This is a genomic window from Thalassospira povalilytica, assembly GCF_002844235.1.
GTDB classification, from domain to species: Bacteria; Pseudomonadota; Alphaproteobacteria; order Rhodospirillales; family Thalassospiraceae; genus Thalassospira; species Thalassospira povalilytica.
Genome location: NZ_PGTS01000001.1, coordinates 460,839 through 576,181 on the forward strand (window position 1 = coordinate 460,839; position 115,343 = coordinate 576,181).

104 protein-coding genes and 1 tRNA gene (2 of these 105 cut by a window edge) are annotated in these 115,343 nt (G+C 54.9%); 56 read left to right on the forward strand and 49 right to left on the reverse strand.

What is annotated here, in order from left to right:
- The 3 genes in view from CU041_RS01965 to fcl are tightly spaced (at most 3 nt apart) and all read left to right on the forward strand, a layout consistent with a single transcriptional unit that may run on beyond the window.
- A protein-coding gene (locus tag CU041_RS01965; RefSeq protein WP_101245570.1) for a mannose-1-phosphate guanylyltransferase/mannose-6-phosphate isomerase crosses the window boundary here: on the forward strand, positions 1-1,296 show its 3' portion. Its footprint begins 147 nt before the window's first position; the window shows 1,296 of its 1,443 coding nt (coding positions 148-1,443); its start codon lies off the left edge, out of view; it ends in the stop codon at positions 1,294-1,296.
- Entirely contained in the window at positions 1,297-2,418 is a 1,122-nt protein-coding gene (gene gmd / locus CU041_RS01970; protein WP_101245571.1) for a GDP-mannose 4,6-dehydratase, read from the forward strand.
- A 3-nt stretch (positions 2,419-2,421) separates the two neighbouring features.
- On the forward strand, positions 2,422-3,381 hold the full coding sequence (gene fcl, locus CU041_RS01975; protein WP_101245572.1) for a GDP-L-fucose synthase: 960 nt from the start codon (positions 2,422-2,424) through the stop codon (positions 3,379-3,381).
- On the opposite strand, the gene CU041_RS01980 is transcribed toward fcl, so the two are convergent.
- From CU041_RS01980 to CU041_RS01995, 4 genes are all read right to left on the reverse strand, one after another.
- Positions 3,378-4,001 carry a nucleoside triphosphate hydrolase gene (locus CU041_RS01980; protein ID WP_101245573.1) on the reverse strand — a complete coding sequence of 208 codons (624 nt, stop codon included), beginning with the start codon at positions 3,999-4,001 and terminating at the stop codon, positions 3,378-3,380. The genes fcl and CU041_RS01980 overlap by 4 nt on opposite strands.
- A gap of 132 nt (positions 4,002-4,133) precedes the next feature.
- Entirely contained in the window at positions 4,134-4,922 is a 789-nt protein-coding gene (locus CU041_RS01985) for an ATP-binding cassette domain-containing protein (protein WP_101245574.1), read from the reverse strand.
- Positions 4,919-6,001, reverse strand: a complete 1,083-nt coding sequence (locus tag CU041_RS01990; RefSeq protein WP_068518331.1) for an ABC transporter permease — start codon at positions 5,999-6,001, stop codon at positions 4,919-4,921. The genes CU041_RS01985 and CU041_RS01990 overlap by 4 nt, the downstream gene beginning before the upstream one ends.
- Positions 6,002-6,174: 173 nt before the next feature.
- A complete protein-coding gene (locus CU041_RS01995; protein WP_068518330.1) occupies positions 6,175-7,203 on the reverse strand; it encodes a sugar ABC transporter substrate-binding protein in 1,029 nt (342 codons plus the stop codon).
- Between the two features lie 226 nt (positions 7,204-7,429).
- On the opposite strand from CU041_RS01995, the gene CU041_RS02000 reads away from it, so the two are divergent.
- Positions 7,430-8,677: an ROK family transcriptional regulator gene (locus CU041_RS02000; protein WP_101245575.1), complete on the forward strand. Its 1,248-nt coding sequence runs from the start codon at positions 7,430-7,432 to the stop codon at positions 8,675-8,677.
- Between the two features lie 21 nt (positions 8,678-8,698).
- Here the strand turns inward: CU041_RS02000 and gloB are convergent, their stop codons facing one another.
- Complete coding sequence (gene gloB / locus CU041_RS02005; protein ID WP_101245576.1) at positions 8,699-9,469, reverse strand: hydroxyacylglutathione hydrolase; 771 nt, start codon at positions 9,467-9,469, stop codon at positions 8,699-8,701.
- 166 nt (positions 9,470-9,635) lie between these two features.
- Here gloB and CU041_RS02010 point away from each other — a divergent pair, with 166 nt between their 5' ends.
- Both CU041_RS02010 and CU041_RS02015 read left to right on the forward strand, forming a co-directional pair.
- Positions 9,636-10,478 (forward strand): methyltransferase domain-containing protein, encoded by an 843-nt coding sequence (locus tag CU041_RS02010; protein ID WP_233432976.1) that lies wholly within the window; start codon positions 9,636-9,638, stop codon positions 10,476-10,478.
- Positions 10,479-10,616: 138 nt separating this feature from the next.
- The gene (locus CU041_RS02015; protein WP_170310083.1) at positions 10,617-11,438 is read left to right on the forward strand and encodes a substrate-binding periplasmic protein; all 822 of its coding nucleotides are present in this window, start codon (positions 10,617-10,619) and stop codon (positions 11,436-11,438) included.
- A gap of 74 nt (positions 11,439-11,512) precedes the next feature.
- On the opposite strand, the gene CU041_RS02020 is transcribed toward CU041_RS02015, so the two are convergent.
- The 4 genes from CU041_RS02020 to petA all read right to left on the reverse strand — a co-directional run bounded on the left by CU041_RS02020 (position 11,513) and on the right by petA (position 14,903).
- Positions 11,513-12,142 (reverse strand): LysE family translocator, encoded by a 630-nt coding sequence (locus CU041_RS02020; protein WP_101245578.1) that lies wholly within the window; start codon positions 12,140-12,142, stop codon positions 11,513-11,515.
- Between the two features lie 160 nt (positions 12,143-12,302).
- On the reverse strand, positions 12,303-13,079 hold the full coding sequence (locus CU041_RS02025; protein WP_068518326.1) for a cytochrome c1: 777 nt from the start codon (positions 13,077-13,079) through the stop codon (positions 12,303-12,305).
- The gene (locus CU041_RS02030; RefSeq protein ID WP_082817765.1) at positions 13,072-14,343 is read right to left on the reverse strand and encodes a cytochrome b; all 1,272 of its coding nucleotides are present in this window, start codon (positions 14,341-14,343) and stop codon (positions 13,072-13,074) included. The genes CU041_RS02025 and CU041_RS02030 overlap by 8 nt, the downstream gene beginning before the upstream one ends.
- Before the next feature lie 8 nt (positions 14,344-14,351).
- Positions 14,352-14,903 (reverse strand): ubiquinol-cytochrome c reductase iron-sulfur subunit, encoded by a 552-nt coding sequence (petA, locus tag CU041_RS02035; protein ID WP_068518324.1) that lies wholly within the window; start codon positions 14,901-14,903, stop codon positions 14,352-14,354.
- Positions 14,904-15,297: 394 nt separating this feature from the next.
- Between petA and CU041_RS02040 the strand changes: the two genes are divergently transcribed.
- Together CU041_RS02040 and hemF are read left to right on the forward strand one after the other, a co-directional pair.
- On the forward strand, positions 15,298-15,768 hold the full coding sequence (locus CU041_RS02040) for a tRNA (cytidine(34)-2'-O)-methyltransferase (protein WP_068518323.1): 471 nt from the start codon (positions 15,298-15,300) through the stop codon (positions 15,766-15,768).
- Positions 15,768-16,631, forward strand: a complete 864-nt coding sequence (gene hemF / locus CU041_RS02045; protein WP_101245579.1) for an oxygen-dependent coproporphyrinogen oxidase — start codon at positions 15,768-15,770, stop codon at positions 16,629-16,631. The genes CU041_RS02040 and hemF overlap by 1 nt, the downstream gene beginning before the upstream one ends.
- A 455-nt stretch (positions 16,632-17,086) precedes the next feature.
- Here the strand turns inward: hemF and CU041_RS02055 are convergent, their stop codons facing one another.
- Both CU041_RS02055 and CU041_RS02060 read right to left on the reverse strand, forming a co-directional pair.
- On the reverse strand, positions 17,087-17,953 hold the full coding sequence (locus CU041_RS02055) for a hypothetical protein (RefSeq protein WP_101245581.1): 867 nt from the start codon (positions 17,951-17,953) through the stop codon (positions 17,087-17,089).
- A gap of 261 nt (positions 17,954-18,214) precedes the next feature.
- Positions 18,215-19,153 (reverse strand): AraC family transcriptional regulator, encoded by a 939-nt coding sequence (locus tag CU041_RS02060; protein ID WP_212733749.1) that lies wholly within the window; start codon positions 19,151-19,153, stop codon positions 18,215-18,217.
- Between the two features lie 116 nt (positions 19,154-19,269).
- Between CU041_RS02060 and CU041_RS02065 the strand changes: the two genes are divergently transcribed.
- A complete protein-coding gene (locus CU041_RS02065) occupies positions 19,270-20,094 on the forward strand; it encodes an oxidoreductase (protein ID WP_233432977.1) in 825 nt (274 codons plus the stop codon).
- 275 nt (positions 20,095-20,369) lie between these two features.
- Here the strand turns inward: CU041_RS02065 and CU041_RS02070 are convergent, their stop codons facing one another.
- A complete protein-coding gene (locus CU041_RS02070) occupies positions 20,370-21,020 on the reverse strand; it encodes a glutathione S-transferase family protein (RefSeq protein ID WP_101245584.1) in 651 nt (216 codons plus the stop codon).
- Positions 21,021-21,164: 144 nt separating this feature from the next.
- The gene (locus tag CU041_RS02075) at positions 21,165-22,061 is read right to left on the reverse strand and encodes a branched-chain amino acid aminotransferase (protein WP_068518318.1); all 897 of its coding nucleotides are present in this window, start codon (positions 22,059-22,061) and stop codon (positions 21,165-21,167) included.
- A gap of 113 nt (positions 22,062-22,174) precedes the next feature.
- Between CU041_RS02075 and CU041_RS02080 the strand changes: the two genes are divergently transcribed.
- The 4 genes from CU041_RS02080 (at position 22,175) to CU041_RS02090 (ending at position 25,337) form a co-directional block, all read left to right on the forward strand.
- Positions 22,175-22,690 carry a MarR family winged helix-turn-helix transcriptional regulator gene (locus CU041_RS02080; RefSeq protein WP_068518317.1) on the forward strand — a complete coding sequence of 172 codons (516 nt, stop codon included), beginning with the start codon at positions 22,175-22,177 and terminating at the stop codon, positions 22,688-22,690.
- Positions 22,691-22,746: 56 nt separating this feature from the next.
- Positions 22,747-22,887 carry a hypothetical protein gene (locus tag CU041_RS20535; RefSeq protein ID WP_170310084.1) on the forward strand — a complete coding sequence of 47 codons (141 nt, stop codon included), beginning with the start codon at positions 22,747-22,749 and terminating at the stop codon, positions 22,885-22,887.
- A 335-nt stretch (positions 22,888-23,222) separates the two neighbouring features.
- Entirely contained in the window at positions 23,223-23,951 is a 729-nt protein-coding gene (locus tag CU041_RS02085) for a response regulator (RefSeq protein WP_101245585.1), read from the forward strand.
- A 51-nt stretch (positions 23,952-24,002) separates the two neighbouring features.
- Entirely contained in the window at positions 24,003-25,337 is a 1,335-nt protein-coding gene (locus CU041_RS02090; RefSeq protein ID WP_231856699.1) for an ATP-binding protein, read from the forward strand.
- Positions 25,338-25,447: 110 nt separating this feature from the next.
- Here CU041_RS02090 and CU041_RS02095 read toward each other — a convergent pair whose 3' ends face one another.
- Together CU041_RS02095 and CU041_RS02105 are read right to left on the reverse strand one after the other, a co-directional pair.
- Complete coding sequence (locus tag CU041_RS02095; protein ID WP_101245586.1) at positions 25,448-26,143, reverse strand: nitroreductase family protein; 696 nt, start codon at positions 26,141-26,143, stop codon at positions 25,448-25,450.
- A 271-nt stretch (positions 26,144-26,414) separates the two neighbouring features.
- A complete protein-coding gene (locus CU041_RS02105) occupies positions 26,415-27,098 on the reverse strand; it encodes a GntR family transcriptional regulator (RefSeq protein WP_101245588.1) in 684 nt (227 codons plus the stop codon).
- Between the two features lie 306 nt (positions 27,099-27,404).
- On the opposite strand from CU041_RS02105, the gene CU041_RS02110 reads away from it, so the two are divergent.
- The 3 genes from CU041_RS02110 to CU041_RS02120 all read left to right on the forward strand — a co-directional run bounded on the left by CU041_RS02110 (position 27,405) and on the right by CU041_RS02120 (position 31,455).
- The gene (locus CU041_RS02110; RefSeq protein WP_068518313.1) at positions 27,405-28,181 is read left to right on the forward strand and encodes a ferredoxin--NADP reductase; all 777 of its coding nucleotides are present in this window, start codon (positions 27,405-27,407) and stop codon (positions 28,179-28,181) included.
- 205 nt (positions 28,182-28,386) lie between these two features.
- Positions 28,387-29,877 carry a methyl-accepting chemotaxis protein gene (locus CU041_RS02115; protein ID WP_101245589.1) on the forward strand — a complete coding sequence of 497 codons (1,491 nt, stop codon included), beginning with the start codon at positions 28,387-28,389 and terminating at the stop codon, positions 29,875-29,877.
- A gap of 225 nt (positions 29,878-30,102) precedes the next feature.
- Positions 30,103-31,455: a PAS domain-containing protein gene (locus tag CU041_RS02120; RefSeq protein ID WP_068518311.1), complete on the forward strand. Its 1,353-nt coding sequence runs from the start codon at positions 30,103-30,105 to the stop codon at positions 31,453-31,455.
- Between the two features lie 75 nt (positions 31,456-31,530).
- On the opposite strand, the gene CU041_RS02125 is transcribed toward CU041_RS02120, so the two are convergent.
- The 6 genes from CU041_RS02125 to CU041_RS02155 all read right to left on the reverse strand — a co-directional run bounded on the left by CU041_RS02125 (position 31,531) and on the right by CU041_RS02155 (position 36,365).
- Complete coding sequence (locus CU041_RS02125) at positions 31,531-31,875, reverse strand: tRNA-binding protein (protein WP_068518310.1); 345 nt, start codon at positions 31,873-31,875, stop codon at positions 31,531-31,533.
- A 151-nt stretch (positions 31,876-32,026) separates the two neighbouring features.
- Positions 32,027-32,479, reverse strand: coding sequence for a phasin family protein (locus CU041_RS02130; protein ID WP_068518337.1), 453 nt, complete (start codon positions 32,477-32,479; stop codon positions 32,027-32,029).
- Between the two features lie 228 nt (positions 32,480-32,707).
- Positions 32,708-33,394, reverse strand: coding sequence for a TetR family transcriptional regulator (locus CU041_RS02135; RefSeq protein ID WP_170310085.1), 687 nt, complete (start codon positions 33,392-33,394; stop codon positions 32,708-32,710).
- A gap of 34 nt (positions 33,395-33,428) precedes the next feature.
- The gene (proC, locus tag CU041_RS02140; RefSeq protein WP_101245590.1) at positions 33,429-34,244 is read right to left on the reverse strand and encodes a pyrroline-5-carboxylate reductase; all 816 of its coding nucleotides are present in this window, start codon (positions 34,242-34,244) and stop codon (positions 33,429-33,431) included.
- Between the two features lie 1,087 nt (positions 34,245-35,331).
- The gene (locus tag CU041_RS02150; protein ID WP_170310086.1) at positions 35,332-35,838 is read right to left on the reverse strand and encodes a type III secretion system chaperone family protein; all 507 of its coding nucleotides are present in this window, start codon (positions 35,836-35,838) and stop codon (positions 35,332-35,334) included.
- 200 nt (positions 35,839-36,038) lie between these two features.
- Complete coding sequence (locus tag CU041_RS02155; RefSeq protein WP_068518872.1) at positions 36,039-36,365, reverse strand: accessory factor UbiK family protein; 327 nt, start codon at positions 36,363-36,365, stop codon at positions 36,039-36,041.
- 214 nt (positions 36,366-36,579) lie between these two features.
- Between CU041_RS02155 and rfaD the strand changes: the two genes are divergently transcribed.
- The 10 genes from rfaD to CU041_RS02205 all read left to right on the forward strand — a co-directional run bounded on the left by rfaD (position 36,580) and on the right by CU041_RS02205 (position 46,512).
- Positions 36,580-37,566: an ADP-glyceromanno-heptose 6-epimerase gene (gene rfaD / locus CU041_RS02160; RefSeq protein WP_101245592.1), complete on the forward strand. Its 987-nt coding sequence runs from the start codon at positions 36,580-36,582 to the stop codon at positions 37,564-37,566.
- A gap of 130 nt (positions 37,567-37,696) precedes the next feature.
- The gene (gene lgt / locus CU041_RS02165) at positions 37,697-38,530 is read left to right on the forward strand and encodes a prolipoprotein diacylglyceryl transferase (RefSeq protein ID WP_068518870.1); all 834 of its coding nucleotides are present in this window, start codon (positions 37,697-37,699) and stop codon (positions 38,528-38,530) included.
- Entirely contained in the window at positions 38,527-39,660 is a 1,134-nt protein-coding gene (locus tag CU041_RS02170) for a class I SAM-dependent methyltransferase (RefSeq protein ID WP_233432978.1), read from the forward strand. The genes lgt and CU041_RS02170 overlap by 4 nt, the downstream gene beginning before the upstream one ends.
- Before the next feature lie 34 nt (positions 39,661-39,694).
- Positions 39,695-40,516, forward strand: a complete 822-nt coding sequence (gene pgeF, locus CU041_RS02175; protein ID WP_101245593.1) for a peptidoglycan editing factor PgeF — start codon at positions 39,695-39,697, stop codon at positions 40,514-40,516.
- A gap of 114 nt (positions 40,517-40,630) precedes the next feature.
- Positions 40,631-41,644, forward strand: coding sequence for a hypothetical protein (locus CU041_RS02180; protein WP_101245594.1), 1,014 nt, complete (start codon positions 40,631-40,633; stop codon positions 41,642-41,644).
- A gap of 338 nt (positions 41,645-41,982) precedes the next feature.
- Positions 41,983-42,915 carry a ribose-phosphate pyrophosphokinase gene (locus CU041_RS02185; RefSeq protein ID WP_068518868.1) on the forward strand — a complete coding sequence of 311 codons (933 nt, stop codon included), beginning with the start codon at positions 41,983-41,985 and terminating at the stop codon, positions 42,913-42,915.
- A gap of 123 nt (positions 42,916-43,038) precedes the next feature.
- Positions 43,039-43,662, forward strand: coding sequence for a 50S ribosomal protein L25/general stress protein Ctc (locus CU041_RS02190; RefSeq protein ID WP_068518867.1), 624 nt, complete (start codon positions 43,039-43,041; stop codon positions 43,660-43,662).
- Between the two features lie 15 nt (positions 43,663-43,677).
- On the forward strand, positions 43,678-44,463 hold the full coding sequence (pth, locus tag CU041_RS02195) for an aminoacyl-tRNA hydrolase (RefSeq protein WP_101245595.1): 786 nt from the start codon (positions 43,678-43,680) through the stop codon (positions 44,461-44,463).
- Between the two features lie 65 nt (positions 44,464-44,528).
- Positions 44,529-45,632, forward strand: a complete 1,104-nt coding sequence (gene ychF / locus CU041_RS02200) for a redox-regulated ATPase YchF (protein WP_068518865.1) — start codon at positions 44,529-44,531, stop codon at positions 45,630-45,632.
- A 151-nt stretch (positions 45,633-45,783) separates the two neighbouring features.
- On the forward strand, positions 45,784-46,512 hold the full coding sequence (locus tag CU041_RS02205) for a glutamine amidotransferase-related protein (RefSeq protein ID WP_101245596.1): 729 nt from the start codon (positions 45,784-45,786) through the stop codon (positions 46,510-46,512).
- 124 nt (positions 46,513-46,636) lie between these two features.
- Here CU041_RS02205 and CU041_RS02210 read toward each other — a convergent pair whose 3' ends face one another.
- Genes CU041_RS02210 through CU041_RS02225 form a run of 4 tightly spaced genes read right to left on the reverse strand, consistent with a single transcriptional unit; the run spans position 46,637 to position 50,188 of the window.
- On the reverse strand, positions 46,637-47,143 hold the full coding sequence (locus CU041_RS02210; RefSeq protein ID WP_101245597.1) for a DUF2478 domain-containing protein: 507 nt from the start codon (positions 47,141-47,143) through the stop codon (positions 46,637-46,639).
- A gap of 3 nt (positions 47,144-47,146) precedes the next feature.
- The gene (locus tag CU041_RS02215; protein ID WP_068518863.1) at positions 47,147-48,187 is read right to left on the reverse strand and encodes a zinc-dependent alcohol dehydrogenase family protein; all 1,041 of its coding nucleotides are present in this window, start codon (positions 48,185-48,187) and stop codon (positions 47,147-47,149) included.
- 42 nt (positions 48,188-48,229) lie between these two features.
- On the reverse strand, positions 48,230-49,207 hold the full coding sequence (locus tag CU041_RS02220) for a rhomboid family intramembrane serine protease (RefSeq protein ID WP_101245598.1): 978 nt from the start codon (positions 49,205-49,207) through the stop codon (positions 48,230-48,232).
- A gap of 57 nt (positions 49,208-49,264) precedes the next feature.
- Positions 49,265-50,188, reverse strand: coding sequence for a LysR substrate-binding domain-containing protein (locus CU041_RS02225; protein WP_068518861.1), 924 nt, complete (start codon positions 50,186-50,188; stop codon positions 49,265-49,267).
- 166 nt (positions 50,189-50,354) lie between these two features.
- Between CU041_RS02225 and CU041_RS02230 the strand changes: the two genes are divergently transcribed.
- Both CU041_RS02230 and CU041_RS02235 read left to right on the forward strand, forming a co-directional pair.
- Positions 50,355-50,882 carry a peroxiredoxin gene (locus tag CU041_RS02230; RefSeq protein ID WP_068518860.1) on the forward strand — a complete coding sequence of 176 codons (528 nt, stop codon included), beginning with the start codon at positions 50,355-50,357 and terminating at the stop codon, positions 50,880-50,882.
- A gap of 177 nt (positions 50,883-51,059) precedes the next feature.
- A complete protein-coding gene (locus CU041_RS02235) occupies positions 51,060-51,596 on the forward strand; it encodes a carboxymuconolactone decarboxylase family protein (protein WP_068518859.1) in 537 nt (178 codons plus the stop codon).
- 86 nt (positions 51,597-51,682) lie between these two features.
- Here the strand turns inward: CU041_RS02235 and CU041_RS02240 are convergent, their stop codons facing one another.
- On the reverse strand, positions 51,683-52,489 hold the full coding sequence (locus CU041_RS02240) for an alpha/beta fold hydrolase (RefSeq protein WP_101245599.1): 807 nt from the start codon (positions 52,487-52,489) through the stop codon (positions 51,683-51,685).
- Positions 52,490-52,616: 127 nt separating this feature from the next.
- On the reverse strand, positions 52,617-53,819 hold the full coding sequence (locus CU041_RS02245; RefSeq protein ID WP_101245600.1) for an aspartate transaminase: 1,203 nt from the start codon (positions 53,817-53,819) through the stop codon (positions 52,617-52,619).
- Between the two features lie 320 nt (positions 53,820-54,139).
- Between CU041_RS02245 and uvrB the strand changes: the two genes are divergently transcribed.
- Entirely contained in the window at positions 54,140-56,275 is a 2,136-nt protein-coding gene (gene uvrB, locus CU041_RS02250; RefSeq protein ID WP_101245601.1) for an excinuclease ABC subunit UvrB, read from the forward strand.
- A 177-nt stretch (positions 56,276-56,452) separates the two neighbouring features.
- A complete protein-coding gene (locus CU041_RS02255; RefSeq protein WP_170310087.1) occupies positions 56,453-57,229 on the forward strand; it encodes a substrate-binding periplasmic protein in 777 nt (258 codons plus the stop codon).
- Positions 57,230-57,414: 185 nt separating this feature from the next.
- Here the strand turns inward: CU041_RS02255 and msrP are convergent, their stop codons facing one another.
- Positions 57,415-58,383 carry a protein-methionine-sulfoxide reductase catalytic subunit MsrP gene (gene msrP, locus CU041_RS02260; RefSeq protein WP_101245603.1) on the reverse strand — a complete coding sequence of 323 codons (969 nt, stop codon included), beginning with the start codon at positions 58,381-58,383 and terminating at the stop codon, positions 57,415-57,417.
- Positions 58,384-58,606: 223 nt separating this feature from the next.
- Here msrP and CU041_RS02270 point away from each other — a divergent pair, with 223 nt between their 5' ends.
- The 7 genes from CU041_RS02270 to CU041_RS02300 all read left to right on the forward strand — a co-directional run bounded on the left by CU041_RS02270 (position 58,607) and on the right by CU041_RS02300 (position 65,547).
- Positions 58,607-59,500 carry a LysR family transcriptional regulator gene (locus CU041_RS02270; protein WP_101245893.1) on the forward strand — a complete coding sequence of 298 codons (894 nt, stop codon included), beginning with the start codon at positions 58,607-58,609 and terminating at the stop codon, positions 59,498-59,500.
- Positions 59,501-59,589: 89 nt separating this feature from the next.
- Positions 59,590-60,453: a putative hydro-lyase gene (locus CU041_RS02275; RefSeq protein ID WP_082817808.1), complete on the forward strand. Its 864-nt coding sequence runs from the start codon at positions 59,590-59,592 to the stop codon at positions 60,451-60,453.
- Between the two features lie 26 nt (positions 60,454-60,479).
- A complete protein-coding gene (locus CU041_RS02280; RefSeq protein WP_068518852.1) occupies positions 60,480-61,532 on the forward strand; it encodes a TRAP transporter substrate-binding protein in 1,053 nt (350 codons plus the stop codon).
- Between the two features lie 28 nt (positions 61,533-61,560).
- Positions 61,561-62,109, forward strand: a complete 549-nt coding sequence (locus CU041_RS02285) for a TRAP transporter small permease subunit (protein ID WP_082817813.1) — start codon at positions 61,561-61,563, stop codon at positions 62,107-62,109.
- A complete protein-coding gene (locus tag CU041_RS02290) occupies positions 62,106-63,386 on the forward strand; it encodes a TRAP transporter large permease (RefSeq protein WP_068518850.1) in 1,281 nt (426 codons plus the stop codon). The genes CU041_RS02285 and CU041_RS02290 overlap by 4 nt, the downstream gene beginning before the upstream one ends.
- A 159-nt stretch (positions 63,387-63,545) precedes the next feature.
- Entirely contained in the window at positions 63,546-64,229 is a 684-nt protein-coding gene (locus CU041_RS02295) for a DUF2848 domain-containing protein (protein ID WP_101245604.1), read from the forward strand.
- 49 nt (positions 64,230-64,278) lie between these two features.
- The gene (locus CU041_RS02300) at positions 64,279-65,547 is read left to right on the forward strand and encodes an amidase (RefSeq protein ID WP_101245605.1); all 1,269 of its coding nucleotides are present in this window, start codon (positions 64,279-64,281) and stop codon (positions 65,545-65,547) included.
- 79 nt (positions 65,548-65,626) lie between these two features.
- Here CU041_RS02300 and CU041_RS02305 read toward each other — a convergent pair whose 3' ends face one another.
- The 5 genes from CU041_RS02305 to trxB form a co-directional block, all read right to left on the reverse strand.
- Positions 65,627-66,097 (reverse strand): Dps family protein, encoded by a 471-nt coding sequence (locus CU041_RS02305; RefSeq protein ID WP_068518847.1) that lies wholly within the window; start codon positions 66,095-66,097, stop codon positions 65,627-65,629.
- 168 nt (positions 66,098-66,265) lie between these two features.
- Complete coding sequence (locus tag CU041_RS02310) at positions 66,266-68,326, reverse strand: elongation factor G (protein ID WP_170310088.1); 2,061 nt, start codon at positions 68,324-68,326, stop codon at positions 66,266-66,268.
- 833 nt (positions 68,327-69,159) lie between these two features.
- Positions 69,160-70,536 carry an adenylate/guanylate cyclase domain-containing protein gene (locus CU041_RS02315; RefSeq protein ID WP_101245895.1) on the reverse strand — a complete coding sequence of 459 codons (1,377 nt, stop codon included), beginning with the start codon at positions 70,534-70,536 and terminating at the stop codon, positions 69,160-69,162.
- 1,257 nt (positions 70,537-71,793) lie between these two features.
- Positions 71,794-72,723 carry a LysR family transcriptional regulator gene (locus tag CU041_RS02320; protein WP_068518844.1) on the reverse strand — a complete coding sequence of 310 codons (930 nt, stop codon included), beginning with the start codon at positions 72,721-72,723 and terminating at the stop codon, positions 71,794-71,796.
- A 386-nt stretch (positions 72,724-73,109) separates the two neighbouring features.
- Positions 73,110-74,060: a thioredoxin-disulfide reductase gene (trxB, locus tag CU041_RS02325; protein WP_068518883.1), complete on the reverse strand. Its 951-nt coding sequence runs from the start codon at positions 74,058-74,060 to the stop codon at positions 73,110-73,112.
- Between the two features lie 345 nt (positions 74,061-74,405).
- Between trxB and CU041_RS02330 the strand changes: the two genes are divergently transcribed.
- The 3 genes from CU041_RS02330 to CU041_RS02340 all read left to right on the forward strand — a co-directional run bounded on the left by CU041_RS02330 (position 74,406) and on the right by CU041_RS02340 (position 77,073).
- Positions 74,406-74,891, forward strand: coding sequence for an Lrp/AsnC family transcriptional regulator (locus CU041_RS02330; protein WP_068518843.1), 486 nt, complete (start codon positions 74,406-74,408; stop codon positions 74,889-74,891).
- 395 nt (positions 74,892-75,286) lie between these two features.
- Positions 75,287-75,592 (forward strand): hypothetical protein, encoded by a 306-nt coding sequence (locus CU041_RS02335; RefSeq protein WP_212733750.1) that lies wholly within the window; start codon positions 75,287-75,289, stop codon positions 75,590-75,592.
- 17 nt (positions 75,593-75,609) lie between these two features.
- Positions 75,610-77,073, forward strand: a complete 1,464-nt coding sequence (locus tag CU041_RS02340; protein WP_068518841.1) for a methyl-accepting chemotaxis protein — start codon at positions 75,610-75,612, stop codon at positions 77,071-77,073.
- A 169-nt stretch (positions 77,074-77,242) separates the two neighbouring features.
- Here CU041_RS02340 and greA read toward each other — a convergent pair whose 3' ends face one another.
- The 3 genes from greA to carA all read right to left on the reverse strand — a co-directional run bounded on the left by greA (position 77,243) and on the right by carA (position 82,327).
- Positions 77,243-77,716 carry a transcription elongation factor GreA gene (gene greA / locus CU041_RS02345; protein ID WP_068518840.1) on the reverse strand — a complete coding sequence of 158 codons (474 nt, stop codon included), beginning with the start codon at positions 77,714-77,716 and terminating at the stop codon, positions 77,243-77,245.
- Between the two features lie 105 nt (positions 77,717-77,821).
- Positions 77,822-81,064, reverse strand: coding sequence for a carbamoyl-phosphate synthase large subunit (gene carB, locus CU041_RS02350; protein WP_101245607.1), 3,243 nt, complete (start codon positions 81,062-81,064; stop codon positions 77,822-77,824).
- Between the two features lie 96 nt (positions 81,065-81,160).
- Entirely contained in the window at positions 81,161-82,327 is a 1,167-nt protein-coding gene (gene carA, locus CU041_RS02355; protein ID WP_101245608.1) for a glutamine-hydrolyzing carbamoyl-phosphate synthase small subunit, read from the reverse strand.
- A gap of 368 nt (positions 82,328-82,695) precedes the next feature.
- Between carA and CU041_RS02360 the strand changes: the two genes are divergently transcribed.
- From CU041_RS02360 to CU041_RS02375, 4 genes are all read left to right on the forward strand, one after another.
- Complete coding sequence (locus CU041_RS02360; protein ID WP_068518837.1) at positions 82,696-83,151, forward strand: GatB/YqeY domain-containing protein; 456 nt, start codon at positions 82,696-82,698, stop codon at positions 83,149-83,151.
- 169 nt (positions 83,152-83,320) lie between these two features.
- Entirely contained in the window at positions 83,321-85,210 is a 1,890-nt protein-coding gene (gene dnaG / locus CU041_RS02365) for a DNA primase (RefSeq protein WP_101245609.1), read from the forward strand.
- Between the two features lie 114 nt (positions 85,211-85,324).
- Positions 85,325-87,382 (forward strand): RNA polymerase sigma factor RpoD, encoded by a 2,058-nt coding sequence (gene rpoD, locus CU041_RS02370; protein ID WP_101245610.1) that lies wholly within the window; start codon positions 85,325-85,327, stop codon positions 87,380-87,382.
- 112 nt (positions 87,383-87,494) lie between these two features.
- A tRNA-Ile gene (locus CU041_RS02375) sits at positions 87,495-87,571 on the forward strand.
- Between the two features lie 188 nt (positions 87,572-87,759).
- On the opposite strand, the gene CU041_RS02380 is transcribed toward CU041_RS02375, so the two are convergent.
- The 3 genes from CU041_RS02380 to CU041_RS02390 form a co-directional block, all read right to left on the reverse strand.
- Positions 87,760-88,953, reverse strand: coding sequence for an NnrS family protein (locus CU041_RS02380; protein WP_101245611.1), 1,194 nt, complete (start codon positions 88,951-88,953; stop codon positions 87,760-87,762).
- A gap of 123 nt (positions 88,954-89,076) precedes the next feature.
- Complete coding sequence (locus tag CU041_RS02385; RefSeq protein WP_212733751.1) at positions 89,077-89,322, reverse strand: carboxymuconolactone decarboxylase family protein; 246 nt, start codon at positions 89,320-89,322, stop codon at positions 89,077-89,079.
- Between the two features lie 71 nt (positions 89,323-89,393).
- Entirely contained in the window at positions 89,394-90,092 is a 699-nt protein-coding gene (locus tag CU041_RS02390) for a helix-turn-helix domain-containing protein (protein WP_101245896.1), read from the reverse strand.
- A gap of 257 nt (positions 90,093-90,349) precedes the next feature.
- Between CU041_RS02390 and CU041_RS02395 the strand changes: the two genes are divergently transcribed.
- From CU041_RS02395 to CU041_RS02435, 9 genes are all read left to right on the forward strand, one after another.
- Positions 90,350-91,711 carry an MFS transporter gene (locus CU041_RS02395; RefSeq protein ID WP_101245613.1) on the forward strand — a complete coding sequence of 454 codons (1,362 nt, stop codon included), beginning with the start codon at positions 90,350-90,352 and terminating at the stop codon, positions 91,709-91,711.
- A gap of 61 nt (positions 91,712-91,772) precedes the next feature.
- Positions 91,773-93,167: a NarK family nitrate/nitrite MFS transporter gene (locus CU041_RS02400; protein WP_228196235.1), complete on the forward strand. Its 1,395-nt coding sequence runs from the start codon at positions 91,773-91,775 to the stop codon at positions 93,165-93,167.
- Between the two features lie 67 nt (positions 93,168-93,234).
- A complete protein-coding gene (locus CU041_RS02405) occupies positions 93,235-96,975 on the forward strand; it encodes a nitrate reductase subunit alpha (protein ID WP_101245614.1) in 3,741 nt (1,246 codons plus the stop codon).
- Positions 96,972-98,495, forward strand: a complete 1,524-nt coding sequence (gene narH, locus CU041_RS02410) for a nitrate reductase subunit beta (protein WP_044827784.1) — start codon at positions 96,972-96,974, stop codon at positions 98,493-98,495. The genes CU041_RS02405 and narH overlap by 4 nt, the downstream gene beginning before the upstream one ends.
- Positions 98,495-99,199 carry a nitrate reductase molybdenum cofactor assembly chaperone gene (narJ, locus tag CU041_RS02415; protein ID WP_044827783.1) on the forward strand — a complete coding sequence of 235 codons (705 nt, stop codon included), beginning with the start codon at positions 98,495-98,497 and terminating at the stop codon, positions 99,197-99,199. The genes narH and narJ overlap by 1 nt, the downstream gene beginning before the upstream one ends.
- Positions 99,200-99,210: 11 nt before the next feature.
- Positions 99,211-99,906, forward strand: coding sequence for a respiratory nitrate reductase subunit gamma (gene narI, locus CU041_RS02420; RefSeq protein WP_101245615.1), 696 nt, complete (start codon positions 99,211-99,213; stop codon positions 99,904-99,906).
- A gap of 57 nt (positions 99,907-99,963) precedes the next feature.
- Positions 99,964-100,782, forward strand: coding sequence for a peptidylprolyl isomerase (locus CU041_RS02425; RefSeq protein ID WP_101245616.1), 819 nt, complete (start codon positions 99,964-99,966; stop codon positions 100,780-100,782).
- 44 nt (positions 100,783-100,826) lie between these two features.
- Complete coding sequence (locus CU041_RS02430) at positions 100,827-101,450, forward strand: carbonic anhydrase (RefSeq protein WP_101245617.1); 624 nt, start codon at positions 100,827-100,829, stop codon at positions 101,448-101,450.
- Positions 101,451-101,496: 46 nt separating this feature from the next.
- Positions 101,497-102,015: a DUF2478 domain-containing protein gene (locus tag CU041_RS02435; protein ID WP_101245618.1), complete on the forward strand. Its 519-nt coding sequence runs from the start codon at positions 101,497-101,499 to the stop codon at positions 102,013-102,015.
- 68 nt (positions 102,016-102,083) lie between these two features.
- On the opposite strand, the gene ubiV is transcribed toward CU041_RS02435, so the two are convergent.
- The 3 genes from ubiV to ubiT are packed head-to-tail and all read right to left on the reverse strand — an operon-like array spanning position 102,084 to position 104,710.
- Positions 102,084-103,001: a ubiquinone anaerobic biosynthesis protein UbiV gene (ubiV, locus tag CU041_RS02440; RefSeq protein ID WP_101245619.1), complete on the reverse strand. Its 918-nt coding sequence runs from the start codon at positions 102,999-103,001 to the stop codon at positions 102,084-102,086.
- Positions 102,998-103,975, reverse strand: coding sequence for a ubiquinone anaerobic biosynthesis protein UbiU (ubiU, locus tag CU041_RS02445; protein ID WP_101245620.1), 978 nt, complete (start codon positions 103,973-103,975; stop codon positions 102,998-103,000). The genes ubiV and ubiU overlap by 4 nt, the downstream gene beginning before the upstream one ends.
- 24 nt (positions 103,976-103,999) lie before the next feature.
- Positions 104,000-104,710, reverse strand: a complete 711-nt coding sequence (gene ubiT / locus CU041_RS02450) for a ubiquinone anaerobic biosynthesis accessory factor UbiT (protein ID WP_212733752.1) — start codon at positions 104,708-104,710, stop codon at positions 104,000-104,002.
- Between the two features lie 260 nt (positions 104,711-104,970).
- Here ubiT and CU041_RS02455 point away from each other — a divergent pair, with 260 nt between their 5' ends.
- The 3 genes from CU041_RS02455 to CU041_RS02465 all read left to right on the forward strand — a co-directional run bounded on the left by CU041_RS02455 (position 104,971) and on the right by CU041_RS02465 (position 107,290).
- The gene (locus CU041_RS02455; protein ID WP_101245621.1) at positions 104,971-105,678 is read left to right on the forward strand and encodes a DUF542 domain-containing protein; all 708 of its coding nucleotides are present in this window, start codon (positions 104,971-104,973) and stop codon (positions 105,676-105,678) included.
- 201 nt (positions 105,679-105,879) lie between these two features.
- Positions 105,880-106,617 carry a Crp/Fnr family transcriptional regulator gene (locus CU041_RS02460; RefSeq protein WP_170310090.1) on the forward strand — a complete coding sequence of 246 codons (738 nt, stop codon included), beginning with the start codon at positions 105,880-105,882 and terminating at the stop codon, positions 106,615-106,617.
- A complete protein-coding gene (locus CU041_RS02465) occupies positions 106,595-107,290 on the forward strand; it encodes a Crp/Fnr family transcriptional regulator (protein ID WP_267893496.1) in 696 nt (231 codons plus the stop codon). The genes CU041_RS02460 and CU041_RS02465 overlap by 23 nt, the downstream gene beginning before the upstream one ends.
- A gap of 54 nt (positions 107,291-107,344) precedes the next feature.
- Here CU041_RS02465 and CU041_RS02470 read toward each other — a convergent pair whose 3' ends face one another.
- The 7 genes in view from CU041_RS02470 to CU041_RS02500 are tightly spaced (at most 8 nt apart) and all read right to left on the reverse strand, a layout consistent with a single transcriptional unit that may run on beyond the window.
- The gene (locus CU041_RS02470) at positions 107,345-108,271 is read right to left on the reverse strand and encodes an FAD:protein FMN transferase (RefSeq protein WP_101245898.1); all 927 of its coding nucleotides are present in this window, start codon (positions 108,269-108,271) and stop codon (positions 107,345-107,347) included.
- Positions 108,272-108,279: 8 nt separating this feature from the next.
- Positions 108,280-108,873, reverse strand: coding sequence for a nitrous oxide reductase accessory protein NosL (locus CU041_RS02475; RefSeq protein WP_101245624.1), 594 nt, complete (start codon positions 108,871-108,873; stop codon positions 108,280-108,282).
- The gene (locus CU041_RS02480; RefSeq protein WP_101245625.1) at positions 108,870-109,691 is read right to left on the reverse strand and encodes an ABC transporter permease; all 822 of its coding nucleotides are present in this window, start codon (positions 109,689-109,691) and stop codon (positions 108,870-108,872) included. Before CU041_RS02480 ends, CU041_RS02475 begins: the two co-directional genes overlap by 4 nt.
- Positions 109,688-110,578: an ABC transporter ATP-binding protein gene (locus CU041_RS02485; RefSeq protein WP_044827772.1), complete on the reverse strand. Its 891-nt coding sequence runs from the start codon at positions 110,576-110,578 to the stop codon at positions 109,688-109,690. Before CU041_RS02485 ends, CU041_RS02480 begins: the two co-directional genes overlap by 4 nt.
- Positions 110,550-111,890, reverse strand: a complete 1,341-nt coding sequence (locus tag CU041_RS02490) for a nitrous oxide reductase family maturation protein NosD (protein ID WP_206926909.1) — start codon at positions 111,888-111,890, stop codon at positions 110,550-110,552. The genes CU041_RS02485 and CU041_RS02490 overlap by 29 nt, the downstream gene beginning before the upstream one ends.
- A 3-nt stretch (positions 111,891-111,893) precedes the next feature.
- On the reverse strand, positions 111,894-113,840 hold the full coding sequence (gene nosZ, locus CU041_RS02495; RefSeq protein ID WP_101245900.1) for a TAT-dependent nitrous-oxide reductase: 1,947 nt from the start codon (positions 113,838-113,840) through the stop codon (positions 111,894-111,896).
- Positions 113,840-115,343, reverse strand: partial view of a NosR/NirI family protein gene (locus CU041_RS02500; protein ID WP_212733753.1) — the 3' portion only. It continues 764 nt past the right edge of the window; 1,504 of the gene's 2,268 nt are visible here — the last part of the coding sequence; its start codon lies beyond the right edge, outside the window; it ends in the stop codon at positions 113,840-113,842. Before CU041_RS02500 ends, nosZ begins: the two co-directional genes overlap by 1 nt.

Genomic DNA, 115,343 nt, shown 5'->3' on the forward strand with positions numbered 1-115,343 from the left:
TCAAATCTCGGAGACGTTCTGGCGGTCAGTGGCGATGAGTATAGATTCTTCGTACAGGAAGCAGCAGATAAGCTGGGCGTAGAACTCCCCCAATTGCTTGAGCCTGCCGGACGGGATACTGCGCCAGCTATGGCTCTGGCAGCATTTTTTGATGGTGAAGCTGATGATTTGATCCTGTTCTGCCCGGCGGATCATTTTATACCTGATGCTTTACGGTTTCAGACGATGGTTCAAGAGGCTCAAAAGCTGGCGGACGAAGGCTGGATTGTTACCTTCGGAGTGCAGCCTGGTCTGCCGAGTACAGCATACGGCTATATTGAATTAGGCGAAAAGATTTCTGGAGAGGCAAGGAAGTCGCTTCGCTTCCATGAAAAACCCGACAGCAAAACGGCACTTGAATTTCTGTCGTCGGGTAAGTTTCTCTGGAACTCTGGAATTTTCTTGATCAAAAGGTCGGTATTGCTCAATGCGTTGAATGAGTTTGAGCCCGACATTTTTAACGCCTGTCAATCTGCAATGGCCGATGTAGTTCAGGACGGTTCTTTTTGGCGTCCCGGAGACAGTTTTGCTAGTGCGCCAAAGAAAAGCATAGATTACGCGGTGATGGAGCATGCAAAAAATATTGCGGTATTCCCGTTTAATGGTGTTTGGAGTGACGTCGGCAGTTGGAACGCAATGTTTGCACTAAGTGAGATGGATGATAATGGTTGCGGAAAGATTGGTGTCGCTGAAAATATTCACTCCATCAATTCGGAAAACACGCTTGTCCATGCCTCGGAGCGTCGTTTTGTTGTAACGATTGGGACGAGGGACCTTGTCATAGTTGATACACCAGACGCCCTGATGGTCAGCGCGCTTGATCAGGTTGAGAATGTTAAGCAAGCAGTTGCCGAGTTGGAAGTTGCCAATCGTACGGAAGCATCAGAGCATAGAAGAGTGGCTCGTCCGTGGGGTGCTTATGACAGCATTGATCATAGTGACCGTTTTCAGGTCAAGCGGATTACCGTCAAGCCGGGTGCCCGGCTCTCGTTACAAAGGCACCGACATAGGGCAGAACACTGGGTCGTGGTAAAGGGTACAGCACTTGTGACCCGAGATAATGAGACGTTCTTGCTCAAAGAAAACGAGTCAACCTATATTCCCCTTGGTGCCGTGCATCGTATGGAAAATCCGGGAAAAACACCTCTGGAACTAATTGAAGTTCAGTCAGGTAGCTATCTGGGAGAGGATGATATCGAGCGTTTTGACGATGAATATGGACGCACCACAAAAAATCGCGAATTGGGACAGGGATAAATGACCAAACGGGCGTTAATAACCGGCATTACTGGCCAGGATGGTAGCTATCTGGCTGAGTTCCTGCTTGAGAAGGGATACGAAGTCCACGGTATCAAGAGGCGAAGCAGCTCCCTCAATACAGATCGTATTGATCATCTGTATCAAGATCCTCATGAGGATAATCGCAAGCTGGTGCTTCACTATGGTGATTTGGCAGACAGTAGCAATCTGACGCGAATTATCAATGATGTGAAGCCTGACGAAGTCTATAATCTGGGTGCGCAAAGCCATGTAGCTGTCAGCTTTGAGGCCGCAGAATACACCGCTGACATTGATGCTTTGGGAACTTTGAGACTTCTTGAAGCGATCCGTTTTCTTGGGCTGGAAAAGAAAACCCGTTTTTATCAGGCGTCAACGAGTGAACTGTATGGCTTGGTACAGGAAGTTCCTCAGAAGGAAACAACACCCTTTTACCCTCGCAGCCCTTATGCCGTCGCCAAGTTGTATGCTTACTGGATTTCTGTAAATTACAGAGAAGCTTATGGCATGTATGCCTGTAACGGAATTTTGTTTAACCACGAAAGTCCGCGCAGGGGAGAAACATTTGTCACACGCAAGATAACCCGCGCTTTGGCAAATATTTCTCAAGGCTTGGAAAGCTGCCTGTATCTTGGAAATTTGGATGCTCTCAGAGATTGGGGGCATGCCAAGGACTATGTTCGAATGCAATGGCTTATGTTGCAACAGGAAGAAGCTCGTGACTACGTTATTGCAACTGGACGTCAGGCGTCAGTCCGTGAGTTTGTGAATATTGCTGCAAAGGAGCTAGGTATAACCTTGCGCTTCGAAGGTGAGGGAGTTGCTGAGAGAGGGATTGTAGAAGCACTTGATACAAACATTTCTTCAGCGATCAAGGTGGGAGATGAAATCGTGCGGGTTGACCCGCGTTATTTCCGTCCAGCCGAAGTGGAGACACTGCTTGGTGATCCCTCAAGGGCAAAGAATGAGCTGGGATGGGAACCTGAGATAAGCATGGAAGATATGGTTCGCGAGATGGTTGCTCATGACCTCAAGAAAGCCCGGCAACTCCGCGTTTTGAAAGAGAATGGGTTTGATGTTGCAGTTAACGCATCGCAGTGATTTATGATTAAAAAGGTTTTTGTTGCAGGTCATAATGGGATGGTCGGTAGTGCAATTGCTCGCCGACTAAGACTTGATGCGCAAATCGAACTTGTTACAGCTACGCGTGGCGAATTGGATCTTGAAAATCAAGAATCAGTAAACCGTTTCTTTGTTAGACACTCCATAGATGAGATTTATCTTGCAGCTGCCAAGGTTGGTGGAATTCACGCGAATAACACCTATCCAGCAGACTTCATTTATAAAAATTTGTTAATTGAGGCCAATATCATCGGTGCTGCTCACCAATATGATGTTCAGAAGCTTCTGTTTTTGGGGTCTAGTTGCATATACCCGCGTGCTGTGACACAGCCAATGCGAGAGGACGCTCTCTTGACCGGTGTACTCGAGGCCACTAACGAGCCTTATGCGATTGCCAAGATTGCAGGTATCAAACTGTGTGAGTCCTTCAATCGGCAGTACGGCCGGGATTATCGCAGCGTGATGCCTACAAACCTGTATGGCCCTGGTGACAACTATCACCCTGAGAACAGCCACGTCATTCCTGCACTTTTGCGCCGTTTTCATGAGGCTAAAGTTTCTCGTGCTCAGGAAGTCATTGTGTGGGGGAGTGGGAAGCCATTTCGCGAATTTCTATTCGTCGATGACATGGCTGCTGCATGTATCCACGTCATGAATCTGGATGACGCGACCTACAAAGATAAAACAGAAGAAATGTGTAGCCACATCAATGTTGGCTATGGCTCGGATGTTACTATTCGGGAATTGGCGGCTGAAATCGCAAAAACCGTTGGTTTTGAAGGCAAAATCGTTTTCGATACCTCAAAACCGGACGGCACGATGCGAAAATTGATGGACAGCAGTCGCTTGTTCTCAACCGGCTGGAAGCCATCTGTTGATCTTCAAAGTGGTTTGGCAATCGCGTATGAAGATTTCCTGAGCGGGAAGGCGCGCGAAGTCTAAACAACCGTGACAGATGCCTTGCGGCTGGTTGTCATGATGATTCTGGCATTGGGCAGATCATTATGTTCGGCTTTGGTGATGGCAGATTGATGGTCAAAACCAAGGCCCTGCCACCGGTCAATCAGGCGTGCGCGCAGGGTTTCTTCAGGCACTTCAAGAAACACCGACAGATCAAAAAGCCCGTGAAGTCCGTTCCATGGTTCCTGATCAAGCAACAGGTAATTGCCTTCGACCAGAATGATGCGGTGGCGTGGCGAAATGGCGCGTGCCGATCCGCGTGATATTTCAAGTGCGCGGTCAAAAACCGGCACATAGATCTCTTCATCTGGGCTATCGCGCAGCGCAAGCAGGATGCGTCTCAATCCCCCGACATCAAAGGTGTGCGGCGCGCCCTTGCGCGATAACAGGCCGCGCTGTTTCAGGATCGCATCATCAAAATGAAAACCATCCATCGGCACAACAGCAGCACCGGCTTCATCACCCCCCAGATGGTGATAAAGCCGGTCGGACAAATGTGATTTGCCCGATGCTGGTGCCCCGATGATCGCAACCAGGATGCGCTGATCATCAGTTTGTTGTGCGCGGATCATCGCCGCCAGTTCGTCAATGTCGGGTGTCATCTGGGTTGGGTCTTCTGGAATTGATGTCTTGTGGCTTTTTGTTTTTGAACGGGCGGGGCAGGGCTGCCGTTTTGGGCCATCCTGCCCCGTCCGGTCTGGTGCCATATCGTTGTCGAGTCAGCCATCATCGGATCAGGTAGCGGCATCCACTGCGGGTGGTTCCATTGCCCCGGTCATGAAGGCAACCGCATCGGACATGCTGTAATCATCGGGCTTGATGGTACAAAGCCGTTTGCCCAGCCGATGGACATGAATGCGGTCCGCGACCTCGAACACATGGGGCATATTGTGCGAAATCAGCACAATCGGCATGCCGCGCGCCTTCACATCGGCAATCAGATCCAGCACACGCCGGCTTTCCTTCACACCAAGGGCGGCGGTCGGTTCATCCATGATCACAACGCGCGATCCGAATGCAGCCGCCCGTGCGACCGCAACCCCCTGGCGTTGCCCCCCAGAAAGGGTCTCGACCGCCTGGTTGATGTTCTGAATGGTCATCAGGCCAAGCTCGGACAGTTTTTCACGTGCAAGCCGTTGCATTTCCTTGTGATCAAGCGCACCGAAATATTTGCCCATGAAGCCTTTCTTGCGAAGCTCGCGGCCCATGAACATGTTATCGGCAATCGACAGGGCCGGCGACAGCGCAAGGTTCTGATAGACCGTCTCGATCCCGGCTTCGCGGGCCTCCATCGGCGATGTGAATCCGATCGGCTTGCCATCAAGTTCGATGCTGCCTTCATCAATCGTGATCGCCCCTGAAAGCGCCTTGATCAGCGATGATTTCCCCGCCCCGTTATCGCCGATAACGGCCAGAACCTCGCCGGGATAAAGATCGAAATCGGCATGATCAAGTGCGGTTACCCGGCCATAGCGTTTGACAATCCCGCGCGCCCGAAGAACCGGTTTTGCTGTGTTGCTCATGACGACACCTTTCTGATCCACTGGTCAATGGCCACGGCAATGATGGTCAGCCACCCAATGGCAAAGACCTGCCACAGAACATCCACCCCCGCCAAGCGAAGCCCGGAATTGAACACACCAACAATCAGCGCCCCGATCAGCGGACCGATGATTGATCCGCGCCCGCCAAACAGCGAGATGCCGCCAATTACAACTGCGGTAATCGATTGAAGATTGGCTTCCTGAAAGCTTTGCGGTGAAACCGATCCGACACGTCCGATCGATGCCCATGCCCCGATGCCGCATACAAGCCCGGCCAGACCATAAACCATGATCAGGGTGCGGTTGGTGCGAATGCCCGAAAGCTCGGCGGCTTCCTTGTCATCGCCAATCGCATAAACATGCCGCCCCCAGCTGGTATGGTTCAGGATGTACCAAAGCACCCCGAAAATCACCAGCATCAGGATCGACCCATAGGTTATGCGCGCCCCGCCAAGCGCGATGCTTTCGCCAAAGAATTTCAAAAGCGGGGCAATTTCATCAAGCGTCTGGCTGCGGATCGACTGCGCGCCCGAAAGCCACAGATTAAGCGCAAAGAAAATATTCCAGGTGCCCAGTGTGACGATGAAAGGCGGCAACTTGATCCGGGTGACCAGAAAACCGTTAAGGCCCCCGGCCGCAATCCCGCCGATACAGCCCGCAATGATCGCAATCGGGGCGGGCACGCCAAGGGTGATGGCAAGCTGGCCCATGATCACCGACATCAGAACCATGATCGCCCCGACCGAAAGATCAATGCCCGCGGTCAGGATGACAAGGCTTTGTGCCGCGGCCAGAATCCCGATGATCGAGACCTGCTGCATGATCAGCGACAGGTTAAAGGGTGAAAAGAATTTGCTGCCTGCAACGAAACCGAAAATCACGATGGACGCGATCAGAACGATCACCGGTACCATCGTCGGGTTGCCGTGCAGGAAATGCTGCACATTGTCAAACAGGCTGCGTGATTTGTGTTCGAATGTTGCAATGGAGCGGTCACTGGACTCAAGCGACTGCTCGAAATCCTGTTTTTTGCGTGACGACTGAGCTGTATCGCTCATCTGTTCCTCCCGACCTGGTTCGGGTCTGTGCGGGGCAGGGTGCGCGCACGGCCCGGAAGTCACCCGTCCGGTTCTGATGACCGGTTTGGTTTGCGGATGTCGACCAAGTGTAATCTAAAGTGGGACAAGGAGGGCGAACTTCTTGCCGCCCTCCTTCGAAGCGGAAGGGATCCTTAACCCCAGCAGCGATCCGTGCCTTCGGCAACGCTGATTGACGGCACGCCGTCAACAGGCTGGTCGGTCACAAGATTGACGCCGGTGTTATAGAAGTTCAGGCCCTGCGAATTCTGCGGTTTTTCACCGCTATCCGCCCATGCCTTGATTGCTTCGATTCCCTTGGACGCCATCAGAAGCGGATATTGCTGGGAGGTCGCGCCAATCACGCCATCCTTGACGTTGGCCACACCCGGGCAGCCGCCATCGACCGAAACAATCAGAACGCCTTCTTCCATGCCAAATGCCTTGAGCGCCTCATAGGCACCCGCCGCGGCCGGTTCGTTGATCGTATAGACAACATTGATATCCGGGTCGCGCTGCATAAGGTTTTCCATGGCTTTGCGGCCACCTTCCTCATTGCCGCTGGTCACGTCGTGACCAACGATCCGGGCGTCATCCTCGTCCCCGATCTTGTTGGGGTCCTTGATGTCGATCCCGAAACCTTTCATGAAGCCCTGATCGCGCAAGACATCGACCGACGGCGCACTTGGCGACAGATCAAGCAGCGCGATTTTCGCATCACTTGCCTTGTCGCCCAGTTTGGCCGCCGCCCACTGACCAATCAGCTCGCCTGCCTTGAAATTGTCGGTGGCAAAGGTCGCATCGGCCGCATCAATCGGTTCAAGCGGCGTATCAAGCGCAATCACAAGCAGCCCGGCATCGCGGGCCTTTTTGACCACCGGCACAATCGCCTTGGTGTCCGATGCGGTCAGAAGAATACCCTTGGCCCCCGATGCAATGCAGGACTCGATGGCCTGGACCTGTGTTTCATGGTCGCCATCGATTTTCCCGGCATAGGTCGAAAGATCGATGCCGAGTTCCTCGGCCTTGGCCGAAGCCCCTTCTTTCATTTTGACAAAGAACGGGTTGATGTCGGTTTTGGTGATCAGGCAGGCCCCGATATCGGCAGCCTGTGCCGCGTTGGGGGCAGCCGAAAGACCAAGAGCAAGCGCACCAAGGGTTGCGCCAAGAAGTGCTTTTTTCATGTGTTTCCTCCCAGGGATGAACCTGAATGGCTGATCGGTTTCGACCAGCACCATTTGTTTTCCAACAGATCGTGGCGCGCATTTTCTTCAGGGCCTTCAACCTGTCTGCCGCCTAGCACACACCAATCCGGCGAGGCTGTCAATTAATAAATCCGGTTGATTTATTAATTAATCCTGTCACTCTGAACCGCAATCGGGCATTAAAGGACCCGAGTGGGAGGACCAGATGACGCAAACCATATCGACCAGCCCCGACCAAACAGGGGCGGAAGATCAGGCAGCACGTCCGCTGCATCCGGGCGGTGGCGCCAATCAGCTGCGTGTGCGCGCCTATAATGAACGGCTTGTCCTGTCGCTGGTCCGCCGCAATGCCGGTCTGTCAAAGGCCGATATTGCAAGGCTTTCGGGGCTTTCGGCCCAGACGGTGTCCGTGATCATGCGCGCCCTTGAAAAGGACGGATTGCTCAAACGCGGCACCCCGGTCCGCGGCAAGGTCGGCAAACCCAAAGTCCCGATGGCGCTTAATCCTGACGGGGTATTTTCCTATGGTCTGAAGATCGGCCGGCGCAGTGCCGAACTGATCCTGCTGGATTTTGTCGGCACCGTGCGGGCGTCGCTCAAGGAAGCCTATAAATACCCGACCCCTGATGGCATCCGCCAATTTGTCCGGGACTCGATTGACCGCATCACCGCCGGTCTTGGCACGGATCAGCGCAACCGCATTGCCGGGATCGGCATTGCCGCCCCGTTTGAACTCTGGAACTGGGTGGATGAAGTCGGCGCCCCGGTCGAAGACATGAATGCCTGGCGCGAAGTCGATCTGATCGACACCATCGGTGCCATCGTGCCATTCCCGGTCTTTCAGCAAAATGACGCGACCGCCGCCTGCGGGGCCGAACTGGTCTTTGGCCTTGGGCCGAACTATGCCGACTTTGCCTATTTCTTTGTCGGATCGTTTATCGGCGGTGGCGTGGTGCTCAATCAGGCGCTCTATGCCGGGCGTACCGGCAATGCCGGGGCTTTCGGATCAATGCCGGTTTCCTCGCGCAGCGGCCATCCCAGCCAGCTGATCGATCAGGCATCGATCTTTGTGCTTGAAGATATGCTGACCCGCGACGGCCGCGATCCCGCCATGCTGTGGCGCGACCCGGACTATTGGAACACGCTGGGTGAAACCCTTGATATCTGGATCAGCCACACCGCACGCAGTCTGGCAATCGCCATTACCTCGGTCTGTTCGGTGATCGATTTCGAAGCGGTGATTGTCGATGGCGGCTTTCCGCCTGATGTCTGTGCCCGGCTGGTCGCGGCAACCCGGGCGGCCACCAGCGACCTTGACCTTCAGGGCATCGAACGCCCCCATATCGAACAGGGCCAGGTCGGCAGTGCCGCGCGTGCCATCGGGGCGGCAAGTCTGCCTTTATTCTCGCGCTATCTGCTTGATCAGAATGTCCTGTTCAAGCAGATGCAATAACCCCGGACCCAGCCCCAGCCCCTAGAAACTGTCCTTGCGCTTGCGGATCTCGGCAAAGATATCGACCGGGCTTTGGCCGCTCATGCCGATTGCTGCGGCAACCGACGGCTCATCAGCCCGCAGGAACGGGTTGGTCGCAAGCTCGACATCCAGACGCGACGGAATGGTCGGCAAATTGCGCGCCCGAAGCCCGTCAATATCCTGACAGCGCGCAATCAGGATCGGATTGTCCGGTTCGATGGTTTTGGCAAAGCGCGCATTGGACTGGGTATATTCATGCCCGCAATAGACCTGGGTGCTGCCCGGAAGGTCGCGGAACTTGCAAAGAGAATCCCACATCTGTGCCGGTGTGCCTTCAAACAACCGCCCGCAGCCCAGCGCAAACAGGCTGTCGCCCGAAAACAGCGCGGTAACCGCCGGGAAATAAAACGCGATATGGCCGCTGGTATGGCCCGGAACGTCAAAGACCCGCCCCTTGAGATCCCCGATCAGAACCTGATCCCCTTCGGCGCATGTTTCATCCATATTGGGAATGCGCGCACTTTCCGCCGCCGGACCCAAAAGCTTCGCCCCGTATTTTTCAATCAGTTCGCCATTGCCGCCAATATGGTCATGGTGGTGATGGGTATTGATCACCAGATCAAGGTTCCAGCCCCGTTCCTCAAGGGCGGCAATCACCGGGGCTGCTTCGCCCGGATCAATCACGGCGGTGACGTCGCTGTAATGACAGCGCACAAGATAGGTGTAATTGTCTGAAAGACACGGAATAACGATCACTTCGCCCGCGGCCATGGCGTACCTCTGCACTGAATTTGTGTAATTGCCCCAAGACTATCAGCAAGGACTGTCTTGAAACAATCACCCAAAATCCAAAGATTTTGACATTCTATGCTAGGGTCGGGACCGAACTGTCTGCAAAGATGTTTCCGTGCCGCAAAGGGGATGATAGGTTTACCGAATGCCGCAGGATGTCGTTGATCTTCACCGTTTTTATGCAAGCAGTATCGGTCAGGCCGCCCGTCGCCTGATCCGCAGGCGCCTGCGCGTCATGTGGTCGGATGTGCGGGGCATGCGGGTGCTGGGCTTTGGCTATGCCACACCCTATCTGCGCCCCTTTATCGGCGAGGCCGAACGCGTCATGGCCTTCATGCCCGCCCGTCAGGGCTGCGTGCACTGGCCCGTGGACGAAGAAAACCGTGTCGCCCTGACCGAAGAAACCATGCTGCCGCTGCCGGACAGTTCGGTTGATCGCATTCTGCTGGTTCATCTGGTCGAACATTCCGATTCCATGCGCCGTCTGATGCGCGAATGCTGGCGGGTCTTGACGCCCAATGGCCGGATCGTGGTCGTGACTCCGAACCGAAGCTCGCTTTGGTCCTGGTCGGAAAAGACGCCGTTTGGTTATGGCCATCCCTATAGCGTGTCCCAATTGCAAAATCTGATGCGCGAAAACATGTTCCTGCCGGTCCAGCACAGCCGCGCGCTGTTCCTGCCACCGACCCAGCGCCGCCTGTTCCTGCGCTGGTCGCAGCTGTTTGAAAATATCGGATCGCGCCTGTTCAAGGCCTTTGCCGGTGTCTCGATCGTCGAAGCCGGCAAACAGCTTTATGCCAGCACCGGCACCCCGTCGCGCAAGCGCCGTCTGGTCCACATTCCGGTAACCGTACCGCCCCTTCGCCCGGCCGAAGGCAATCACCAGCATCAAAAGGACCACGTCCTGTCATCGCGGTCCGCCAGGGTCGATGCCGCCGATGTCGCCGATGATGCGCGGCTTACGGATCGGACCGACAAGCCCGCATGATGTCCGGGCCGGTTTGGCGCCCGGATTGGCAATGATCGGCAATGACCTGCAATGATCTGCAATGATCTGTTACCTCATGACAATTGACAGACCCGTGCAGTCTTCCCCCATAATGGGGGCATGAATTTCAGAAATGCTGTGCGAAATGCTGTCCGCTTTACGGGGTGCATGCTGGTCGGGGCTGTGCTGACCACATCGCTTTGCGCCCGCGCCGAGACGATCCAAAGCAGCAATATCCCGCGCACGATTACCCTTTATGCCGAAGACAGCAACCGTCCCTATGCCTATTTTGACGGAACCGGCGCCGAAGGCATCTATGTGCGCATCCTCAAAAAGGCCTTCGCCAGAATGCCGCAATATCATCTCGATATTGTCAGCGTGCCGTTTCGCCGTGGCATGGAATTGCTCAAGGATGGCAAGATCATGGGGTTTTTCCCGCCCTATGCGCGCAAGGACCGCGACTGGATTGACCGCTATTCGATCCCGATCCTGCGTGAAACGGTCGTCGTCCTGTGCAGCAATGATTACGCCCATAGCCACGATCTCAAAGTCTTTCCGCGCGATTTCAAGGATGCCCGTTTTGCCAATAATGCCGGCTATCGACTGGCGGGCGAGGCATTCTTTGACATGGTCGATGCCGGTGACATCACCCTTGAAGAAGCCAACACAACCGCCAGCAACCTGCGTTTTCTGATGGCCGGGCGGGTTGATTGCTATGTCAATGAACGCATGGCCATTCTGGCGGGAATGCGCGAACTTGCCATCGACAAGAACATGGCGCGCCTGTTCAACGAAACCGCCATCATCGGGCAGGAATTCGGCTTTGTTGCCTATGGTCCGGACCCGGAGAACCAGTGGCCCTGGCGCGATCAGTTCGCCGATGATCTCGACAAGGCCCTGGCTGACATGCGCAACCAGGGTGAAATAGACCGGCTGGTTGTCGATTATTTCGCCTATTAGGTGCCGGTTCGTTCTGCTGTTGCCCGTGCCTGGGCTGGCTGTCTGCTTTGGCTGCCTGATTTGGCTGTTTGGGCCTAGCGCGCCGAAACCGCAAGCCCGATCCCGAAACTGACAAAGATGCTGCCTGAAATGCGCTGGAACCATTTCTTGCCATTCCCGGTCAGGAACTGGCGCGACCGGGCGGCAAACATCGAATAGGCCATGATCGATGAAAACGACATGATGACAAATGTCGTATCCATGATGGCAAATTGCGAAATCAGCGGCGCATTATGGTCAATGAATAACGGGAACAGCGCGGTAAAGAACGCAATGGCCTTGGGATTGCTTGCCGAAACGATGAAACCCTGAACATAAAGGCGCAAGATACCCGGCGCGCGTTTGGGTTCGGTGCTGTTGACCCCTTCGACGGCGGGCAGTCTGCTGTCGCGCCAGAACTTGATGCCCAGCCAGATCAGATAGGCCGCGCCGACATAATGGATGATCGAAAACAGCACGCCCGATGTCATGATCAGCGCGCCCAGACCCAGTGCGGATAACAACCCCATAAGCCCGGTCCCCGTCACACAGCCCAGCGCCCCGATCAGCGACGCACGCGGGCCGAACCGGATGCTGTTGGTAATGCCCAGCATGATGGCCGGGCCGGGGGTCAGGGTGGCGATAAAGACTGCCAGAAAATAAAGGGCGAATTGATCACTGGTCATGCTGGGGCGCTTTCATTGGGGCGGGCTCGATGCCGAACGCCATTCAATGGTATGGTCTAAGCGCGGTCAATTACCATGATTGCGCATCAGATGCGCAAAAACAAACAGGCCATCCGAACGACGGATGGCCTGTTCAAAGGTCTTGGGCAGATGACCGAACTTAATGTTCGATATCGCGCCAGATTTTGCGTTTCACCGCATACAGCATCGCCGTCAGCACGATCAGGAACAGGATGACCTTAAGGCCAAGCTCCTTGCGGGCTTCAAGTTCCGGCTGTGCCGTCCAGTTCAGGAAGGCAACAACGTCACGTGCATGCTGTTCCAGGGTTGCCGGGGTTCCATCGGTATATTCGACCGCTTCATCATAAAGCGGCGGTGCCATGGAAATCTGGTGGCCCGGGAAATAGTGGTTATAGGATTTGCCATCGGAAAGATCGAACCCTTCCGGGGCTTCTTCCTCGTAACCGGTCAGAAGCGCGAACACATAGTCCGGCCCCGCGACACGTGCTTTGGTCATCAGGGACAGATCAGGCGGAATTGCCCCGCCGTTCGAAGCAGCCGCAGCCTTTTCGTTCGGGAACGGAGACGGGAAGTAATCCGACGGCTTGCCCGGACGGGTGAACATGTCACCATCGTCATTCGGACCGTCTTCAATGTCATATTCCGCCGCAATCGCCTTGATCTGGTCTTCGTTAAATCCAATGCCTTCAAGGTTGCGGAAGGCAATGAACCGCAGGCTGTGACAGCCCGCACAAACGTTTTTATAGACCTGGAAACCACGTTGCAGCTGGGCACGGTCATACGTGCCAAACAGACCCTTCCAGCTCCAGTCCTGTGACGGCGGTACCGGGGCGTCCCCGGCAGCCTTGGCTGCGTTACCGGTGAATGCAGTTACCGCGAAGGCGGCAGCAATTGCGGTCAGTGCGAACTTACGCATTTGCACCCTCCTTCAAAACAGACTCACTGATGCTTGCCGGAAGCGGTTTGGTTCTTTCAAGCTTCCCGACCAATGGCATCACAACAAGGAAATGCGCGAAGTAATACAGCGTCGAAAGCTGACCCATCACGATAACCTTAAGACCCGGAATTCCCATGAAATAGTCATCCGGTGCCTTCGCCCCGCAATAGCCGAGGATGAAGGTATCGATCACAAACAGCCAGAAGAACCATTTGTAAACCGGACGGAATTTCGAGCTGCGAACCTTCGAGGTATCAAGCCACGGAATAACGAACAGGATGACGATCGATGCAAACATCGCCAGAACACCAAGCAGCTTTGCCGGGATGCCAAGGATGGTGAAATCGATCGAACGCAGGATCGCATAGAACGGCAGGAAGTACCATTCCGGCACGATGTGCGGCGGGGTTACCAGCGGGTTGGCCGGAATATAGTTGTCCGGGTGACCAAGGTAATCCGGTGCAAAGAACACAAACGCACAGAAGAAGATCAGGAACACGCCCAGCCCGAACAGATCCTTGATCGTGTAATAGGGGTGGAACGGAATGCTGTCTTGCGGGGTTTTGATTTCAACGCCGGTCGGGTTGTTCGACCGCACACTGTGCAGCGCCCAGACATGCAGGACAACAAGGCCCAGAATGACGAACGGCATCAGATAATGCAGCGAGAAGAACCGGTTCAGCGTCGGGTTATCAACCGAGAAACCGCCCCAAAGCCACGTCACCAGCGGATCGCCAATGATCGGGAAGGCCGAGAACAGGTTGGTAATAACCGTCGCACCCCAGAAGGACATCTGGCCCCAGGGCAGGACATAACCCATGAACGCAGTCGCCATCATCGCAAGCAGGATCAGGATGCCGATCCACCACAGAACTTCGCGCGGCGCCTTGTAGGACCCGTAATACAGGCCACGGAAAATATGGATAAAGACGCAGATGAAGAACATCGATGCGCCATTCATGTGGATATAGCGGATCAGCCAGCCATGGTTCACATCACGCATGATGCGCTCGACCGACTCAAAGGCCATATCGGTATGCGGGGTATAGTTCATTACCAGGAAAATCCCGGTAAGGATCATCGTCACCAGAACAAAGCCCGCCAGGGAACCAAAGTTCCACATATAGGACAGGTTTTTCGGGGTCGGATATTCGTAAGCGGAATGGTGCAGCATGGAGATTACCGGAAGACGGTCATCAACCCATTTCACCACTTTGTTATTCCATTGAGGTGCGCTCATCATACAGCTCCTTAGCCGATACGGACGGTTGTGTCGGTGAGGAAGGTGTAGGTCGGCACCTCAAGATTCTTCGGCGCAGGACCACGGCGGATACGGCCCGACGTATCATAGTGCGAGCCATGGCACGGACAGTACCAACCATCATAATCGCCACGGGCTTCCCCGGTGGCGGTGCCCATCGGGATGCAACCCAGATGGGTGCATACGCCGACAACAATCAGCCATTCCTTTTTCTCGACACGCGCGTCGTCGGCCTGCGGATCGACCAGCTCGTTCAATGCAACCTCGTTGGCTTCATTGATTTCGCGCTCTGTACGATGGCGGATAAAGACCGGTTTGCCTCGCCACATTACCTTGACGGCCTGACCAACCGGGATGTTGGCCAGATTAACCTCGACCGAGGCAAGTGCGAGAACATCTTTGGACGGGTTCATGCTGTCCACGAACGGCCACAACGCAACACCGGTGCCAACGACACCGACGGCAGTGGTCGCCAAGGTCAGGAAATCCCTGCGGTTCTCGTCCGGCTGGTGATCGCCGGATGAATGCACCGTTTGCGACATAATTTATCCCTCTTTCTGCCCCCAAAACAGGCATGTGGATTGCCAAAAGCAAGACTTAGGACATCCTCGTTTGAATTCCCTTGATGAAAATCAAACAATGACGTCACTAAAAGCCTTTAGGCCTGTTTCCGCTCCGTCATACTAACAAAAATTCGGTTTGTTAAGGAGAACTTGGAGTTGCAATTTGTTTGCATTCAATAAGATCATTTGGTTTTGCGGTGCACAATTCGGTAAAACCTAGCGTATTTGCGGGTATCGTGGGCCTTGCGAACCAATGGTTTGGCGCTTTGGTTTTTCTTATTCCAAAAAAGTCTAATAGGGCTATTAACGGGTAATTATATGTCTTCAATGATCTGATTCGACATCGGATCACCAACGATTCTAAAAGTGCGTCATGAGAATTTGTTTATTTGAACCCGACATCCCGCAAAATACCGGAACGATCCTGCGCATGGCGGCCTGTTTCGGATTGCCGGTCGATATTATCGAACCGTGCGGATTTTTGCTGACCTCGGCAGCACTCAAACGCGCCGGGATGGATTATCTTGGCAAGGCCGATTATATACGCCATGCCGATTGGCGCAGCTTCGTCGAAGCCCGCGATCAGGGCACGGTGCCGGGTCGTCTGGTTCTGCTGACCACCAAGGGGGCCGAACCCTATTGCGATTTCGAATTCCGGCCTGACGATATCCTGATGCTGGGCTCCGAAAGCAAAGGCGTCCCTGATCAGGTCCATAACTATGTCGATGCCCGGGTGGTGATCCCGATGCAGCCCGAAATGCGATCGCTCAATGTGGCGATGGCAACCGCGATGACGCTGGGCGAAGCGCTCCGCCAGACCAACAGCTTTCCAAAGAGGACGTAATGAGCAGCAAGGACGAAACCCTGATCGAAACCCGCAAGAACACCGCAAAGGCGTGGTTCCGTCAGCTGCGTGATGAAATCTGTGCCAGCTTCGAGGCGCTTGAAGACAGCTATGCCGGACCGCTGTCGGACCGTCCGGCCGGGCGGTTTGAACGCACGGTCTGGGAACGCGGCCCGGGCGAGGGCGGCGGTGAAATGTCGGTCATGAAGGGCCGGGTGTTTGAAAAGGTCGGGGTCAATATCTCGACCGTGCATGGCGAATTTTCCGAAAAATTCCGTGCCGAAATTCCCGGTGCGGCCGAAAACCCGAATTTCTGGGCGGCGGGCATTTCGCTGGTGGCCCATCCCTGTTCGCCCCATGTTCCGGCGGTGCATATGAATACCCGCCATATCGTCACCACCAAGGCATGGTTTGGCGGCGGGGCGGATCTGACCCCGGTCTTCCCGCAAGACGAAGACACCGCCGATTTCCACGGCGCGCTCAAGGCCGCCTGTGATGCCCATGGCGATGATTATTACGACCGCTTCAAAAAATGGTGCGATGAATATTTCTGGCTGCCGCACCGCAACGAACCGCGCGGGGTTGGCGGGATTTTCTATGATTATCTTGATGCCGACTGGGATGCGGACTTTGCCTTTACCCAGGATGTCGGCAAGGCGTTTCGCGATATCTATCCGAAACTGGTGGCGCGCCATTACAACAAATCCTGGACCGACGAAGACCGTCAGGCACAGCTGGTCAAACGCGGCCGCTATGTCGAATTCAATCTGCTGCACGACCGCGGCACGCGCTTTGGCCTGATGACCGGTGGCAATACCGAAGCCATCCTGATGTCGCTCCCGCCCGAAGCGAAATGGCCATAAGTAAAATGGCCCTAAGCAAAATGGCCCCAAGCAAACGAAGACGCCTGGACTAACCAAAGCCATCGGCCGACCCTCGAACGCAGCGATCAAGACGATCAAGGCATCACGCCCGCTGCGTTCGCTCCGGCGCCAGCGCCACACCGGCAGTGGCACCACAACGGCACCAGCCCCAGCTCTCGCATCATCCCATCCCCGGCCCAATCCCCAGCTCTGGCTCTGGCTCTGGCTCTAGCTCTAGCTCCGGCCTCGACCCCGTTCCATCACGGCAAAAGCCGGGCCGGGGATACAGCCAGAGGCAGAATGAGGACAAAGGCAATTGCAAAGGCCGTGGAAATGGCGAAAACCACGGCAACGGCAACGGCAACGGCAAGGGAAGGAGGCTAGGCAAGGCAAACAAGGCTTGCCTAGCCTAGCCATACGACGGCCTGTTCGCTTTTTCGCGGAGGGCTGCGGGGCTACTGGGTGGAAACGGCCGGGGCTGCGGGCTTGGTCGTTGCGTGCGGGCTGTTCAGATTGTGCCAGTTCTCGACCGCCGGGTTGATGACGCCGTTATTGACCAGACAGCGGTGGATAAAGCCGTTATCGCGCATGACCCGGATCCCGCGATCGAGTGCGGCAACGACTTTGTTGGCGTCTTCAAGCTGGTCAGACACCATGAAATGCTGGGTTGCCGGCAGCGACACCTTGATCCCGGTGATCGGGTAAAGCCAGATCCCGTCAATCTCGCGGCCCATATCTTCCTGTGACGAGAATTCAAGCAATGTGAAATCGGCCCGTCCGGCATCAATCAGGGAAAACATCTGTCTGGTTGTCGCCGCACTGATCAGGCTTGCAACCGGCAGGCTTTCAAGAACCTGCCAGTCCAGTCGCCAGGTGCGAATGCCGACCGCGCGCAATGTCCCGATATCTTCCAGTGTTTCCGGCAGATCATCCGCCATAAATCCCGGGCGGGCGTACAGGCCCTTTTCGATTTCGCCCGACTGAAACAGCGGGGCGGTTTTAAGTGCCCCTTCCGCCGGGGAAATATTGAACACCCAGTCGGTTTTGACATCGGCAATGCCGGCCTGGATCATTTTGCGGCTGCGTTCGGAATTGGGGGACTGCACCGGCACGACCTCGGCTGTGATCCCGCCGGCCGTCAGGGCCTCGCGCAGCAATGTGTAATTCATCAGTGACAGGTTCGACTGCCCCGGAATCCGGCATTTCCGACAGTCTTCCGACCCGCTGTTGATACAGGCTTCCACACCCGCGATATCGGCCTGATTGATCGGAAGGCGGATGGTCTGGATATGTTCTGGCGGTTTGGCGTCGGCACCGGACACGGACGCAAAAAACCATGCAGCTATGCCCAACACAGACTGCCTGAACCGCATGACGTTCCCTCATTCTCTTTTGTTCTTTATAAATTAGTTTTACCGTAACCAACGGTAAAATACTATCCAAAAGTATTATTTCAAATGGTTGGGTGTGAAGCACGCAACACGCACACATCTCCGGCCAACAGCCTCAGACCATTAGCACAGCACAACGCCCAAAACCCACCCCGACAAATCATCCCAAAATCCGCAATCCGTCCCGATCCCTCAATCGAAATCGGCAGGTATTTGCGAATGATCGTGCGGCAGTTCCCCGAGATGCTGCTTCATCCATCTGACTTCCTCGGATGCGGTTTTGCCAAAGTGTCGTTTGAATTCCCGACTGAATTGCGACGTGCTGACATAACCGACCGTGTTGGCAACCTCTGCAACCGTCTGGCCTTGGCGTGCCAGCAACAGGCGTGCCTCATGAAGCCGCATGGATTTGATGTATTGGCCGGGGCTGCTGCCAAGGAGCCGCCGAAAATGTGCGTGATAGGATGGCACGCTCATTCCTGCATGGGATGCCAGGTCGGAAATCGATATCGGCTTGGTGAAATTCTCGCGCAGATAGCCAAGGCTGCGCATAATCCTTCCTGTGTTGCCACGTTGGGTCAGGGTCGCAATCATGTTGCTTCCTTGCGGGCCGCCCAAAATGCGGAAATACAATTCCCGCAACAGGCCATCGCCGAGGACGGCCGTTTCGACCGGGCTTTGCAGGGCGGTCAGCAACCTGCGCAGAACATCCTGTATTGCCGGGTCTATTTTGGTCGAGATCAGCGTTTCGGCATCCGCCATCGCGGTGTTTTGCGCCCCGTGCTGTTCAAGCGTGTCAATCACTTCAGCCAGCAGCCGCATGTCAAAATCAAGATATATGGCAAGCAATGGGCGTTCAGGACTGGCAGCAGACTCCATGCGAAAAGGCACAGGGACCGCGACGGCCAGATAATGCTCCTCGTCATATACAAAGACATCACCATCAAAAATGCCGCGTTTGCTGCCCTGACAGACAAAGACGACGCCAGGCTGATACAGCACCGGAACATTGTGTAGCACGCTTTCACTGCGCAACACGCGCAGGCCTTCGATCGGCTGCTGGTTATAGCCCTCTTTGGGGGCAAGTGCCGCGGCGAGTTCGGCAAGGTTGGCGGTCGGGCGTTCGGTCATTGCGCTCATTCATAGGATTAGGCATCAGACTTAGCGTATCTGGCGTGTATTTCAGCCTGATTTGATAATATTTGACAATTTGCCATCTTATCAAGTCAATGAAAGGATCACGTCTTATGATCAAGCGCTTTTTCATAACCGGTGCCAATTCCGGTTTCGGGTTTGCCATCGCCAAAGCAGCCGTTGATGCAGGCCATATTGTGATTGGCACCGTGCGTTCAGACGCCGCCCGTGCTTACCTGACGTCTGAACTGCCCGGTCTTTGTCCGGTGCAGATGGATGTCACCGATTTCGATGCTATTCCGGACATTGTCGCGACGGCCGAACATGATTTCGGTCCTGTTGATGTTTTGATCAACAACGCTGGCTACGGCCATGAAGGCGTTCTGGAAGAATCCCCGCTTGATGAAATGCGTCGGCAGTTTGACGTCAATGTCTTTGGTGCGACTGCGGTGGCCAAGGCATTCTTGCCGCGTTTCCGTCAACGCCGTTCCGGTTCCATCGTCAATATCACGTCCATGGGTGGGCTGATAACCATGCCGGGTATTGCCTATTACTGTGGCAGCAAATTCGCCCTTCAGGGGATTTCAGAAGTGATGCGCGCTGAAATGGCACCTTTTGGTGTGCATGTCACAGCGGTTTGTCCCGGTTCATTCAGAACCGACTGGGCCGGGCGGTCGATGGTACGAACAGATCGGTCAATCCCGGATTATGACACCCTGTTCGAGCCGATCCGAAAGGCGCGTCTGGAAAAAAGCGGCAAACAATTGGGCAACCCCGACAAGCTGGCGCTTGCCGTGCTTGAACTGGTCGAAATGGATAACCCGCCCGCGCAGTTGCTGTTGGGCAGTGATGCCTATCAGTTGGTGTCCGATAAACTCAACCGCATGCAGGACGAAATCGCCCGATACAAGAATTTGACCCTCTCGACAGATGGCTAGATATCAAGTCCGGCGGATCGCACATTGACAGAAAGGCACCATTCTGCCGGGCTGGGGGATCGTGCCTTTCCTTCTTTCCCCTTTCCCCTTTCCCCTTTCCCCTTTTCCCTCTTTCTGATGCCTCGATGCCTCCTGCCTGCCAGGGCCAGGACGGAATGCCTCGTTTACGCGTGCTGAATGCAGGGGGCTTGCGCGACGGCGGTCGCGCTGGGGAGAAGTTATATTGTATGAGGAATTGGTGTCCTGATTTTACAATTTATTACAGGTGCTTACGCCTAATCGTGGGTTTGGCCGCTAAAGGTGGTTCGGGTCATGGATGGGCGGGTGCGGAAATCCTCATACCATTTGCTCAGGGTCGGGCGGCCGGTTTTGAAGTCGACCAGATCGCGAAAGGCGATCCAGTCAAGGCCGGTGGCAAGGGCGATATGGCCGATGGTGATCGGGTGTCGGGGATCAAGATGTGCTTCGAGATAGTCGAAGGTTTCGATCAGTTTGGCTTTCTGTCCGTCGGCCAGAGGCGGATAGCGTAAAGGTTCCGGGCGGCGCGCGGTTTCCCAGCGATACAGCACCCCGGCATCGCACATGCCCTGTGCCAGGGCATGCAAACGCAAGGCATGCAGCCGTTTTGGCATCTTGTGGGGGATCAGCTTGCGCCCGCCATGCAGCCGGTCGAGATAGTCACAAATCACCAGTGAATCATAAAGCGTCATGCCATCTGGCAGGATCAGCACCGGCACCTTACCCAGCGGATTGGCGGCAAAGATCGCGTCATTGCGATTGGTCGGGCTGGTTTCGTGATGGATAACCTCAAGCCGGTTTTGCAGGCCCGCCTCGATGGCAAAGACCAGTACCTTGCGGGCAAAGGGCGAGTGGGTCTGATACAGAAGCTGGTGGTCGGGTTTTAAATCATCAGACTTTTGGGGCATCGATTTCGGCCTTGGCTGGGGGCTGCGTGCTTGAATGCGACTTAGCCATGCGGTTTGGTGGCAGGCAATAAAAAACCCGGCCCATCAGGACCGGGTTGATTATTTGGCAAAATTTAATAATCGGTGCGATTATTAAATGCAGACTTATTCGGCAGCGACAGCAGCTTTTTCGCCACGGACCAGCGCCATGTAATCTTCCATCAGCGTCTTGCAGACGGTGGCCGGGGTGAATTTGTACTGGCCGATTTCGGCAACCGGGGTGACTTCGGCCGCGGTGCCGGTCAGGAAGCATTCTTCGAAATCTGCCATTTCTTCGGGCATGATGGTCCGTTCAATGACTTCATAACCGCGCGCTTTGGCAAGGCCGATCACGGTACGGCGGGTGATGCCATCCAGGAAGCAATCCGGGGTCGGGGTATGGATTTTGCCATCCTTGACAAAGAAGACGTTCGCACCGGTCGCCTCGGCGACATGACCACGGTAATCAAGCAGCAGGGCATCGGCATAACCCTTGCGCTCTGCCTCGTGCTTGGACAGGGTGCAGATCATGTAAAGACCGGCTGCCTTGGCGTTGGTCGGCGCGGTGTTCGGTGCCGGACGGGCCCATTTCGACAGGTCAAGGCGGATGCCCTTAAGACGTTCTTCCGGTGCGAAATAGCTCGGCCATTCCCAGCAGGCAATCGCCACATTGATGCGGGTCGACTGCGCGGAAACGCCCATCATTTCACTGCCACGCCAGGCAATACGACGGATATAGCCTTCGGTAATGTTGTTGGCAGCAAGGGTTTCGATGACCGCATCATCAAGTTCCTTGGCGCCATATGGGATCTTCATATCCAGGATTTCACCGGACTTGATCAGGCGTTCGCCATGTTCAGCCAGCTTGAAGACCTTGCCATTGTAGCAACGTTCACCTTCAAAAACCGCACTGCCATAATGGACAGCGTGGCTCAGCACGTGCAAAGTGCTTTCACGCCAAGGTTTTAGTTCACCATTATACCAGATAAAACCATCACGGTTATCGAAGGTTGGAGTCGTCATTTGCCAAATTCCAATTCAAAATCGTTCCTGGACGTAACTTTATGTCCTTATTTGTCTGGTCGAAGTAACATTCATAGATTAATATGTCAATAAAACTGACTTAACGGATAAGCATGGCAGATATCTCTACACGTAAAGTCAATCCGCTTTTCCTGCGGGAAGAAGAGCTTAGGCAGGGCATCGAATTGCTGTTCTATGCCTATCGCGATTTCACCGCGGTCGCGGACCAGATGCTTGAGCAATATAATTTCGGGCGCGCCCATCACCGGGTCATTTATTTCGTCAGCCGCAATCCCGGAATTACTGTCAGTGATCTGTTGTCGATTCTGAAAATCACCAAACAGTCGCTGTCACGCGTGCTGGGCCAGTTGGTGCGCGAAGGGTTTATCGAACAGCGCACCGGATTGCAGGACCGCAGACAGCGTTTGCTGACCCTGACCGAAAAGGGGGAGGCACTTGAACGCGAACTGACCGAAAAGCAGCGTGCCCTGATTGCCGCGGCCTATCGCGAAGCGGGGGCAGAATCGGTTGAAGGTTTCCGCAAGGTGATGCTTGGCATGCTGGGCGAGGAAGACCGCAAGCGGTTCGGCGATGATGGCCCGACCGGATTGCGCCAGCGCGCCGGGTAAAAACGCGCCGGTTAAAAAGCCGCTGCTTGCGGCGTGCGGCTTCTGGTGGCCGGAGCTTGATCCAGATCCAGATCCAGATCCAGATTCTGATCCTGATCCTGATCCTGATCCTGATGGTTCTGATCGCTGGGCCCGATGCGCGATGCCCTATAGCGGACGCCCTGTGGTGGATGTTGGGGGCTTGTGTCGGGGCCTGACGGCGGTGGAAACGCCCCGGTGGTATGGCCGCGTCATTATGGCCGCATCCCAATTATGGCCGTATCGCAGCCGCGTCCCGGCCGTATCACAGTCGGATTATAGCCGCGCCGTGGGTGGGGATCGCGTCGGGATGGCGGGGCGTTGCGCCGATGTTTGATCCGGAAAACTCAATTACGCCATATATTGATATATAAAGTGTCTTGCGTCGGTGGCGCGGGGCACTTTATTGCATGGTTCCATGGTCTTGGCGCCTTGATCCTTACGCTTTTGAAACACTTTATCGCCAAGTTACTGGGCATTGAATGAGATTGATCTCGATCGTTGGGGGCCTGCAATGACTGGTGCTGATCAGCCACATATTCTGGTGGTCGATGATGATGATCGCCTGCGTGATTTGCTGACCCGCTATCTTGGTGAAAACGGGTTTTCTGTCTCGGCTGCGCGGGATGCGGCCCATGCACGGGCAAGCCTGGCCGGGTTGCAATTTGATCTGATCGTTCTTGATGTCCTGATGCCCGGTGAAAAGGGTGTTGATCTTGCGCGCAGTCTGCGCGAATCAGGATCGAAAGTACCGATCCTTTTGCTGACCGCCCTGTCGGAAACCGAGGACCGGATTGCCGGGCTTGAAGCCGGAGTTGATGACTATCTGGCCAAACCGTTCGAGCCGCGCGAACTGGTTCTGCGGATCGAGGCGATCCTGCGCCGTTACGGGGAACAGCCCGAACCGGTCGAACCTGCCACAGAGATTGCCCGATCCGATATTGTATGTTTTGGTCGCTTCAGCTTTGATCTTGGCAAAATGACACTGCAATGCGAGGGCGAGCATGTCTATCTGACAACCGCCGAGCAGGCGTTGCTGGCCGCCCTGATCAAGCGGCGTGGACAAACCACGTCACGCGAACAACTTCATGAAATGATCAGCGGCAATGCCGTTGATCCGGCGGCGTCGCGCAGTATTGATGTGCAGGTGACCCGTCTTCGTCGCAAATTCGAAGAAGACCCGAAACAACCAAGATACTTGCAGACAGTACGTGGTCGGGGCTATGTCCTTTATGCCGATTGAGCAAGATCCGAGAACGAGACGGTGGTGCTGAAATGAACAGGGAATTGCACTGTGGGTAGTGAACAAAAAAGCCCGATCAAGTCATTGATGCCGACGGGCCTTTTGGGGCGGTCGTTGCTGATTCTGATGACGCCGATGCTGTTGCTGCAAATCGTCACCGTTCTGATCTTTTTCGAACGTCACTGGGATACGGTTGCCCGCCAGCTGAGCCGCGGGCTTGCGGGCGATGTTGCCTATGTCATTGACTATCTGAACGAATATCCCGACGAGGATCATTATCGTTCCTTGCAGCATTCCGCGCGTGCGCATATGCAGCTTGATATCGTTTTCGAACCCAACGAAATTCTGGGCGAGCAAACACTCGATCCCCCGCTTGGACTGGTGTCGGAGGAACTTTTCGTCGCGCTGAGCGAGCGGGTGCAGCGGCCATTCTATTTCAATCTTGATCTGGATAACCGCCGCCTGGAAATCCGGGTGCAGTTCAAGGAAGGTGTCCTGTCGATCGTCGCACCGCGCAAACGGCTTTACAGTTCGACGACCTATATCTTCTTTATGTGGATCGCCGGTTCTGCGCTGATCCTGTATGGGGTTGCCGTGATCTTCATGCGCAATCAGGTACGGCCGATCCGCCGTCTGGCCAAGGCCGCCGATCAGTTCGGCCGCGGGGTCGAGGTTGGCGATTTCAAACCCGAAGGGGCAGCCGAAGTCCGGATGGCGGCAACGTCGTTTATGTCGATGCGTGACCGCATTGCCCGCCATCTGTCGCAAAGAACCGCACTTCTGGCCGGGGTGTCGCATGACTTGCGGACACCACTGACCCGCATGAAGCTTGAGCTTGCCATGCAGCAATCATCGCCCGGTGTCGATGCCCTGAAACAGGATGTGATCGATATGGAGCGCATGGTTGATGCCTATCTGGCATTCGCGCGCGGCGAAGAAGGCGAAAAAGCCGAGACAACCGATATCGGCAAGCTTCTGACCGATCAGGTCGGCGAGGCCCTTCGCGACGGGCAGCAGATCGATCTTCATATCGAAGACAGTCTGGAAATGGATGTGCGACCGCAATCCCTGCGCCGCTGCATTTCCAACATCATGTCCAATGCCGGGCGTTATGCCAACAATCTGTCGGTCCGGGCCGGTCGCCGTGGTCAGGATTATGAGATCGTGTTTGATGATGACGGGCCGGGCATCCCGGCCGAAAAGCGCGAAGAAGTCTTCAAACCGTTTTACCGGCTTGAGGAATCGCGCAATCAGGCAACCGGCGGGGTCGGGCTTGGCATGACCATCGCACGTGATTCCGCGCGCGGCCATGGCGGTGATGTGTATCTTGAAGATGCACCGGGTGGTGGCCTTCGTGTGCGTCTGGTACTGCCGATCGGCAATTGATCGCGCAATAGCAAAGCAAAAGCCCCGCCAAATCGCGGGGCTTTTTTGTTGCCAGATCCATGCCGGTTTCAGGCATGCGGCAGATGGCGCAATCACCGGGAACGGCGCGCTTAAAAGAAAGTCGCGATTTCCGACAGGTCCTTTTTCTCGGTCGCGTGGGCCGGGATTGTGGCGTCGGATGCGGGATAGCCGGTGACAAGCAGGATATAGGGTTTGTTGTGATCGGGCCGGCCACAGATTTCGGTCAGGAAGCTCATCGGGTTTGGCGTGTGGGTCAGAGTGGCAAGACCGGCACGATGCAGGGCGGCAATCAGAAAACCCGTGGCGATCGATACCGATTCCGGCACGTAATAGTTCTTGCGCAACTTGCCATCGGCAGAGGTGCTTTTGCGTTCGCCAAAGATGCAAATCAGCCAGGGTGCGGTTTCAAGGAACGGTTTGCTGTCATCGGTTCCCAGCGGTTTGAGGGCATCAAGCCATTCTTCGCCAGCGCGGCCTTCGTAAAAGGCGCGTTCTTCTTCCTCGGCAGCAAGACGGATTTGCTTTTTCATCGCCGGATCGCCGATCACCGAGAAATGCCATGGCTGATGATTGGCGCCATTCGGTGCAGTACCAGCAGCGCGAATGCAGGTTTCAATAATGTCGCGCGGCACCGGGCGGTCGGAAAAATCGCGCACGGTATGGCGCGTTTTGATGTCGTCATAAAAGGCCTGCGCACGGGCCCGCATGTCGGCAATGTCATATTCCCGATAGTCGGGCAGGGGGATCGGCACAAATTCGGTGGTGAGTTTCTTGGCGGCTGACATGACGCTTCCTGAAATGTTGTTAGTTTAAATTGTCAGACAATCGTAAATGTGATGGTCAGAGCCAGCAAGCGATAAAATATGCCTTGCCTTGCCTTGCCTTGCCTTGCCTTGCCTTGCCGTGCCGTGCCGTGCCGTGCCGTGCCGTGCCGTGCCGTGCCGTGTCGTGTCGGGAAGGGGATGCTATGGGATGTGAGAGCCGCACCCGTCCTGTTGTCAGTGCAGTGGGCGGGGGAAGCATTGGAGGCCGGTTTTTTTGGATGCTGCGCGGCAGTCAGTCGGACGCCGGGGCGCCGAAATGGTCATCTGACAGGGCCTGGACCAGCTGTCTGGATTGATCGATATGGTCGATCATGATGGCTTCGGCCTGTTTGGCATCATTGGCCCTTACGGCTTCGAGCAACTGACGGTGGGCGGCATTGGTTGCCAGGACCTTTTCATCGGCAACCAGAACCCGAAATTGCAGCCAATAGACATTGTTGGCGATCCGGCGGAGCTGTTCACGGAGCAATTCATTCTTGCTGACATCGGCAAACAGCATGTGAAAGGCAAGGTTATGGCGCGACATGGCATTAAGGTCACGCGATGCTTCGGCCGCATCAAGCGCGGTCTGGATGGTTTCAAGCGGTGTGATCGCCGATGCAAGGACCGGGGTTGCCAGACGGACAGCCAATCCTTCAAGCGCACCGCGCACGGTGAAAAGATCATCAACTTCGCGCCTTGTCATGTGACGAACACTGACCCCGCGATAGGGCTGGGATGACAGCAGGCCGTCCGAGCTGAGCTGACGGAAGGCTTCGCGTACCGAGGGGCGGCTGACATTGAGCTTTTTGGCAAAATCGATTTCCGTCAGCCGTTGTCCGGGCACCAGACGTCCTTCGCGAATGGCGCTGGTAATCGCATCCGCGATTTGCTGAACAGTCAGCGGGTCGGAGTTTTCGGCAACGGATTGCGTCATATATCACCGCATTGAGATGTATCATTGTGTCGCCGCAAGGCAGGGTATATCAAGCCTGCAGAATATCTTGCCAAGCGGGTTCAGTCTGCATACTGTGCCTGATTGTCAGACAATATTCTACACTTAATTTGTATTGTTTTATGTAATTTACACAAAATGACAAGAAATACGGATTGTTTCCTTGCGATATACGTTTGATTGATGTTAAATCGCGCCAACTTGGCATGGAATGCGTGCCGGGATAAAACTCCGTGTTTCCCGCCACGGTTCCACAAACAGACAGACGAAACGGATTGATGTAGCGTTATGGCCAGCAATTTTAACGAAGAAACAGTCACTTACGTCCATCACTGGACTGACACACTCTTCACGTTCAAAACCACCCGCGATCCGGGCTTCCGATTCATCAATGGTCAGTTCGCTATGATCGGACTCGAAGTCGAAGGCAAGCCGCTTTTGCGCGCCTATTCGATGGTCAGTGCAAATTATGACGAAGAGCTTGAATTCTTTTCGATCAAGGTGCCGAACGGCCCGCTGACATCGCGTTTGCAGCACATCAAGGTCGGGGACAAGATTCTGGTCGGGCGCAAGCCGACCGGCACGCTTATTCATGACAACCTGCTTCCGGGCAAGAATTTGTGGCTGCTGTCGACCGGTACCGGTCTGGCACCGTTCATGAGCGTCATTCGCGATTATGAAACCTATGAGCGCTATGAAAAGGTCATCCTTGTTCATGGCTGCCGCGAGGTACGTGAACTGGCCTATCAGGAATTCATTCACAGCGAACTGCCCAATAACGAGTTCTTTGGCGAAGATGTCCAGAACAAGCTTCTGTACTATCCGACCGTGACCCGCGAGGAATTCAAAAACCAGGGCCGCATCACCGAACTGATGAAGTCCGGCAAGCTGTATGACGACCTTGGCCTGCCCAAGCCGAGCCTTGAAAATGACCGCTTCATGCTGTGTGGCAACCCGGAAATGATTGCCGACACCCGCCAGATGCTGGTCGAGTGGGGCGGCAAGGAAGGTAACATGAACGAACCGGGTCACTTTGTGATCGAGAAGGCCTTCGTCGAAAAATAAGCTGCCTTTTGCGGGCGGATGATGGCGGCATGTCGTTTGATATGCCGCCATTTTTTATGCCCGGATTCAGATTCCCTGATAGGTTGCAGTGATCCTCCTCATATGAGGATAGGTTTACTTAGTTCTTTTGTATAGTATCCTATCCTAATGCATCGGGCTGGTTATGGCTAAGTCGTTTTCCTGATGCTGAGTGAGAGGACATCACATGGGACTTTTCGACTTATTCAAGCGTGGTGACGCCCACGCCGCTGCAAGAACGCTTGATGCACTGGAACAATCGCTGGCGGTTATCGAGTTCGATTTGCAGGGCAAGGTTTTGCGCGCAAACAAGAACTTCCTGTCGGTCATGGAATACGAGCTGTCCGAGATCGTCGGCAAACCGCACGCGATCTTTGTGCCTGAAGACATCCGCAAGAGCCCGGATTACGAGACCTTCTGGTCCGATCTGCGGGCGGGGTCGTTTAAAAGTGCCGCATTCCCGCGAATCACCAAATCAGGTCGCCAGGTCTGGATCGAGGCCACCTATAACCCGGTGCGCGATCGCAAGGGCAAGGTCGTCAAGATCGTCAAATTTGCGTCTGATATCACCAAGCGTCAGGAAATGCTGGCGAGCTTTGAAGGCAAGGTAAATGCCATCAACCGCAGTCAGGCTGTCATCGAGTTCGATCTGAACGGTACGATCCTTGATGCCAATGACAATTTCCTGTCGGTTATGGGCTATCAGCTGTCGGAAATTGTCGGCAAGCATCACCGTCTTTTTGTCGACCGTGATTATGCCAAGAGTCAGGAATATGTCGATTTCTGGCGCGAACTGGCCAAGGGCAATTTCTGTTCGCAGCAATTCAAGCGGTTTGCCAAGGGTGGCAAGGAAATCTGGATCGAGGCATCCTATAACCCGATCTTTGATGCCAATGGCGTGCCTTACAAGGTGGTCAAATACGCCATTGATATTACCGATCAGATCACGCTTCTGACCGATCTTAAAAAGATGATCGACAACAATTTCGGCGAAATCGATCGCAGTCTGAGCGACCTTGATCAGCGCTCCAGCGATGCCTATTCGTCCTGCGAAAAAACGTCGGCCAACGTCCAGACTGTTGCCGCCGGTGCCGAACAGCTTGCCGCATCGATTTCGGAAATCTCGCGCAGCATGGCAGAAGCCCGCGCGACCACCGATCAGGTGTTCGAGAAATCGATTGCAGCTGGTGCATCGACCGAAAAAATGAACGAAGTGGTCGCCGCCATGGGCAGCATCATCGATGTGATCCAGGACATTGCAGGTCAGATTAACCTGCTTGCGCTGAATGCGACGATTGAATCGGCCCGCGCCGGTGAAGCCGGCAAAGGTTTTGCCGTTGTCGCCAACGAGGTCAAAAGCCTTGCCAATCAGGTCGCCAAGGCAACCGAACAGATCACAAGCGAGATCGAAGGCGTGCAGAGCATTTCGGTCGAAGTATCCGATGTGCTTGGTGCAATCCGCAACGAAGTCGAAGGTGTGTTGAACAATGTGACCACCATTTCGTCAGCTGTTGAGGAGCAAAGTGCGGTGACCCAGCAGGTGTCAAGCAGCATGCAAAGCATGGCAACATCGGTCGAGCAGTTTTCAAGCAGCGTCAATTTCATCCGCGATGCATCGTCCGCAGTACAAAGCAATGTCGGACGGACCCGCGAAGCGGCCCTGGTACTGGCGCGCTAACGGGCATATCGGCTTTGGCAATGTTGCCAAAGACCATCGATCTGAAAGGGGTCATGACGGGAAACTGTCATGGCCCATTCTTTTTTGGGATGAGGCTCAAAATCCTATCCATAGGTATGTAGTTTACTCCTCAAATGAGGATGTCTGGATAGGGGGCTGGGCGCTATATTCGCCGCAACGAATATTTGCAACGGCGCATAAAGTTGCTTCTCAGGAGATCCGGCCATGAATTCAATCATTTCCATTCTTCGCGAAAATATCGATGTCTCGGACGAGCTGATCGCTGCGATAGATGCATCATTCGCTGTGGTGGAGTTTGATCTGGATGGCACAGTGCTGAACGTCAATGAAAGCTTCATGAAGCTGACCGGCTATGAAGAGGATGAGGTTGTCGGACAGCATCATTCGATGTTCCTGCCAGAAGAAATGCTTAATGGCCCGGATTACGAAATGTGCTGGGCGGATTTGCGGGCGGGCAAGCGCAAACAGGTTGAAGTACCGTGCATCACGAAATCCGGGGACCGTATCTGGGTCGAGGAAACCTATGCCCCGGTGCGCAACAGCGATGGCGAACTGGTCAAGATTGTGCGGTTCGGGGTGAATGTCACGGAACGCCATGAAATGGTTGCCGATCTGCAAGGCAAGGTCGATGCAATCCGTCACAGCCACGCCATCGTCAAATTTGACGCCAATGGCATCATCCTGAATGCCAACCGGCATTTTCTGGCGGCGATGGGCTATGATCTTTCTGAAGTGGTCGGACAGCATCACAGCATGTTCGTTGGCGAGGAATATGCCAAAAGTTCGGCCTATCAGGCGTTCTGGCGGTCGCTTGCCAATGGCGAGTCAAAAATACGCCAGTTCAAATATTTCGGCAAAGACGGACGGGAAGTCTGGTTCGAGGCGACCTATAGCCCGGTGCTTGATGTCTATGGCGAGGTGATCAAGATCATCAATCTTGCTGTGGATATTACTGACGAGGTCAGCGAGCTGATTGGCTTGAAATCAACGCTTGAGGTCAATTTTGCCGAGGTCGATGAACATATCGAAGGTGTTGATCGCAAATGCGAAACCGCCGAACAGATGTTCCGTCAGGCCCAGGCCCATCTCGAAGCCAGCAATATCGCATCGGGTGTTCTGGTCGGATGTGTTGGTGAAACGCTGGAACGCATGACCGAATTGCGGTCGGTCTCCGACCATGTTTTCGATACGGTCATCGAAGGCGATGTGGCGGCGGTCGCGCTTGAAAATGCGGTCGACAGGTTGCGTGACGGTGCCGGGGAAAATTCCGAACTTGCAGAACAGATCGATAATCTTGATGAATGCGTTACCGAAAGTTCGCGGATCCTGACGTCATTGCGTCTTGAACTGAAGGAGATGCTGAACCGGATGGCGGTGGTGTCGCTGGCGATCGAGAAACATGGCGATGTTACCGGTCAGATGACCAGTGAAATGCACGGCATTCAGACATCGCTTGATGCCGCCCAGAACGCGATTGCAACCATCGGTCAGTCGACAGAGGAAATGGCCCTTACCATCGGCCGGTCGCGGGAAGTATCCGTCGTATTGGCGCGCTAGTCGGGCGAGGCAGCGCGGCAATGAGCGGGACAGGCATGATCGTGCCTGTCCCTTTTTCATACGGGCGGGCATTGCCTAGAACAGGCGCGCCCCATTGGGGACATCCTGATCCGGGCGGATCAGAACGATGCCCTTGTCGTCTTCGCCGTCGGGGAAGCCCAGACACAGGAATTCGGACATGAACGGGCCGACCTGTTTTTTCGGGAAATTGACCACACCGGCGACCTGGCGGCCGATGAGTTTTTCCGGGCTGTAATATTTGGTGATCTGGGCGGATGTTTTCTTGGTCCCGATTTCCGGGCCGAAATCGACCCAAAGTTTCAGGGCCGGGCGGCGGGCTTCGGGGAATTCCTGGGCGTCGATGACAGTACCGACGCGAATATCGACTTTCAGAAAGTCATCAAAACTGATTTCGCTCACTGTGGGGCCTCCTTGTTTTGCGCAAGCTTAGTCGAGGCACAGACCGTAAATCAATCGGTTAAGGTGGGCGCGATATCCGGCAAAAGAAAAATGGCAGGACCAAAAGGCCCTGCCATCAAGTAGATTACGGGAAGTGTTCAGCGAAAAGCTGTTACTTCGCAGCAGCGGTCTTTTCGATCGCTGCCTTGAATTCATCAAGGGATTCGGTAAAGCGAGCCTGCAGAAGAGAAAGAGCTTCTTCCTGGGACTTGGTTACCAGACCAGAGAGTTCCTTGGCGTTCGAAAGTGCTTCTTCGTATGCAGCTTTCGCGGCTTCGGTCTGCTTGGCAGCCGTTGCCATCGGATCGTCAGCGGTAGTAGCAGCGAAATCCTTGCCCTGGGTCTGAACTTTATCCAGCAGCGTTTTGAAGATTTCGCTCTGACGCTGAGCGACAGCCTGGAACCCGTCGAAGGCCACCTTGTTGGCTTTGGTGAGGGCTTCCACGTTTTTACGCTGGAAAGCCATCATTTCGTTCACGTCAACACCCGGAATTTTGAAATCCGCAGTGTATTTGGTGAAGTCGAGGTCAAAGAACGGGTTGGTTGCCTTTTTTGCGGCGGTCATGGTTTTGCACTCCATCAACATTTGCAACAGGTGTGGAATGAGGCGCTATTGTGCGCCGCACAAATTCAACTGCAATATGCCGGAATGCATCCGATCCGTCAAGGGTTATTTTGCACTGCACAATAACTTTAAGGTTAATGTTTTGTGTCGTGATGTTCCCATAGGTTGGGTTGTCGGATTTCCTGCGTCAGATCAGAAACTTAGCCATCCGGCACGGATTGCCTTTGCTTATTGACGGGCATCGGTCGGTTGTGTGTCCGCCCGGTGGGATGATTTTTTCGACCGGATCTGCTGGCATTTTTCAGACAGTTTGCGACACAGTCCTGTCGCCTTGCCCAGACCTTTTTCAACCTGTCCGTCCCAACCGGCGGCCTTTGACAATTCCCGATCAAGATAGGCCATGGTCGGGGCAAAGTCGGTGCTGTCATCGTCAAGCCAGTGGCGGAATGTTCTGGCATAGATGGCGGTAAGGCCGGCAACCCGAAGGGATCCCTGAAGGCCCGATGTGCGAAAACCGGCTGCTTCAAGCATCCAGCGCATCGATCCGAAATGGCTTTTGATCGCGCGGATCGAGTCTGCGGGGCCCAGATCCCCCCGTGATTTAAGGATCGAGCGCAGGGCATCACGATGGTCGGCCAGGGCGTCAAACCGCGCCATGATCACCGCAATCAGCCGGTCATGGCCGGGTTCGGCAAAGTCATCCTCGTGAAGATCGGCCAGGACTTCGTGGTCGATCCGGGCGATGAAGCGGCGCAGGATATCGGCCTTGCCACCGACATGGGCGTGGCAATCGGCGATGGTCACGCCCGCGGTTTGGGCAATGTCGATGATGGTGACGTCATGCCAGCTTTTTTCTGTTGCCAGTTTCAGGGCGGCATCGATCAGGATATTGGCGATATCCTTTTTGGCGGGCATGACGGTCTCCAATCTTTGTGGGTGTCGTTATCAATCAGCCGGCAAGTTCGACCGACCGTTTGCGTGCAGCTTCGACCGCGCGGGTCATCAGTTCGGGCAGGCCGGTTGTCTGATCCATCAGAACATCAAGGGCCGCGGCCGTGGTGCCGCCCGGACTTGTGACATTCTGACGAAGGGTGGCAGCGGTTTCTTCGCTGGCATCAAGCAGGAAACCGGCCCCGATCACGGTCTGCCGGGCAAGCAGCATGGCCTGCTCTGCCGGAAGGCCGGCTGCTTCGCCAGCCTGTGCCATGGCTTCGACCATATGGAAGATATAGGCCGGACCGCTGCCCGAAAGGGCGGTAACCGCATCCATCAGGCTTTCATCTTCGACCCAGGATACCAGCCCGACTGTGGCCAGCAGGGTTTCGCACATGTCACGCTGGGCGATGCTGACATTTTCGGTCGGGCACATCACGGTCATGCCGCGCGAAACCGCCGCCGGGGTATTGGGCATGGCACGCACGATGCGGGCAAGCTCACCCAGATGGCGTGCGAAAAATTCGATGGTCTTGCCCGCGGCAACCGACAGGAACACGGTTTCGGCCCGGACCAGCGGTTTATAGGCGTCAATCAAATCGGGAAGGACCTGTGGCTTGACGGCAAACAGAACGACCTGCGGGATAAAGTCCTGCGGAACATCGGCGACATCGGTGATGCCATTGATGCCATAGCTGGTGGCAAGTTTCTCGGCTGCTTCGGGTTGTTCGACAATATAGACATTGTCGGCCTTGAGCCCCTGGGCCAACCAGCCTTCAAGCATGGCACTTCCCATTTTGCCACAGCCGACCAGCAAAAGACGCGTATTCATGAAATCTGCTCCGCTTTATCCATCGGGTTCTGTTGAGTGTGTTGCGATCAACAGTCGTCAAGCAATGCCGTAGCGATCTTCTCAAGGTGGGTCAAGTCGCAGCGAAGGACAAGTGGTCTTGTCCCGATGCTGTTGAAAAAACAGGTTTTAGCCGCTTTGCGGATGCTTTGGCTGGCAAGTGCGGCCTTTGCCGGATTTTGTTTCGCCCGACCCCGTTCTGCCACGGCGATTACGGGCAATCTGTTGCGCAGGCAAGGTCGCGGAAAGTGGTGAAAAAAATCAACAACCGATAAAACGCATGGCAATGGCGTCACACCCCTGTCAAATCCCGACGGGGTTGCGGGGTTGCGGGGTTGCGGGGTTGCGGGGTTGCGAGGTTGCGAGGTTGCGGCAGCGCGGGTTGGCTGCGGATCGGGGATCAGGGCATCGGGATGTCGGAGTCTGGTGATATCGCGGGGCCGGGGACCCGGCTCCGGGTTGGCAGGGCAACGGCGATTGAGGCGTCGGGATGTGGGAGGCGTGATATCGAGTGCCGGGCTGGTCAACTGCCATGCTCCAATCTTCACCCCGGTTTCGGCTCCGGCCTCGGTCTCGGCCCCGGTTCCGGCATCCGCCTCAGCCTCAGCCTCAGCCTCAGCCTCAGCCTCAGCCTAGGCTTCATGCTCAACCTTTGCTTTGACCACGATGACAGGCGGATATGGGATGCGCGCTGTCTGGCGGTTCGGTTCGGGCCGTGGCGTGCGAGGGCGGTGAGGTTGGGGGCGCGGACCTTGTGATCCGGTCGGGGCGCGGCGACCGGCGGGGGATGGGGAGGCAAACTGTCTGGTGGCGCCGCCTTACCTTGCCGGGGGGCGGTGGTGGTGTTGGCGATCACGTGGACGAGGTGCTCGGGCCGGGCCCCGAAACAGAGGCGGTACTGGTTATGAAGGGAAGGTTTCAGATTCGCATGCGCCAAGCACGGACCGGCGAGTATGCCGGTCGCGGTTGCAGATGAGATTGGCGGTCCGAGGGGAGGCGGTCTGTTGCGGCCCGGCATTGATCAAAAAGGGCAGGGCCGCACTTATTCGAAACATATGCGAAAGGCGGTTTATGCCTGTCCGGCCGGTTCAAGCATGGCATGGGTCAGGGCTTCGTCAGGAGACTTGCCTTGTCCAAGCACGAAGTTGAAAGCCGGGAAGAAGCGTTCGCATTCCGAAATCGCGATATCGATCAGTTCTTCGAACTGTTCGACCATCGGCGGGACATCGCCACCAAACAGCAGAGTATGACGGAACAGCGGCATGTTTTCTTCGAGCCACAATCCGAAATGCCCGATCCAGAGCTGTTCATTGCATTTGGTCACCAGTTCATACATGCGCGGACGCAGCGGTTCTGGCACAAACAGATCAAAGCAGCAGGCAATATGCAGTGCTTCGGCATCGTCGCGCCAGGTGAAATAGACCAGATAGGTACACCAGTGGGCCGGAATTTCGACCACCACCTCGTCTGAGCTGCGTCGTTCCAGATGCCATTGGTTCGTGCGGGCGATATCTTCGACAAGAAGCAACGGATTTTCGTCGCCAAGGTCGCCAATATCCTCCATTTGGTCGTTCATATATACCCAGCCTGTATCAGCATGTGCGAAAGGGCGCGCACTATATGCCGGTGCCCGCCGTCTTTCAACCGTCCCGCGACGCAGGACAGCAATGAATTTCGGAAATGGGGTCAACCCTGATCCGTTTTATCGGTCTGATCGACCTTTCCGCGATCCTGATAAGACGGTCTGCATCCCTTTATGTGGGGATTAAACCGCGCTTAGGAGTCTTTTTTTGCAGCTGATTTTGATGCGGTGCGTTTTGCCGCGGGTTTGCTGGCCGGTGCCGCGGCGGATTCCGCAGTTTCAAGGCGCTTTTCAAGATCGGCAATGCGGGCTTCAAGCGCATCGATGCGTTCGGCGGCCTTGATGGCAACGTCGTGAACAACGTCGAATTCTTCGCGGGTGACCATATCCATGCCCATCAGGATTTTTTCGAACTGCTGACGGACAAGGGCATCAACTTCGCCTTTGACGCCGGTCATGGTGCCCAGTGCAGAATTGGTCACACGGGTAAGGTCGTCGAGAATGCGGTTGTTGATCTGCATTGTTGTGGTCTCCGGCTTCTGGATCAAAGTGTTGCGCATAATATGGGTGTTTGGCCTGACAGGGCAAGCCGATCATCCGATCAGTCGCAGCAGGTTTTGTTATCAGTTTGACGATATCGTGATTTTAAGTGGCTTTTCTTGCTCCAGATCAGGGGCGGTCCTATAAAGTGACCAGAAAATTTGATTAATGGGCTGAGCCCGCCAGGAGAATGCAATGCTTATCGTCACCGGTGGTGCCGGTTTTATCGGTTCCAATATTGTTGCTGCCCTTGAAGAACGCGGTGAAACCGAAATTGTTGTCGTCGATCGTCTGCGCGACGGTATCAAATGGAAAAACATCGCCAAACGCAATCTGCGCGACATTGTTCATCCCGATGATTTGCCGGCATTTCTTGAAAAGCATTCCGGGGATGTCGAGGCCATTTTCCACATGGGCGCGATTTCCGCGACCACGGAAACCGATGCCGACAAGATCCTGAACAACAACCTGAAACTGACGACCTGGCTTTGGGAATGGTGTTCGCGTCATTCCGCGCGCCTGATCTATGCATCCTCTGCCGCGACCTATGGCGATGGCAAACAGGGGTTCGATGACAGCTTTGATGCCGAGGATCTGGCAAAGCTGGCACCGCTTAATGCCTATGGCTGGTCCAAGCATGCGACCGACCGCCGGTTCCGTCGCATTCTTGATCAGAACGGTTTCCGCCCTAAACAGTGGGCAGGGCTTAAATTCTTTAACGTTTATGGCCCGAATGAGTACCATAAGGGCGGCATGCGGTCGGTCGTCTCGCAGATGTTTGACAAGCTGTCAGCCGGTGAAACGGCCACACTTTTCAAATCCCACCACCCGGATTACGAGGATGGCGGGCAGTTGCGCGACTTTGTCTGGGTCGGGGATGTCGTCAATATCATCATGTGGCTGTATGACAATCCGGAAGTCAGCGATCTGTTCAATATCGGGACCGGCAAGGCGCGCAGTTTCAAGGATCTGGCATTGGCGGTGTTTAGCGCCATGGGCAAGGAGCCGGTGATCAATTACATCCCGACGCCTGAAGCCATCCGCGACAAGTACCAGTATTTCACCGAAGCCAACATGGCCAAGCTGCGCAAGGCCGGGTACGCCGCCGAGATGACATCGCTTGAAGAAGGGGTGCGTCTTTATATCCAGGATTATCTCGCGACCGAGGACCCGTTCCGGTAATTGCCGGATGTGTTGCAGCAAGGGCCAAATCGCACGATATCGTCAGCCGGTTTGCCATGATGCTGCCCATATCCTTTGGGACACGAACATCATCCATTTTGACAACTGATTGCCAACCGGAGTTTCCCCGATGCTCAGCCTTGCCTTTCCGGCGATAGACCCGATTGCGATTTCCATCGGCCCGATTGCCATTCGCTGGTATGCGCTGGCCTATATTGCCGGGTTGCTGCTGGGGTGGAAATATGTGGTTTATTACTGCACCAAGACGCCCAACATCATGAGCAAACGCGATGTGGATGATTTGCTGTTCTGGGCAACGCTTGGCGTGATCCTTGGCGGCCGGTTGGGCTATATCCTGTTTTACAATCTGGATTATTATCTTGAGAACCCGGCCAATATCCTGAAGGTCTGGCAGGGCGGCATGGCATTCCATGGCGGCTTTATGGGGGTGATTGTTGCCATCATCCTGTTTGCGCGCAAACGCGGGATTTCGATCCTTGCCGTGCTGGATGCCGCCGCGGTGGCAACCCCGATCGGTTTGTTCTTTGGCCGGATTGCCAATTTCATCAATGGCGAACTGTTCGGGCGTACAACCGATGTGGCCTGGGGGATTGTGTTCCCCAATGGCGGACCCGAACCGCGCCATCCCAGCCAGCTTTATGAAGCCGCCCTTGAAGGGTTGATCCTGTTTGTTGTGCTGTTTGTTCTGTCGCGCAGTGCTTTTGTACGCCATCGCCCGGGTATTCTGGGCGGCACGTTCGTTGCCGGCTATGGCATTTCGCGGATCATTGTCGAATTCTTCCGCCAGCCTGATGCGCAGCTTGGCTTCCTTGCCGGCGGGGCAACCATGGGGCAGCTTCTGTCGGTTCCGATGGTGCTGGTTGGTGTCGGATGTATTGTCTATGCGATGAAATCAGCCCCGATTGAAACCCGCCAGCATCCCAAAGAGGCAGAAGCCGCGTGAGTCAGGTGCCTGAAACCCCGTCGCCACTTCTTGATCATATCAAACGCCGGATCGCGCTTTCCGGGCCGATCAGCATTGCCGATTTCATGAATGAGGCCCTGGCCCATCCGGAATATGGTTATTACCGCAAGCAGGACCCGTTCGGGCGGGCCGGTGACTTTATCACTGCGCCCGAAGTCAGCCAGATGTTTGGCGAACTGATCGGGCTGTGGGCGGCGGTAAGCTGGCAACAGATGGGCTGTCCGCCCAAGATTGATCTGATCGAACTGGGGCCGGGGCGTGGCACCTTGATGGCCGATGCCCTGCGGGCGGTGCGCAATGTGCCGGGATTTGGGGATGCGCTGACCGTGCGGTTTGTCGAAACCAGCCCGGTTTTGCGTACCCATCAGCAAACCGCCATCATGGCATCGGGCATACCGGCAACCTGGCATGAAGCGTTTGACGATATTCCGGTCCGTGCGGATGTCCCGGCCATCATCATCGGCAATGAATTCTTTGATGCATTGCCGATCCGCCAGTTCGAACGTGGTGATCATGGCTGGGCAGAACGGCTTGTCGGTGTTGATGCCGACAGTGGTGAACTGGGATTTGTACGCGGGCGTGAAACACCGGTGACCGATGCGCTGATCCCCGCGACCTTGCGCGGGTCTGCAAAAAAGGGTGACATCTTTGAAAGCTGCGCGCCGGCAATTGCCATCGCCGATCAGGTCGCGCGCCGTCTGAATGAAACCCACGGGGCGGCACTGTTTATTGATTACGGTCATCCCAGCAGTGCCTTTGGCGATACCTTGCAGGCCTTGAAGGGGCATGAATATCACCCGGTCCTGCGTGATCCGGGGGATGCCGATCTGACGGCGCATGTGGATTTTGCCGCCATCGCACGGGCGATGAACGAAGCCGGGGCACGAACCGGTGCGGTTCTGACCCAGGGGACGTTTCTTAGGATGCTGGGCATTGAACAACGTGCCGAGCTTTTGAAAACCGGTGCCGATGAACAGCAGGCAGTTGCGATTGACCAGGCGCTGGCGCGACTTGTTGATGCCGATCAGATGGGAACGCTTTTTAAAGTTCTGATCGGGTATGGTCGCGAGACCACGCCGCCACCTTGCGTCAGCGGTGTCGCAGGATAAATACCGACCATTCAAACCTTGGAGCCCGCAAACCATGACCCATCCGATCACTGACGGTATTGAACGTTCGTCAAACGGTCTGATCTGGTTTGAAGCCGAACGTCTTTCGGGGAAGGACGGGGTGCGCCACGGGTTCCTGAGCCGCAAGGGCGGGGTCAGTGATGGCATCCATGGCGGGCTGAATGTCGGGTTCGGCTCAGATGATGACAAGAACCGGGTGGCCGAAAACCGGGCGCGCGCGGCATCGGCCTTTGCAACGGATGCGCAAAACCTGACGACGGTGTATCAGGTCCATGGCACCGATGTTGCGGTTCTTGACCGGCCGCTTTCACGTGACGAGGCCCCCAAGGCCGATGCGATGGTGACAGACCGGCCGGGCATCATGCTGGGTATTCTGACCGCCGATTGCACGCCGGTCCTGTTTCATGATCCGGTTGCGGGCGTGATCGGTGCGTGCCATTCCGGATGGCGCGGATCATATGGCGGGATTTCGGCCAGCACGGTTGCGGCGATGGAAAAGCTTGGTGCGAAGCGCGAAAATATCACCGCCGCTGTTGGCCCGTGCATTGCGCGAAAATCCTATGAAGTGGATGGCGCGTTTCGCGAGACCATTCTGGGCGGCCCGGAAGGCAGTGATGATTTGTTTGATCCATCGGTGCGCGACGGGCATTTCATGTTCGATCTGCCCGAATATGTACGCCGCCGGACCATTGCGACCGGTATTGCATCGGTCGAACTGGTGGCGCGCGATACCCTGGCTGAAGAAGACTTGTTTTACAGTTACCGTCGGACCACGCTTCGCAAGGAGCCCGATTATGGCCGGCAACTTTCCGCAATCATGTTAACCGAGGCGTAGGGCCGCAAACGGTCCGGGGGGGATACGTCATGCCGCATATGATTATGCTGTTTTTCTTTATGATCATCGTGACCATGGTCGGTTGCGTTTTGATGTGAATATATAAGTGACGTTATGAAATCGATCCTCCGTTCCCTTGTTCTTTGCATTTTGATGTTGGCGCCGCTGGCGGCGTGTGGTGATTTGCCCCGCCCGTTCGAGGGGGCGGGACGCGAAGGTGATCCGTCGCTTCTGGAATTGCGCGATGCCGGAACGGTTCGGGTCGAGGCAGGGGATGATTTGCCGGACGGGGCATCGGCACATCTGGCACGGGCGATGGCGCGTGCCCTTCGCAATCGGGATATTCCGGCCTATAGCGACAGTCTGAATGGCGGGGATTATATCCTGCGTCCCAATGTGGTGGCCAATCTGGTTGAAGACGGGGCGAAGCTTGATGTGACCTGGGTTTTGATGCGCCCGGACGGGCTTGCGATCGATACCGCGCGCGCCCAGGGTGAATTGTCTGCCGAACAATGGTTTGCCGACAGTCCGAACGGCCCGGAGGAAAGCAATCTTGCCCTGCCCAAGGAGTTTGCCGAGAAAGTGCGCGAGCTTGACGGCATCAAGGAAAACCCGATCCACAAGACCTATGACGGGCTGGTGGCCGAGTCCGCCGATCAGATTGCCTTTATGATTACCGGCGACCGGTCGGCCTTCAAGGCGGCACCCTTCATGAAGATTGCCCTGATCGATTTTGCCGGTGCGCCGGGTGACGGGAACACCGCCCTTGCGCGGTCCGCCGGGGCCTTGTTGCAGTCAAAGGGCATTCTTGTCGATAACAAGGATATCGGCGAACACAGTGTCATTCTGTCTGCGACCATTGATGTCAGCCCGATTGAAAACGGTCAGAAACCGCCGGTCGACAAGGTTTCGATCGAATGGGTGATCATGGAACCCGATGGCAGTGAGCTTGGCCAGATGAACCAGAACAATGTCGTGCCCCATGGCAGTCTTGATAAATACTGGGGGGCGGTGGCGTCACTTGCGGCACAGGCCGCGGTCGAAACCCTTGAAGGGGTTCTTGGACAGATTGCCACGCGCAAGCAATTGCAATTGCGCGCAGATAAAAAGACACTTTCGGCGCGATAGGGCAGTTTGAGAACCGGACGAGAACCGGACAGGAATCGGGAGACGTGCCGGGATGATCGCCTGATGCATGACTGCCTTGTCGTGATTTGTCACTGGGCCCATTTACAGACTGTTAACGGCTGGTTATAAAGCCGCCGCGATCTGCCAAGGTGCGGGTTTGCCTATATATGGTCTTTGAGTGTCGTGAACATGTCGTCTATCCGGGCGGGGTTTCCCCGGTTTCCGGGCTTTTGGGCGACAAGGCAAGCAGGGAACCATCCCGGCAGAATGCACCGACCCGGATTCGCAATAGAATTTGTTTTTTCGCTTTCCCGGCACCCATTAACCGAGGCCCCGCTATGAAGATCCTCGCTGGTAACAGTAACCGCCCGTTGGCTGAGGCAATTGCTGACCATCTGAATCTGCCGCTTACCCGTGCAGATGTTAAGCGTTTCTCCGATGAGGAAATCTGGTGTGAAATTCAGGAAAACGTCCGCGGTGAGGACGTTTTTGTCATTCAGAGCACCTCTTTCCCCGCAAACGACAACCTGATGGAACTTCTGGTGATACTCGACGCGCTGCGTCGTGGGTCTGCACGTCGCATCACGGCTGTCATTCCGTATTTCGGCTATGCCCGTCAGGATCGTAAATCGGGTCCCCGTACCCCGATTTCGGCAAAGCTTGTTGCCAACCTGATCACGGTTGCCGGTGCAGACCGCGTTCTGACCATGGACCTCCACGCCGGTCAGATCCAGGGCTTCTTCGACATTCCGCTTGATAACCTGTTTGCATCGCCGGTTCTGACCAGCGACATCCGCAACAAGTTCGAAGGCCAGAAACTGGTCATCGTCAGCCCGGATGTCGGCGGTGTTGCCCGTGCGCGTTCCGTTGCAAAACGTCTGGATGCCGAACTTGCGATCATTGACAAACGTCGCCCGCAGGCCGGCGTTTCCGAAGTGATGCACGTTATCGGTGACGTCAAGGATGCGGCCTGCATCCTGGTTGACGATATCGTTGATTCGGCCGGCACCCTTTGCAATGCAGCCGGTGCCCTTAAAGAGCGCGGCGCATCGTCGGTTGCGGCATATGTTTCCCACGGTGTCCTGTCGGGCCCGGCGGTCGAACGTATTGCCAATTCGCCGATGACCGAAGTCGTTACCACCGATTCCATCCGGGCTTCGGATGCGGTGCGTGATTGCGCAAAAATCCGACAGCTTCCGATTGCGCCGCTGATGGCAGAAGCCATTCGCCGTATCTCGGAAGAAAAATCTGTTTCCGTTCTTTTCGATTGAGGGTATAAGGCCCTCGCCGCGGTGGCACCCCTGGAGGCCACCGCGCTTGTTTTCGTGGGCTTTCAGCGGTGATTTTCACCAACCTGCGAAGACAATATTTTACTAGTTCAAGGAGATTTTCCGATGGCAAATACTGTTATCTCTGCGGAAATCCGTGAACGGGCCGGAAAGGGGGCCGCCCGTGCCGTGCGTCGTGCCGGTATGGTCCCTGGTGTTATTTATGGTGCAAAACAGGAACCTGTTCTGTTCCAGATTGACCCGCGTCCGCTTTGGAAACTTCTGCATAAGCCGGGCTTCTATTCTCATGTTCTGACTGTTGAAGTCGGCAAAGAGAAATACGAAGTTCTGCCGCGCGACGTTCAGTTCGACAAAGTTACCGACGAAATCATGCACGTTGACCTTCTGCGCTTTGCAAAAGGCCAGACCATCCACGTTGAAGTTCCGGTTCGCTTCGAAAACGAAGAGAAATCCCCGGGCATCAAAAAAGGTGGTGTTCTTAACGTTGTTCGTCACGATGTTGAAGTCATCTGCGCTCCTAATGCAATTCCGGAAGAGCTGGTCTTCGACCTTTCTGGCGTTGAAGTTGGTGACTCGATCCACATTTCGGCAATTACCCTGCCGAAAGGTGTCGAGCTTGCGATCACCGACCGTGACTTCACCGTTGCGACTGTTGCTGCTCCGTCCGCTCTGAAATCGGAAGAAAATGCCGAATCAGACGAAGACGAAGAAGAAGCAACCGAAGAATAAGATCGAGGTCTTACGATGTTTTTGGTGGTTGGATTGGGAAACCCGGGATCGGGATATGCCGCCAATCGCCACAACATTGGCTTCATGGCGGCGGACGAACTCGTCCGCCGCTATTCTTTTGGCCCCTGGCGCAAAAAGTTTCAGGGCCAGATTTCCGAAGGTGAATTGAACGGTCAGAAAGTTCTGGTTCTGAAACCGGAAACCTTCATGAACCTGTCGGGGCAAAGCGTTGGCGAAGTGCTGCGCTTTTATAAGATTCCGGTCGAAAACGTTATTGTTCTTCATGATGAGCTGGATTTGCCACCGGGCAAATTGCGCGTAAAACGCGGCGGCGGACATGGCGGGCATAACGGTTTGCGATCCATTGACGCCCATTGTGGCAAGGAATATCGCCGCGTTCGTCTTGGCATTGGTCATCCCGGGGACAAATCCCGTGTGCATGGTCATGTTCTTGGGGATTTCTCCAAGGCCGAGCAGGATGGCTGGCTGATGACGCTTCTGGACGGTGTTGCTGCCGAATTCGGGCGGATGGTCAAGGGCGATGACGGTGGCTTTATGAGCAAGGTCTCGGCCATTGTGAACCCGCCCAAGCCAAAGGCACCGAAAAAGGACAAGCCGGACGCCAAACCGGCCAAAAAGGATGGCGATGCGGATGCCGGTTTGCAAAAGCGCGACGGCGACGGATTGGATGATTTGTCCGGTGCGGCAAAAGTCCGCGTTGAACGTGCGGACACACCGGTCAGCAATGCTGCTTCGGCCATGGCCGAAGCCCTTGCCAAGGCATTTGGCAAAAAGAAATAGTCTTTCGGTCGGGGACAGCCCGGGCCGATCCTGATGAACAGAAATTCAAGTGACGGAGCCCGAAGATGGGATTCAAATGCGGTATTGTTGGTCTGCCCAACGTTGGCAAATCGACCCTTTTTAACGCCCTGACCCAGACGGCGGCTGCCGAGGCAGCAAACTTCCCGTTCTGCACCATCGAGCCGAATACCGGTCGTGTCAGTGTTCCTGATGATCGTCTGGACAAGATTGCCGCGATTGCAAAATCGGCAAACATCATTCCGACCCAGCTTGAATTCGTTGATATTGCCGGTCTGGTCCGTGGCGCGTCCAAGGGCGAAGGTCTTGGCAACCAGTTCCTTGCCAATATTCGCGAAACCGATGCGATTGTGCATGTTCTGCGGTGCTTTGAAGATGGCGACATCACCCATGTTGACGGATCGGTTGACCCGGTACGTGATGCGGAAACCATCGAGACCGAGCTGATGCTGGCTGATATGGAAAGCCTTGAAAAGCGCGTTCCGGCCTTGCAGAAAAAAGCCCGTTCCAATGACAAGGATGCCAAGCTGGCGCTTGATCTGATCGAGCGCGCGCTTGTGGTGCTGCGCGATGGTCAGCCGGCCCGCGTGGTTGAAATCAATGGCGAGGACGAAGAAAAAGCATTCCGTATGCTGCAACTTCTGACCAGCAAGCCGATCCTTTATGCCTGCAACGTTGATGAAGACAGTGCGGCAGAAGGCAACGAACTTTCGGCCAAGGTTGCCGAAATGGCCGCAGCCCAGGGCGCGCGTTCGGTGGTGATTTCTGCGGCCATTGAATCGGAAGTGGCCCTGCTTGAAAGTGCCGAAGACAAGAAAGAGTTCCTCGAAGGTCTTGGTCTTGAAGAAACCGGTCTGGCCCGTGTCATTCGCGAAGGCTACAAGCTTTTGAAACTTTTGACCTTCTTTACGGTTGGTCCGAAAGAAGCCCGCGCATGGACCGTGCATGAAGGGGCCACTGCACCCAATGCCGCCGGTGTCATCCACACCGATTTCGAGCGCGGCTTTATCAAGGCCGAAACCATCGCCTATGACGATTTCATCGAATTTAACGGCGAAGCCGGTGCGCGCGATAACGGCAAGCTGCGCCAGGAAGGCAAGACCTATATCGTCAAGGATGGCGATATCTTCCACTTTAAATTCAACGTCTAAGCCGTCCGGAATTCGGATCGAATTCAAGGGCCGTCGCACAATGTGCGGCGGCTTTTCCTTTGGGGAACAGCGTTTTTGACGGCAGGGGGCTTGTCAAAGAGGGAGTGAAACAGATTTAATGACCCCAGTTTCGCACCATGATGAGGACCCGATGAACGAACTGAGTACCAATGATCGCATTTTGCTGATTTTCAATTCGGCCACCGGACAGCCGGGGCGGTTGGGAACGGTTTTGCGCAAATATGGTTACGAGTTCGATATTCGCCGTCCCGGCGAAGGCGATGCCTTGCCCGATGACCTGTCGGGCTATCATCTTGTTGTGGTGTTTGGCGGCCCGATGAGTGCCAATGACGATGATCTTGGCAATGTGCAGGCAATCATGGAATTCCTGCCCAAGGTGGTCGAAAGTGACGTTCTGTATCTGGGCATTTGTCTTGGCGCACAGATGATGGCCCGCCATCTGGGGGCGGATGTGGAACCCCATCCCGAAGGCTTGACCGAGATCGGATATTACCCGGTGCAGGCAACCGATACCGGGCGTGATCTTTTCCCCGACGAGATGATGGTCTATCACTGGCACAGCGAAGGGTTCGGATTGCCCGAGGGCGCGGAGCTTGTGGCGACCGGGCCGACATTTCCCCATCAGGCCTATCACATTGATGAACGTATCTGGGGCATTCAGTTCCATCCCGAAGTCGATGATGAAACCCATGAACGCTGGCTTGCCAATGGTGGTGATAAAACCGACCGCCCCAATGGTCAGGGACCCGATGAACAACGCGCCGGACGGATCAAATATGATCAGGCATTCGGGGAATGGTTCGAACGGTTTGCCGCCCGGGTTCTGGTCCGTGAACGCACAACCCTTCAGACCGGATAAGGTGCACGCAAGTGCGGACTGGTTCGTGCAGCCGGGCTGATTTGCCAGCGTGATATCCGGCCGTCATGCCCATTCACCGATTTGCCGATTTTTCCATTGCCGGTCAGGGATCAGCAGCCAGTCATCACGCGTCTTGCAGCAGGCTTGTCTGATGGTTCAGCCAGTCCAAGATTGCCTGTCGATCAAGGTCGAGACTTTCGGCAATGCCGCCATGGAAGTCGGCCCAGGCATCGGCATATTCACCGCGCACCCCGACCAGCACCGGTACGCCCAGTTCAAGGGCGCGTGAAATCACATCGCGCAAACCGCGCCCGTCGGCTTCGCTGCGGCCAAAGCGCGCAACAATCAACAGATCACAATCGGTTTCGACATCGCGTTCAAGCTGCTCGGACAGGGATGACAGGGCATCACCATCAAGCTTGCAGCCCTTTGCCATGGCGCCACGGTTCTTGGTGATCGGCATTTCATCGCCGCTGCGCAGATTGCGGACATAAACCAGTGTGCCGCAGTCCCGGTCCTTGCGGCGTTTTTGCACATAACCGGCGATGCGTTTGGCGTCATAGCCCGCTGCGATATCGGCAAGGATATCGTCAATCGGTTGTTTGGGAAGAAACGCAATACCCGCCAGCATCGATCAGAACCGGTCAATGACAGTGACGCCGGTTCCGGCGAAGTGATCCATATTCATCAGCGCGGTGGCGCCTTCGGCAAGGGTGACGCGATCGCCGATCAGTTTTTGCGGGGCCAGTTTGCCGGTCATGATCATGTCGACCATGGCATCATAACGGAATGCCTGCATGCCGTGGCTGCCCAGAATTTCAAGTTCATGGGCAACAACCCGGTCCATCGGAACTTTGGCATGGGCATGGTCGCCGGTCATCAGGCCGATCTGGATATGCTTGCCGCGTTTGCGAAGGGACGCCACAGAGTTAAAGCAGGTCACTGCACTGCCAAGCGCATCGACCGAGACATGCGCACCGCCGCGCGTGATGTCCTTGATCGCGGTCGGGATATCATCAATTGCCGCGGCATTGAGAACCGCATTGGCGCCAAGTTCCTTGGCAAATTCAAGCTTGGCATCGTCAATATCAACTGCCACCACATAGGCCCCGGCGGCGGCGGCAATCATGATTGCAGACAGACCCACACCACCAGCACCATGCACCGCGACGATCTGACCGGCACTGACCTTGCCCTGATCGATTACGCCACGGAAGCTGGTGGCAAAGCGGCAGCCAAGACTGGCGGCAGTTGCGAAATCCATTTCATCGGGCAGGCGCACCAGATTGGTGTCGGCATAGTCAATGGCAACAAATTCGGCAAAACTGCCCCAATGGGTAAAGCCCGGCTGGAATTGATGGTCACAGACCTGATGATTGCCACTATTGCATTCCGGGCAATGACCACAGCCCGATACAAACGGGACGGTGACCCGGTCGCCTTCCTGCCAGCGTTTGATATCCTTGCCGACCGCGACCACAGTTCCGGCAAATTCATGGCCCGGAACATGGGGCAATTGCACATCGGAATCATGACCCATCCAGCCATGCCAGTCACTGCGGCACAGGCCGGTTGCGCCAACCCTGATCACGACCCCGCCATTGGTCGGGGTCGGATCGTCAAGTTTCTGGACTTCGATCGGACCCTGATATTCGGTGAAATAGGCGGCGCGCATGGCAATCCTCCGACGGGGTTAGGGGATCCTTATGGGGTGAGTTCAATTATCGTCCGGGTTGGCGTCTTTATGCAAGCGAACAACTTTCGGAACACCAACAGACGGCTTTGTGGGCTGCTTTTGCTTTGGGCCCGTGGCAGGGCGATAGCGCCCCCAGGGTGATGTGTCGCGATTGTCGCCTTCCTTGCCCCACGGACCGCGCTGATCGTCGCGCATGCTGGCATGTTTTGCCGCACGTTCGGCCTCGTAGGCGGCAGCCCATGGCGGGATATTGGCACCCGTGCCAGCGTCGCGGGCCTTGCGGCCGGGGCGATAAATGCCAAAGGCCGGGGCAGGGGATCCGTCGTGCCAAAGCGGGATGTTGCGATGCTTGAAAAGCGGGATCAGTGCAAGACCGGCAACGAAACCCGCAATATGGGCAACCCAGGCAATGCCGCCATCGGCACCGCTTCCGAAATTGATGATCTGGGTGACAAACCAGAAACCGAGCACGAAAACGGCGGGCACATAGAAAATGAAAACCCAGAAGAACCACACCAGCACGCGTGCCTTGGGATAAAGCAGGAAATACGCCCCCAGCACACCGGCCAGCGCCCCGGATGCACCGATCATCGGGATATGGGACTGGGTATCAAGCAGGCCATGGCCAAGGGCCGCGGCAATGCCGCAAATCAGATAGAACATCAAAAAGCGGATATGCCCCATCGCGTCTTCGACATTGTTTCCGAAGATCCAGAGATACAGCATATTGCCGCCAAGATGCATCCAGCCGCCATGCATGAACATGGCCGAAAAGATCGACAAAAAGCCAAAGCCCGGCGGGAAGGGGGAGAATTCCGGTGGCAAGTCGGCATGGCCGAAGACAATGGCGGGGATTGCACCATATTGCAGATTGACCAGCTGGGCCGACCGCGGATCAAGCGAGACGGTAAACAGAAACACCACCACATTGAGCGCAATGATCGCGTAGGTCACCCAGGGGGTGATGGTGGTCGGGTTGTTATCCTTGATCGGTAACATCGACGATAAGCCTGTTTCCTGTTTTACCCGTAAAACAAATCAATGAGGCCGGGCAAATCAGGCAACGTCGGCCTGATGCCGCGGGGTAAGCCGATCACGCAAATAGGTTGCCAGTTGGCGATATTCACGTTTGCGGGCCGAACTTCTGCGCCAGACCATGCCGATGCGCCGGATCGGGACCGGGTTTTCAAACGGCATGATTTTCAAAAGGTCGGGGCGGCGGGCCTCGACTTCAAGCGACATTTCGGGAAGCAGGGTCGATCCGACACCCGCCGCCACCATCTGAACCAGGGTCGACAGGCTGTTGGCCTGGAAGTCGGCGGATTTGCTCCATCCGGCTTTCTGGCAGACTTCAAGGGCCTGATCGCGCAGGCAATGGCCGTCTTCAAGCAGCAAAAGTTTTTCATCCTTGATATCGGAAATTTCAAGGCGGCTTTTGCTGGTCAGCGGGTTGTCGGGGCTGCAGGCAAAGACGAACTGGTCTTCGAACAGATCAAACTCTTCAAGCCAGGCTTCCTCGATCGGAAGGGCAATCAGGGCAAGATCAAGTTTGCCCGCCGACAGAAGCTTGATCAGGTTGCCGGTCTGGTCTTCGCGCAGGAAGGGCTGCAATTTCGGGAAGCCGGACTTGATCTGGGTCATCACATCGGGCAGCAAATACGGACCGATGGTCGGGATGACGCCGATATGGATCGGGCCCGACAGCGGTTCTGTTGCGGCCTGTGCCATGGTGGTCAGTTCGTCGACTTCCTGAAGAATGCTTCGCGCCCGCGAAACGACTTCTTCGCCCAGCGGGGTGATCAGGACCTGACGCTTGTTGCGTTCGACAAGCTGCGCCCCAAGAAGGTTTTCAAGTTCGTTGATTGCCGCAGACAGGCTGGGCTGCGTGATAAAGCAGGCCTCGGCCGCGCGGCCGAAATGGCCGCATTCCGCAAGGGCAACTAAGTACTTGAGCTGCTTGATACTTGGTTGGGCAGCCATAAATTTTTCCTATCACCAACTGAGGATTTATCTATTTGTCTTAGTTAGTCCATTTCACTACAAATCGCCAGCAGGGAGTGCATTTTTTGCACTTGCACACAAGATGACGCGGCCTGTCGGGGGCCGTTAATCGGGAATTTTAACTGGGTTATGGAGTACCAAAATAATGCTTACCGTTGGTGATACGCTTCCTGAATTCAATCTGACTGGTGTTTCGGGCAAAACCCCGGACAGCTTCGCACCGGTGACCGACAAGTCCTATGAAGGCAAATGGAAGATCCTGTTCTTCTGGCCGAAAGACTTCACCTTTGTCTGCCCGACCGAAATCGTCGGTTACGGCGAACTGAACGGTGAATTCGAAGACCGTGACGCGGTTCTTCTGGGTTGCTCGACCGACACCGATTTCGTCCATGCAGCATGGCGTACCCACCACGAAGATCTGGGTGACAGCCCGTTCGTATGGCTGGCTGACGAGAAAAAAGAACTGTCGGCAGCCCTTGGTGTTCTGGCGAAAGATGCCGGTGTTGCCCTGCGTGCGACCTTCATCGTCGATCCGGACAACATCATCCGTCACGTCCAGGTTAACGACCTTAACGTTGGTCGTAACCCGCAGGAAGCCCTGCGTATTCTTGATGCACTGCAGACCGACGAACTTTGCCCGTGCAACTGGAACCAGGGTGACGCGACCCTCTAAGTCGTATTTTACGACTTGGTCCAGACCGATTTTGGGGCCGGACACCTGTCCGGTCCCGTTTTCAGCCCATCGGGAAATTTGATTGATCCATCTGCCGATATGGTCGGCGGCTTGGTGATGGCTGAAGAGTTTTGTGATTTTCGCTTTCAAAGCAGCAATGAATTCAGGGGTTAAACAATGACTTCTATCGTCGAAATCAAAGACGCAATGCCGTCCTATGCCAAGGATCTCAAACTGAACCTGTCGAGCATGGCCAACAATCCGGGCATGACCGACCAGCAGGTTTACGGCACAGCCCTTGCGTGTGCATTCGCATCGCGCAACGCCAAACTGATCAAGGCCGTTGCCGCCGAAGCAAAAGAAAAACTGTCCGAAGAAGCCATTGAAGCTGCCAAGGGTGCAGCGGCAATCATGGGCATGAACAACATCTATTACCGTTTCGTGCATCTGGTTTCGGATGCCGAATACGGTTCGATGCCGGCCCGCCTTCGTATGAACATCATCGGCAAACCGGGCATCGACAAGGCCGATTTCGAACTGTTTTCGATCGCGGTTTCGGCGATCAACGGTTGCGGCATGTGCATCGATTCCCATGACAAGGTGCTCAAAGGTGCCGGCGTCAAAAAGGAAACCATCCAGAACGCCATCCGCATTGCATCGGTCATTCATGCGGTTGCGGTCGTGATCGACGCCGAAGACGCATTGGCCGAATAAGCCGACAGAATTCGGGCATAGCCCAATCAAAAAGCCCCGGTTGCATGACGCAGCCGGGGCTTTTTTGTTTGGGCGGCAAGTTGGTGTTAGCCATCGACAAGTTCGGCAAGGCCCAGATGCTTGAGGCTGGCGGCAATCACCTGATCGGGTTGATCAAAATGCGGGATGTGGCCGCAATTCTTGATCAGCATTCCGGTCGCCGGGCCGCTGACATTGGCGCAGATGGTGTGGACCTGTTCGTCGCTGCCAAACTGGTCATCATCGCCCTGAATGACCAAAAGCGGGCAGGTGATGCTGGCAAGTTCGTCGACCATGTTCCAGTCACGAAAAGCCGGTTGCCGCCAGGTGTCGACCCAGGCGCTGAAAACGGCATCGGTCTGGAAGAAGTGATGGCGTTCAAGTTTGGTTTTCCAGTCGGTATTGGCATAAATGCCCGCTGCGTCATTGATGCCGGCAATGGTGACGTCTTCGACAAAGACGTGGGCAGCCTCGGAAATCACCGCAGTGACATTGTCGGGGAAACGGGCGGCGTATTTAAGGGCAATGGTCGCGCCGTCACTGTGACCAAACAGGATGGGTTTGCTTAGTCCCAGTTCGGTGATCAGTCCGTGCAGATAGACATCGCTTTCGGTGTTGTGGAAATCGACCGCACGGGGAATGTCGCCATCGGCATGCGGGTCGGACCGGCCATGGCCGCGCCGTTCATAGACAATGACAGGGTGCCGGGTTGCGGTTGCCAGTTTGGCGGGGAAGTCCCGCCACATGCGAATGGTGCCCAGGGCCTCGTGAAGGAAGATAATGGTCGGGGCATCTTCACGAACATCGGCAGGGGTGATCCGCTGACAGAACAGGCTTATTCCGTCGACGGTGGCGTAGAAGTTCTCGTTGATCATGATGTGTCCGATTTATCGGTAATTCAGTGCGTAATTATTGAATTCGATAATGGACAAAAAAACAGGGCCCGGCAAGTGCCGGACCCTGTTTGGTGATCAATGCCCCGAAATATCGGGTGCAGAAACCTTATTTCAGTGCAGCGCAGGCACGTTTGATACGTGCGCATGCTTCGGTAAGGGCCGCATCCGACGTCGCATAGGAGATGCGGAAATACGGAGCCAGACCGAATGCCGAACCCTGAACCGCAGCAACGCCTTCTGCTTCGAGCAGGTAGGTGACGAAGTCGGTGTCGGTTTCGATTTTCTTGCCATCCGGGGTGGTTTTGCCGATCGCACCCGCGCAAGACGGATAGACGTAAAACGCACCTTCCGGGGTTTTGCACGACAGGCCTTCGCATTCGTTCAGGGCTGCGACAACAAGGTCACGGCGCTTTTTGAAGACTTCTGCGCGTTCTTTGAGGAAGTCCTGCGGACCGCTAAGCGCTTCGATCGAAGCAGCCTGGCTGATCGAGGAGGTGTGGGTGCTGGACTGCGACTGGACCTTGTTGATCGCTTTGATCAGGTCTTTCGGGCCGGCAGCATAACCAAGACGCCAGCCGGTCATCGCATAGGATTTCGACACACCGTTACAGGTCAGCGTACGCTCTTTGAGTTTCGGCTCGATCTGGGCGATGGTGGTGAATTCGAAACCGTCATAGACGAGGTGCTCGTACATGTCGTCAGACATGACATAGACGTTTTCGTGTTTCAGAAGAACGTCGGCAATCGCACGCAGTTCGGCACGCGAATAAGCCGCACCGGTCGGGTTCGACGGCGAGTTCAGAACAACCCATTTGGTTTTCGGCGTGATCGCAGCTTCAAGCTCGGCAGCGGTGATTTTGAAGTCGTTTTCTTCCTGGCATTCGACCACGACCGGGGTGCCTTCGGCCATCAGGGTCATGTCCGGGTAGGAAACCCAGTACGGAGCCGGGATGATGACTTCGTCGCCCGGGTTCAGCGTTGCGAAGAACGCGTTGAACAGGGTCTGTTTGCCACCACAACCAACGGTGATTTCGTCGATGGTGTATTCCAGGTCGTTTTCACGCTTGAACTTCTCGACAATGGCCTTGCGCAGCTCGGGAGTGCCAGCGACCGGAGTGTATTTGGTCTTGCCAGCATCGAGTGCCGCCTTGGCAGCTTCTTTGATGTTGTCGGGGGTATCAAAATCCGGCTCACCTGCGCCAAGACCGATCACGTCAACGCCAGCTGCCTTGAGTTCAGCGGCCTTGGTGGTTACGGCAATGGTGGGAGATGGTTTGATACGGCTCAAACGGTCGGCAATAAACGCCATTGGTCTGTTTCCCTGGAATGAAAAAAGAAGTGAAAAGAATCGCGTTCTTTCGGATCGGACCCTACGCCTGCCTTAAATGCAATTCAAGGCAGTTTGTCGCGTTTTGCGGGTTCTTTGGGATGAATTTATCCAATTTAACCGTCCACAGGATGTCAGATCGAACAGAACAGAATGCATAACGCGGTAAAATGGTTCTTGTTCCGGCAAACCTGATCCTGACGGCTCCTGACATTTCCTGACAGGAACTGTCAGGGGTGGGGCTTGCGATTGGTGCTATCTGACCTATAACTAGGGGCAAGATCAAACAAGGGATTTGCCCGATGGATGCGCTACCGGAATTTCTGACCAAACGTCGCCCGCCCGTTGAAGGGTCGCGGGAATTCAAGCTGGTGACGGAATATCAGCCCGCCGGCGATCAGCCATCCGCGATTGCCGAACTGATGGCGGGCATCAACGAGAATGAACGCGATCAGGTTCTTCTGGGTGTGACCGGGTCGGGCAAGACCTTTACCATGGCCAATATCATCGCCAAGACCCAGCGCCCGGCCCTTGTTCTTGCGCCAAACAAGACTTTGGCGGCCCAGCTTTATGCCGAGATGAAGGGATTTTTCCCGGAAAACGCGGTCGAGTATTTCGTTTCCTATTACGACTATTACCAGCCCGAAGCCTATATTCCGCGGACCGACACCTATATCGAGAAAGACAGTTCGATCAACGAACAGATCGACCGGATGCGCCACGCTGCAACGCGCGCGATCCTTGAACGCAACGACTGTATCATCGTGGCATCGGTGTCGTGCATTTACGGTATCGGGGCGGTGGAAACATATCTTGAGATGACCCAGCGCATTTCGGTTGGCGACGAGGTCGATCGCAACGACATCATGAAACGACTGGTCGAACTGCAATATACCCGTAATGACGCGGCCTTTTCGCGCGGCACCTTCCGGGTGCGCGGTGACGTGCTTGAGATTTTCCCGGCCCACGCCGAAGACCGGGCATGGCGGGTTTCGATGTTTGGCGACGAGATCGAGGAACTGGCCGAGTTCGATCCGCTGACCGGGCATAAATTTGCGACCATGGACTCGGTCACGGTTTATGCAAATTCGCACCATGTGACACCGCGCCCGACCCTTGTGCAGGCGATGGCCGGTATCAAGCAGGAACTGAAAGACCGTCTGGCACAGTTCCGCGAGGAGGGCAAACTTCTTGCCGCCGAGCGGATTGAACAGCGCACGACCTTTGATCTTGAGATGATGGAAACGGTCGGACACTGCAAAGGGATTGAAAACTATTCCCGCTGGTTGTCGGGCCGTAATCCCGGCGATCCGCCGCCGACATTGTTTGAATATCTTCCGGAAAATGCGTTGCTGTTTGTCGATGAAAGCCACGTGGCCGTCCCACAGATCGGCGGCATGTACCGGGGGGACTATAATCGCAAATTCACCCTGGCCGAACATGGGTTCCGCCTGCCAAGCTGTGTTGATAACCGGCCGCTGAAGTTCGAGGAGTGGGACGCCATGCGCCCGCAAAGCGTGTTTGTTTCGGCAACACCGGGCAATTGGGAAATGGAACGCACCGGTGGTGTCTTTGCCGAACAGGTGATCCGCCCGACCGGTCTTATTGATCCGGTCTGTATTGTTCGTCCGGTTGAAACCCAGGTCGATGATCTTCTGGGTGAGGCCAAGGCATGTGCGGCCAAGGGGCAGCGCGTTCTGGTCACGACCCTGACCAAACGCATGGCCGAGGATTTGACCGAATATCTGCATGAACACGGCATTCGTGTGCGGTATCTGCATTCCGACATTGATACGCTTGAACGGATCGAGATCATCCGTGATTTGCGTCTGGGCGTGTTTGACGTTCTGGTTGGCATCAACCTTCTGCGCGAAGGCCTGGATATTCCGGAATGTGCGCTGGTGGCGATCCTTGATGCGGACAAGGAAGGTTTCCTTCGGTCCAAGACATCGCTGGTTCAGACCATTGGCCGTGCGGCGCGTAACGTTGATGGTCGGGTGTTGCTGTATGCCGACAAGATGACCGACAGCCTGGAATATGCGATTGGCGAAACCAACCGCCGCCGTGAAAAGCAGGTGGCCTATAACGAGGAACATGGCATCACGCCGGAAACGGTCCGCAGCAAGATCAATGATGTTCTCGAAAGTGTGGCGGAACAGGATTACGTCACGGTCGATACCGGCGTTTCGGGCGACACATTGATTGGTCATAACCTGCGTGCGCATATCGAAGATCTTGAAAAACGGATGCGTGAAGCCGCAGGCAACCTTGAATTCGAAGAGGCCGCCCGCCTGCGTGACGAGGTCAAGCGACTGGAAGACCAGGAACTTGGTCTTGCGGAAGCCGGACCGATGGCGCGAAGCATCGGAACGGCCGGCCCCGGATCAAAATCGGCCAACAAACCGAAATATAAAGGCCGCCGGCGCAAGGGACCATAAGCCGAAAACCAATGCAGAAAACGCTGCATCAGATCGGCGAGCAATGCAAAAACAACGGTTGTTCGGGGTGATTTAGTCCGCATATAAAGCGCCATGACGGGCGACGGGAGTCGCGTTGTTGAAGGGAGCGGGTTCTTTCCCTATCCTGATGTTCTGGTGGCCTTGGAGAACAGCTTTATGCTGCGTCTGAGATCTTGGCTTTTGTGGGTTGCGGTTTGTTTGGCCGGGGCAGGTGGATTGTTTGCCGGTGGCAATGCCGTTGCGCGCGAACTGAGCGTGGTGATCAATCCCGCGCCACCCTATCGCATCGTCAAGGAAACGCCGGACGGGCTTTCATATTCGGGCATTTATGTTGAAGTGGTGCGCGAAGCCGCACGCCGGGCCGGTATTGATCTTGCATTCGAAGTGGTGCCGTTCAGGCGTGCTCTTTACCTGATCGAACGGGGCAAGGCCGATTTGATGTTGGGCCCCAACCGTACCGATGAACGCCAGCAATATATGTATTATTTCGGCGCGGCCTTACCCGACGAGCCAAAGGCGATCTATATCGGGGCGCTTGATGGCGATATCCGAAGCATCCAGGATCTGGGTGCAAAGTCGGTCGGGGTATTACGCGGGGCAAATCACAGCCGCCAGCTTGACGAAGTTGCCGACATCCGGCTGGTCGAGGCGGCCGATTATCCGACCCTGTTCAGGATGCTTGATATGCACCGGATCCACGCCTTGATCGTTCCGGAACTTCTGGCGGTTGAACTGATCAGACGCGAAGGGCCGTTTCGTATTCGCAAGGCCGATCTGGTGTTGCAAGGTCAGCCATCCTTTATCGGATTGTCCCGCCAGTCCGCCTATTTCACCGATGGCAGCTTTACCGCACTTGAAGCCGCATTGGTTGAAATGCGCCATGACGGCACGTTTGATGAAATCTATGCCCGCTATGCCCAGCCCGCCCAATAGGCGGACCCGACATCATGCATCCCGCATTATGAGGCGGGGATAATTGTGTGCCGCCATGGGCAAATTTGCAGACTGCAATGCCGGTTCCGAAAACCGAACGCGCCGCCCATCAGCAAAGATGGCCAGCGCGCATAACGGGAAGATCGGTTGCAAGGAGCGTGTTTGCTGCGCTCAAGGATGACCGGTCACATGAACAGTTTTTCGTTTTCCATGCCCTTGTAGATATCGGCGACATATTCGCCATATCCGTTGTAAATCCGGGTCGGGACGCTTTCGCCATTATTCAGCAGGCGTTCGTAAGCCTGACTCCATCGCGGATGGGGGACTTCGGGGTTTACATTGGCCCAAAAGCCGTATTCGTCGCTGTTGATATCTTCCCAGAAACTTTTGGGGCGTTCATCGGTGAAGGTAAAGCGGACGATGGATTTGATGTTTTTGAAGCCGTATTTCCAAGGGGTGACCAGACGCAAGGGCGCGCCATTTTGTTTGGGCAGTTCTTCGCCGTAAATGCCCGTCGCGATCATGGTCAGTTCATTGGTGGCCTCGGCCATCGACAGACCTTCGATATAGGGCCAGGGGTACCAGAATTGACGAAGCCCCGGCATGGTTTCCTTTTGGCTGGCGGTTTCCATTTCGACATATTTGGCGCCTGAAAGCGGTTTGGCAAAATCAACCAGTGCCTTCATCGGGAAGCCGGACCAGGGCACGGTCATAGCCCATGCCTCGACACAGCGGAAACGATAGACCCGTTCTTCGAGCGGCATCTTGCGCACGAGTTCTTCGAAATCGATTTCGATCGGCTTTTCAACCAGCCCGTCAATCTTGACCGTCCAGGGGCGGATATTCATCGCCTGGGCGGCCTGCGAGATCGATTTGTGCGACCCGAATTCATAGAAGTTGTTATAGGTCAGCGCCTTGGCCTTTTCGGTCAGTTCGCGATCCACCGTATAGGCCGGATTGCGCGATACCGGATAAAGGTCGGCGGTTGATGCCGATCCTTGTGCCAGCGCACTGCCAAGTGGCAGGGACGCGGCGGTTGCACCGATCGATCCGGCGGCAATCCCCTTAAGGAACTGACGGCGGTTCTGGTAGACCGCTTGTGGTGTGGCATCACGTTCAGGAATTTCCCAGCCCTTTTTGCGGCGTATCAGCATGTCGTCCTCCAATTACCCGGTTGGTTCAATGTCCGTGCAAAAGCATCTTTGGGCAAGTCACGCCTCGGTGATCGGTTGGTGAAACCCGGTTTGGCGCGCGGTCCGGTATCTTGGATTTACGGCAAAAGACGGGCTTCTGATCAAAAGATTGATCAATTGATCGTGCGAAGTGATCGGATGGAGGGTAAAGTGATCACAAACAATATTGATCAGGGTGGATGGCGTGTTTGAATTCAAGGATATCGAAATTCTGCAAGATATCGTCAAGGCTGGCGGTTTTCGGGCCGCAGCCCAGAAATACAATCTGTCGCAATCGGCGATTTCGGCCCGGGTTTCGGGGTTGGAAAAGAAACTGGGCATCATGCTGTTTGATCGCAGCAACCGGCAGGTTCGCCTGACGGCGGCGGGTTTGCGCTTTGTCGAGGAAGCCCAGCGCCTGTCACGGGCGCGCGACCGCATCTGGCAGGAATTGACCCATCCGGGCGAACTGAGCGGAACCGTGCGCATCGGTGTTGCCGAAACCATCGTGCATACGCTTTTGACCGATATGCTCAACAAGCTGAAAAACGACTTCCCCAAGGTCCGGTTCGAATTGTCAGTCGATACATCCGGGCAGCTTGGCAAGGCGCTTGAAGATGACGAAATGGATGTCGCGATCATGTTGCGCGAATCCGTGCCCCAAGGTGCGGTGGCAGCTCCGTTAAAGCCGGTTGAACTGGGCTGGTATTGCGCCGAAACGATGGAACTGGGGGATGCACCCCTGTCACTAAGTGAGCTGGCAAGCCATGCCATCGTGACATTTCCAAAGGGTACCCCGCCATTCCGCGAGGTCGAAAGTATCTTTGCCGCGCCCGATATTTCCCAGCCGGCATTGCATGGTTCGGCATCGCTTTCGACCGTCAAACATCTGGTGGCGGGGGGCTTCGGGATCGGGGTCTTGCCGACCCTGATGGTCAAGAATTCCGTTTGGGATGAACATATTAAGCAAATCCCGGTGCGCGATGAAGCATCGCTGACGGCGTTGCATTTTGTCATCACCTATTACCCGGAACGCAACCGCGAAATCGGGGCGGCAGTACAGGAAGCAGCAAAACTGTTTGATCAAACTGATCGCTAAATACGATCAAAAATCAGATAAAATGATTTCTTGACAAGATCGGTCCGGTTTCTCAATCTTTACAAAGAGGCAGAGAATGGGACTGAAAAATGAACGCGTCAAAAAGCGCCCCCCGTTCCGTTGACATCGCGAAAGAAGCCATTTCCGCAATCACGCCACTGGCGTTGCGCAAGGCGATCCGTAGCGGCGAACATACAGGGACGACCACCGGTTATTCATCAGGTTACCTTCAGGGCAATCTGGCGATCCTGCCGGCCGACTACGCAGACGAGTTTCTGCAATTCTGTGCAAAGAACCCCAAATCATGCCCGTTGATCGGGATGTCCGAACCGGGATCGCCGTTTATCCCGGCACTGGGCGCGGATCTTGATATTCGCACCGATCTTCCGGGGTATCGCATTTTCCGCGGCAGTGCTGATTACACCAGTGCGACCGATCTGACCGATGTCTGGCGCGATGATCTGGTGACATTCGTTCTGGGTTGTTCGTTTTCGTTTGAAGCGGCAATCACGCGCGGCGGTGTGCCGCTGCGTCACATGGATGCCAACCGCAATGTGCCGATGTATGTGACCAATATCGAAACGTCCCCAGCCGGGCGTTTCCATGGTCCGCTGGTGGTATCGATGCGGTCATTCACCCCCGGTGATGCGATCCGGGCGATCCTGTATTCCGATCGATATCGTCTGGCCCACGGCGCACCGGTTCATATCGGCGACCCGGCCCAGATCGGTATTGCGGATATCATGAAACCGGACTTTGGAGATGAACCCGTCATTCATGAAGGGGACATTCCGGTTTTCTGGGCGTGCGGAGTCACGCCGCAAATGGCAATTCGCAATGTCTTACCCGAATTTGCCATCACGCACGAACCCGGCCTGATGCTTGTGACCGATGTCCTTGCCGAGGCCGCGGAGTTTTCCCTTCAGACCAAACCACACACACACCAATCATAAACGATCTATCAGAGAGGACTTTTCTTATGAAAAAGATGGTTTCTTCGCTTTTGGCGGTTTCTGCCCTGGGTGCAGGTTTTGCCGCAACCCCGGCCTTTGCCGAGGATCTTTCGGTTGTCGGCAGCTGGAGCAGCCTGCCGCTTTACAAACAGTATGAAAGCCCGTTCTGGACCGAAACCCTTCCGGCAGATTCCAACGGCGAATTCAATGTTGAAATGACCACCCATGACCAGATGGGCATCGGTGGCGGTGACGTGTTCCGTATCCTGAGCGACGGCGTTTTTGACGTTGCCATGACCGTTGGCGATTACGCAGTTGGCGATGCGCCGGAGCTTGAAGGCCTTGACGTGCCGCTGGTCGCCAACACCGCGGCCGAAGCAAAAGCAATGGTCGAAGCAGCCCGTCCGATGGTTGATGACATCTTTGCCGATCGTTTCAACGCCAAGGTTCTGGCAGTTGCACCGTACCCGCCGCAGGTTGTTTTCTGTGCCGGTGAAGTCAACACGCTTGCCGATCTTAAAGGCAAGAAAGTCCGTGGTTCGGGCCGTATGACCACCAAGTTCCTGGAAGCACTGGGTGCGACCGGCGTGAACGTTGCCTTCTCGGAAGTTCCGGGCGGTCTTGAGCGTGGTGTTATCGATTGTGCCGTTACCGGTGCCGGTTCGGGCTATAGCGCAGGCTGGTGGGAAGTTTCCGATCACCTGATGACCATTCCGCTTGGCGGCTGGGATCCGGTTGTGACCGCGATGAACATGGACAAATGGAACAGCCTGAGTGCCGAACAGCAGGCCTTCATCATGGATGAAGTCAAAACCAAGTTCGAAGCACCGGCCTGGGCGTCGGCAGCAGATGCACTTAAAAACGATGTTGCCTGCCTGACCGGCAATGGCACCTGCCCGGCAGGTGATGCGGCAAGCATGAAACTCGTTGAAGTTTCCGAAGCCGACGTTGCCAAGGCCAAGGAAATCCTGACCACCACGGTTCTGCCGGAATGGGCAGAGCGCGCAGGTAACGATTGGGTCAAACGCTGGAACGATAGCGTTGGTGCGACCGTCGGTGTTACCGTACCGCTGAACTAATCAATAGTGCATGGCGGAGACCGAGATCGTGACCCAGAAACTGATTGCGGCCATCCGCCGCACAAACCGCATTATCGCGCTGCTCGTCGGACTTGTTCTGATGGGCAGCGTGGCCCTGATCATCGCCGAGATTTTGCTGCGTGAAGTTGGCATATCGCTTGGCGGATCAGAAGAAATTTCAGGTTACGTCATGGCAGGCGTTGCAAGCTGGGGCCTTTCATTTGCCCTGACCGAGCTTGCCCATGTCAGGATTGACCTTATTCGTCTGAAATTGCAGCAGCGCGGCAAGGCGTTCCTTGATCTGCTGGCAATTGTTGCGCTGGCCGCGGTGGCATCGATTGTTGCCATTCAATGCTGGCCGGTGCTGTCCAAGACGATCGAACGTGGATCAACCGCAAACACGCCGCTTGAAACGCCGCTTTGGATTCCGCAGGCCATCTGGTTTTCCGGCTGGTTGTGGTTTGCGGTCTGTTCCTGTGCGCTGGTGATCCTTACCCTTATTCTTTTGATGCGACGCGATCTTGAACAGGCCGATACGCTTGTTGGTGCCCGCTCTGAACTGGAGCTGGAATCATGATTTTTGCTGTTACTGCATCCTTGCTGGGTCTTTTGGCCCTGTCGATCCCGGTGGGGATTGTTCTTTTCCTGCTGGGTATTGGTGTTGATCAGTTCTTTACCCCGTTCCCGCTGTTGCGCGGGTTGGGGCAGGTTGTCTGGTCGTCGTCCAATTCTTCGACCCTTATTGCCATTCCGTTCTTTGTGTTGCTGGGTGAAATCCTGGTGCGTGGCGGGATTGCCGCAAAAACCTATGAGGCACTTGATAAGTGGTTCTCATGGCTGCCCGGTGGTCTGATCCATGCCAATATCGGTACGGCAACCATGTTTTCGGCAACCTCGGGGTCGTCGGTTGCAACCGCCGCCACTGTTGCCACCGTCGCCATGCCGCAGGCCGAGAAGCTCGGTTATGATCCCAAACTGTTTTCCGGGGCGATTGCCGCGGGCGGTACATTGGGCATTATGATCCCGCCATCGATCAACCTGATCGTTTACGGGTTCCTGACCGAAACATCGATCCCGCGCCTGTTCCTTGCCGGTCTGGTGCCGGGCCTTGTGATGGCGGTGGCCTTCATGCTGGTGACAGCGGCCCTTTGCAAAATCAAACCGTCGCTTGGCGGGCAGAGCCGGTCCTTTACCTGGTCGGAACGCATTGTCAGCCTGAAGCATTTGCTGCCTATCCTTGTGCTGTTCTTTGTGGTGATCGGATCGATCTATGCCGGTTGGGCGACCCCCACGGAATCAGCCGCGGTTGGTGTTGCGATTGCACTTGGAATTGCAGCATTCAACAAGGGTGTATCCAACCAGATGGTCAAAATGTGCCTTTTGGGCACGGTGCGGATTACCGCGATGATCATGCTGGTGATTATCGGCGCCTATTTCTTGAACTTCACCCTGACGGCGGCGGGTATGGGCCGCGAGCTCAAGGAGCTTCTGGTCGGTCTTAACCTGAGCCCGATGGGAACCCTTTTGGTGGTGATCGCGCTTTATATCGTGCTGGGCTTCTTTATCGAGACCCTGTCGCTGATGGTGGCGACCATTCCGATCATTGTGCCGATCATGGTCGGCATGGGGTTTGACAAGGTCTGGTTTGGCATTCTTCTGATCGTTCTGATCGAGATGGCGCTGATTACCCCGCCGGTCGGATTGAACCTTTATGTCGTGCAAGGCGCACGCAAGACCGGACGATTGTCTGAGGTCATGCTGGGTACCATCCCGTTTGTTCTGGTGATGGTGGCGATGATTATCGGTCTGATCTTCCTGCCTGATCTTGCACTGTTCCTGCCGGAATATCTCTGAGCCGGGAACGCGCAGACCCCATTTCCCTGAACGGGCCCATAAAGAATGCGGATCCACAACCGATCCGCATTCGGGCCCCGCGTCCGCCTGTTGCATCGCGTATCCGCACCGCGCAACAGGCCGGACGCCCCAAAAAACAAGTTGAACGGGACTATAAAAATGCAGATGAAATTCAGCCTTTCTGGCAAAGAGATCGCCTTTGATATCAGCCATTGCACCGTTGCCGGTTGGACCGGACGCGATGCCAAGGCCATTCAGCATCACATCGACGAGCTGGCCGCAATCGGGGTCAAACCGCCATCAAGCGTTCCGCTTTATTACCGGACGGCATCGGGCATGGTGACCCAGCAGGACGTGATTGAAGTGGTTGGCAAAGGCACATCGGGTGAGATCGAACCGTTCCTGATTGCAAGTGATGGCGTGCTTTATATCGGTCTGGCATCGGATCATACCGACCGTGAACTTGAAGCGCATTCGGTTGCCCTGTCCAAACAGATCTGTGAAAAGCCGGTGGCACGTGACATCTGGCGTTTTGACGAAGTGGCCGACCATATCGAACAGATCGAAATGCGGTCGTGGATTTCGGAAAAGGACGGCGATGAGTGGGTTCTGTATCAGGAAGGCACGATTGCCTCGATCCGTCCGTTGACTGACCTGATTGATGGTTCGGGTCTGATGTCATCGGCCCCGGCCGGCAAGGCATCGGTGATGCTGTGCGGGACCCTTGGTGCCAAGGGTGGCGTGCGTCCGGCAAAACGTTTCAAAATGGCGTTGCATGATCCGGTACTTGGTCGCACGATCGAGCACTCTTATGCAATTAATGAACTGCCGGAAATTGCCTGAGCCAGTTTCCGTCTGAACCATAACGATAAAACAAGGATGAGGCAGCCAGATGGGTGCGATGATCGACAAGGCACAAGCAGCAATCGACAAGGTCAATGAACTTGGGGATCTGAAAGGTAAAATCTTTACCGAATTTGACCCGGACCGGATTCTGGCTGCTGCGGCAAAGGCCGAAGAAATGGCTGCTGCCAATCCTGACCTGCCATTGGCCGGGATGCTGGTGTCGATCAAGGACCTGTATGACGAGGCTGGCATTGCCACCACGGCGGCATCCAAGCTTTTGCTTGATCGCGCACCGGCCGATCAGGACTGCGATGTTGTGGCCCAGGTCAAAAAAGCCGGTGCGATCCCGTTCGGGCGCACCAGCCTGAGCGAATTTGCCTATTCCGGTGTCGGGCTTAACCCGCATTACGGCACACCTGGCAATGTGTTCGACCCTGAAGGCATTCCGGGCGGTTCAACATCGGGCGGCGGTTTGACCGTTGCCCATGATCTGGTTGATTTTGCACTTGGCACCGATACGGGGGGATCGATCCGCATCCCGTCGGCAATTAACGGGCTTTATGGTTTCAAACCCAGCCGGTTGTGCGTTTCGGGCAAGGGCATCCATCCGTTGGCAAAAAGTTTCGATACGCCAGGCCCGCTTGCGCGTGATCTGGAAACCGCGATCACGGTTTTCGAAGTCATGACCGGCAAGGCCGTTGCGCAGACTGCTGCGAAATCCATGCGGATCGGTGTGCCGACCAGCGGGTTTGTCGACGGGCTGGATGACCGGGTCAAAGCCGACTTTGCCGCGATTTGTGACAAGCTGAAATCGGCGGGCCATGAGTTGGTAGAGATCGAGCTTGGCTTTGTTGCCGAGAATGCGATCCTGAATAAGATGCTGGTGGCGTTTGAAGCCCACGCGATCTATTCGGAGGACTTGGAGACACTTGAAACGGTCGGTGATCCACGTGTTCTGGCACGGATCAAATTTGCCGAAACCCTGTCCAAGGACGAAATGATCGCAGCCTATGCCAAGCGGGCCGACATCGTTTCGATGTTTAATGCCGCGATGGCCGATGTCGATGTCATGATTGCGCCGACCTTGCCGATGATGGCACCGAAAATTGCCGAGGTCGAAGCCGATTTCGACCATTTGAATGCGCAGATGCTGCGCAATACCAGTTATCTTAATCTGGTTGATGCCTGTGCCATTTCGATCCCGGTCCATGTTGAAGGCGAAACCATCCCGGCGGCCTTGATGATCGCAGCCCCGCACGGGGCGGATAAAGTGGTCCTGAATGCAGCCCGTCAGATCGATCCGCTGTTTGGCTAAGATCTCCTGTCTGACAGAATAGAAAAAACGGCCCGGGATTTCCGGGCCGTTTTCTGTTTGGGAAAGATTGATCTGATGATCAGCTTTCAAGCAGGGAACGCAGCATCCAGGCGGTTTTTTCATGAACCTGAATGCGGGCGGTCAGAAGATCGGCAGTCGCGTCATCGTCCGAGCTGTCGCAAATCGGATAAAGCGAACGCGCGGTCTTGATCACGGTTTCATGGCCCGATACCAGCTGACGGATCATGTCCTTGGCAGCGGGGACGCCTTTTTCTTCCTCGATCGAAGACAGTTCGGCATAGGCCGAGAAACTGGCCGGTGCAAAGGCACCCAGCGAACGGATACGTTCGGCGATTTCATCAATCGCGGTGGCCAGTTCGGTATATTGTTCTTCGAACATGGTGTGCAGGGTCTGGAACATCGGACCCGTCACGTTCCAGTGGAAGTTGTGAGTCTTGAGATACAGCGCATAGGAATCAGCCAGAACGCGGCCAAGGCCGTCGGCGATTGCAGTGCGGTTGGTTTCATTGATGCCAATATCAATCTGCATGGTCGATCTCCTTTCGTCGAGGGCGCAACCCACGAAGGTTCTTTGTGTTTCTGTCTTGAGAAGGAGTATGAAACACGCAGAAACGTTACGCCAATCAATAGTTTATTGATTTGCAATAGATCAATTCTATTACAAAAAGTGTGGTTATAGATTGTGTCATGCCAAGGGCTATTTCCCGGCTTTCTGTTGCTGGGTGACGATGGTGTCGGCCTGTTTCCCGGTCAGTTCCTGCATGTGGGAATAGCTGCGTGTGAAAAAGCCGGTTCCCTGTGTCAAAGAACGTAATTCCGTCACCATGTCGGCGGTTTCCGATGTCGGCATCTGAACGTCGATTTCATCCCATCCCTGCCAGCCATCCTTGGCATTGAAGCCAAGAATTTGACCGCGCCGGGTGCTGACCAGCCGCTGGGCCTTGGATGTGAAGTCTGACGGGATCGAAATGGTACAGCGATCAACCGGTTCAAGAAGCACCGGACCGGCATTGCCAAGTGCCTCGCCGGTGGCGATGCGGCCAGCCATCTGGAAGGCTTGATCGGAACTGTCGACAGTGTGATAGGACCCGTCGACCAGCTTGACTGCGACATCAATTACGGGAAAACCAAGTGGCCCGCATCGCAAGCCGTCACGAATGCCTTTTTCGACTGCCGAGATATATTGCCGCGGGATGGCGCCACCAACGATATGGTCGCTGAAGTCAAATCCTTCGCCGCGGCCAAGCGGGCGCAGTTCGATTGCAGCATCCCCGAATTGGCCATGTCCGCCGGTCTGTTTTTTGTATCGTCCGCGGGCCGAGGACGGTTTGCGGATGGTTTCCTGATAACCGGTCAGAACCGCCGTCGTGGTGATTTCCAGATGATAGTGATCGCGCAGATGTGCCAGCGCGCATTGCAGATGAATGTCCCCCTGACCGGCCAGAACCAGTTGTCCGGTGCTGTCATTGTGGGTGAAGCTCAGGGAACGGTCCTGTTCGCATAAATGTCGCAAGGCTTCGGTCAGTTTGACATCATCACCCGGTTTGGTGACTTCAAGCCCGGTTTCATAAAGCGGGGGCAGGGGATCGGGCCATAAACTGTCGATCAGGCCATCGGTTGCAACCAGGCTTCCGGTGCGCAAATGTTCAATGCGCGGCAGGCCGACAATTGCCCCGGTTCGGGCAGCATCAAGTTTTTCATGCTTGTCGGCAAAGATGGTGCAAAGTCCTGACAGCTTGTCCGCACCAAGCGCATCAGCGTTTTTAAGAACCCCCGACAGAACGCGCCCAAAGCAGAACCGCCCGGCATGGGACAGATGCAGGGTTTTGAAAATCTGAACGATGGTTTTCTGATCATCGGGATCAACACCAAGACGATGGGCACAGACATCCGCCGCAGGGGCTTCGTGGCGCAATGCCTTAAGCAGCCGGATAATCCCGTGATCCTGTTCGGCCGATCCGAAAAACACCGGCACGATCAGATCGCGGCCAAGATCCTGTTTAAGATTGTCATAGATCGTGGCAGGGGCGGGTGTTTGATCTTCGAGAATCTGTTCAAGAAGATCATCATCAAAATCAGCCAGTGTTTCGAGCAGGCCTTCGCGTGCTTCGTCTTCGCGGCTTGCCAACGTGGAGGGCATGGTAATCAGTTTGGAAGGCTGACCTTCGAGATACTGATAAGCCCGTTCAGAGACGATATCGACAAAGCCGGTGATGGCATCGTCATGACCATCGCCATCGCGGATCGGTATTTCACGCAGGATCAGGGGGCGTTCGGAAATAGATTGCAGGGCGTCGATATTATCGCGCAATCGTACGCCGGCATGATCGGTCTTGTTGATGAAAATCAGATGGGGGATGCGGTTGCGATCAAGAAATTTCAGGATCGGGGCAACCGTCATCACCCGGGCGGGATCACAATCAACCACGACAATGGCGACATCGCAGATCATCGCGACTTCGCGGGCATCCTGGGCAAAGTCGACCGATCCCGGACAGTCGATAAAATGCCATTCCTCGTCAAGATAGGTGGTCTGGGCGCAGGTGAGTTCGGTGCTCATTTCGCGGGTGCGCGATTGGGGATTGTTGTCACCGACGGTATTGTGGTCGCGGATGGTTCCCTTGCGGTGGATGCGCCCGGTTGCACATAGCAAACTTTCAAACAGGGAAGTCTTGCCGCTGGAATAGGGGCCGATCAGGGCCGCAACGCGCGGGGGATGTGTGCCGGGTGAAGTGGTCGAACGGGCGGTGCTGGGCATTGGCATCTCCTTGAACAGGAAGACCGATATCCCATGGTGCCGGGCGTGTGTTGCGATCTGTTCCACGCTGCAGCAATCCTGGCAGCCGGTCTGGACGTTTCGAATGCCCGGTTTTGTCCGGGATGTCTTTTTAAGGCAGGGTGGGGACATTGGGCGTCAGGCTGAGCCATTTGGTTGATATGCAGCCCGGTTTGCATGTTTCGTGCTGTCCGATACACCCCCTTAAGTAGATCATGGCTTGGGGCATTGGTATCAAGTGGTTGGTGGAAATGTGCCCAGATTTGAACATAATTCGCCCCGAAATGGCCCAATCAGGCCTGTTTTCCTGCCTTGTTCTTCGGTCAAATTCGTTCTTGTCAGTCGAGGACATGGCCAGCCAAATCTGTCCCCCCTCACAAGGCTGGGCCGGTTGTTTTCAGGTTAGTTCCCCCACCTGGAATGCCGCGACTGACAAGGTCTCCCCAAGACCGTAATGACCCCGAATATGTTGGGGCGGGTTTATCCCGCCCCATTTTTTTATGTCCTGATCCGGGGCGGGACAGGTGCCGTATTTGCCCCATTTCGCCCGCAAATGGTCATCAAGCGTAGATTTTTAAGCCCCAATTACATGGCAAATTCCTAATTATCGGAAGCGCAAACACCGATGCAGTGCCCTCCCTCACGACGCATCGGGGCCCGAATGAACGTTTTCTCCCCCGAAACGTTCACACCCCACGGGCAAGGCAACGCTTCCGATCGGTCTCCCCAAGACCATCTGTCCCCAAAGCCCGGGCGAGCCCCAAGCTCCCCGGGCCTTTTTTTGTCTGTGGCATGGTGCGCAAACAGAGCTGCGATCAGGCCTGTTGCGGGGTTGTTCGTGTAGTGTCGGCGTGACGTGGCTGCGGCGGGGCAATCCCGAATATTCGTGTCGGGGTTTCACGCCCGCGCATGGTGACCTCACCGCGCGAAATCCAGTTCGGGATATCGGCATGATCACCACAGGCCCTGACGGTGCTTTCTGTGGCCAGGATGTAGCTTCCATATTGTTTGTTCATGCCTTCAAGGCGGGCGGCGATATTGACGTTGTCACCATGGACGGTAAAGGTCAGGCGGTTTTCCGATCCGATGGCACCGATCACGATATCACCGGTATTGATCCCGCATCGTGTTTTCAGCTTTCCACCGAAACTGTAGACCCGGTTTTCGGACAGTTCCTGAATGGCAAGTGCGGTGCGCACCGCATTCAGCGCATGATCGGCATCCGGGGTGACCGCGTTAAAGGTGATCAGCATGGCATCGCCTTCGAACTGCGTGATCACACCCCCGAAACGCGAAATGATGGCATTGGTCTGGGTGAAATACTCATTCAGCATCGTCGCCAATGCCTGGGGGCTCAGTTTTTCGGAGATGGATGAGAACCCTTCGATATCGGTGAACATCACGGTTGCGCTAACCGCTTCGCCATCGCCGGGTTTGATCTGTTGGTCGGCATGGGTGATGCGATCGGCAATTTCGGGCGATACAAACCGTGACAGATCGCGGGCGGCAATTTCATCGGTGACTGCACGGATAAAGGACCGTTTGGCACGCATTACCGCAATCGTGAGTACAAGGGTGACCAGAACAATTGCGATGATCTTGTCAATTTCCGCACCGATCAGGATCGAGTTCGAGGTCAGATAGGTGACATAGTCACGGGTGATCATGCTTTGGCCGCCCTCGCTCCAGATCACGTAACCGGCAAGGATCAGCCAGCCCAGCGCGGCCGTGCCGCCGGCAATCAGGATATAGCGCGGATCAAAGCGCAGGCTGCGCAACGCGATAAAGATAAAGACATACATCACCGTCGGCGCTTTGAGATAGAAGCTGGCCGGTTGCATATACTGGATATGGAAGCTCCAGATCAGGACCATCAGAAGCCCGATATCGGCAATCACCGACAAGGTCAGAAAACCGTCAGTCAGGGCATTGCGATAGGCCAGCATCAACCGTTTCAGCGTGAACAGGTAATAAAGCCCCAGCGCCCATGGCACCGGCTGAATGCCATTGGACATGGTGGCACTTGGCGAGATCGCATACAGGCTGGCGAAAATGGTCACCAGCAACAATTGCACCCAGCCAATCAGCTTTTCGCTGTCATGTTGTTGTTTGTCGATCGCGGCCTGAACCCGTTCGGGCAGGTGGGACTGGGCTTTGTTGCCAAACAGGAATGCACCAAGTGTGCTTTTCATTGTGACCGGAATCCCGATTGCTGTGGCCGAAACCATCAGACAATAGCACAGGATTGCTTAACAGACCCGGCAATGGCGCACACGACCGGCGGGCATTGTTAATCATCGCCCATTTGCCAAACAGGCCATGCCGGTGCCGGTTAAACAAGCAGGTGTATTGATGGAGGGGGAGGATGCGGGCAAAAAAAAAGCCGGGCAACAAATGTGCCCGGCAAGTTTATCAGGGAGGCTTCACGTCTGGGAGACGTAGGACCCTTCGCAGGGCCCTGGGTAAGCCGGACAGGGCGTCCGGCTAAGACCGAAATTCGGTCAGGGAGAAAACTCTTTACCGCGGTGCGGTGTTTGCCGCTGCGGTTCGAGAGGGAAGATAGCGTTTTTGCCGGGAAACACCACTGCCAAATTGCTTTTTCAGCCATGCAAAATCTGCATAAATGTTGGGCTGCGAAGATTTGTGGTTTAACTATTTGAAATTGCGCGATTTTATTTGGGTGATCTGTGTCACTTGCTTGTGAAATGGGCATTTGACCGCGAAATCAATTGTGCAACAGCACAAAAAAAATGCCGGTAGCAGGGGGGCGCTACCGGCAAAGATCAACAGGGAGGCTTACGTCTGGGAGACGTAGGGAACCTTGGGGAAGATTCCGGTGCCGGATTTCGTTCCGACGGACGGATCATGCGGAGATCAGGGAAGCTGAAGCGATCACGATTTCGCGTCTGCTCACAACTTATGATGCAAATGTAAGTATGCTTGCTTCCGATTTAAAGTAGAATAAGGTCAGACCAACCATGCAGGGAATGCATGGCAGAAAAATGTCAATAATTTTAAGAAATTATGACCAGCCCCGCGTCTGGCGCATTCCAAAACACTTATATTAGACCCTGATCCGGATGGCTTGTCCGCGCGATTTTGCATGTAACGGACCGTTCTGCGACCCGAAAAACAGCATCTGGCGATTCTGTCGGCCAGATATCGGCGGGGATCAACGCCGATCAGGTCGCCTTTTCAGGGGACAGAGATGAATTTTGGGGCCGCATTTGGCGGGTTCGCAAAGCGTGGTCCGGATGGTGCGTGTATTCCCGTGGTCCGACATCCGGATCATCCCGGTGATGGCAGGGGGCATGCGGGCAAGGGGGCAGGACGGGGCCATGATCAGTGACCATGGGGATGGGGCGAAATTATCCATGCGTTGCGCGCAATGCAAAACGGCCCGGCGGAACTGCCGGGCCGTTTCAAACGGGATTTGGGTAAGCCTTGCGCTATTTGTCGGCGCTGGCACTGCTGGCGGCGGCCGCGGCCTTGGCTTTTACCTTCGAGATTTCTTCGATCAGGAAGTCGCGGAACACGGCAATGCGTTTTGAATGGCGCAATTCTTCCGGATAGACGAAATAGGCATCAAAGCTTGGCCCTTCGAGCTCGGGCAGGATGCGGACCAGATTGCTGTTGGTCGGCAGCAGATAATCAGGCAGGGCTGAAATCCCCAGACCGGATTCGGTCGCGCGGAAAATGCCGTAAATATTGTTCAGCTTCAGAATCGGGCGCATGTCCGGTTTGAACTGCTGGGCAGTGGCCATCATCCAGTTGACGTTCGAAACCGGCGGGCGGGCATCCGCACCATAAATGATCAGCCGGTGATCTTTCAGATCTTCGGGTGTCTTGGGCATGCCGTATTGTTTGATATATTCCGGCGACGCAAAGACGTGATAGCGCAGGGTCATCAACTGCCGCTGTACCAGATCGGCCTGACGCGGTGGCTGCATGCGGATGGCGACATCGGCCTCACGCATGGCAAGATCAAGTTCCTCGTCATTGAGGACCAGCGACAGTTCGATTTCCGGATAGCGTTCCAGGAATTCATTGATGCGCGGAGTCAGCCAGGTCGAGCCAAAGGCCACCGTGGTGGTGACTTTCAACGGGCCACTCGGGCGTTCCTTGGATTCACGAATGCGGGCTTCGGCCATGGAAAGCTTGGCAAAGACGTCATGGGCGGTGCGATACAGCAACTCGCCCTGTTCGGTCAGAATCAGGCCACGGGCATGGCGGTGAAAAAGCGGAACCTTGACGCTTTCTTCAAGCGCGCTGATCTGTCGGCTGACAGCCGACTGGCTCAGATTAAGGTTTTCCCCTGCGTGAGTGAAGCTTCCGGCTTCCGCAACAGCGTGAAATACACGCAGCTTGTCCCAGTCCATAGACCCGCTCCTAGATGTCACTGCCGCACGGCTCTGCGCCAGTCCCCTGATAATACTTCTCTTCTTTTATGGGTAATTTGGTTTCAACACTGTTAAGCGCGTCACACAAACGACCCAAGCCCGTAATTGGGTTCAGACCCTTTACCAATATGAGGCCTGTAGCATTTTCTGCAAGCAGGCATTTTCCGCAATGTTGATTTCGCAGACGCGTGATTCTTTTGAAATGTCAGACGATTGGCGGGATCAGGTAATTTGTAAGCATGAAAAAAGGGGATGCATGTTGCATCCCCTTGCAGGTATTTCTGACCACTTCGCGTGATCGGGCAATCATCCTGTTTGGCCCGGCGATTGACGTGTTGTCAAAGCACGGTCAACGCCCTGTCAGATCAGGCTTCGTGTTCGGCAATGAACTTTTCGGCCTCAAGCGCGGCCATGCAGCCCATGCCAGCCGCGGTCACGGCCTGACGGTAAATCTTGTCGGTGACATCGCCAGCCGCAAACACACCCGGGACATTGGTCACGGTGCTGCCCGGCTTGACCAGAACATAGTTCTCGTCATCCATATCGACCTGGCCCTTGAAGATGGCGGTCGCCGGATCATGGCCGATGGCAACAAAGAAGCCGTCAGCCGGAATGTCGGTGACTTCGTCGGTTTTGACATTGCGGACGCGAACTGCCTCGACGCCATCCATCGGGCCGTCACCGCCCAGAATGTCTTCGACAACGCTGTCCCAGACCACGTCGATTTTTTCATGCTTGAGAAGGCGTTCCTGAAGCATCTTTTCGGCGCGCAATTCATCGCGACGATGGATCAGGGTAACTTTCGAGCAGATACCGGCAAGATACAGGGCTTCTTCAACGGCGGTATTACCGCCGCCAACAACCGTGACCGGTTTGTTGCGATAGAAGAACCCGTCACAGGTCGCGCATGCCGAAACGCCGCGACCATTGAATTTTTCTTCGCCCGGAAGGCCAAGCCAGCGTGCCTGCGCACCGGTGGAAATGATCACGGTTTCAGCGATATAGGTATCGCCGGAGTCGCCTTTGCAGACGAACGGACGTTTGGAAAAATCGACCTCGGTGATCAGGTCATGCACCATTTTGGTACCGACATGTTCAGCCTGTGCCTTCATCTGATCCATCAGCCACGGACCCTGAATGACATCGGCAAAGCCCGGGAAGTTTTCGACATCGGTGGTGATCGTCAACTGACCACCCGGCTGAAGGCCCATCACCATCATGGGTTCAAGGTTGGCGCGTGCCGCATAGATTGCCGCAGTATAACCGGCAGGGCCGGAGCCGATGATGAGGACTTTGGTCTGATGTTCCTGGGCCATGTTCTTTGTATATGTCCGAGATTGATAAAAGCTGACGTCGAACATATGGGCAGTCCGGACAAGACGCAACCGCTTCACGCAAAGTTTGACCGGCGGATATCGCGTTTTTTGAATGGTGAAATTTTACGCAACAAACCGGTAGTTTCGCCAGACTGTTGAAGGCCGGGGACAATGCCGGAATTCTGCATCGTCAGCGATGCCAAAAAGCGGATTTTACTGCATTTTCAGTTACGGCATCCAAGCGCAAGATTGCATTCTTGCTCGGAATATATTATTGCCAGCAACTTGCCTCGCTGTAATATTGTTTCAATCGGGGTAACTTTCGCGCACAGAATCGAGGAATAAATGCAACGGGTCAAACTCGACAAGATCGACCGCAGAATCCTGCGCGATCTACAGGAAGATGGCCGCATGACCAATGTGGAACTTGCCAGACGTGCAGGTATCTCGGCCCCGCCCTGTTTGCGTCGTGTGCGCGCACTCGAAGAAACCGGATTTATCCAGGGCTATCATGCCGATGTCGATGCGCAGGCGCTTGGCTATAACGTGACGGTGTTTGCGATGGTCGGTCTTGCCAGCCAGGCCGAACATGATTTGCGTGCCTTTGAAGCCCGTGCGGCGCAATGGCCGGAAGTTCGTGAATGCCACATGGTGGCCGGTGAAATGGACTTCCTGCTGAAAATCGTTTCGCACAGCTGGGACGAATATCAGAAATTCCTGACCACCGAACTGACGGTTGCCGAAAACGTCAATCACGTCAAATCGGCATTGTCGATTCGAACCGCAAAGAACATGCCCGGCGTTCCGATTGATATCGACGCCGAAGACTGATCGCTTCGGACATTTGCTGCGTAATGTAAACCGGTGCCAATTTGGCGCCGGTTTTGTTTTTGCACCCTGTTTCCGTGCAACCCGCCATGGGCAGCGCATGCCGCCCGGGTTTATGTGCCGTCGTGCGGCGATGTCGCGGGCAGGGTGTGGCTAGCGGACTGATATCATGATGGAAAAACGTGATTGAGGAATACGGTCAAATACACGTGCAGATGAATAACCTTACTAAACGTAGGGATGAAAATCCTTGTAAAGGATGTGGTTTAGGCATACATACCAAGTACCTATACCAATGGGATAAGTTTTATATCAAAGGTTAGTCATTGGAAGCGTTCAGATCACAGCATCAAGCCCGCGAAAATGAACCGGTCATCGATCAGGGATGGTCGGGGATCGTGCCGGCAGGTTTATTTGCCCTGTGCGGTGTGGTGTTGCTGGTGCTTTTGTCCTATCGCCCGGCCGATGACATGACCGGTGTCGGTATGGTGTTTCCACTTTCACTGTCTGAAGATGACATTCTTGCGCAAGTCGGTGCGTCTGGCGGGCGCGTTGTGCGGTTTGGCGGCTTTGGCCATATGGCGGTCGTTGTGCGCGACGATGGTGCCGTCCCGCAGGCCGAAGATTTCGGCGCGATGTTTACCCTGTCTCCGCTGATTGCTTCAGCATGTTTTGAGTCCGGCGATACCAATAACGCCTTTTGACGTCTGGGTGTAAGTCCATGGAAAAGTTACTAGAAATTCGGGCCAACGCGATAAAGACACTGTTCGTGATCCTGGCGCTGCACATCCCGCTTAGCGGGATTGCCGGATATGTCGCCAGCAGTGATGCATGGTCTCCATTGATTGCCAGTGCAGTTTTTGCCGCTGTTGCCTTTGTGATTTATCGCCTGGCGGGAACGCAGGCACAGGTCACGCGGTTTGTTGTGGCCTCGGCGATGATTTTGCAGGTTGGTGTGCTGGTTTATGCGTTTCGCGGGCATCACTGGCAGATTGACGTGCATATGTATTTCTTTGCTGCCCTTGCGGTTCTTGGCGCACTGGTATGCTGGAAAACAATTGTCGTTGTGACCGGCGTGATCGCGCTGCATCACCTGATCCTGAATTTTGCGGTGCCTTACTGGGTGTTCCCCGAAGGCGGCCAGTTCTGGCGTGTGGTTTTGCATGCGGTGGTGGTGATTGTCGAAGCGGGCGTTCTGATCTGGTCGTGCAAAAGCCTTTATACCACGCTTGCCAATGCCGAAACCGCACGCAACGAAGCGGTCAAGGCTGCGACCGCGGCCGAAGACCTGTTGGCGCAGAATGAACAATTGCGCAAACAGCGTCAGGTCGAACGCGAACAGTTCAAACGTGAACTGGCCGACCAGATCAGTGCGATGATTGGTAAATCGGCCGGGGCGGTTGATGATGAATCTGTTCAGTTGCAGAAACGTGCACAGCATATGAATGACCGTGCACGGGTTGCAAAGGAAGCATCCAAAGGGGCCGTGCACGCGTCTGAAGAAACGTCGCAGAACGTTGAATCAGCGGCATCGGCAGTAGATGAAATCAACGCATCGGCCGAAGAAATCGCCCGCCAGATCGGGCGTGCCCGCGAGATTACCGACAATGCGGTGGAGCGGTCAAAAACCGCCAGCGACCGGATCGAATGGTTGTCAAATGCGGCCGAAAAGATTGGCGAAGTCGTCAATCTGATTACCGATATCGCGTCCCAGACCAACCTTCTGGCGCTCAACGCGACGATCGAGGCCGCCCGTGCCGGAGAAGCCGGCAAGGGCTTTGCCGTTGTTGCCAACGAGGTCAAAAACCTGGCCAACCAGACCGCGCGGGCAACGGACGAGATCGCCCAGCAGATTTCCGAAATCCAGGCCGCAACCGGGGATTCGGTATCGGCAGTAAACGGGGTTTCCGAAACCATCGGCGATATGGTCGAAGTGGCGGCAACCATTTCGGCCACGATGGAACAGCAGCAAAGTGCAACCCGCGAGATCGCGCATAGTCTGGGCAGCACGGTTGAGGCAACCCGCGATCTGTCGGACCTGATCCATCAATTGTCACAGATTTCGGCCGAAACCGGCGAGATGGCAACCGAACTTCTGGGCAGTGCCGATCATCTGGGATCGGAGGCAACCGATCTTAATCGCAATGTGGAGGCCGTTCTCGAACGGTTGGCCAAAAGCGGTTAAAGCCAGCAGATCCGTTGCCAAAATGGCAGACAGCAGAAAGCCGGGCATATGCGCCCGGCTTTTTTGTTTGCAGTGATCGGGGGCCTGGAGCGGGGATACCCGGCATACGGGCATAAAAAAACGGCCCGATAATCATCGGACCGTTTTGATCACTGGGACATTTCCCGATTTACGAGAAATCGACCTTCAGAATTTCATAGCTTTTGGTGCCGCCCGGGACGGTTACTTCGACGGAATCACCGACAGACTTGCCGATCAACGCACGCCCGATCGGCGAGGTGGTTGAAATGCGGCCAGCATTGATGTCAGCCTCGATCGGGCCGACAACCTGATAGGTGGTTTCCTCGTCGGTATCTTCGTCGACAAGATCAACCTTGGCGCCGAACTTCACAACGTTGCCGGCCAGAGACGGCACGTCGATCACTTCGGAACGGCTCAGGACATCTTCGAGCTCGGCAATACGACCTTCGCAGAAACTTTGGCGTTCGCGTGCAGCATGGTATTCGGCGTTTTCCGAAAGATCACCATGTTCGCGTGCTTCCGCGATAGCCTTGATGATTTCAAGACGTTCGACGGACTTGCGATGCTTCAGTTCTTCTTCGAGGCGCTGATGCCCTTGCGGGGTCATTGGTACTTTTTCCATCGCGCTCACAGCCTATTCTTATTAGCGGTCGATACTACAAAATCAACCGCCCGGCATTTTACCGCCGGGCGGTCTGAATTCTTCCGTCAGGTTCGGTAAGGAACCTTAGTACTTGTCCCCAAGATATTCCTGAACCGGACGAACTGCAAGTGCGCCGCGTTTCAGGTTGTCGATGGCGCGCAATGTTGCGCGGGCACCGGCGACAGTGGTGTAGTACGGAATATCATCGGTAAGTGCAGTACGACGGATCGAGAAACTGTCGACCACGGCCTGTTTGCTTTCCGTGGTATTGAATACCAGGTTGATATCGCCGTTCTTCATCATGTCCACGATATGGGGACGTCCTTCCTGTACCTTATTGACCGGGGTGACGTCCAGCCCTTCTTTTTCAAGAGCTTCTGCGGTGCCGTGCGTCGCAACCACGCTAAAGCCAAGGGCAATTGCGTCGCGTGCGAGTTGAACAGCAGCCGGTTTGTCGTGATTTTTGACCGAGATGAAGACCTTGCCACCTTGCGGCAGCGTGTGGCCTGCGGCCATCTGTGCCTTGGCAAAGGCGCGACCGAAATCGGTATCAAGGCCCATGACTTCGCCGGTTGAACGCATTTCCGGGCCAAGCAGGGTGTCGACACCCGGGAAGCGGTTGAACGGAAGGACCGCTTCCTTGACGGCGATATGTTTGAACGGACCGTGATCAATGTCAAAGTCGCCCAGTTTTTCGCCCGCCATGATACGTGCGCCGATTTTTGCAATCGGGTTGCCGGTTGCCTTGGCGACGAACGGAACGGTACGCGATGCGCGCGGGTTAACCTCGATCAGATAGATCGTGTCATCCTTGATCGCGAACTGAACGTTCATCAGACCAACAACATTAAGCGCCTTGGCCAACTGGACAGTCTGTGCCTTGAGGCGTTCAATCATGGCCTCGTCAAGCGAGTAGGGCGGCAGCGAGCAGGCAGAGTCACCGGAATGAATACCGGCTTCTTCGATATGCTGCATGATGCCCGCGACAAAGACGCTTTCACCATCGGAAACCGCATCGGCGTCGATTTCGATCGCATCCTGAAGGAAGCTGTCGATCAGAACCGGGCTTTTGCCGGAAACCTGAACGGCTTCGTGCATGTAGCGCAGCAGGTCTTCGGTGGTGTGAACGATTTCCATCGCACGACCGCCAAGCACGTAAGACGGGCGGATCACGATCGGGTAACCGATGCTTTCGGCAATCTTGACGGCTTCGTCAACCGAACGGGCAATGCCGTTGGCCGGCTGTTTGAGGCCGAGCTTGTTGATCAGCGCCTGGAACCGGTCGCGGTCTTCGGCAAGGTCGATGCTGTCCGGGCTGGTACCAAGGATCGGGATGCCGGCCTTTTCAAGGGCAGCGGAAAGTTTCAGCGGGGTTTGGCCACCATACTGAACAATCACGCCCATCAGTTCGCCCTTGGACTGTTCAAGCTGGCACAGCTCGATCACGTCTTCGGCGGTCAGCGGTTCGAAATACAGGCGATCGGAGGTGTCATAGTCGGTTGAAACCGTTTCCGGGTTGCAGTTGACCATGATGGCTTCGATGCCTGCTTCGCGCAGCGCATAGGCCGCGTGCACACAGCAATAGTCAAACTCGATGCCCTGACCGATACGGTTCGGACCACCACCAAGAATGATGACTTTCTTGCGGTCGGTGACTTCGGCTTCGTTTTCCGGCTCGAAGAAACCGTCGCCTTCATACATCGAATACATATACGAGGTGCGCGACGGGAATTCGGCGGCACAGGTATCGATGCGTTTGTAAACCGGACGCAGGCCAAGGGCCTGACGGTCGGCGCGCACGGTGTCTTCGTCCTTGCCGGCCAGTTCGGCCAGACGGGCATCGGAGAAGCCGAGCTTTTTAAGGCGCAGCAATTCCTGCTTGTCGGTCGGAATGCCGTTGGCGCGGACTTTTTCTTCTTCGGCGACCAGCATTTCAAGCTGTTTGAGATACCAGCGGTCAAACTTGGTGGCCGACTGGATTTCTTCGAGCGTCATGCCATGGCGGAAAGCCTGGGCCGCGTAAAGAATACGGAACGGGATCGGCTGGGTCAGCTGGGCGCGGATTGCGGCCTTGTCCGGGGCGCCTTCGATTTTGACTTCGTTCAGGCCCGTAAGGCCGGTTTCCATCGACCGCAGGCCTTTCTGAAGGCTTTCGGCAAAGCTTCCGCCAATCGACATGGCTTCACCGACCGACTTCATGGCTGTACCCAGAAGCGGTTTGGCGCCCGGGAACTTTTCAAAGGTGAAGCGCGGGATCTTGGTGACGACATAGTCGATGGTTGGCTCGAACGAAGCCGGGGTCACACCGGTAATGTCGTTATCAAGTTCATCAAGGGTGTAACCAACTGCAAGCTTGGCCGCGATTTTGGCAATCGGGAAGCCGGTTGCCTTGGATGCCAGGGCAGATGAGCGCGAGACGCGCGGGTTCATTTCAATAACGATCAGACGACCGTCGTCCGGATTGACCGCGAACTGAACGTTGGAACCACCGGTATCAACACCGATCTCGCGGAGCACGGCAAGCGATGCGTCGCGCATGATCTGGTATTCTTTGTCGGTCAGGGTCAGGGCCGGGGCAACCGTGATCGAATCCCCGGTATGGATGCCCATCGGATCGACGTTTTCAATCGAACAGATGATGATGCAGTTATCCGCGCTGTCGCGGACGACTTCCATTTCATATTCTTTCCAGCCGAGAATGGATTCTTCGATCAGGACCGTATGAGTCGGGGAGATCGCCAGACCGTTGCGCACGATCTGTTCGAATTCTTCACGGTTATAGGCAATGCCGCCGCCTTCGCCGCCAAGGGTGAAGCTCGGACGGATGATTGCCGGCAGACCGGTGATTTCAAGTGCCTTGACCGCATCTTCGAAGGTGCTGACCATCGCAGAACGCGCACTTTCCAGACCGATCTTGTCCATGGCGTCACGGAACAGCTGGCGGTCTTCGGCCTTTTCGATGACGTGCTTTTTCGCACCGATCATTTCCACGCCGTATTTTTCAAGGGTGCCGTCATTGAACAGGGCCAGTGCCGTGTTCAGCGCGGTCTGGCCACCCATGGTCGGCAGAAGCGCGTCCGGGCGTTCCTTTTCGATGATCTTGGCGACCATTGCCGGTTTGATCGGCTCGATATAGGTGGCATCGGCCAGGTTCGGGTCGGTCATGATGGTCGCCGGGTTCGAGTTGACCAGAATGACGCGGTAACCTTCTTCCTTGAGCGCCTTACAGGCCTGGGCGCCGGAATAGTCGAATTCGCAAGCCTGACCAATGACAATCGGGCCAGCACCGATGATGAGGATTGATTTGATATCTGTACGTTTCGGCATGTCGTTTTCCGCTTTTCGCAGGGCGGGCGCGCGTGCTGCACCGCCTCGTTTAAGTCCGTTAATCGCGTATCTTCGGAGCGTGTCCTGATCGGGTGATCAGGATTTTGCTTCTTCGATCAGACCAACGAAACGTTTGAACAGGTAGTGGCTGTCATGCGGCCCCGGCGATGCTTCCGGGTGGTACTGAACCGCAAAGGCCGGTTTGTCTTTGGCGCGCAGCCCGGCAAGGGAGCCGTCAAACAGCGAGAAGTGCGTTGCCTCGACATTGTCGGGCAGGCTGTCCTTGTCGACGACAAAGCCGTGGTTCTGCGAGGTGATCTCGACGACACCGGTGGTGGTATCCTTGACCGGGTGGTTTGCACCGCGATGGCCGACATCCATTTTCTTGGTCTTTGCACCAAGCGCCAGCGCCATCATCTGATGACCAAGGCAAATGCCAAAGACCGGCTTGCCGCTATCGATCAGTTTCTTGATGGTCGGAACGGCATATTCGCCGGTTGCTGCAGGGTCACCGGGACCGTTTGACAGGAAGATGCCATCCGGGTTCATCGCCAGGACTTCCTCGGCGGTGGTGGTGGCCGGGACGACCGACACCTTGCAGTCGAGGCTTGCGAGGTTGCGCAGGATGTTGCGTTTCACGCCGTAATCAATGGCAACCACATGGTGTTTTGCATTGCCAAGTTTGCCGTAACCGCCTTCGCGTGACCACAGGGCTTCATCCCAGTCGTAACCGGTGGTGCAGCTGTTGTCCTTGGCAAGGTCCATGCCCTCAAGGCCCGGCCATTCATTGGCCTTGGCGATCAGGGCGGGGATGTCAAAGGTGCCGTCAGGGTTATGGCAGATCACACCGTTCGGTGCGCCTTCGGTACGGATGCGTTTGGTCAGGCGGCGGGTGTCTACACCGGCGATCCCGATGCGGCCATGCTCGGCAAGCCAGTCATTGAAATGTTTGCGCGCACGGTAGTTGGAAGGTTCGGTAATGTCCTGGCGCAGGATGCAGCCAAGGGCGACCGGTTTGGCATTTTCGATATCTTCGTCATTGGTGCCGACGTTACCGATATGCGGGAAGGTAAAGGTGATCATCTGACCGGCATAGGACGGGTCGGTCATGATTTCCTGGTAGCCCGTAATGGAGGTGTTGAAGCAGACTTCACCGACGACCTCTCCTCGGGCCCCGACGCCGCGTCCCCAAAAAACTGAACCATCTGCGAGAACCAGTACGGCAGAAGCACCAGGAGGCGGGGTGTGCGTGGGCGCTGACATTGGCAAATGTCCTTTCGATCTTTCCACGGTGAGACACGGAGTCTTTTTATATATAATAAATGCGGGCAAGCCGATAAAAACGACTGCAATTTGCCTGCATACCGGACATGCGGACGTGCCAAGTCGTTCCCAGCATGTTGAACTGTGCACTGTTGATGCGACAGCGGACCGTGCTGGAAGCGGGGCAAATCGTGATCCCGGTAGGCAAATTGGCGGATGTCTACGGGAGTCGCGGACCCATGTCAAGGACGCATCGAAACTTTTATTTCCCAAGGAAAATCAACGGTTTGCGGGGGCAGGTTTTCTTTGCGTCTTATGCTGTAATGCGGTATGTTCGCTCCTTTCTTCCACAAAATCAGAGATGAGCCATGCTGCGATCGCAGCTTAATGACGCTTTGAAAAAGGCTGTCCTTGCCAAGGATGCCTGCTCCGTTACCACCGTGCGCCTCATTCTGGCAGCACTGAAAGAACGCGATATCGCAGCACGGGGCGAAGGCAACACCGATGGCATTTCGGATGACGAAATCATCAATCTGCTTCAGGCGATGGTGAAACAGCGTCGCGAAAGCATCGAGATGTATACCAAGGGCAACCGTCCCGAGCTTGCCGAACAGGAAGCCGCAGAAATCGCGGTGATCGAGAAATTCCTGCCCGCACAGCTTTCCGACGAGGAAATCGAGGAAGCTGTGCGCGGTACGGTAAGCGAAATCGGTGCGACCTGTCTTAAGGATATGGGGCGCACGATGGCGGCCCTTCGCGAAAAATACAGCGGCACCATGGATTTCGGCAAAGCCGGTGGTGTTGCCAAAAAACTTTTGGGCTAGTCCCGGAAGACCTATCTTTATTTAGAAAGCCGGGCGTGTAAAATCGTCCGGCTTTCGTCGTCCCAGAGCCGGCACTTCGCACAGACGAATTCATAATGCCGCGCCGGGACAAGGACCAACAACAGGGTTGCGCATGTGCGCAACAGCATCATCACGGGATCGGGACATCATGAGCTTTCCCCAGTCGTTTCTGGACGACCTGCGGGCACGGGTCGGACTGGCAGATATTGTCGGTTCATCGGTGAAGCTGATCAAACGCGGCCGGGAATATTCCGGGCTGTGCCCATTCCATTCCGAAAAATCCCCGTCCTTTACGGTCAATGAACAAAAGGGCTTCTATCACTGCTTTGGCTGCGGGGCGCACGGGGATGTCATCAGTTTTGTGATGAATACCCGCGGGCTGACCTTTGTCGAGGCGGTCGAGGTGCTGGCCAATCAGGTCGGCATGGATGTCCCCAAACCGTCACGCGAAGCCCAGGAACGCGAACAGAAGGCCAAAACCCTTTACGAGGTGATGGAAGCGGCCTGTGTGTTTTTTGAACGCATGTTGCGCATGCCCGAAGGCAAGGAAGGGCTGGATTATTTTCATCGTCGCGGCCTTGATGACAAAACCATCGCTGAATTCCGCCTGGGATTTGCGCCCGACAATCGCGGCGCGCTGAAGGCGGCACTCAAACGCGAAGATATCGACGAAAAGCTGATGATCGAGGCCGGGCTTCTGATCGAACCCGAAGATAGCGGTCGGCAAAGCTATGACCGGTTCCGCGGGCGGGTGATGTTCCCGATCCTTGACCGGCGTGGGCGGGTGGTGGCGTTTGGCGGGCGCGTGATGGGCGATGCCAAGCCGAAATACCTTAACAGTCCGGATACGCCGCTGTTTCACAAGGGGCGCCTTCTTTATGGCCTGCCCCAGGCGCGCGAAGCTGCCCGTCACGATGCACCGATCATTGTGACCGAAGGCTATATGGATGTTATTGCCCTGCACCGGGCCGGGTTCCGCGGGGCGGTGGCGCCGCTTGGCACCGCGGTTACCGAAGAACAGATTGGCGAGCTTTGGAAAATGACCAACGAGCCGATCCTGTGTCTGGACGGGGATGCGGCCGGGAAACGTGCAGCTGTGCGTGCGGCGGAACGGGCACTTCCGATCCTGCGGCCGGGCAAGTCATTGCTGTTTTCCATTCTGCCCGAGGGCGAAGACCCCGACAGTCTGATGGGCGCACCGGGCGGGTTTGAGAATTTCAAAAAGATCATTGAACAGGCCGTGCCACTGGCCGAGCTGGTCTGGCGCATGGATGTGGGGGCGCACAAGATCGATACCCCGGAACGGCGGGCCGCCCTTGAGGCCGATATCAATCAGCGGATTTCGGTGATTGCCGACGAGGCAGTGCGCAGCCAGTACAAGTCGATGTTCAATGATCGCATCTGGAAATTGTTCAAGGGCGACCGCGGCGGCAACACGGCCGGTCGCGGGGCATCTGGCGGCGGTTATCAAAATAAAAAACCCGCACGGGGTGGCAAACGCGGAAAAAATGACCATTTCTGGGGTCCGGCCGGAAAAGCCGTACCGGGCATGTCGCGACCGCCAATGCAGAAGAAGCGCGATCTACAGGACTCCATTCTTTTGCTGACGCTGATCAATCATCCTGCCCTGCATGATGAGATCGGTGAACAGCTTGGAATCTATAGTTGTGCAGACTCCGCGCTTGACAATCTTCGTCGGGCCGTCTTAAAGCTGCTTGATGACGATCCTGGACTTGATTCCGATTCAATCCGGGCTCATTTGGAGCGCGACGGGCTGTCAGAGACAGTTTTGCGGGTGGTTAGTGCGGATGTAATCGCGCACGCTGCTTTCGCCAAGCCCGAAACGCCGCTGGAACGGGCCAGAACGGGTTGGAAACAGGTTTTTTCCATGGCTGTAAGCTCCCTGGAGGACGAAGAGGCAAAATACGCCGTCCGACAGTTGGCAGCAGATATCAGTCAGGAAGAATGGGAGAGGTTTTCTCACAGGCGTGAGGATCTCGCCCGTCGCCGGGAAAAAGTGTTTAAGCTCGACGACTGATCTTTGGGTGCCTTGCATTCAGGATCGGCGATCGGGCTATTTGTGATTTGCGCTGAAAAGACAGTGCGTGGGACAACAACGGTACGAACGTACCCAGCGGGAAACGGGGAATAGATGTCGTCTAAGACTTCGAACGCTGAAGAGAAAAAGAACTCTTCTGAAAACGCAGACGGACCTCTTCTCGATACATATAAAGCGGCCATCAAAAAGCTCATTGCCAAGGGCAAGGAGAAAGGCCACATCTCTGTCGATGAGTTGAACGCGGCACTGCCGTCAGAACATTTCTCCTCTGAGCAGATCGAAGACGTGATGAGCAATCTCAACGAGATGGGCATCAATGTCATCGATGGTGATGAGGCCGATGACAATGATGACGACAACGACGATTCCGACAACGATCCGAGTGGCAATATTTCTGCCGATGATGTTGGCCGTACCGATGACCCGGTACGTATGTATCTGCGCGAGATGGGCAGTGTCGAACTGCTGTCGCGTGAAGGCGAAATCGCCATTGCCAAGCGTATCGAGGCCGGCCGTGACATGATGATTGGCGGGATTTGCGAATCCCCGCTGACCATTCGTGCGATCGTGAACTGGCATGATCAGCTTCAGGCTGGTGAGCTTTTGCTCCGTGATGTCATTGACCTTGAGACCACCTATGGCGGTGGCCCGGATGCCGAAATCGGTGCCGAGGAAGGCGAGGACGAAGACGTTGATGCAGAGGCAGATGTCGAAAGCTTTGACTCTGCCAATGATGATGAGGACGAAGACGCCGAAACCGAAACCCCCGATGCGATCGGTGGTGAGGAAACCGAAGAGGAAGAGGACGATGAGTCCGAAGACTCCGAAGGTGAAGAAGGCGGCGAAGGCGATGATGAGGACGAAGACGAGAACGAGCAGGTCAATGTTTCGCTTTCCAAGATGGAAGAGGAACTGACCGAGCAGGTTCTCGAGAAATTCGAACTGATCGCCAAGACCTATGAGAAGCTGCACAAGGCGCAGGAACAGCGTCTGGTGGCGCTGAACAAGGGTGAGACCGTTCCGGCGGCGACCGAGAAGCGCTATACCAAGCTCAAGAACGAGATGGTCGAGCTGATGGAAGATGTTCACCTGAACAATTTCCGTATCGAAGAGCTTCTTGACCATCTGACCGGCCTTAACAACCGTCTTCTGGGTCTTGAGGGCAAGCTTCTGCGCTTTGCCGATCGTTGCAAGATCAAGCGTCCGGACTTCGTCAAACAGTATCAGGGCAATGAACTTGACCCGAACTGGATGGAACGTGTTGCCGGTCTGCCGGGCAAGGGCTGGAAAACCTTTATCGAACGCTATCCCGAAGAAATCGCCAAGCTGCGCGAAGATATCGGTGGTGTTTCGGCCGAGGTCGGTCTTCCGATTTCCGAGTTCCGCCGTGTTTACGGTGTTGTAAACAAGGGCGAACGCGAAGCCGGCCGTGCGAAAAAGGAAATGATCGAGGCCAACCTGCGTCTCGTGATTTCGATCGCCAAGAAATATACCAACCGCGGTCTTCAGTTCCTTGACCTTATTCAGGAAGGCAATATCGGCCTGATGAAGGCGGTGGACAAATTCGAATACCGTCGCGGTTACAAATTCTCGACCTATGCGACCTGGTGGATCCGTCAGGCTATTACCCGCTCGATCGCGGACCAGGCCCGTACGATCCGTATTCCGGTTCACATGATCGAAACCATCAACAAGCTGGTGCGTACCTCGCGCCAGATGCTGCATGAAATCGGTCGTGAGCCGACCCCGGAAGAGCTGGCAGAAAAGCTTCAGATGCCGCTTGAAAAGGTTCGCAAGGTTCTGAAAATTGCCAAGGAGCCGATCTCGCTCGAGACCCCGATCGGGGACGAGGAAGACAGCCATCTTGGCGATTTCATCGAAGACAAGAACGCCGTTCAGCCGCTTGATGCAGCGATCCAGGCCAACCTGCGTGAAACCACCACGCGCGTTCTGGCATCGCTCACCCCGCGTGAAGAACGTGTTCTGCGTATGCGTTTCGGGATCGGCATGAATACCGACCACACCCTTGAGGAAGTTGGTCAGCAGTTCTCTGTTACCCGTGAACGTATCCGTCAGATCGAGGCAAAAGCACTGCGCAAGCTCAAACATCCGTCGCGCTCGCGCAAGCTGCGGTCGTTCCTCGATTATTAATAGGATTACAGGCGACGTTCGGGCTTGACCTTGGCCGGAAAATCGCTAGTTTTCGGGACCGCACCGGTAATCCGGTGCGGTCTTTTCTTTACCCTGACACATCTTGTCTTGGGGGCCCGTAGCTCAATTGGTTAGAGCCGACCGCTCATAACGGTCTGGTTGGGGGTTCAAGTCCCTCCGGGCCTACCATTTTTCCCGAAAATTTATGCCGCCTGAAGCCGACGCATATATGCGTCGGTACCGCCAATGGTTTGTCATAATTCGGGGGTATGGAGCACAAAACCCCGATTTCTTTGATAGCCACTCCGACTGCGAAGCAAGATATTTATGCTTCGCTTGACGTGTAGTTAACTGGCCAAGCTTTTAGCTTCCGTCTGTCATGTTCTTTTTTTGAGCAATAGTGGTCCATACAGAAGTGCGAAACCAGTGAAACTCGCAACCCACAAAGCGGCAGAAATTCCGTAAAGAGACATCGAAAATGTGGGCAGAAAACCAGCTGTAACCCGCGTTAGCGTCGCTAAAATGATGCAGGCATACAAAGAAGTTGTGCCTGCGCCGCCTACCAGATCGCTACCAGTATGCCCCAACGTGGCTCGCGTCATTACCGCAATTGTCATCACACCGATCGCACCCCCCATCCAGAGATGCTGTGCCGAGGCGCTATCCATCAGTGAGGGCATGAGGGTTGCGACTGCAAGTGCAACAGCCCCCAAGGGGACAAACGCGTATCCAACGTGCAGAATCCATACAAGTGGCTCTTTCCCTGTTTGATGTCCTTGCCAGCGTGATAGGCGCACAAAATGAAGGCTGCCTGCGAGAGCAAGTGCCAGGGCAGTAAAGTCCTCGAAAGGGAAAACGACCCAAAGCATTACCGCAACAAACAACATGACCAGACAGGCCATATCAAATTTTCCAACCTGTGCAGGAAGTGAAGTTACTTTTTGTTTGGCGAGCCAGTTTCGGGTGAAAGATGGAACGATGCGTCCACCAATCAATGCTACCAGCATGATGCTCGCAGCCAGACCCAGACGCAAACCTACGCCTTGTGCCGCGTATTCTCCCTGCAAGATTTCCCAATGAAAAACTGCATTGCCGAGGACCACAGTCCCAAGCAGCCCGAGGACGATAAAATTGCGTTTGCTTTTTCCTGCGATGACTTCTCGTGCAATCATCAAGGCAAAGACGATCAAAAATGACAAATCGATGGAAACAACAATGCCAGCAGGAAAATGTGCTGCGAGCAAAATTACAATACGCCCTGCCATCCAAAGCAACACAAGCATTCCCAAACGTCGATTGCGAATAGGAAGCCGTCCTGTCCAGTTGGGAACAGCAGTTAGCATGAAACCTGCAATGACGGCGCCAAGATATCCGAAGAGGAACTCATGTGCGTGCCAGGAGACGATATCAAACGTCAGAGGTAACGCGATGACATTCATGAGCAAAAGTACCCAGATGATCATCGCAGCGGCCGCCCAAATCGAACTGAGCAAAAAGAACGGTCGAAAGCCGTGGCTGAGGAAGCCTGTATTCCCTTGCTGCGGTTCCTGAATCCTGATTTTGGTTGCCATTTCTGCACCTTAATGTTTCTAGGCAAATTGGCGTTTCCAGACAAAAGCCGCCTGACGCCGAGACGCAACACAAAAAGTTGGTTGCGTGAGCCTGTTCAATTCCTAAGGTGCTCAAGGAACCTGTTAGATGTCTTCGATCCAGGTTTTGGCAGCAACTGCACGTGGCAAACCGGCTGGTCCAATCGACAGCATCGCGACTTGCAACAAGTCATCAAGCCCGATGCCTTCTGCCTTCGCACGCCGGGTATGGGAATGCACAGCGCCCTCTGAACCAAGACCAATTGCCAACGCAAGTTTTACAAGACGACGTTCACGGTCTGTCAGTGGGCCTGCTTCTGCTGTCGCCTTACCAAGATCAGCATAAGCCATCCAAATATCCGGATACTGTTCCGCCAATGTTCCTGCAGCACCGGGCATAGATTTAACCATAACTTCGCTCCTTACGTTTGATTGTCGTCAATAAGAGTTGTCGGTTTGGCGAACTTTTCGAGCTCGGTAATATCACTTAACTCAACGTTCTCCCCGCTCACGGCTACCCCGTATGCTTGCAAGGCTTTGAAAGCACGGCTCAGGTTTTCAGGTGTCATTCCCAAAACAGAGGCAAGCTGACGCTTTTCGAGGTCCAAAGCAAAGTGTTGAGCGCCATTGTGGTCTTTGGAGCGACTGAGCAGGTAGTTTGCAAGTCGTTCAAGTGCTGTGCGCAGTTTCAAGTTTTTTGTGGTCTTGATTACTGAGCGATAGCAAGCGGCCAGTTCAACCACCACTGCACGTGCAAAACCCGCATCCAGATCGAAAATTTCGCGGACATCTTGACTGGGTATCATCACGATACGGCTTTTTTCCATGGTTCGGGCTGACATCAAGTAGCGTGCATCACGGATTGTCGCCGCCAGAATGAAGGTCGACACAGGTTTGACAATTGAGACACTGGTTTCTCGGTTATTCCAACTGGAGAAAAGGTCAACTGAACCCAAAACGAGTACATGCAGAAAGTCGGCCTCTTCGCCTTCTGTGATCAAGTCAACATGCGGCGGAAAAGTTTGCAGATAGGCGCCACGCATCAGCTTGGCGTAACTCTCGTCGCTCATATCTGCGAAGAGATCAAGGCTACGTACCTCCGGGAAGGTCGAATCGAGCATTTGTTCCTCACTTCTAACCCTGTTCAGGAACATATCGACCAGTCACTTGATATTTATCAAGCGTCTATTTGCTCCTGATCTCTCTCTGGCTTGAGCTTTAGCAAATCGTTGCGCGAAATACTTGGCGAGCCTGTTTATTTCACCGAAGGGTTCCATGTTTTCTGATTTAGATCAACCCTGATTGCCCTCGTCTCATTCGATGATCAGCACCGCAGCAAGCGCTGCAATGTGCAGACAGATGTTCGAGGGGATCGACCATGCATACGTTAAAAGGGGTTTCACGAACTGATCAATATCGTGCCCTAGGTCTTAGCACCTTTGCCTTTACGATATGCTTCGCGGTATGGACAATTTTTTCCATCATCGGGGTGAAGATCAAACAGGAACTGGGGCTGAGTGACACCCAGTTCGGTTTGCTGGTCGCAACACCAGTTCTGACCGGCTCAGTCAGCCGTATCTTCCTCGGCGTATGGACAGAGCAATTTGGCGGTCGAGTCATGTTTCCGCTGCAGATGCTGATCACAGCCGTCTGCGTCTGGCTCCTGACGTCTGTTCACAGTTATGAAATTTTTCTTGTCGCCGCCCTGGGGCTTGGTCTTGCGGGTGGGTCCTTTATCGTTGGTGTCGCCTATACGTCACGCTGGTTTGAAAAGGAACGTCAAGGTACTGCTCTGGGTATTTTTGGCGCTGGTAACGTTGGCGCGGCTGTAACGAACTTTGCCGCCCCATTTCTGGTGGTTGCTCTTGGTTGGGAAGGAACGGCCCGTGTATATGCCGTTGTCCTTGTCATCACTGCCGTTTTGTTCTTCCTGTTTGCAAAAACCGACCCAGTGCAGCAAGCGCGCAAGGAATCCGGTGAAGGCCCGGTATCAGCCAGCTCGCAGCTTGAGCCGCTTAAGAACATTCAGGTCTGGCGTTTTGCAACCTATTACTTCTTCGTTTTTGGTGCCTTTGTCGCACTCGCAAGCTTTTTGCCACGTTACTATGTCGGCGCCTATGGGCTGGAACTAACGACGGCGGGTGTCTTTGCCGGACTTTATTCGCTGCCTGGCTCGGTCTTTAGAGCACTGGGTGGCTGGATGTCGGACAAATGGGGGGCACGTGCGGTCATGTATATGACCTTCATCGTCTCCCTGGTCGTCCTGTTCATCATGAGTTACCCGCAGACGACCTATCTGGTTTCGGGAATCAACGGCCCCATCGAGTTTAATTTCGGTGTTTCGGTTGGCATGTTTGTCGCCCTGACAGTCGTTCTCGGCTTCGTCATGAGCCTCGGCAAAGCCGCCGTCTACAAACACATCCCGGTTTACTACCCACATCACGTCGGATCGGTTGGCGGTCTGGTTGGCATGATCGGTGGCCTCGGCGGTTTCTTCCTGCCAATCGCCTTCGGCGTGCTTCTTGATCTGACCAATGTCTGGACCGCGCCATTCATGCTGCTGTTCGTTCTGGTCGCAGTGTCCACGATCTGGATGCATGTCGTGATCCGCCGCATGGAACGTTCGCGTCATCCGGCACTGGCCGACGAAAAATACCTTTCGGATGTGCCCGAGAAACCACTGGAAAAGCCGGAAACTGAAGCCGGCAAGACGTCGGGCGTTACCAAACCTGCTCAGTAATGCAAACCGGCAGAGCGCAGGTTGCGCTCTGCCTCTCCACCAGTTTCATCGGGAGGTTCCCTTGGAAGTCACGCATGCAAACAATGGCCAAAAAGGCGCTGTTCTGACCGATTGGCGACCCGAAGACACAGAGTTCTGGTCAAGCAAGGGCAGTGCAATTGCCACCCGCAATCTCTGGATCTCCATTCCGTGCCTTTTGCTGGCATTTTCGGTCTGGATGGTTTGGTCAGTTGTTGTCGCCAAGCTGCCGGTCATCGGCTTTACCTACACCACCGGTGAACTGTTCTGGCTGGCCGCACTTCCGGGCCTGTCTGGGGCAACGCTTCGCATTTTCTATAGTTTTATGGTTCCAATCTTTGGCGGCCGCATCTGGACAACGCTCAGCACGGCATCCCTGTTGCTGCCAGCACTTGGTATCGGCTTTGCCGTACAGGACCCCAACACGTCCTACAGCTGGTTCCTTATTCTCGCACTGTTGTGCGGGTTCGGGGGCGGGAACTTTGCCTCCTCGATGGCAAACATCGCCTATTTCTATCCGAAAAGGGCAAAGGGTAACGCCCTGGCCCTGAATGCGGGACTTGGCAATCTTGGTGTTTCGGTCATGCAGTTTGTGGTTCCGCTTGTGATCACGGCCGGTGTGTTCGGCGCCTTTGGTGGAGCAGCCCAAAGCGTTGCAGGTGGCGGCGAAATCTTCCTGCAGAATGCCGGTTTCATCTGGGTGCCGTTCATCGTGGTTTCGACCATTGCGGCATGGTTTGGCATGAACAGCATCGCTGATGCCAAAGCCAGCTTCAAAAAGCAGTCGATCATTTTTAGCCGCAAACATAACTGGATCATGTGCATCCTCTATACCGGCACATTTGGCAGTTTTATCGGCTATTCCGCTGGGTTCCCGCTGCTGATGAAAACCCAGTTCCCGGAAGTTGATGCCTTGCAATATGCATTTCTCGGCCCGCTGGTTGGCGCGCTGAGCCGTGCTGGCACAGGATGGATTTCTGACAAGCTTGGTGGCGGACGGGTAACGTTCTGGACCTTTATCGGCATGATTGTTGCGGTTGTCAGCGTCCTTCAATTCCTGCCGCTTGGCGGAACCAGCGGTCATTTCTGGGGCTTCTTTGCCTGCTTTATGGCGCTGTTTTTCCTGACCGGTGTCGGCAATGCGTCAACCTTCCAGATGATTCCATCGATCATGCGTCAGGAAATCCCGCGCCTGATGCCCGATGCTGATCAGGCAGCCCAGCTTAAACAGTCGGAACTCGAAAGCTCCGCCATCATCGCCTTTACCAGTGCGATTGCTGCCTATGGCGCGTTCTTCATTCCAAAAGCCTATGGCACCTCCATCGCACTGACTGGCGGTCCCGCAGGCGCGCTTTGGTGCTTTGCAGGCTTCTATGCGGTCTGTGTTGCCATCACCTGGTTCTATTACAGCCGCAAGAACGCACCGGTTTCGTGCTGATTAACCGAAATTCTCCCTGCCCAACCTAACCGGTTAGGCAGGGCCCGCAGCCTTCAGGAGAAACGCCATGAGTCACCTGTTAGACAGACTTAACTTTTTCCAGAACAAGGAACTGGAAAGGTTTTCAAACAATCACGGTCAGGTCACCCGCGAGAACCGCGACTGGGAAGATACCTATCGCAACCGCTGGCGCCACGACAAAATCGTTCGCTCGACACACGGTGTAAACTGTACCGGATCGTGCAGCTGGAAAATCTATGTTAAGTCCGGGATCGTCACCTGGGAAACCCAGCAAACCGATTACCCGCGTACTCGTGCAGGACTGCCAAACCATGAACCGCGCGGCTGTGCCCGAGGGGCAAGCTATAGCTGGTATCTGTATTCTGCCAACCGTGTCAAAAACCCGCTGATCCGTGGCAAGCTTTTGAAGCTGTGGCGCCGGATGCGTTCGACAATGAACCCGGTTCAGGCATGGACAGCCATTCAAAATGACCCTGTCTTGCGTGCAAGCTATGTTGCGAGCCGCGGCAAAGGCGGGTTTGTCCGAGCAACCTGGGATGAGGCAACCGAACTGGTTGCAGCCGCCAACGCCTTTACCGCGAAAACATATGGCCCTGACCGTGTGTTTGGTTTCTCTCCCATTCCGGCAATGTCCATGATCAGCTATGCGGCAGGTTCACGCTATCTCAGCCTTCTGGGCGGCGTGTGCATGTCATTTTATGACTGGTATTGCGATTTGCCGCCGGCATCGCCGATGACGTGGGGCGAGCAGACCGACGTTCCGGAATCGGCTGACTGGTACAATGCCGGATATCTGATCCTTTGGGGATCGAACGTGCCGCAAACCAGAACACCGGATGCTCATTTCTATACCGAAGCGCGTTATCGCGGGACCAAATCGGCTGTTATTTGCCCGGATTACTCGGAAGCTGCGAAGTTTGGTGATGTCTGGCTGAACGTCAAGCAGGGTACGGATGCTGCATTGGCATTGGCTTTTGGTCATGTGATCCTGCGCGAATTCCATCTCGACCGTCAGACCGATTATTTCGAAGAGTATTGCCGCAAATATTCGGACTTCCCGATGTTGGTTAAACTCGACGAAAAAAACGGTTCGCTAATACCCGGCCGCTTCCTGCGTGCCGCAGACCTTAGCGACAAGATCGGCGAAGAAAATAATCCGGAATGGAAAACCATCGCAATCGACGAAAAGTCGGGTGGCTTGGTCGCGCCGAATGGCTCGATTGGATATCGCTGGGGTGAAGCTGGTGAATGGAACCTCGAAGAGCGCGCTGCCGGGGCGGATACCTCTCTGAAAATGTCGCTGATCCTTGAAGAAGATCATGACGAGATTACCGGTGTCGATTTCCCCTATTTCGGTGGCGATGCCTCGGAACATTTTGCAACTGACGCTCAGCATCCCAATGTCCTGACCCGCAACATTCCGGTCAAACGCGTCCAGACTGCCGATGGCGAGGTCATGGTTGCGACCGTATTTGACCTGTTCTGTGCCAATTACGGCCTTGATCGAGGACTGGGTGGTGACTGGGTCACCAATGACTATGCTGACGGTATGCCAGGCACCCCGGCCTGGGCCGAAAAAATTACCGGTGTTTCGGCCGACAAGATCATTCATGTCGCCCGTGAGTTTGCCCAGAATGCCGAAAAGACCAAAGGCAAATCAATGGTCATCATCGGTGCGGCGATGAACCACTGGTACCACATGGACATGAATTATCGTGGTGTCATCAACATGCTGGTGATGTGCGGGTGTGTCGGCCAATCGGGTGGCGGTTGGGCCCACTATGTCGGACAGGAAAAACTCCGTCCGCAAACCGGTTGGCAACCGCTGGCGTTTGCTCTTGATTGGGGACGTCCGCCTCGGCACATGAATTCCACCAGTGCTTGGTATGCCCATACCGATCAGTGGCGTTATGAGACCCTTACGGCCAATGAAATCCTGTCTCCGACCGCACCGGAAGGCGATTGGGATGTTTCAATGATCGATTACAATATCCGTGCAGAACGGATGGGGTGGTTGCCATCGGCACCGCAGCTAAAAACCAATCCTCTGGATGTTGCCAAGGAGGCTAAAAAAGCCGGCAAGGAAATCCCCGCCTATGTTGCCGAGCAATTGAAAGCCGGTGATCTGGAAATGTCCTGCGAAGATCCCGATGATCCCAAAAACTGGCCGCGCAACCTGTTCGTCTGGCGGTCCAACCTGTTGGGTTCTTCGGGCAAGGGTCACGAGTACTTCCTGAAGCACCTGCTTGGCACCGATCACGGTGTTATGGGCAAGGATCTTGGTGAAGAAGGTCGGCAACTGCCGAAGGAAGCCAAATGGCATGAAGAAGCTCCGCGCGGAAAGCTTGACCTTCTGGTCTGTATTGATTTCCGTATGAGCACGACCGCGGTCTATTCCGATGTCGTTCTGCCAACTGCAAGTTGGTACGAGAAGAACGACCTAAATACATCGGACATGCACCCGTTCATCCACCCGCTTCAGGCTGCTGTTAACCCGGCTTATGAAAGCAAGTCGGATTGGGAAATCTTCAAGGCCATTGCCAAGAAGTTCCAGGAAATCGTACCGGGTTACCTTGGTAAGGAAACCGACATCGTCGCTCTACCGATCCTGCATGATACCCCGGGTGAAGTCGCCCAGGATCAGGTCAAGGATTGGAAGAAAGGCGAATGCGAACTTATTCCCGGCAAGACCGCACCGAACTATATCGCCGTTGAACGCGATTACACCGCAATCCACGACCGCTTTACTGCACTTGGTCCGTTGCTCGACAAGTTGGGCAATGGTGGCAAGGGCATCAACTGGAAAACCGAGGTAGAGGTGCAACATCTTCGCGATCTGAACGGCATGTGGCAGGAGGGGGCTGCCAAAGGCTGTGCGAAGATTGATACGGATATCGATGCCACGGAAGTGGTTCTGATGCTGGCACCGGAAACCAACGGAGAGGTGGCGGTCAAGGCATGGGATGCGCTTGGCAAGGTTACCGGACGGGATCACACCCATCTTGCCCTGCCCAAGGAAGATGAAAAAATCCGCTTCCGCGATATTGCCGCCCAGCCGCGCAAGATCATTTCTTCGCCAACGTGGTCGGGGCTTGAGTCAGAACATGTCTGTTACAATGCGGGTTACACCAACGTTCACGAGTTGATCCCGTGGCGAACCCTGACGGGGCGTCAGCAGCTTTATCAGGATCACCTCTGGATGCGGGCCTTCGGGGAAGGGTTTGTTTCCTATCGTCCGCCGGTCGACCTTAAGACGGTGACAGAGGAAATCAACGATGAAGCCCGCGATGGTGTACCGCATGTGGTGCTGAATTTCATCACACCGCATCAGAAATGGGGCATCCATTCGACCTATACCGACAACCTGCTGATGCTGACGCTCAACCGTGGTGGTCCGGTCATCTGGATCAGCGAAAACGACGCACAGCGCGCGGGGATCGTCGATAACGACTGGGTGGAGCTTTACAACACCAACGGTGCCTTGACCGCACGTGCGGTCGTTTCCCAGCGCATCAAGGATGGTACGACCTTCATGTACCATGCCCAGGAAAAAATCGTGAATACGCCCGGTTCGGAAAAAACCGGCAAACGTGGCGGCATTCATAACTCTGTCACCCGCACGACCCTTAAACCTACGCACATGATTGGGGGCTATGCCCAGCAATCATATGGTTTCAACTACTACGGAACCGTCGGTGCTAACCGTGATGAGTTCGTCATTGTCCGCAAAATGCAGAAGGTCGACTGGCTCGACGAAGAAGCAAACGACAAGGAGATCGGGAAATGAGAGTCCGCGCACAAATCGGCATGGTGCTGAACCTCGACAAATGCATCGGTTGTCATACCTGTTCGGTCACCTGCAAAAATGTCTGGACGAGCCGCGATGGCGTTGAATACGCTTGGTTCAACAACGTCGAAACCAAACCGGGCACTGGCTATCCGACCGATTGGGAAAACCAGAACCGCTGGAATGGTGGTTGGGAACGCACCAAGTCGGGAAAGCTTCAGCCCAAACAGGGATCGAAATGGCGGATTTTGGCAAACATTTTTGCCAACCCGGATCTGCCGGAAATCGACGACTATTACGAGCCATTCGATTTCGATTATGACCACCTGAAATCCGCCCCGGAAATGAAAGCCTTTCCGACCGCACGTCCGCGTTCGCGCATCTCCGGCGAACGGATGGAAAAAATCGAAAAGGGTCCGAATTGGGAAGAAATTCTGGGCGGGGAATTTTCGAAGCGCTCGGAAGATTATAACTTCGAGGGCATCCAGAAAGACATCTACGGTGAATACGAAAATACATTCATGATGTATTTGCCGCGCCTGTGCGAACACTGCCTGAACCCAGCATGTGCAGCTAGTTGTCCTTCCGGTGCAATCTATAAGCGCGAAGAAGACGGTATTGTCCTGATTGATCAGGAAAAATGCCGTGGTTGGCGCATGTGCGTTTCGGGCTGTCCGTACAAGAAGGTTTATTATAACTGGTCAACGGGAAAGTCGGAAAAATGCACGCTTTGCTATCCGCGTATTGAATCGGGAAACCCGACCGTCTGTTCGGAAACCTGTGTCGGGCGCATCCGCTATATTGGTGTGATGCTTTACGATGCAGACAAGATCGAAGCAGCGGCCAATGCTGAAGAAACCACCGATCTTTATGACGCCCAGCTTGGCGTGTTCCTTGATCCCAAAGATCCGGAAGTCATTGCCGCTGCGCGTGCTGATGGTGTTCCCGAAGATTGGATCAAGGCGGCACAGGAAAGCCCGATCTGGAAAATGGCCATGGAGTGGAAGGTTGCCTTCCCGCTACATCCGGAATACCGCACGCTTCCGATGGTGTGGTACATCCCGCCGCTTTCCCCAATTCAGAATGCAGCGGAAGCAGGTGCGATCGGTATGGACGGTGCGATGCCTGATGTACGCAATCTCCGCATTCCGTTGAAGTATCTCGCCAATATGCTGACGGCTGGCGACGAAGAGCCGGTGGCACATGCGCTTGAGCGGATGTTGGCAATGCGTGCCTATATGCGTTCAAAAACCGTCGAAGGTGTCATCGACGAGACCGTGGCAAAACGCGTCGGTCTGGATGGTGCAACCATCGAAGATATGTACAAAATCATGGCGCTGGCCGACTACGAAGACCGGTTCGTCATTCCAACGACACATCGCGAGCAGGTCGAAGAAGCCTATGATCTGCGTGGCGGTGAAGGGTTCACCAACTGCAATGGCTGTTCTTCGGGGATCAGTCAGGGTTCCCTGTTTGGAGGCAGCAAGAAGCCTCTGAAAATGCCAGAGGAGGTACGTTGATGGACCGCACGATCAAATCACTCTCGCTTCTGTTGAGCTACCCGACGGAGGAACTGCAAGGTGCCATGCCTGAAATCGGCGCTGTGCTGGCATCCGAAACGCGGCTGACAGCTGCGACCCGTCGCGATTTACGCCCGCTGGTCGAAGAGCTATCGAGCGACGACATTTACGATCTGCAAGAACGCTTTGTCATGCTGTTCGATCGGTCACGGACCCTTTCGCTCAATCTGTTTGAACATGTTCACGGCGAAAGCCGTGATCGTGGCGGGGCCATGGTTAGCCTGCTTGAAACATATCGGGCTGGCGGCTTTGAACCGGCAACAACGGAATTACCCGATCATTTGCCTGTGTTACTGGAATTCCTTGCAACCCAGCCCCCGGCAGATGCGAAGGAGGTCCTTGCGGATGCGGCTCATATTTTCGATGCCGTTCGCGCCCGTCTTGAGCATCGCGAAAGCCCCTATCAGGCAGTCTTTGCCGCTTTAACGCAGTTGGCAGATGTAACAGTCAGTGCAACTGCTGTTGCCGAACTGCTTGAACAGCCTGAAGACGATCCCGATGACCTCGAAGCACTTGATGAGGTCTGGGAGGAAAGCGAGGTCACGTTCGGACCGGACCCGAATGCCGGTTGCCCGCAGGTGCGTGACATTCTGTCGCGTATTGATCAACCCGCTGGACCGGTACCGCCGGAAGCAGCAGAGTAAAGGAGGCCCAAATGCATAACTTCCTTTTCGGGATCTATCCCTATATCGCGCTATCGGTCCTGATTATCGGCTCTATCGCCCGATATGAACGCGATCCGTTCACTTGGAAAACATCCTCAAGTCAGCTTCTGCGTCGCAGACAATTGATGATGGGCTCGGTTTTGTTCCATGTCGGTGTTCTGGTGATCTTCTTTGGCCATCTGATTGGCCTATTGACGCCGATCTGGATTTTTGACGCCTTGGGCATCAGTCATGGGGCCAAGCAGACACTGGCCGTTGTTGCCGGCGGTATTGCCGGTGTCATGGCGCTCATTGGTGGTCTGATGCTGTTCCATCGCCGGATGACCGACCCGCGTATCCGTAAAACCTCAAGCTTTGCCGATATTGGCATCCTTGCCCTGTTGCTGGCTCAGCTTGTTCTTGGGATTGGCACCATCTTTGTGTCGCTCGAACATCTCGATGGGCATGAAATGACCAAGTTCATGTCTTGGGCACAGGGAATTTTCACTTTCCAGTCTGATGCCGCCAGCCACATTGCCGATGTGGCCTGGATTTTCAAACTGCATCTGGTTCTGGGACTGACGATATTCCTTGTGTTCCCGTTCACGCGCCTTGTGCACATGCTTTCAGTTCCAGTGCGGTACTTCATGCGTCCGGGCTATCAGATTGTCCGTTCACGCCGGACCAAACCTTTGTCACACCGATAATGGACGCTCGGCGCATTCATGCGCCGACTTCCTTCTGCACACAAAGGACAAAGCGCTATGAATATACAAATGTTTCCTGACCTCGTCATCAATGGCGAAACCATCCCGCAGACAGCCGTTGCTGCGGAACTGCAAAACCACACGGCGTCAAAGGACAATTTTGCTGACGCCTTGCGCAACGCGGCCAACGCATTGGTCATCCGGACCTTGTTGCTTCAAGAAGCGCGCAGAAACGGCATTGAAGCTGAACCGCAGGAAGTCTCGCCAAACCGGTTCGAAACCGGCGAAGAGGCGATGATCCGCGCATTGCTTGAAGCAGAAATCGAAATCACCCGCCCGAGTGAGGAAGAGATTCGCACAGAATGGCAGAAGGACCCCGAACGGTTTCGTACCATGCCCCTGTGGGAAGTTTCCCATATTCTTTGCAAATGCGATCCGAATGACGCCGTGGAGAGAGAACTGGCCCTCAGACGGGCAAACGATATCCTCAGTGACCTTCGTAAAGACGGTAATACATTCGAAAAGATCGCACGCACGCAAAGCGACTGTGGGTCTCGGTCTGCGGGCGGGTCGCTTGGTCAGTTGCGCCCCGGCGATACGGTGCCAGAATTTGAAGCCTCTCTTCGCCAGCTTTCTGAGGGTGAAGTTGCGTCAGAGCCTGTGCTGAGCAGATATGGCTATCATGTCCTCCGGCTAGATGCATTGGCAGAGGGGCAGCCACTGCCGTTTGAGGCCGTGAAACCAAAAATCTCCGAAGCAATGGAAAAAGCCCAGTGGGCTCGTAAAGCAAAGCTGTTTGTCGATGGACTTATTGCGTCGGCCTCGATTACCGGCACGGATCTTGGGCAAGCCGCCAACAATACGAAGCCAAACTAGGTACGCATTTTGTGCGTAGTACCTCCAACCGGTTTGAGGTTTCCATGCTTGAAAACCTATTGGAACGCAACAAGGTCTGGTCGCGTTCTCGCCAAAAAGAAGAACCTGGATACTTTTCCAGACTGGCAAGTCATCAGGCCCCGGAGTTCTTCTGGATCGGTTGTTCAGACAGCCGCGTTCCTGCGAACGTAGTCGCCGGACTCGATCCCGGGGAAGTCTTTGTTCACCGCAATGTCGCCAATGTGGTGCATTCATCGGATTTGAATCTACTGTCTGCTCTTGAGTTTGCGGTCGAGAGCCTGAAGGTCCGTGAGATTATTGTCTGTGGTCACTACGGCTGTGGCGGGGTGAAAGCCGCAACCGAAGACTTTCCCCATGGTCTTGCCGATCACTGGCTTGAACCCATCCGACGCCAAGCACGTTTTCATGCCCGCGAACTAGCGCAGCACGGTGATATCGAGGTGCGGCGCGACAGGTTGGCAGAGCTCAATGTTATCGAAGGTGTTGGTCGGGTTGCAGAAACTCCGATTATGCGTCGCGCTTGGCGGGCCGGTGCGGACATCAAGATTCACGGTCTGATCTATAGCCTGAAAGACGGTCTTCTACGTGATCTCGATTGCACGATCCGAGCATCTGACGTTCAGACATCTGATGAAGTCACGTTCTGACGCAGAACGAAGCATTGCTATCAGCGGAATATAAAGGAACACTAAGATGAAAATCGCTTACACAATGGCTCCTGGCAGGGGAGATACCGATTTGCTTCTTTCGCGCGTGACGCAGCGTATTACAGAAATGGGGTGGCGCGTTTGTGGAACCGTGCAAATCAATTCCGAGCGCGAGACTGATGGGCCATGCGATATGGATGTTAAGGTGCTGCCGGATGGTCCGATCATTCGCATTTCCCAGACATTGGGGGAACATTCCCGCGGATGTCGACTGGATACCAGTGCGCTTGAAGATGCTGTTGGTCATGTGACCCAAGAAATTAGTAAAGGTGCGGATGTTCTGGTCATTAACAAATTTGGTAAACACGAGGCTGAAGGGCATGGCTTTCGTGATGTCATTGCTGATGCGCTAGTGAATAACATCCCGGTTCTGGTGGGGCTTAACCAGTTAAACCTTGACGCCTTTAAGGCGTTTGCCGGTGGGCTTGAGGTCGTTTTGAACCCAGAAGAGAATGAGTTGTTCGAATGGTTGGAAGACAACTGTTCTTGCAGCGCTTTGGTATAGCGATAGTCGATTTATAGATGCCCAAACCAATGTGCTAAATACGTTCGGGAAGCTGCGGTTTTCTATGTCTACTCTGCTCTTTGATCAAGTGTCTGACGAAACTCTGCGCCGGGAACACCGTGCAAGAAACCATCGGCGAAGGACATCGGGAAGTGCATCTCGTTTAGGTGATGCCTGAGTTCTTCCGGACTGGTTTCGTGTGCCAACACCTGGCGATAGAGGTCTGAAACCTTTGTCATATTCAGGCTGTGCGGGGACAGGCGGAATGCAGAAACACCAGTATCCTGCATCTGTGCGATATGGTCGGAGAGTTCTGTATAGTGGTAGGACAGGGTCTGTAACCCGTTCACCGCCAGAAATGGCGTTTCATCCAGAGTTTCAACATCCATACCGTCCTGATGTTCACTGCATACGTAACGGCATCCGTCCTTGTGCAGGCCGTGTGCCCTTGCTGAATAGCAGCGGGCCGAAATGGCCAACGGGATGCGACCAAACACTTGAACCTCTATCTCGACCGCCTTGCGCACGTTACATAATTTGGCAATCGAAGACATAGGCAATTCCCAAGGAAGGGCAATCCGTTTTGCACCTTTATCGGCAAAATAGGAAAACGTCCCTTCATTATAGGTATTGATATAAGGGCCAATCATGTGCGTTTGGCCTGCGAGCAAGCGTACAATGGAAACATCATTGGCCTCGATCAGGAGGCCGGGCATTTGTGCGATGTCACGTAGCTGGTTAACTTCGCGCTCATTCATCACCAGTGCCAAGGTTGAAAGAACCACTTCCTTTCCAGCGCGCTGAAGTCGTTCGATAACGTCAGGCAAGTGCTTGTCAAAGAATGGCATCCGCTTTGCGCAGACGACCTCGCCGACATGGACGGTATCGACGTCGGTTTCATCTGCGATGCGGTTGTAGAAGTCTATTTTACGGCTCTCATCCCAATGAAAAAGAACCGGGCCCATCACCAATCGCGATCTTGTCATTGCCAATTTCTCCGGTATGCACCTGTGGTATCGCTTTGACCTTCACTCAGCGTGCTGAGTTTTGATCGCGCGTCGTGTTGTCCCTTGGCGATTTTGTCCAGTGACGCACGAAAAGCGCCGACGACCTGCGATATGTATGCCTTCCCGCGTTGTCGTCCTTCGATCTTAAGGGCTGAAACACCGGCATCGGCCAATTCCGGCAGTATGGCGGTGACATCAAGGCTCGTGGGTTCTTCAAACAGATAGCCGGATTTGTCCATGGCGCGAAACCGACCCTTGCAGAGCGTCGGATATCCGACTTTTTCATCGCTGTCATAGATATTGATGGTGAAGTTACCCAGTCGGGAAACTGTCGCGTCACCGCGTTCTTCATAGTGAACATGTGCCGCTGGTGAACAGACACCGTTCATATTCGGACTTTCGCCCGTCGCGTATGAAGACAGTGAACAACGACCTTCGGCCATGACGCACATCCCGCCAAATGCGAATACTTCTGTTTCAACCTGTATGCGCTGATTCAGGGTACGTATCTCATCAAGCGAAAGAACGCGGGGCAGCACAACACGCCGCACACCGAATTCCTGATGATAAAATCGAATGGCTTCTTCATTCGAAGCCGACGCCTGTACGGATAGATGCAAACGGGCGTCCGGATGACGGTCGCGCGCATATCGCAGCAAACCGATATCCGCAAGGATGATAGCATCGATACCAATTGCCACGGCGTCATCAACTGCCTTATGCCAGATTTCTTCTGCCCCGGCCTGTGGATAGGTATTGCAGGCAAGATAGACATGAACTCCGTGCTTGTGTGCATGTTCGACGGCATCGCGTAATTCAGCACGTGAAAAGTTCAATCCCGGAAAGTTTCGGGCATTCGTCGCGTCCCGAAAACCGCAATATACAACATCAGCACCCGCCGCGACGGCAGCGTGCAGGCTGGCAGGTGTTCCTGCAGGACATACGAGTTCCATATTGAACCTGTAACTGGTTGTGGATCAGGGATTGGCGGGTAGCGCGAAATCATCCTTGGCCGTGCCGGAAGGTTTGACACGCGTATGGCGGTTCCGCCTTTGTATTGTTTTCTCAATCTCAGCCATTGTGGCCGCTTGCGCGGACGTGCGTTTCTCCAAGCCGAGCAAACGTGTGGCAGTAGGTGACGTCAACGCGTCTGCCGTCCGGTTCATGTCGTGCTGAAGTTGCCGATAAATCTTTTCCGCAAGGCCAAGTGCTACCTTGGCTGCAGGTCCCATTACGCCAAAGCTTTCCGCCACAGCGGATCGCAGATCAATGGACTCTCCATCCAGGGCATTGCGAAGTGCGACAACAAGTTCGGTGCGTCCCTCGATCCGCAATGTGCGCGAAAAGAACAGTGCGTCACCATCTGATGACCCCTGAAGAAGCTCCAGCAGTGCGGGAAGCGGGCCTGATATCTGTGCTGCGATAGTTTCTTCTTCGCCATGTCTCGCGGGTCGGAGTTCAGGATGATCGGCATCTATTTTTAAATAGAATTGCAGATCTAGGTCAGTCGGAGAAATCAGTAGGGCGAATGCTTCTTGTTCGGCGATCCGTTCAAATACCGGTCTGTAGCGATGATGCATCGTCGCCATCGCTTGGTGGCATATGCGCGCGACCAAAAATGTCGGTGCATTGCGTATGAACGGGTTTGCCAGAAAAAATGGCGTAAAGGATGGATAGCTTTCTGTCACAGCGTACTCCGGCGTTTTGTATGGCGAAGTATCACTGGCCTGCACGGACTGGTGTTTGATGTTTGTCAAGTCGCTGCGAGATTGGAATTACGCTTAGTTGGAATAACCCGACAGAGCGTTATTTTGACCGGATAACCGGTCAAAGGCGACTGCAGCATTTTTTTTGGCTGATGTCATTTGACCATCGTCAATCTGCCAAATTATCGCTGGATTAAACTCCCTTTCGTTTGCTGGATGCGGATTTTAGGGAGGACACCTTTATGCAAGATGCGTTGAATACGGCAACATTGACCGTTAGGCCTAACGAACTTCTTGATCAGACCCTGGGGGGCTTGATTTCATGTTTCCCCGGCGCAACCTTGGTTTTTCGCCGCCATCGCATCGGTTTTTGTTGTCATCCTGACCGGACGCTTGAAGAAGCTGCAAAGCGCAAGGAGCTTGATCCGCATGTGATTGCGGAGGAACTCTGTGCGCTTCCCAAGGGGCCTTTGACCTTGCCAAATGTGGGGGATGTCGATGGGTTTATCGATTTCATTCTTAGGCGTTATCACGATGTTCACCGCGATGAACTGATTGAGCTAATTGCGTTGTCTCGCGAAATTGAAATTGTCCATGGTGACCATCCGGACGCACCGGTGGGGCTGGCAGATGCATTGATCGAAATGGCCGAGAACCTTGAGATGCACATGACCAAAGAGGAAAATGTTCTTTTCCCAGCGATGCGTGAAATGCGCCGGAATACCCCGATCACGCCAGCATTGGCCATGCCCATCCATTGTATGCGCGAAGAGCATGACGATCATAGTCAAGCCATTCACAAACTGCAGAAACTGACGAACAATTGCACCTTGCCCGACGGGGTATGTGGTTCGTGGCGCAGATTGTACAGCGGGACCAGCAAGCTGATCGAAGATCTTGTTGCCCATATGTATTTGGAAAATTCGATCCTGTTCCCACGGTTTGAATAGTTTTTGCACAATGTGACAGCGATGTCGTTGCGCATTTTTGGCAAAGCCCTGCTGATTGGCAGGGCTTTTTTACTGGATAGTGTACCTGGTTTTATGGACCTGACCGACGTGTTTGACATGGAACAATCCAACCCGCCCGGTTGAATGTTAGATTTCTTCCAATGCTTAACAAAAACCGCGTTTTTCCATGGAAACTTCACAATGAGAGATATTGATCGAATCTCGGGTGTTCTCCAGTCTGGCCGCTATTTCAAAAACTGGCCGCAAGACGACATTCTGGAACTGGCATCATTATGCACGTGGGTCCGGTATGAATCCGATACGGTGATGATCCGTGCCGAAGACCCTGCTTCGGCCTTGTTTCTGATTGTGAATGGGCATGTTGAGCTGTCCTACACGAATGGAGATGGCAAGAACGGCGTTATTGATTTGTTGGGGGACGGCCAGCTTGTCGGCGAGTGTGCGCTGGCGCCGGAAGCTTGTTACGCCGCTTCTATCAAAACGTTGGACGCGACGACCGCCATTCGAATTGACGGGGCTGCTTTTGCCAACTTTCTTTCCGCGCACTTTGAACGGGCATTAACCATGATGTCGGTCGTAACAGAAAGACTATGTCAAATGCTGCGCCAGACCGAGGAACTGAAATGCCGGTCAGCGGCCCAACGTCTAGGGATCTATTTGCTTGCCAATGCCGTTCCTGTCGGGGATGCGTATGACACACCGCTTACCATGGAAAAGTCCGCGTTGGCCCGCAAGATTGGCATGACCAGCGAGACGTTCTCCCGGGCGCTTAAAAAGTTGTCGGAATATGGCGTGTCCCAGCATTCCAGCGGACACATCATCCGTATTGCAGATACCGAGATGCTGGCCGAGTGGTGTGGCCTTTCAAGCAGTGGAATCAGGGAGGAACAGTCGGATGGTTTCAAGGTCGCTGTCTAGCGCGGATCACGATGTGATCTCCCAGGTGCCACTGTTAGCCGCACTTGGGGAAGAGCGGCTAAAAACTCTGCTCGGAACATGCAAGGTCGAAAGCCTCGCCCGCGGGGAACATCTTTTCCGGGCGGGGGATGTGGCTGAGTATTTCTATATTCTGCTGTCCGGTCATTTGCGCCTTGTGAAAACATCCGCACAAGGGGATGAAACAATAATGCATTTCCTGACCGAGGCCGGGTCGTTTGCAGAGGCGGTTTCCTTTGCTGGTCGATCCTATCCGGTTGAATGTCAGGTTGTTGAGAATTGTGAAATCATTGCCATTCCGCGCATGGCCTATCTTGGCATTTTGAAAAGTGCGCCTAACGTTCTTGGTGATGTGTTGGCAAGCCTGTTACGTTGGGAACGGTTCTTTCTTGAGGAAATCTATAAACTGCGGCACACGCGTCCGATCCAACGGATTGCTGCGTTTTTGATCGATTTTGAAGACCGGAATGACGCAACCATTGACGGCACAAGTGGCAAGAACTTTCCTGAAAAGCGCCAGATCGCCAGCCGGATCGGCATTACACCAGAAACGTTTTCCCGGTCCTTGCGTAAACTCGAAGCATCTGGCGCCATATCGGCAGGTCCGAAACTGAAAATACTTGATCGTGCAGCACTTCTGGAACTGGCCCATTAGGAAAGCGACACTCCAAACGCACGCCAGAAATACCGTTTGGTTACCGGGCCAAAGCTAGACCATTCTTGCGCTTGGGAACTGCGTGAGCAATTTGTCTGCTTCGCCTTTATTCATAAGGCAAATTGCCGTGCTTAATCCGTCTGCGGCGGCGGCGCTGGTTGCTGTGACACTTACGGACGTCGTGCGTGCTTGCGCGGGCAGACCTGTGCGCGGATCAAGAATATGTCCAACAAGGCCCGCCTGATCAAAGAAGGTGCCATTCGGCAGTGATGTTGCCAAAGCGTTGTCACGCAACATCACCTTTTCTTTTCGAATTCCTAAACCGGTATCAATCGAAACAGGCCAGTCTTTCCCTTCCGGGTGACCGCCAAGTGCTGAGAATTCCCCGGTATTGATCAGCACATTATTCAATCCGTCATGTCGAAGCAGCTTGGCAATACGGTCTGCAACATAGCCTTGGGCAATTCCATTCAGGGTCATTGCCATATTCGGTCTTTTGAAGCTGACCCGATCCTGATTGATAGCAACCTTGTCCCAGCCTGTTCTCAAAAGCGTTTCACGGATCGACTCATTCTCGGGGGCGCGGCCCTGTGAATGGCTTTGCGCATATAGTCGCCAAAGTGACTGAACCGTTGGATCAAAAAGCCCACCACTTGCCCGGTTTATAATCCCGCATAGTCCCAAACATTCCAAAAATTCGAACGGCGGTGCATCAATCACACCATCGCGGTTCAATTGTGCAAGCGTGGAATGCTCGCGATAAAGGCTGAATATATTTTCCAGTCGTTCGAGTTCGAGGGTTGCGCGCAACAGGATATTGTCAGCATTAGGATGCGACAGGCTGATCGAGGCCGCAGCCCCCATTGCAACGCCCTTCCATGTTCGGATTTGTTCCTGTGCCTTTAATGTAAACGGCACCGTCGCGAGTGTGCCTGCGGCGGCAAATATGGTCAGAAACCGACGTCGTGAAAATTCGGGCATGGCGAACCTCATTTTTTGCGAAGTTTTTCAAGACGCGTGCGATAATCGTCGTCATCTGGAATGATCGCCGTTTCGAGTGGCTTGGCAGATGGCATGACCGTGGTGTTGTTTAGAACGAGCGCGTCATCAATGTCGTCAAGGCGCATTATCTGGCCACCATGGCGGGCGACAAATTTTCTGGCATCGTCCTGATCGGAGAAGGGAACAAGTTCCGATGCCCCCATGCCACCGGTCATGGTAGAGGCGACGACATAATGCGCGCTGCTTGCCGGTATCCAGTTTTCTCGTCCAACATTTTCCCAGTCTTGGGCCTTGGACATGTCGCTGACGTAGATGGCGCTGATTTTATAGTTTTGTTCGGGCATGCGTTCATAGGCGATGCCGTCGCGAACCTGGCTGAAAAACAGAGGGTAGGGCAAGCCGTCAAGATGAATTTGTGCCTTGGGGCCAGCATGCTCAAGAATGTTCATCTGGCAGAAATGTCCGACAGCTTCTTCGGTCATGGCAACCGGAGGCGGCATGGTTTCTTCAGTTTGTTGCTGACATCCGGCAAGAAACATCAGGTTGATTACGATCAGAAGCAACGTTGGGGGGGATATCATGGCGTGACCCTCCGGAAAGTCAGCCAGGCGAGGACTGTGGCAATCACCGGCCAAACCAGGATGGATATCAGGGCATGAACAGCGGGGATGCTGTTGGCAGCCCCTGTCAATCCAGCTGCAGCCGCGGTCGCATCCGAAACGGCGAGGTTGTATATCCGAAATGCATCGGCGGGATTGCCAAGCAACAGCCAGGGAAAATAGTGCGTAGTGAAGGTGCCGCCATCATCGGCGACGATGGCCGCCAACAGGCCAAGGTCATATAAAACAATCAGAACTAGCCAGAGCCCGATCACCAATCCCGCTGCTGCGCCGGGTCTGCGTGCAAATGATGATATGCCATAACCGATCCCAAGGAATGTTGCGCCAAGAAGAAGTGACGACCAGAACAGTCGGAACAGTGCGGGGATACCGACAAGTGCATTGGGGTCGGTTGCAATGGCAGCGACGGCGGCAATTCCATACCCCGCCAAGACGGCGATAGTCAGGATCGATAGATGGGCCAGGAACTTCCCGAAAACCAGTTCCCCACGGGCCACGGGATAGGTCAGAACAAGGGACAAGGTGCCACGTTCTATCTCGCCAGCGATTGCATCAAATGACATCAAAAGTGCAACCAACGGCACAAGGTATACCGCAAGGGATGTCAGGCTTGCGACAGTGATTGACAGTTTATCTGCACCAACCGTACCGGTCGGAGCGCTGCCTGCTGCCGATAATACAAGCGCAAACAACACCATCATCCCGACGGAGATCGCAATCCAGCGGTTACGAAGGGCAATGATGAATTCGCTATGGGCTGTCGCCAGAACCTTGTTCATGCGTTCCCCCGTTTACTGAAATGGCTATAGATATCTTCCAGGCTGGGCGGAATGACGTCGACATCATCGACCAACGGCCCCAGTGCCGAGATATCGCCAAGACGCGCGAGTTTTTCCTGCGAACTGCACACCAGATCGACCATCACCCCGTTGCTGCGTTCCCCGGAAAGCTTTTGGGCAACCTCGTCCGCCTTGCCGCGCTGTGCGGAAACCTGAAGGCGGATCGGCAGTGAGGCCCTTTGACGCAGGTTTGCCAGGGTATCGTTTGCCACCATTACGCCGGACGAAAGAATGACGATCCGGTCGGTTCTGGCCTCAACCTCGGTAAGGGCATGCGACGACAGAAGAATGGCAGTTCCTTGCGCGGCCAGTTCATCAAGAATGACATAGAATTCGCGCCGGGATACCGGGTCCAGTCCGCTGGTGGGTTCATCAAGGATAAGGAGTTTTGGTTCACCAATGAGCGCCTGAGCCATGCCGACTCGTTGGCGCATCCCCTTGGAGTAGGTTCCAATCCGACGGTTTGCAGCCGCCCCCAATCCGACCCGCTCGAGAAGTGATATCGCCTTTCGCGGATCCTCATCGCGAAGTCGAAGATAGTATCGGAGCTGTTCTTTTCCGGTCAGTGATGGGTGAAAGGACGCGTTTTCGGCGAGATAGGCCGTTTGGGTGCGAGCCCGGTAACTGCCAGGCGCAAGGCCATGCACGGAAACCGTCCCGCCGTCGGCGGTGATGAGGCCAAGGATGATTTTCATCAATGTTGATTTGCCAGCGCCATTATGGCCGAGCAAGGCGACACGTTCACCTGCGGCAACATCAAAGCCAACCGCATCAAGAACGGTATGATCATCATAGCGTTTAGTGACTTGCGAGAGGGTCAGACACATTTTCAGTCCTTTCACGCAACCAGACAGGATTGGCGCGAGCAGCCAGTTCAAGAGAAGTGATTTCTTCGGGAACCCGAATTTCGATCGGTTTCATGAGCGGGAAGCTGTCGACGACCCCACCCGGCAACGTGGCGGGGAAGTGTGCCTGGCTCCAGCGGATCAACTGAACAGCGGGTGACCCCAAAAGCATTCCGGCTGCTGGTTGTGACCAAAGAATATGGTCCATAAGGTCGTTTGGTCGGAACCGGCTGTCGGCAATACCATTGCGATCAAGATCGAACACCGGATGATCCGACCAGAAATTTCCCCGGCCATCGAAGCTCCATTCCACATCACGGGTGCCGACATATTTGACCTGGGTCTGGTTGGCGATAAATGCGTTTCCAACCATGGCATTTCTTTCGGAGCCGGCAGTGAAATGAATACCGATCCCACATCCTTCAAACCGGTTATCCCCGATCAGATTGCGATGGGCGTTGTAGATAAAAAGGCATTTGCCACCGGTTCCACGAACCAGATTTCCGACCAGATCAGACTTGTTGGTATAGTTGAGCATCAAACCCTGATCGCGGTCGGCAAGTGACATATTGTCGCGCACGGTAATCCGGTCGGAATACATCAAGGCAAACCCAAGGTGATTTCCGACCGAAATGTTTGCCGAAATTTCGGAGTCATGGGCGTACATGTAATGCACGGCAAATCTCAGATCGCGCATCAGGTTGCCGCGGAATATCCCGCGTTTGGAAGTATTGACAAAAATGCCGTCGCGACCGAGCCGGATGTCATTCCGTTCAACCAGTGTGCCGGGTGCGTTCCAGACATATATGCCGTTGCCACGTGAATTCATTCGATGATCACGCCGACCGACAATTGTATTGGCGAGAACGGTAACGTTCTTCGCACCGTGAATATCAATGCCGTAAAGATTGCCAAGAATATGATTATTCTCGATCAGGACACGGGCGGCGGTGCGGTGCAGTTGAATGCCCGAATCAATCGTTTCGTGTGACGATCCCGATCCGGTAATTTTCAAGCCGCGGATGGCAATATCCGTTCCGGTTACTGTAATAACGCTTCCGGTTTTGTTGCCATAGACGTTTGCCTTTCCCTGACCATCAATTGTTATGGGTTTATCGAGTGTGATCGGTCCCTGATGTGGGCCCGGGTCGAGCAACAGCACATCGCCGGGGGAAGCCCCGGCGATGGCCGCAAACAGCGCCCCGTCAATCGACGGCACAGATTGACTTGCTGCGAAAACCTGCAGCGGCATTGCAATCAGACCCAGAAACATCATGACGGGGCGCAACATCATAGGTTAGCTCCGTGGTTCAACGAACATACGGCCGCGCATTTCCATGTGCAGGGCATGGCAGAACCACTGGCAGTAGTACCAGTAGACACCGGGTTTGGAGGCGACAAAGGTTGCCGACGCGGTTGCCTGCGGGCCTACTTCGAATGCCACACCATGATCACCCATGGTGAAGCCGTGGGTCAGGTCATCGATGTCGTCCATGTTGGTGATGATGACGGTGACTTCATCCCCTTCCTTGACCTTGAAGGATTCAAGACTAAAGGTTGGGGCGGAAGAACTCATATAGACACGGACTTTGTTGCCATCCCGGACAACGGTTTCAGCCCAGTCGTCAATGTCGACGCCATCGGCCTCTGCCTGTTCGCGGGTTTTGGCCCACATCGGGTCCTGACGGTTCCAGACACTCAACGGATTGACCACGGAACGGTGAACAATGATTGAGTCATGAGGCTCGGCAAATGTCGGACCATCATGCATCAGGACAAGGTCGTCGCCCTGCATCGAAAACAGTTGTTCATTCTCGGGCTTGAGCGGGCCGACATTGAGGAAGCGGTCCTTGGAGAATTTGTTCATTGAAATGAACCATTTCCCGTCGGCTTCCAGTGTTTCCCCCATCGAGGTGGAGTTGTGCCCCGGTTGATAGTGGACATCGACCTTTTTGATGATCGGATCGACATTTTCACCAGCATAGGCGCGCACGGCTTTCTCGATGTTCCATTTGACCACCTGACTGTCGAGGAACAGGGTGGTCAGGGCGTTGCCCTTGCCGTCAAACGCGGTATGTAGCGGACCAAGCCCAAGTTCCGGTTCGGCAACAACGGCTGAACGCGGTTCTGCGCCGTTGTAGAACACGTCATCCAGCTTGGTGACATCAATCACCGATACAGTCGGCGACAGTTTGCCAGCGATGCAAAGGTGTTTCTTGTCCGGTGCCATGTTGCAGCCATGTGGGCTGTTGGGGATTGGGATGTAACGGGTGTAGTTCTTGTTCTTGCCTTTCCGACCGTCGATGACCTTGACGCCATTGAGCTCGATGTAATCACCCGCAGCGATGCCTTTTTCGATTTCCTTGATGTTAAAGACAACAACGTGATCAAGCTCGGATGCGGTCATTTCCGCAAGGTTCATCCCCATTTCCGAGTTGTAGCTGGTCGAGAAGGCGTATTTTCCTTCATAGTCGGCATCAGTGTTATCTAGGTTACCCGATACCATGACCTGCCAGGCGACCTGCATCTCATCTGCGTCGATTGCAGTGTAGAAGTTTACGTATTGCGACGGATCATCGAGCACCTTGCCGTCATTGACCATTGGGGTTTCGTCTTCGCCATTGGCAAAGACGTAGTTGGTCCGCGGCCATTTTTGTGGACGCAGGCCGTGAATGGCCTTGGCGTTCGGGATTTCAAGGATCTTGTCCGCCTTCATAACATCACAACGGACGCGGGCGACGCGCGTATTCGCCTTGTCATTCATGAACAGGAAACGGCCGTCATATTTGCCGTCGGTGAAGGACATATGAACGTGGTGCAAGTCGCCGTTATCATGGATCTTCTTGCCGTTGGCAGCGAGAAACTCCTTGGTTTTGGGCAGCATGTTTTCGGTAAGAACATTCAGGCTTTCATTGGTTTGTCCCCAACCGGTTGCCGAACAGCGGTTGAAAACAGGGACACGCATCAGCTCGCGCATGGACGGGATACCCAGAATGCGCATTTCGCCCGTCTGACCTGATGACCAGAAACCGTAATATTCATCAAGCTGACCGGGGGCGAGGCTTGCCTCAGTTCCGGTTGACGCTTGCGCACTGCCAAGCGAAAGGGCTGTTGCAGCGCCGGTTGCGCCACCGACTGCTGCGATGCGCGCGGCACCTGCCGCACCGGCAAAGGCAGCACCACCGGCAGCAACGCCGAATAGATCACGTCGGGTGATTCCGGGTTTGGATGTTTTGTCAGACATCATGACTTCTCCTTGAGATTTTGCTTGGTCGTCCGGGTCCGGTTCAGTGCTTTTTGCGCACCTTCCGTGCTCGCCAAGAGGCTTTCCTGCCGCTTGAGTTTCTTGATCACGACCGGACAGATTTTTTCGCTTTGATACAGCACCTGACAGTGAAGGCAGTTGTGGCACTCGTTGGGGTTGATTTCTCCTGTGGGGTGAATGGCTTGAACCATGCATTCATGTGCGCAGTTCTGGCAGGGACTGCCGCATTCCTTGTAGCGTTTGAGCCAGTCAAACATGCGCATACGCGCTGGAATAGCGAGGGCCGCCCCCAAAGGGCACAGATACCGGCAATAGAACCGTTCGACGAAAAGCCCGGCGCCAAGAAGGACAAGGGCATAAAGAACAAACGGCCATGCTCGATCAAATTTGAGGATGATGGCAGTCTTGAAAGGTTCTACCTCGGCCAGTTTTTCCGCCTGATCAATGGAGGCCAGCATGGTACCGAAGAGGCCAAGGAAGATGATGTATTTCACCGCCCACAACCGTTCATGCAATCCCCAGGGAAGCGTCCACTGCGGGACGTGGAAAAATTTGGCGATCCGGTTGGTCAGTTCCTGAAGAGCACCGAACGGGCACAGCCAGCCGCAATAGGCACCACGTCCCCAGAAGATCAATGCCGCAGCGACTGAGAACCACAAGATAAAGGTCAGTGGATCAAGCAGGAATGCTTCCCAGGTAAAGCCGGTCACAAGCGAGTTGGTCAGCGCCATGAGGTTGACGACGGAAAGCTGTGCATTAGCGTACCAGCCAAGGAACACCAGCGTGACCGTCAGGAACGAAATTCGGAACCAGAAGGTGAATCTGGCAGAACGTGTCAGGAAGCCCTGGAAGAAGAACGCTGCGGTCAGAACAAGCAACATGATGCTGAGCACAACAATTTCGACCGTTTTGTCACGCCAAATCCGTTGCCAAAGGGCTGTTTTGGCTGCTTGCTCGTCCGTGGCGAAACTAGCCTTGGTTGCGTTATCTGCCTCCGGCGTTGGCGGAACTACTTTGGTCAGGTAGTTGGCTGGCGGCTGCCAGCCGATGTCAAAGGTGGTGTAGAGACGTTCAATCGCACCGACATCGCGATGGACAAGAAGTTCCAGACGCCAGGGCTGGGTCGGGTCAAAGTTGCTGCTTGCCGGGATCTTGAACAGATCCATCTCTTTGAATTCCGGTGCGCCATCGGCCATGATGTCTCCAACACGGCGATGGTTGCGATCCCGGAAACGTACCGACATATCGCCCTGGATAAGCTGGATGCGGTCAAATAAGCCGCCGCGCACATATCCCGACCCCTTGAAGGAATACTGTCCGCGCGCGGTGACAAGAATGGCTTCTTCTCCGTCTTTGAGCCATGCCTTCAGGTTGTTGTAGCCGCGCTCGCCAAGTGCCGCCCTGCCGATGGCTGGGATACTGACGAGCGAGACATACATGTCGATGAAGGTTTCTTCAGCAGGGGCTTCGATCGGACGCTCA

What these genes read in the sequence shown, in the direction of transcription:
- gmd (WP_101245571.1), top strand. Translation starts at nt 1,297, where the DNA reads ATGACCAAACGGGCGTTAATAACCGGCATTACTGGCCAGGATGGTAGC.
- fcl (WP_101245572.1), top strand. Translation starts at nt 2,422, where the DNA reads ATGATTAAAAAGGTTTTTGTTGCAGGTCATAATGGGATGGTCGGTAGT.
- CU041_RS01980 (WP_101245573.1), bottom strand. Translation starts at nt 4,001, where the DNA reads ATGACACCCGACATTGACGAACTGGCGGCGATGATCCGCGCACAACAA.
- CU041_RS01985 (WP_101245574.1), bottom strand. Translation starts at nt 4,922, where the DNA reads ATGAGCAACACAGCAAAACCGGTTCTTCGGGCGCGCGGGATTGTCAAA.
- CU041_RS01990 (WP_068518331.1), bottom strand. Translation starts at nt 6,001, where the DNA reads ATGAGCGATACAGCTCAGTCGTCACGCAAAAAACAGGATTTCGAGCAG.
- CU041_RS01995 (WP_068518330.1), bottom strand. Translation starts at nt 7,203, where the DNA reads ATGAAAAAAGCACTTCTTGGCGCAACCCTTGGTGCGCTTGCTCTTGGT.
- CU041_RS02000 (WP_101245575.1), top strand. Translation starts at nt 7,430, where the DNA reads ATGACGCAAACCATATCGACCAGCCCCGACCAAACAGGGGCGGAAGAT.
- gloB (WP_101245576.1), bottom strand. Translation starts at nt 9,469, where the DNA reads ATGGCCGCGGGCGAAGTGATCGTTATTCCGTGTCTTTCAGACAATTAC.
- CU041_RS02010 (WP_233432976.1), top strand. Translation starts at nt 9,636, where the DNA reads ATGCCGCAGGATGTCGTTGATCTTCACCGTTTTTATGCAAGCAGTATC.
- CU041_RS02020 (WP_101245578.1), bottom strand. Translation starts at nt 12,142, where the DNA reads ATGACCAGTGATCAATTCGCCCTTTATTTTCTGGCAGTCTTTATCGCC.
- CU041_RS02025 (WP_068518326.1), bottom strand. Translation starts at nt 13,079, where the DNA reads ATGCGTAAGTTCGCACTGACCGCAATTGCTGCCGCCTTCGCGGTAACT.
- CU041_RS02030 (WP_082817765.1), bottom strand. Translation starts at nt 14,343, where the DNA reads ATGATGAGCGCACCTCAATGGAATAACAAAGTGGTGAAATGGGTTGAT.
- petA (WP_068518324.1), bottom strand. Translation starts at nt 14,903, where the DNA reads ATGTCGCAAACGGTGCATTCATCCGGCGATCACCAGCCGGACGAGAAC.
- CU041_RS02040 (WP_068518323.1), top strand. Translation starts at nt 15,298, where the DNA reads ATGAGAATTTGTTTATTTGAACCCGACATCCCGCAAAATACCGGAACG.
- hemF (WP_101245579.1), top strand. Translation starts at nt 15,768, where the DNA reads ATGAGCAGCAAGGACGAAACCCTGATCGAAACCCGCAAGAACACCGCA.
- CU041_RS02060 (WP_212733749.1), bottom strand. Translation starts at nt 19,153, where the DNA reads ATGACCGAACGCCCGACCGCCAACCTTGCCGAACTCGCCGCGGCACTT.
- CU041_RS02065 (WP_233432977.1), top strand. Translation starts at nt 19,270, where the DNA reads ATGATCAAGCGCTTTTTCATAACCGGTGCCAATTCCGGTTTCGGGTTT.
- CU041_RS02070 (WP_101245584.1), bottom strand. Translation starts at nt 21,020, where the DNA reads ATGCCCCAAAAGTCTGATGATTTAAAACCCGACCACCAGCTTCTGTAT.
- CU041_RS02075 (WP_068518318.1), bottom strand. Translation starts at nt 22,061, where the DNA reads ATGACGACTCCAACCTTCGATAACCGTGATGGTTTTATCTGGTATAAT.
- CU041_RS02080 (WP_068518317.1), top strand. Translation starts at nt 22,175, where the DNA reads ATGGCAGATATCTCTACACGTAAAGTCAATCCGCTTTTCCTGCGGGAA.
- CU041_RS02085 (WP_101245585.1), top strand. Translation starts at nt 23,223, where the DNA reads ATGACTGGTGCTGATCAGCCACATATTCTGGTGGTCGATGATGATGAT.
- CU041_RS02095 (WP_101245586.1), bottom strand. Translation starts at nt 26,143, where the DNA reads ATGTCAGCCGCCAAGAAACTCACCACCGAATTTGTGCCGATCCCCCTG.
- CU041_RS02105 (WP_101245588.1), bottom strand. Translation starts at nt 27,098, where the DNA reads ATGACGCAATCCGTTGCCGAAAACTCCGACCCGCTGACTGTTCAGCAA.
- CU041_RS02110 (WP_068518313.1), top strand. Translation starts at nt 27,405, where the DNA reads ATGGCCAGCAATTTTAACGAAGAAACAGTCACTTACGTCCATCACTGG.
- CU041_RS02115 (WP_101245589.1), top strand. Translation starts at nt 28,387, where the DNA reads ATGGGACTTTTCGACTTATTCAAGCGTGGTGACGCCCACGCCGCTGCA.
- CU041_RS02120 (WP_068518311.1), top strand. Translation starts at nt 30,103, where the DNA reads ATGAATTCAATCATTTCCATTCTTCGCGAAAATATCGATGTCTCGGAC.
- CU041_RS02130 (WP_068518337.1), bottom strand. Translation starts at nt 32,479, where the DNA reads ATGACCGCCGCAAAAAAGGCAACCAACCCGTTCTTTGACCTCGACTTC.
- CU041_RS02135 (WP_170310085.1), bottom strand. Translation starts at nt 33,394, where the DNA reads ATGCCCGCCAAAAAGGATATCGCCAATATCCTGATCGATGCCGCCCTG.
- proC (WP_101245590.1), bottom strand. Translation starts at nt 34,244, where the DNA reads ATGAATACGCGTCTTTTGCTGGTCGGCTGTGGCAAAATGGGAAGTGCC.
- CU041_RS02150 (WP_170310086.1), bottom strand. Translation starts at nt 35,838, where the DNA reads ATGAACGACCAAATGGAGGATATTGGCGACCTTGGCGACGAAAATCCG.
- CU041_RS02155 (WP_068518872.1), bottom strand. Translation starts at nt 36,365, where the DNA reads ATGCAGATCAACAACCGCATTCTCGACGACCTTACCCGTGTGACCAAT.
- rfaD (WP_101245592.1), top strand. Translation starts at nt 36,580, where the DNA reads ATGCTTATCGTCACCGGTGGTGCCGGTTTTATCGGTTCCAATATTGTT.
- lgt (WP_068518870.1), top strand. Translation starts at nt 37,697, where the DNA reads ATGCTCAGCCTTGCCTTTCCGGCGATAGACCCGATTGCGATTTCCATC.
- pgeF (WP_101245593.1), top strand. Translation starts at nt 39,695, where the DNA reads ATGACCCATCCGATCACTGACGGTATTGAACGTTCGTCAAACGGTCTG.
- CU041_RS02180 (WP_101245594.1), top strand. Translation starts at nt 40,631, where the DNA reads ATGAAATCGATCCTCCGTTCCCTTGTTCTTTGCATTTTGATGTTGGCG.
- CU041_RS02185 (WP_068518868.1), top strand. Translation starts at nt 41,983, where the DNA reads ATGAAGATCCTCGCTGGTAACAGTAACCGCCCGTTGGCTGAGGCAATT.
- CU041_RS02190 (WP_068518867.1), top strand. Translation starts at nt 43,039, where the DNA reads ATGGCAAATACTGTTATCTCTGCGGAAATCCGTGAACGGGCCGGAAAG.
- pth (WP_101245595.1), top strand. Translation starts at nt 43,678, where the DNA reads ATGTTTTTGGTGGTTGGATTGGGAAACCCGGGATCGGGATATGCCGCC.
- ychF (WP_068518865.1), top strand. Translation starts at nt 44,529, where the DNA reads ATGGGATTCAAATGCGGTATTGTTGGTCTGCCCAACGTTGGCAAATCG.
- CU041_RS02205 (WP_101245596.1), top strand. Translation starts at nt 45,784, where the DNA reads ATGAACGAACTGAGTACCAATGATCGCATTTTGCTGATTTTCAATTCG.
- CU041_RS02210 (WP_101245597.1), bottom strand. Translation starts at nt 47,143, where the DNA reads ATGCTGGCGGGTATTGCGTTTCTTCCCAAACAACCGATTGACGATATC.
- CU041_RS02215 (WP_068518863.1), bottom strand. Translation starts at nt 48,187, where the DNA reads ATGCGCGCCGCCTATTTCACCGAATATCAGGGTCCGATCGAAGTCCAG.
- CU041_RS02220 (WP_101245598.1), bottom strand. Translation starts at nt 49,207, where the DNA reads ATGTTACCGATCAAGGATAACAACCCGACCACCATCACCCCCTGGGTG.
- CU041_RS02225 (WP_068518861.1), bottom strand. Translation starts at nt 50,188, where the DNA reads ATGGCTGCCCAACCAAGTATCAAGCAGCTCAAGTACTTAGTTGCCCTT.
- CU041_RS02230 (WP_068518860.1), top strand. Translation starts at nt 50,355, where the DNA reads ATGCTTACCGTTGGTGATACGCTTCCTGAATTCAATCTGACTGGTGTT.
- CU041_RS02235 (WP_068518859.1), top strand. Translation starts at nt 51,060, where the DNA reads ATGACTTCTATCGTCGAAATCAAAGACGCAATGCCGTCCTATGCCAAG.
- CU041_RS02240 (WP_101245599.1), bottom strand. Translation starts at nt 52,489, where the DNA reads ATGATCAACGAGAACTTCTACGCCACCGTCGACGGAATAAGCCTGTTC.
- CU041_RS02245 (WP_101245600.1), bottom strand. Translation starts at nt 53,819, where the DNA reads ATGGCGTTTATTGCCGACCGTTTGAGCCGTATCAAACCATCTCCCACC.
- uvrB (WP_101245601.1), top strand. Translation starts at nt 54,140, where the DNA reads ATGGATGCGCTACCGGAATTTCTGACCAAACGTCGCCCGCCCGTTGAA.
- CU041_RS02255 (WP_170310087.1), top strand. Translation starts at nt 56,453, where the DNA reads ATGCTGCGTCTGAGATCTTGGCTTTTGTGGGTTGCGGTTTGTTTGGCC.
- msrP (WP_101245603.1), bottom strand. Translation starts at nt 58,383, where the DNA reads ATGCTGATACGCCGCAAAAAGGGCTGGGAAATTCCTGAACGTGATGCC.
- CU041_RS02275 (WP_082817808.1), top strand. Translation starts at nt 59,590, where the DNA reads ATGAACGCGTCAAAAAGCGCCCCCCGTTCCGTTGACATCGCGAAAGAA.
- CU041_RS02280 (WP_068518852.1), top strand. Translation starts at nt 60,480, where the DNA reads ATGAAAAAGATGGTTTCTTCGCTTTTGGCGGTTTCTGCCCTGGGTGCA.
- CU041_RS02290 (WP_068518850.1), top strand. Translation starts at nt 62,106, where the DNA reads ATGATTTTTGCTGTTACTGCATCCTTGCTGGGTCTTTTGGCCCTGTCG.
- CU041_RS02295 (WP_101245604.1), top strand. Translation starts at nt 63,546, where the DNA reads ATGCAGATGAAATTCAGCCTTTCTGGCAAAGAGATCGCCTTTGATATC.
- CU041_RS02300 (WP_101245605.1), top strand. Translation starts at nt 64,279, where the DNA reads ATGGGTGCGATGATCGACAAGGCACAAGCAGCAATCGACAAGGTCAAT.
- CU041_RS02305 (WP_068518847.1), bottom strand. Translation starts at nt 66,097, where the DNA reads ATGCAGATTGATATTGGCATCAATGAAACCAACCGCACTGCAATCGCC.
- CU041_RS02310 (WP_170310088.1), bottom strand. Translation starts at nt 68,326, where the DNA reads ATGCCCAGCACCGCCCGTTCGACCACTTCACCCGGCACACATCCCCCG.
- CU041_RS02315 (WP_101245895.1), bottom strand. Translation starts at nt 70,536, where the DNA reads ATGAAAAGCACACTTGGTGCATTCCTGTTTGGCAACAAAGCCCAGTCC.
- CU041_RS02320 (WP_068518844.1), bottom strand. Translation starts at nt 72,723, where the DNA reads ATGGACTGGGACAAGCTGCGTGTATTTCACGCTGTTGCGGAAGCCGGA.
- trxB (WP_068518883.1), bottom strand. Translation starts at nt 74,060, where the DNA reads ATGGCCCAGGAACATCAGACCAAAGTCCTCATCATCGGCTCCGGCCCT.
- CU041_RS02330 (WP_068518843.1), top strand. Translation starts at nt 74,406, where the DNA reads ATGCAACGGGTCAAACTCGACAAGATCGACCGCAGAATCCTGCGCGAT.
- CU041_RS02340 (WP_068518841.1), top strand. Translation starts at nt 75,610, where the DNA reads ATGGAAAAGTTACTAGAAATTCGGGCCAACGCGATAAAGACACTGTTC.
- greA (WP_068518840.1), bottom strand. Translation starts at nt 77,716, where the DNA reads ATGGAAAAAGTACCAATGACCCCGCAAGGGCATCAGCGCCTCGAAGAA.
- carB (WP_101245607.1), bottom strand. Translation starts at nt 81,064, where the DNA reads ATGCCGAAACGTACAGATATCAAATCAATCCTCATCATCGGTGCTGGC.
- carA (WP_101245608.1), bottom strand. Translation starts at nt 82,327, where the DNA reads ATGTCAGCGCCCACGCACACCCCGCCTCCTGGTGCTTCTGCCGTACTG.
- CU041_RS02360 (WP_068518837.1), top strand. Translation starts at nt 82,696, where the DNA reads ATGCTGCGATCGCAGCTTAATGACGCTTTGAAAAAGGCTGTCCTTGCC.
- dnaG (WP_101245609.1), top strand. Translation starts at nt 83,321, where the DNA reads ATGAGCTTTCCCCAGTCGTTTCTGGACGACCTGCGGGCACGGGTCGGA.
- rpoD (WP_101245610.1), top strand. Translation starts at nt 85,325, where the DNA reads ATGTCGTCTAAGACTTCGAACGCTGAAGAGAAAAAGAACTCTTCTGAA.
- CU041_RS02380 (WP_101245611.1), bottom strand. Translation starts at nt 88,953, where the DNA reads ATGGCAACCAAAATCAGGATTCAGGAACCGCAGCAAGGGAATACAGGC.
- CU041_RS02385 (WP_212733751.1), bottom strand. Translation starts at nt 89,322, where the DNA reads ATGGCTTATGCTGATCTTGGTAAGGCGACAGCAGAAGCAGGCCCACTG.
- CU041_RS02390 (WP_101245896.1), bottom strand. Translation starts at nt 90,092, where the DNA reads ATGCTCGATTCGACCTTCCCGGAGGTACGTAGCCTTGATCTCTTCGCA.
- CU041_RS02395 (WP_101245613.1), top strand. Translation starts at nt 90,350, where the DNA reads ATGCATACGTTAAAAGGGGTTTCACGAACTGATCAATATCGTGCCCTA.
- CU041_RS02405 (WP_101245614.1), top strand. Translation starts at nt 93,235, where the DNA reads ATGAGTCACCTGTTAGACAGACTTAACTTTTTCCAGAACAAGGAACTG.
- narH (WP_044827784.1), top strand. Translation starts at nt 96,972, where the DNA reads ATGAGAGTCCGCGCACAAATCGGCATGGTGCTGAACCTCGACAAATGC.
- narJ (WP_044827783.1), top strand. Translation starts at nt 98,495, where the DNA reads ATGGACCGCACGATCAAATCACTCTCGCTTCTGTTGAGCTACCCGACG.
- narI (WP_101245615.1), top strand. Translation starts at nt 99,211, where the DNA reads ATGCATAACTTCCTTTTCGGGATCTATCCCTATATCGCGCTATCGGTC.
- CU041_RS02425 (WP_101245616.1), top strand. Translation starts at nt 99,964, where the DNA reads ATGAATATACAAATGTTTCCTGACCTCGTCATCAATGGCGAAACCATC.
- CU041_RS02430 (WP_101245617.1), top strand. Translation starts at nt 100,827, where the DNA reads ATGCTTGAAAACCTATTGGAACGCAACAAGGTCTGGTCGCGTTCTCGC.
- CU041_RS02435 (WP_101245618.1), top strand. Translation starts at nt 101,497, where the DNA reads ATGAAAATCGCTTACACAATGGCTCCTGGCAGGGGAGATACCGATTTG.
- ubiV (WP_101245619.1), bottom strand. Translation starts at nt 103,001, where the DNA reads ATGACAAGATCGCGATTGGTGATGGGCCCGGTTCTTTTTCATTGGGAT.
- ubiU (WP_101245620.1), bottom strand. Translation starts at nt 103,975, where the DNA reads ATGGAACTCGTATGTCCTGCAGGAACACCTGCCAGCCTGCACGCTGCC.
- CU041_RS02455 (WP_101245621.1), top strand. Translation starts at nt 104,971, where the DNA reads ATGCAAGATGCGTTGAATACGGCAACATTGACCGTTAGGCCTAACGAA.
- CU041_RS02460 (WP_170310090.1), top strand. Translation starts at nt 105,880, where the DNA reads ATGAGAGATATTGATCGAATCTCGGGTGTTCTCCAGTCTGGCCGCTAT.
- CU041_RS02465 (WP_267893496.1), top strand. Translation starts at nt 106,595, where the DNA reads ATGGTTTCAAGGTCGCTGTCTAGCGCGGATCACGATGTGATCTCCCAG.
- CU041_RS02470 (WP_101245898.1), bottom strand. Translation starts at nt 108,271, where the DNA reads ATGCCCGAATTTTCACGACGTCGGTTTCTGACCATATTTGCCGCCGCA.
- CU041_RS02475 (WP_101245624.1), bottom strand. Translation starts at nt 108,873, where the DNA reads ATGATATCCCCCCCAACGTTGCTTCTGATCGTAATCAACCTGATGTTT.
- CU041_RS02480 (WP_101245625.1), bottom strand. Translation starts at nt 109,691, where the DNA reads ATGAACAAGGTTCTGGCGACAGCCCATAGCGAATTCATCATTGCCCTT.
- CU041_RS02485 (WP_044827772.1), bottom strand. Translation starts at nt 110,578, where the DNA reads ATGTGTCTGACCCTCTCGCAAGTCACTAAACGCTATGATGATCATACC.
- CU041_RS02490 (WP_206926909.1), bottom strand. Translation starts at nt 111,890, where the DNA reads ATGATGTTGCGCCCCGTCATGATGTTTCTGGGTCTGATTGCAATGCCG.
- nosZ (WP_101245900.1), bottom strand. Translation starts at nt 113,840, where the DNA reads ATGTCTGACAAAACATCCAAACCCGGAATCACCCGACGTGATCTATTC.